The sequence below is a fragment of the Pseudomonas sp. RT4P38 genome, from assembly GCF_054897765.1.
The window spans coordinates 1,998,772-2,112,359 of the sequence record NZ_CM142703.1 but is presented as its reverse complement, the minus strand read 5'-3'; the positions used below and the strand labels follow the sequence as shown (position 1 = coordinate 2,112,359).

The following is a 113,588-nucleotide window of genomic DNA, read 5'->3' as shown; positions in this document are numbered from 1 at the left end:
GTGGCGCTCGCTCGGCGTTGAAGTTGCCAGGCCAGTACCAATAACGGCAGCGCAGCGCCCGCCAGACCGAGCAATGCGCTGGTCAAGTCCATAGCCATAGCCACTCCTGCCAATTGAATAAAGCTTGAAGGTTAACCAAGGCGTCAGGTCTTGGACAGCTCAGTCTTCGATCAGACCAAGCTCCTGCTGGGCGCGCCGATCCCCTGCCCGCGCGGCCGAACGCAAAAGGTCCTGGCCGATACGGCGATCCCGGGCATTCCCGCATTCACGGCACATCAACTGACCGAGACGGCTTTGCGCGGCCACGACCCCTTCACGGGCCGGCTGTTTGAGCAAACGTCCGGCGAAATGTTTGACGTTGGAGTTTTCGCCCAGACGCGGGCTGTCCAGCAACCACTCAGCCACACGCATCGAAAATCGTTTGGCCGGGGTAACGCTGGGAGGTGTCGAGGCTGCAGAAACTGATACTGAACGAAACTTCATAAAGCACTGTGGGGCAGATCGGAAGGCGCGCCACTCTACTCTTTTTTTCTTACAGGTAAAGCCTAAAAAAACCCTGCACGCCCGTCCTAGAGCAAGCGCTCGGGACAATCCACAGAAGCTGTGGATAACTCAGTGGACAACCGCCTTTGAACTCTCGCAAAGCCCTATGGAATGGGGCCCGCAGTCAAACTGACGATTTTTTCACCAGCAAAAAAAAGCGATGTTTTTCATTGACTTAAATTTAGGTTACAGGCACCCACTGCGCTTGAAGGGAAAATGACAGCGGCGTGACAACGTGCGCGACTTATGTGCACAAGTCCCTTCGAGGCAGTTATATCGATGCGCTTTTTCGGCGCATTTGAGCGTCAGCCTTGGGGATAAATCTCGGCAAACCCTCGATCCAGGCTGATCCTGGCCCATTGAACCTCGACTACCAACGGTCGGAATCTGTGCTATTACAGGGCGCTTCTGCGAGTAGTGACGTTTCCGAGCGCCAAGCTGGACGTTGAATGAGGGGGGTTAAAGAACTTTTTTCGCAAACACACTTCCCTTCGCCAATTCAATCCGTTAGTATCCGCGGCGTTAGTACCAAGCTGAAAGTCAATTCTGGTCGAACAAATCCCCCCGGTCAGCCTTCCCCAAAGAAGCCTCCACCGACAAAGCGGGATCGACCACCTCGATGGTTTCCAGGTAAACCTTGCGCCAACACAGCCTTTGAATCGAAAGCAAAGGGTGTTGCGAAGCTCACTTACTCTGACCGAACCAACCTGCAAATTGATCAGGATCTTCACCCCGGGCCCAGAACCTTCGCCCTTGATGTGTTGCCTGCCCTCCTAAGTACCTACCTGCCAGCCCAAGCGCGCCAATTTATCAGCGCTTCAAACTGGCTGCTTTGTTCCAGTCGGGTTCTTCGTTCGACCAATGGTGGTCGTCGTCACTGGAACGTTTTAACTTTGCACGGTTCTTATCCGTGTCGCTTGTAGGAACACCCAATGACTATGTCTACTCAAATCCACACCCAGGATGCCATCCGCACCCTGACCAACGCTTTTGCCCCAATGAACTGCCTGATCATGGCTGCTCGCAAAGGCTGCTTCAGCTTCACCCTGGTCAACGAACACGGCATCGCTCGTCACAGCGAACGCCTGTACCCCGATCAATACTCCAGCGCCGAGCCGCTGCAGGCCGTGATCGATCGTACCCGTCAGGCACTGGTTGCCTGATACGCCAGAAAGACTGAAAACCTCAAAAGCCCTGCTCAAAAAGCGGGGCTTTTTATTGCACGAAATTTCTCTTTTCGCTGTTACCGCTTAAGCACTAACCGATATAACGGTTATAACTCGGAGCCGGAAATATTTTAAAAACAGGCCTTTACGGCGCGAATATGACACTACACTTCAACTCAAGCGGCTTGAGCCGCTTCCGGCGAGCCTGAGTCGATTCACCCGCTGCCAAGGCCCCTTCAGGTATCGCCGACCCTTTCATGTTTCGAGGGCTTTATGGGTATCGCTGCCAGCGAACTGTGCCGTTATGTGATCCGCCCGACATTGATTTACCTCGGGTGCCATAGCGCAACTGCCGAATCCCTGCTGCTGGGCGTCGCCGCCAGCCAGTCAGCCCTGGGTACTGCCCTGCATGACCGCCGTGGACACGGCCTGTACCGAATCGCCGAACCCCGCCACCAGGCACTTTGGGACCACTACCTGGCACTGGACCCGGAACGCGCAAGCCTGGTTCGCGGTTTGGCCAGCCAACATGCTTTCCTGAGTGGTCCGCACCTCGAATTGACCGTCAACCTGCGTTACGCCACAGCCATCGCCTGGCTGCTGGTAGAAGAACAGAACACCCCGCTCCCCGAAGCAGACGACCTGCTGGGAATGGCCCGCATCTGGCGCCAGACCTTCCAGCCTCAAGGACGCCTGAGAGACTTCACCTGCGCCTGGCAAACCTGTGTTTCACCGATGAATCAGGTCGCCTGCTGATCCGCTATTCCACAAGATCGCGCAAATGCCGTGAACTTGGTCGGATTGTCCTACAAAACCGCTCTAAATCAAGCATTACAGCCTATGGCGCTGGGACGAAAATGTTGGTAATTTTCGCCCCGGTGATCACCAGGAGTTCTAATAATGAAAAAAGTAATGCTCAAAACCACCCTTAGCCTCGCCGTTACCTTGGCATCCACTCAGATCTTCGCAAGTGGCTTTGCCCTCAACGAACAAAGCATCAGCGGGATGGGGACAGGTTTTGCCGGGCGATCTTCAGCTGCCGACGACGCATCCACAGTTTTTGGCAACCCTGCCGGCATGTCTCGCCTCAAGCGCGAACAAGTGACCGGTGGTGTTGCATTTATCGACGCGCACGCTGATATCAGCGATGCGAGCTCCAGTCCGAATAGTGGTACCAACAAAGGTGACATGGTCCCGTTCATGGGCGTCCCCATGGGCTACTACGTAAAGCCAATCGATGACCAGTGGGCAGTTGGTTTCGGCGTGTACGCTCCATTCGGCCTGGTGACCGACTACGAGAACGGCTTCGCCGGCAAATACTTCGGCAGCAAGAGCGAAGTCAAAATCGTAACCCTGCAGCCAACCGTCAGCTACGCCTTCAACGACAAGGTGTCGATCGGTTTCGGTCCGACCATCAACCGCATCGACGGCACCCTGGAATCGAATCTGTCGCTGAACCCTCGCGCAGCGGACGGCACCGTCAAGATCAAGGGTGACGACACCGCGCTGGGTTACAACATCGGCATCATGGTTCAAGCCCTCGAAAGCACTCGCCTCGGCCTGACCTATCACTCGAAAGTGAAATACAAGCTCGAAGGTGACACCAAGGTCAACTACGCCGCGCTCGGCCCACTGGGGAACCAGAAGTTCGACGCTTCGCTGGACATCACCACGCCTGAGTCGGTGGACTTTTCGGTCACTCACCAGCTGAACGACCAGTGGACCCTCTACGCAGGCAGCACCTGGACTCGCTGGAGCCGCCTGAAGGAGATCTCCGTCGAGAACGAAGGCGTTCCTGCCGCCCTGGCCGCACGCGGCTTTGGCACCATCACTGAAGACCAGAACTGGCACGACACCTGGGCTCACGCCATCGGTGCGTCCTATCAGTTGAACAAGCAGTGGGTGTTGCGTACCGGCCTGTCGGTTGACCAGTCGCCGACCAACAACGAAAACCGCTCTCCACGCATCCCGACTGGCGATCGCAAGATTTTCAGCCTGGGCGCTGGCTGGAGCCCGACCGACGACTTGACCATCGACGTAGCGTATTCGTACCTGCGCGAAGAGTCGGTCAAGGTCAACAACAGCAACGGCCGCCAGAACTACAGCGCCGAGTATGAAAACTATGCGAACGGTTTCGGTGTTGGCGCGACCTACCGCTTCTGATGATTCACGGCGCGCCTGAATCCCTCGCCGCCTGAATTGAAAAAGCCCCGCTCTCTTGTACAGAGGCGGGGCTTTTTCACAGGTGTGGATCAGGGTTGCGAGGCCAGGGCTTTCTCCACCGCCTCGATGAACTCGGGATCGTCAGGCGTGGTCAGGCTGGAGAAATTGGCGATCACCTTACCCTTGCGATCGACCACATATTTGTAGAAGTTCCACTTCGGCGCAGTGCTCTGCTTGGCGATGATCTTGAACAAGTGAGTCGCGTCATCACCGCGGACTTTCTGCGGTTCAGTCATGGTGAACGTCACGCCGTAGTTCACGTAGCAGACCTTGGCAGTCTCTTCGCCATCCTTGGACTCTTGCTTGAAGTCGTTGGACGGAACGCCGATCACCTCCAGCCCCTGATCCTTGTAACGCTGATTCAGCGCCTCAAGGCTTTTGAACTGCGGGGCAAAACCACAGAAGCTTGCGGTATTGACCACCACCAGCGGTTTGCCGGAGAAGCGCTGGCACAGGTCGATGGATTCCTTGGCGCGCAGCTTCGGCAACGAGCCTTGCAAAAGGTCCGGGCATTCTGCCGCTTGAGCCAATCCACTAAACGCTACCAGTAACGCGGGAACTGCGAGCCAACGCATCAGCATGTCGGTGCATCCTTGAGAAGTCGTCAAAAACGAAGTTACTCGCCCTCACCTCCTGCTAGCAAGCACCCATGCCCAGTTGCATCAACGCCAGCCCGCCCTGATGCCAGCCCCACCACGACAGGGCCAGCAGCAAGGCGCTGGCAGCGACGACAGCGATCTGCGGCCAGAGGCTGTTCATAGCGCACTCATCTGTGTTTGCAGACGCGCCACCGGTCGCTCACGCACCGGCCAGTTCAGGGCTGCGGCCAACAGGCTCAAGAGAATCGCTACTTGCCAGATCAAGTCATAGCTCCCGGTTCGGTCGTACACCACCCCGCCCAACCAGCCGCCGAGGAACGATCCGAGCTGGTGAAACAGGAAAACAATCCCACCGAGCATGGACAGATTTCGCACGCCGAACAAGGTCGCGACGGTGCCGTTGGTCAAGGGCACGGTCGACAGCCACAGGAAACCCATCGCCATGCCGAACAGGTACGCGGTGATCGTCGTGACTGGCGCCCACAGGAACAACCCAATCACCACTGCCCGCAGCAGATACAGGCCGGTGAGCAAACGCGGCTTGGACATCCGCCCGCCGAGCCAGCCCGCCGTGTAGGTACCGAAAATATTAAACAGCCCGATCAACGCCAGCACCGTAGTGCCGACAGTCGCCGGCAGGTGCTGATCCACCAGATAGGCCGGCAAGTGCACGCCGATGAATACCACCTGGAAACCGCAGACAAAGAAGCCGAACGCCAGCAGCCAGAACCCTGAATGGGAACAGGCTTCGCGCAATGCTTCGGACAGCGTTTGTTCATGGCCGAACACCGGTAGAGGCTTGTCCTTGAGCATGCTCACCAACGGTACGATCAGCGCCACCAACAGGCCCAGCACCAGCAACGCAGCAGACCAGCCGAGCCAGCCGATCAACCCCAGCGTACCGGGCAGCATGGCAAATTGGCCGAAAGAACCGGCGGCACTGGCAATGCCCATGCCCATGCTGCGTTTCTCTGGCGGCACCGCGCGGCCGACCACGCCAAGGATCACTGAGAACGACGTGCCCGACAGGCCAATACCGATCAACAAGCCGGCACTCAGGGACAAGGTCACGGCCGAATCCGACAGGCCCATGAACACCAGACCCAACGCATACAGGACACCGCCGACCAGCACCACTTTCGCGGCGCCAAAGCGGTCGGCCAGTGCGCCAGTGAAGGGCTGCGCCAGGCCCCAGATCAGGTTTTGCAAGGCAATGGCGAACGCAAACGTCTCACGCCCCCAGCCGAACTCGGCACTCATCGGCGCCAGAAACAGCCCGAAGCCGTGCCGTACGCCCAAGGACAATGCGAGAATCAGCGCACTCCCCAACAGAACCCAACCGCACGTACGCCACATCGATGTCATTCTTATTCTCCGGTAGCGGGTATATACCCGCTTAAGATCGGAAAAACCGGCATCACGCCAGTTCGTCCAGCAGTCGCAGCAAGGTTTCACGTTTCTCGGCACCCAAGCGATCAATCAACCGCTGTTGCGCCGCTTCCCACGCCGGCAAGGCCGCTGCCAGCCGTTCAACACCGGCCTCGGTGAGCATGACGATGCGGTTACGCATGTCTTCGCCCTCGACCAGCATCAGCAGGCCTTCGCCTTCCAGCACCCGTAGATTGCGCCCCAAGGTGCTGCGATCCAGCCCCATGGCCTCGGCCAACGTGGAAATACTCGGTTTATCCAGACGCTGCAAATTACACAGCAGAGAATACTGGGCAACGTTGATCCCGAAGCCATCGAGAGCGCCGTCGTAGTGCCTGCTGACGCCACGGGCGGCACGACGCAGGTTGATGCATAAACATTGGGAGTCGAGCATGGTGCGTGTATATACCCGCGGTTAAATGAAAGCAAGGTTCAACATTAGTTTTGTAAGGTAGATCGCCATCGCGAGCAAGCTCGCTCCCACAGGGACCGCATTCCAATGTGGGAGCGAGCTCGCTCGCGATGAGGCCAAAACAGCCACCGCATCTCAATCAGGTCAACGCCAATCCCACCAGCACCGCGACCTCAAGGATTTCCAGCAACGCCCCCGCCGTATCGCCCGTCGTGCCGCCCAATCGGCGCAGCATCACCTGTCGCAACCAGACAAACACCAACGCCGCCAACGCCACTGCCAACACGCCGCTGAGCCCGGCGATCAAAACACACGCCAACGCACTGACCGCCAACACCTGCTTGCCCGCCAAACGTGGCAGATGATCGGCCAGCGCTTGCCCCAACCCGCCGGCACGCACATAAGGCGTGGTCAGGAACAACCCCAGCATCGCGCTGCGCCCGATCATCGGAACGATGATCAGGACAACGGCGTGTTGCTGCTCGATCAATGCCAGCAACGCGGCGAACTTGAGCAGCAACACCAGCACCAGCGTCACGACCGCAATCGGGCCGCTGCGCGGGTCCTTCATGATCGTCAACGTGCGTTCTCGATCGCCGAACCCACCGAGCCACGCATCGGCGCTATCGGCCAGGCCGTCGAGGTGCAAGGCACCACTGAGCAAGACCCAAACGCTCAGCAACAGCGCTGCATGAAGCAATAACGGAGTGCCGAGTAACAGCCAGTTGAACGCCCACAAAATCCCGCCAAACAGCAGGCCGACCAGCGGATAAAACAGCAGCGACCGCCCCAACTCCTGTGGCGTCGGCATGCCCGGCAGACGAACCGGCAAACTGCTCAAAAATTGCAGGGCGATCCAGAACGGCAACATGGTCAGGTCGCTTCCCTTAACAACACGCCGGATTCGACCGACAGCGAAAACAACGCGCCATGCCCGACTTCGACGTTGAGCAACTGCTCACGAGGCAAACCCCGCGCCTGAGCCAGCAGCAAACGCATGACCCCGCCGTGACTGATCAGCAACACCCGCTCGCCGGCGTAGGCGGCATGCAAGCGCTCAACGGCCGCCAACACCCGCGTCGAAAAATCCACGACCGGCTCACCCTGAGGCGGCGTAAACGAATAAGGGTCGGCCCAGAACAATCCCAACGCCTCGGCATCGGTTTCCATCAGCGTCGCGGCGCTCTGCCCTTCCCAGGTGCCGAAGTGCAGCTCCTGCAAGTCTTTATCCAACTGCACTGGCAAACCCAGTTGCGCGCCGAGTTCTTGTGCAAATCGCGCACAACGCTGCAAGGGCGAGCTGACCAAACGATCCCATGGCCCCTGCTCGACCACCGCCGCGCGCATCTGCGCCCAACCCTGTTCGGTCAGCGCATCGTCGAGGCTGCCGCGCAAGCCGCCGCCGAGTTCGGTTTCGCCGTGGCGCAACAGGTCCAGGCGCAAGGTCATGCCGGACGGTCCGCCACGGCGGCCTCGGCGAAAGTCGCCATCTGCCCGTGAAGGTCGCACGCCAGACGCAGCAACGGCACGGCCAACGCAGCGCCACTGCCCTCGCCCAGACGCAGGCCGAGGTCCAGCAGCGGTTCGGCATTCAGGGTTTCCAGGACATGACGATGACCCGGCTCGGCGCCGCGATGACCAAACAACAGCCACTGACGGCATTCAGGATTCAATCGCACCGCCACCAATGCCGCGACGCTGCAAATGAACCCGTCCACCAGCACCGCGACGCCTTCCTGGGCACACGCCAGATACGCGCCGACCAGCGCAGCGATTTCAAAACCGCCGAGGTTGTACAGGGTTTGCAGCGCATCGCCACGCTGAGCGCTGTGCAGTGCCAAAGCGCGCTCGATAACCAGAGCTTTATGGCTGACACCCGCAGCATTCAAACCCGTGCCCGGCCCGGCCAGATGCACCACTGGGCAATCGAGTAAGGCACAGGCCAACGCGCTGGCCGCGGTGGTATTGCCGATGCCCATCTCGCCACCAATAAACAACTGCGCACCCGCCGCGATGGCGCGCTGCACGCTGTCGCGACCGGCTTGCAAAGCGAGTTCGCCTTGAGCCGGCGTCATCGCCGACTCTTCGACGAAATTCGCTGTGCCCGGGCCGATGTTCAAGTGACGCACACCCGGCAAATTCAACGACGGCGTGACGGTCCCGAGGTCGACCACTTCCAGGGAGGCCCCGAGTTGCCGCGCCAACACGCTGATCGCCGCGCCACCGCTGACGAAGTTGTGCAGCATCTGCCCGGTAACTTCCTGAGGAAATGCCGACACCCCTTCAGCAACCACGCCATGATCACCGGCAAAAATCGCGATCCACAGCTGATCGAGTCTCGGCTTGACCTGCCCCTGTAACCCGGCCAATTGCACGGCCACCGACTCAAGCCGTCCGAGGGAGCCGGCAGGCTTGGTCAGCTGCTGTTGACGGGCCTGCGCCTGCTCGACCGCTTGAGCATCGATCGGCTTGCAGGGGTTCAGCCACCAGGAGTGAGTCATCACTTAGTTCCTTTCAAAGTCAGGGGCAGGCCGGCGACGGTCAGGACGACTCGCTCACAGCGCTCGGCCAACGCTTGATGCAGCCAACCGGCTTCATCGACATAGCGGCGGGTCAATTCGCCCAGCGGCACGACACCCATTCCGGTCTCGTTGCTGACAAAAATGATTTCACCCGGCAAGGACGCCAGGCAGTCCAGCAACGCCTCACGCTCGGCAGACAGACGTTCGGTGTCGTCGAGCATCAGCAGATTGGTCATCCACAACGTCAGGCAATCCACCAGCAGGCACCGATCGGCGCTGGCGGTTTCGCGCAGGACGCGGGCGAGTTCCACAGGCTCTTCGATCAACGCCCATTCGGCCGGACGACGGGCGCGGTGATGGGCGACCCGCTCGTTCATTTCACCGTCGAGCGGTTGACTGGTGGCGATGTAAGTCACTGCCAGAGCGCTGTCGGAGGCAAGTTTTTCGGCCAGGCGACTTTTGCCGGAACGGGCGCCGCCGAGGATTAGTTGCAGCATGTTCATAACCTTTTAATTAGCGGTGTAGCGACAGGCCTCATCGCGAGCAAGCTCGCTCCCACAAGGATCGAGGTTGTTTACAGATTTTTGGTCCGCACACGGAACCTGTGGGAGCGAGCTTGCTCGCGATGGGGCCGGTGCAGTCACCTCAAATCCCACAGAGCTCCCGCAGCAGCGAGATATCCAGATGCTTCTCCACCAGATCCGCCAGCCGCTCGATATCGCGCTCACGCAACGCGTGATAATCCACGTCCTGCACCGCCTGCAAACCTGCCCAGCGCAACAGCGCACTGCACGCCGCGGGCGATTCAAACAGCCCATGCAGATAGGTGCCGAAAATCTGCCCATCCACGCTTTGCGCACCGTCGCAGCGACCATCGTCCAGCTGCACCGCGGCGTTTTCCAATGCCGGCCCGGTGGTCACGCCGGCATGAATTTCATAGCCGCTGACCGGTGCGTCTTCCAGCGCCAGACGCCCGCGTACATTGCGCAATTGCTTCTCTTCTTCGAGCTGCGTTTCGAACGCCAGCAAGCCCAAACCGGCACTGGAACCCGGTGCGCCTTCGAGGCCCAGCGGATCGTGTACTTGTTCACCGAGCATTTGCAGGCCACCGCAGATGCCCAGCACTTTGCCGCCATAACGCAGATGACGACTGATCGCGGTGTCCCAGCCATTGGCCCGCAGATACGCGAGGTCGCTGCGAACGCTTTTAGAGCCAGGGAGAATCATCAGGTCGGCCGGGGGAATCGCCTGGCCGGGGCCGATGAATTGCAGATCCACCTGCGGATGCAAGCGCAGCGGATCGAAATCGGTATGGTTGCTGATGCGCGGCAGCACCGGCACCAGCACTTTCAGCACCTGGTCAGCCTTGTCGGTCTGACGCTGATCGATGCCGTCCTCGGCTTCCAGGTGCAGGTCCATCACGTAAGGCAGCACGCCAATCACCGGTTTGCCGGTGCGGGATTCCAGCCAGTCGAGGCCCGGTTGCAGCAAGGCGATGTCACCGCGAAAGCGGTTGATGATGAAGCCTTTGACTCGCGCCTGCTCGCTGGATGACAGCAGTTCCAGCGTGCCCACCAGATGCGCGAAAACCCCGCCTCGATTGATGTCGGCGATCAACACCACCGGACAATCCACCGCCTCGGCAAAGCCCATGTTGGCGATGTCACCGGCACGCAGATTGATCTCGGCCGGCGAACCCGCGCCTTCGACCATGACCACCGGATACGCCGCGCTCAGCCGTTCATGAGAGGCCAGCACCGCTTGCATGGCGATGGCTTTGTAGTCGTGATACGCGACCGCGTTCATCGTCGTGACCGCGCGACCATGGATGATCACTTGGGCGCCGGTATCGCTGTTGGGTTTGAGCAGCACCGGGTTCATGTCGGTGTGCGGCTCAAGGTTGGCGGCCTGAGCCTGTACCGCTTGCGCGCGACCGATCTCGCCACCGTCGGCGGTCACGGCACTGTTGAGCGCCATGTTCTGCGGCTTGAACGGCACGACGCTGACGCCCTGACGCGTGACCCAGCGGCATAATGCCGTCACCAGCGTGCTTTTACCGGCGTCGGACGTGGTGCCCTGCACCATCAACGTAGTCATTGGGTTTCCCTAGCGTAGGCTTCGAACGCTTGCGCGAGACGTGTCCAGTCGGCTTCATCGGCGGGCAGGCCGAAACGCAAGCTGCTGTTGTGCGTGAACAAGCGCAGCAGAATGCCGCGCCGGGCCATGAACTCATGCAGTGCTTCGGCGCGTTCGGTGATCAGCCATTGAAACAAGGCGCAGCCACCCTGGGGTGTGAAGCCGTGCTGTTCAAGCAGCAGCGCCAGACGCTCGCTGGCTTCTTCAGCGCGAACCCGTTGCCGGGCATGCCCTTCGGTATCCAGCAGACAAGCCTGACCCAGCACCCGCGTCGGCCCGCTGACCGCCCACGGTCCGACTTGCTCGGCCAGCAATTTGAGCAACTTGCGCTCGGCCAGCACGAAACCGAGGCGCACACCGGCCAGACCGAAAAACTTGCCGAAGGAACGCAGCACGATCAACCCGACCTGATGGGCAAAAGGTGCCAGGCTCAGCGGCGGTGTGTTGTCCATGAACGCCTCGTCCACCACCAGCCAGCCACCGCGCTGGGCCAGCCGCGAGTGCCAGTCGAGCAACCGACTCGGTGTCAGGCTCAGGCCGGTTGGGTTGTTCGGGTTGACCACCACCAGCACGTCGAGGCTGTCGAGATAGAAGTCGACTTCCTGCTCCAGCACTTCACGCACGATGTAGCCATTGCGTCGCCACGCTTCGGCGTGTTCGGCGTAACACGGCGAGAGCACGCCGACCTTGCCCGCCCGGCGCAAACGCGGCAGCAACTGGATCGCCATTTGCGAGCCGGCCACCGGCAGCACCTGAGCGGCGCCGTAATAATCACAGGCCGCCTGCTCCAGACCGTCATCGGTTTCCGGCAAACGCGCCCAGGCCCGCAACGGGATCTCCGGGACCGGAAACGGCCAGGGCGCGAGGCCGCTGGACAGGTCGAGCCAATCGGCTTCGGCGATGCCGTATTCGAGCGCCGCCTTGCGTAACCGACCACCGTGCTCAAGCATAAAATTCAGCCCCCACGCAGAGGATCAGCAACCATAACCATACCCCGCGCTGGACCAATTGCCAGCCGCGGTCGATGGAGTCGGCGTCCGCCGGCATGCCTTCGCCCAGTTGCGGACGCTGATGCAGTTCACCGTGATAAATCGCCGCCCCGCCCAACTCGACACCGAGCGCACCGGCACCGGCCGCCATCACAGGCCCGGCATTCGGGCTGTCCCAGGTCGGACCTTGGGTGCGCCAGCACTTCAGAGCGAGTCGGGTTTTGCCCAGCAGCGCGTAGGTCAGCGCCACCAGGCGTGCAGGGATGTAGTTGAGGACGTCGTCGATCTTTGCCGCCGCCCAGCCGAAACGTTCGAAGCGTTCGTTGCGGTAACCCCACATCGCATCAAGGGTGTTGCTCAAACGGTAGAGCACCACACCGGGCGCGCCGGCCACGGCAAACCAGAACAACGCGGCAAACACCGCGTCGCTGCCGTTCTCCAGCACCGATTCGGTGGCGGCGCGGGCGACTTCGGTTTTATCCAGTTCGCTGGTCTGGCGGCTGACCAGATAACCGACACGCTTGCGCGCCTCGTCCAGATCATCGCTGCGCAGCGCCTTTGCCACCGGTTCGACGTGTTCACCAAGGCTGCGCATGCCGAGGGCGCAATAGAGCACGAGAATCTCGACGATCCAGCCGACATAGGGCGCCCAGGAAAACGCCGTGGCCAGCAGGGTCAGCGGCAACACTGCAATCACCCAAGCGGTGACACCATGGCTGCGCCAGCCACGACCTTCACCATTGAAACGTTGCTCGATGCGATCGGCAAAACGGCCGAACGCCACCAGCGGATGCCAGCGTTTGGGTTCACCCAGCAGCGCATCCAGCGCAACCGCGGCGACACTCAACAACGCCACACTCATTGACTCACTCCCCAATAATTTTCATACAGCAGCTCACTGAGCGGACGCGCCTGCGCCCAGCCTTCGAGTACCAGCATCGGCGCCGGATAGAATGCCTTGACCGGCCCCAGGCAAAGCACGGCCAAGGGCTTGGCACCGGCCGGCAAACCCAGCAGGTCCGCCAGGGCTTGCGGCTCGAACAGCGACACCCAGCCCATGCCCAGTCCTTCGGCGCGGGAAGCCAGCCAGAGGTTCTGGATCGCGCAGGATAACGAGGCCATGTCCATTTCCGGCAAAGTGCGACGGCCGAAGATATGGCGCTCGCGATCGTCCATCAGCGCGGCGACCAGCACTTCGGCGCAGTCGTTGATGCCTTCGACTTTCAGCTTCATGAATTCGTCGGTGCGCTCGCCGAGGGCTTCGGCGGTGCGGATACGTTCTTCTTCCACCAGTAGCTGGATCTTGCCGCGCAGGGCTCGATCGCTGATGCGGATGAACCGCCAGGGCTGCATCAGGCCGACACTCGGTGCCTGATGCGCCGCTTCGAGCAGGCGCCGCAGTAATTGCGGCTCGACGGTGCCGCCGCTGAAATGGCGCATGTCGCGGCGTTCGCCGATGGCTCGGTAGACTGCCGCGCGTTCAGCTTCGGAGAAGGCGTTGTCAGTCATGGCCTCTTCGCGAGCAAGCTCGCTCCCACAGGGTTTTGGTCAGGCGCAAATAGCGCGGCAACCGCCGATGGATTGGACGGGAAATAGAAGTGCACATAAGAGGCGGTCATCCGCCCCTGACGATAAACCGCCTCCGCCCCGCGCCCGCCGTTAGGGCTCAGGCCCCGGGCAATCGGCTCCAATTCGGTGCTGGTCAACGAGTGGTGATAGGTGTGCCCGCGCAACGAACCTTCCGGCAATTCGACCGCCTGCAACGCCAACGCGGCCAGACGCTTTTGCATCACCGCGTCCCCCGCCAGCAAGCCGACCAATTCAGCGCGAGTGCCCTCGACATCCGTCAGAGAATCGAGCAGATACAGCATGCCGCCGCACTCGGCCAACAACGGTTTGCCCGCCGCATGGTGAGCACGGATTGCGGTCAGCATTGTGCTGTTCTGTGACAGTGCCACATGGTGCAGTTCGGGATAACCGCCCGGCAGATAGAGGCTGTCTGCCTCCGGCAATTGCGTGTCTCGGATCGGCGAGAAAAACGACAACTCAGCGCCCATGGCCCGCAGCAAATCCAGGCTGGCGCCGTAGGTGAAGGCAAACGCTTCATCTCGGGCCACGGCAATTCGCACACCGGCCAACAACGGCTCGGCAGCGATCACATCAGGCGCGGCGAATTCCACCGCCGGTGGCAGCGCGACCTCGCAACTGCTGGCCAGCGCATCGGCCGCCGCATCGAGGCGCAGATCGAGATCGTTCAACTCACTGGCCTGAACCAGACCCAAATGACGACTCGGCAATTCGATCCCGGTTTCCCGGGACAACGCGCCGTACCAGCGCAAACCTTCAGTAAGGCTGCCTTCCAGTAATTGCGCGTGACGCAGGGTGCCGACGCGGTTGGCCAACACACCGGCAAACGGCAAATCCGGCTGATAGCGCGCCAATCCCAACGCCAGTGCACCAAAGGTCTGGGCCATGGCGGTGCCGTCGATCACACCGAGCACCGGCACACCGAAATGCCGCGCCAAATCAGCGCTGGACGGCGTACCGTCAAACAGCCCCATGACGCCTTCGATGAGGATCAGGTCGGCTTCGCCGGCGGCTTCCCACAACAGACGACGACTTTCCTGTTCGCCGACCATCCACATGTCCAGTTGATACACCGGCGCACCGCTGGCGCGCTCGAGAATCATCGGGTCGAGAAAGTCCGGGCCGCACTTGAACACGCGAACCTTGCGCCCCTGATTGCGATGCAAACGGGCCAGCGCGGCGGTGACGGTGGTCTTGCCCTGACCGGAGGCCGGCGCGGCAATCAGTACCGCCGGGCATTGACGATGGCTATTCATAAAGTGCAGCTCACAACTCGACGCCTTTTTGCGCTTTGATCCCGGCCTGGAACGCATGTTTGATCACGCCCATTTCGGTGACCGTGTCGGCCAGTTCGATCATCTCCGGCTTGGCGCCGCGACCGGTGACCACCACGTGCTGCATCGGCGGACGGGTCTGCAAGTCGCTGAGCACTTGATCGAGATCCAGATAACCGTGCTTGAGCGCAATGTTCAACTCATCCAACACCACCAGGCCGATCGACGGATCACGCAGCAATTCGCGGGACACCGCCCAGGCGGCTTCAGCAGCGGCGATGTCACGCTGGCGATCCTGGGTTTCCCAGGTGAAGCCCTCGCCCATCACATGAAAACGCACCTGTTCCGGGAAGCGCCGGAAGAACAGTTCTTCGCCGGTGCTGTTGCGCCCCTTGATGAACTGCACCACGCCGCACTGCATGCCGTGGCCCATGGACCGGGCGAGCATGCCGAAGGCCGAACTGCTTTTGCCCTTGCCGTTGCCGGTCAGCACCAGCAGCAGGCCGCATTCATTCGGGGAATTGGCGATGCGTTCGTCGATCACGGCTTTTTTTCGCAGCATGCGCGCCAGATGACGTTCGTCACGATCGGGGGTATCAGTCATGGGGGAGCTCTCCGTTGAGGCTGGATAACGGCGGGCAGGCACAAGAATAGACGGCAAGAAGCCTGGCATCGCCCACCGTGATGCCGCTGGATGGATCAGGCCGGTCTCCGGGCTCATGAGCGGCGTGAAGCCTGACTGCGCGCCTTCCCATGTCGACACTCGACACAGTGGCTCAAGGCGCAGCCTTCACTCATTTACCGTTGCGGGGGCAGCGCCGGGATCATGGCTCTTCGTCGCTTGAAGAGAGTCACTCACCGGCTTCCCTGTTTCACTCAGTCGACCAAGGCCACAGAGCACCTGAAACAAGCCGCGAAGGTTAGAGGGTTGGGGATGGAGCGTCAATTGAAGACGGGCGGCCTGCGAGCGAATAACTGCCGTCGATCAATTATCTGACGCCAATCTTGTGCCACACTCTCAGCAGTGATATCAAAGAGCCACAATCTCACAACACAATAACAAGGGTGAGCCACATGCAAGGCATGATCATCAGCAATCCGAAGCTGGAATTCCTGCGCCCGGTGCTGGAACGCTGGTTTGACTGTATCGACCGCTACAACGCCGTGCGCGGCGATAACGACACGCCTTACTGGTTCGATGAAAAAGCCAACCTGAGCCTGCTGTCCGCCGCTGCGTGGATGGCGGAAATGGTGACGTTGCAACAAACGCCGACCCGTAAACAGACCGAAGAAGGCGAACGCAATGGCCGTGCCGATCTGTTTATCGCGACCCGCGAAGAACGCGCTTACCTTCAGGCGACCCAGCGCTGGCCACGCGTCAACAGCCTGAACCTGACTCAAGCATTGCAGGACATCACCAGCGATGCCAAACGCATCAGCTACGCCAGCGACCTGAAACTCGGCTGCCTGTTCGTCGCGCCACAAAAGGCTCAACAAAGCGCTACTCCGGAAGAACTCCAGGACATGGTCGACGACCTGCAAAAGGAACACACCTGCGCGGTGGCCTGGTATTTCCCCTACGCGTATCGCAAGTTGCGCAACGAAGCCGGCAACTATCACCCCGGCATTGCCGTGCTGTTCAAGGAAGCCCGCGGCTGACCGGTTGAACCATCGCGCACCTGTGCTTCTCTATTGATTAGGTCAATGCATTCATAGGGAAGATCAGCATGCGCAAGCCCCCGCTCGTTCTCGTCATCGTGCTCGCCGGAGGGCTTGCCGCCTGTGGTGAAACCGCCAGGCTGCAAGTCTCCGACGGCTTCGGCCCGTCACCCAAGCTGCCAGAACCGAACAAGACCCTGATTCCGACGGTAAACATCGCCCCGGCGATCGGCTGGCCGGACGGCACGAAACCCATCGCCGCGACAGGGACTCAGGTCGCGGCTTTTGCCGAAGGTCTCGATCACCCACGCTGGCTCTACGTGCTGCCCAACGGCGACGTGCTGGTGGCCGAAACCAACGCACCACCCAAACCCGATGACGGCAAAGGCGTTCGTGGCTGGGTCATGGGCAAAGTCATGGGCCGTGCCGGCGCCAAAGTACCGAGCCCGAATCGCATCACGCTGCTGCGGGACAAGGACCACGACGGCATCGCCGAAACCCGCACGGTGTTCCTGGAAAACCTCAACTCGCCCTTCGGCATGACCCTGGTCGGCAATGACCTGTACGTCGCCGACACGGACCGCTTGCTGCGCTTCCACTATGAAAACGGCGAGACGGCGATCAAGTCACAGCCGATGAAGGTGATCGACCTGCCAGGCGGTACGCTCAATCATCACTGGACCAAAAACGTCATCGCCAGCAAGGACGGCCGCAAGCTGTACGTCACGGTGGGCTCCAACAGCAACGTGGCCGAAAACGGCATGGACAAGGAAGAAGGTCGCGCGGCGATCTGGGAAGTGGATCGCGCCACCGGCAATCATCGAATCTTCGCCTCGGGGATTCGTAATCCAAACGGCCTGGCCTGGGAACCTCGGAGCGGCGCATTGTGGACAGCGGTCAACGAGCGCGACGAAATCGGCAGCGACCTGGTGCCGGACTACATCACGTCAGTGAAGGACGGCGGGTTCTACGGCTGGCCTTACAGTTATTACGGTCAGCACGTCGACATCCGCGTCGAGCCGCAAAACCCCGACCTCGTGGCCAAGGCCATTGCTCCGGACTACGCGGTCGGCCCGCATACCGCCTCGCTGGGCCTGACGTTCGCTGAAGGTAACACGCTGCCGGCGCAGTTCAAGGAAGGTGCATTCATCGGCCAGCATGGCTCGTGGAACCGTAAGCCGCACAGTGGCTACAAAGTGATTTTCGTACCGTTCAGCGCAGGGAAACCGATCGGGCAGCCGATTGATGTGCTCACCGGTTTCCTCAATGACGAGGAAAAAGCCATGGGCCGTCCGGTAGGCGTGGTGATTGATCAGCAGGGTGATTTGTTGGTGGCGGATGACGTGGGCAACAAGGTGTGGCGGGTTTCTGCCACTAAATAACTGCAACCCACATACCCTGTGGGAGCGAGCTTGCTCGCGATGAGGGCAATCCACTCAACATCGATGTCGCCTGACCCACCGCTATCGCGAGCAAGCTCGCTCCCACAGGGACCTAGGGTTTAGCGTTTGCGACAGAGCGTGAGCCCATCACCCAACGGCAACAACGACAGGTCGACACGCGAGTCATCCTTCAAGGCGCGATTGAGCGCCTGGATGGCTCGAGTGTCTTCGCTCTCGGGATTGTCCTCAAGTACCCGGCCGCTCCACAGCGTGTTATCGAACACCGCCAGACCGCCGACGCGCAGCAGACGTAATGCGTGCTCCAGATAGCGTGGGTAGTTGGCTTTATCGGCATCGATGAAGATCAGGTCGAATGGCACTTGCTGATCCAGCTGAGCCAGGGTTTCCAGCGCGGGCGCCAAGCGTAGGTCAATTCGTTCGGTTAACCCCGCCTCCTGCCAGTAACGGCGTGCGGTGGCATTGTAGTCGCCAGGAATGTCGCAGCAAATCAGCGAGCCGTCATCCGGCAATGCAGCCGCCATGCACAAGGCGCTGTAACCGGTGAAGGTGCCGACTTCCAGCAGACGCTTGGCGCCGGTGAGTTTCACCAGTAGCGCAAGAAACTGGCCCTGCTCCGGCGCCACTTGCCAGCGAGCCATGGGCAGCGCCTGGGTTTCGTCACGCAGACGCTTGAGCAGCGGCGTTTCGCGCAGAGAAACGTCGAGCAGGTATTGATACAGGGAATCGTCGAGATTGAGTGTGCGAGCGGTCATGACAACCTCTGCAATTTAGGGGTTGCGTGCCAAGTGCTCAGGTTGCAAGACGCGCTTGGCACTCAGATAGGCTTTCTGCCAGTAAGCTTTGGACAAGCTGTCGAGCTTCACCGTGCCGCCGGTGGCTGGCGCATGGACGAAGCGACCTTCACCGACGTAAATCCCGGCGTGGCTGACCTGAGAACCGCCATTGGTGGCGAAGAAGATCAGGTCACCAGTTTGCAGACCTTCCTTGCCCACACTGGCCGCCTGCATGCTGATCATCTCGCGCGTGGTACGCGGCAGAGAAATGCCGGCGACGTCACGGTAGACATAACCGATCAGTCCGCTGCAATCGAAACCCGAATCCGGCGTGTTGCCACCCCAACGATACGGCGTACCCACCAGGCCGAGCGCGCGGAACAATACGTCTTCTGCCTCAGGGGAGAATGCTTGGGAGGAACCGAAAACAATGGGCGCGCGAACCACTGGCGCAGGAGGCGGTGTACGGCTGGCGCAGGCGCTGAGCAGCGCTGCGAAGAACATGATTGCGAGGCGGGCCGACGTCGACATAGGCAGAACATCCTGATCTGGCTGCGGCTTTTTCTGCCGGGAGGACAGAAAAGAAAACCGCCTGCGCAGGACGCAGGCGGTTTGCCATCAATAATAGATCAGGATTCTAGCGGCTACGCGGCAAACTTCAAGTAAGACTTTAAGTTCACCTTACAAAATGTCCGCTTACTTGCGAGCCGTGACGATAGTCGGGGCTGCAGTTGGCGCCATTGCCAGTGCGCGCTTGGCTTCGATGAAGGTCTTGCTCCAGTAGCTGTCGCCCAGGCTATCGATCCGGACACCACCGCTGCGGCGGCTGCTGGAATGGATGAACTGGTTGTCACCCAGGTAGATCCCGGCGTGACTGACGCGGCCGCGACGGCCATTGGTGGCGAAAAACAGCAAGTCGCCAGGCTCCAGTTTGCTGCGCGAAACCAACGGAGCGTCCACGTTGATCATTTCGCGAGTGGAGCGTGGCAGGTTCAGGCCGGCTTCTTCACGAAACAGGTAACCGATGAAGCCACTGCAATCAAAGCCGGCTTCGGAGGTGCCGCCGAATCGGTAACGGGTACCGATCAGGGACATGCCGCGTTCGAGGATACTGTCGGCCAGAACCGGAAGCTGGTACGACTTGCCGCCGGCGAAGTCTGCCAATTCTTTTTCGGTGGCCGCCTCTTCCTGTTCAAGCGCTTGCTGATAAAGAACAGAAGATTGGGCGGTAACAGCATTTTTTGCCTGCTGTTGCTGCTCTTGCTGGGACACTGGAGAGTGAGCAGCGCAACCGAACAACAGGGTAACGAGTGCGAGGGGCACGAGGGGTGCAAAGCGATTTAGCATGGGCACGACCGTGGCTGATAGTTCTAAAGAAGGCGAGACTATGCCCACTATCAACCTCATTTGCAAATTCAATCGATCTTGATGTGACTTATCGGTTTCTCGTTTACATCTAAGCGCTTAAGCCCGTTTTAGACGTTCGCGCAGCCTGCAACCCTGTAGGGAAGCGCAATTGTTGACGCCTGAAATATGCCGTAACCCGCGACAGGCTTGGGTTTTACCAGCCTAACGTTTCTTTCAGAAAGGGGATCGTCAGCTTGCGCTGAGCTTGAAGGGAGGCCTGATCGAGGCGTTCAAGCAGCTCGAAAAGCGCGCTCATACTGCGCGTACCGCGGGTCAAAATGAAATGCCCGACTTCATCGGTCAAGTGCAGACCGCGACGAGATGCGCGCAATTGCAAGGCACGCAATTTGTCTTCGTCGGAGAGCGGACGCATCTGAAAGATCAACGCCAACGTCAGACGGGACTTGAGGTCCGCCAGCTTCACCGGCAGTTCGCGCGGGGACGTCGAAGCGGCGATCAGTAGGCGTCGACCGCTGTCACGCAGACGATTGAACAGATGGAACAGCGCCTCCTCCCAATCCGCCCGACCGGCTACCGCCTGCAAATCATCCAGGCAGACCAGTTCGTACTGTTCGAGGTTGTCGAGGATGGCGATGCCACGATCGAGCAGCTCGGCCAACGGCAAATACACCGCCGGCTCCCCCAGTTGTTCGAAGCGCAGGCAGGCCGCCTGCAACAGGTGCGTACGCCCTACCCCGTCCTTGCCCCAAAGATAAATCAGGCTTTCGGTCCAACCAGCGTCGGCTTCGCATAGCCGCTCGACATAGCCGAGTGCAGCGGCATTGGCGCCTGGGTAGTAATTGATAAAGGTAGCGTCATCACGCAGACGCACACCTAGGGGCAGCTGAATCGGTTTCATGCTGACTGAACAGTTCCAAAGGAACCGTTAGTGGCCTCTGTGTAAAGTTTGCGAAGTTTATACCCGTGAAGCTGGCCGCACAATGCGACAGACCACAAGCAAAATCAAAGGTTTGCGTTAACACACTGGTTTTATGACAGTTTCTTTGGCGGCGCATGTGACAGCCGCGCGAGGGATTCGGGTCAACCTGGCGATGAACCAGGCTGCCCGCGACGGGTGATCAGAGACCTTAGGTTGGGTACATATCCGTTTCTGCGGTCACGGCGGCTGGCGGTTTCGCTTTTACAGCGAGTCACTTTCGAAAAGCGCGAAAGTAACCAAAGCGCTTTTGCCCCTTTCGTTCGGTGCCTCGCCTAGGCTCGGCATGCCCTCACTCCGGCATTGCTCCGGGGGCCCGCCGCCATCGGCCATCCATGGCCGGGGGCGGCTACCGCGGCATCCTTGCCGCGGTGCCCCCTGCGCAACGCCTGCGTTCGGCCTCTGGGAAAGGGGCGGCAGATCTGAAGCCAAAGCAACAGCAACAGCAACAGCAACAGCAACAGCAACAGCAACAGCAAGATCAACAGCTTCGCGAGCAGGCTCGCTCCCACATAAAGCAGATCGACGTACACGTGCTTTTCACCACTCAACAGGCCGAGCGTTAGCTCGCCAGCAGCTTTTGATCTTGATGCACCGCCCCCTCGAGAGGCCGAGCGCAGGTTCTGCGCAGTGGGCAACCCGGCATGGATGCCGGGTTAGCCGCCCCCGGCCATGGATGGCCGATGGCGGCGGGCCCACGGAGCAGGACCGGAGCGAGGGCATGCCGAGCAATAGCGAGGCACCGAACGTCAGGGGCAAGAGCGCTTGGTTACTTGGCGCTCTTCCAAGTGACCCGCTGTAAAAGCCATCCCTTTCAAGGTCTTTTGACCTTGGCGGCCTTGAGCACCCTATCTGTCGACACGTGAGCATTCACTGCCTTGCCTTCCAGCCATTCCTTGGGTTTAGGCACCTTCGGACCTCGTTTGCTTTTGGCGACGGATTTGGGCGGGATGTTTTTAGCCAGCGCCAGCAAGTGCTGAGCCAGCCCTCCTGAGCGGATCGGGATGGCTAAGTGCTCTGGCGGCAAGGCGATCTGCAGGCCCTCGTAACCGCTGCGTACCTGTACCGTCAGGTGGAAGATCGATGCTTCCCAATCTTCAGGCTGGGTCTGGCGATGAGCCTGTTCGACGCTGCGCTTAAGCACGGACAAAACGTTATAAGCCAACACAGCGGACGCAAATCCAAGCAGGGCGGCCTTGGGGTTGCCCAGGCTTTCGATTTCACTGTCCAGCACCGATTCCAGGCGCTGGAACATCCCTTCGATACTCCAGCGACGACGATACAAATCGGCGATTTGCTCAGCGGTGATGGTGTCGGGCAAGTTGCTCCAGAACAACAGCATGGTGTCGCCTGATTCGGTAGCTTTTTGCAGGTTCAGTTCAACACGCCGCCACTGACGTCCGCCTTTCACTTCGATGGTTTGCTCGCGCACGCTTCCCGCCTCGACCGCGACAGGTTCTTGCCAGTCGCTTTCCTGAAGCAGGCGCGGATGCTTACTCGGCTCACGAATAATGAAAGAAGCGCCAGCGTCTTCGCAGGCCTCCATGACCGGGAGCGTGCAATAGAGCCGATCAGCCATCCACAACTGGCCCCTACTGGCGTTTTCCAGCAACGGCAGCACGCCGACGCGCTCACTGGCATAAGCATCTTCACAGGGCTGAAGATCGACGACCTGGTCCAGATCAGGGTCGTAAACCACGACCGAAAAACCAGGCCGGGCGGCGCCTCGTTCACGGCGCAACGCGCCCAGACGTTTTTCGCTGGAAGGCAGGTGGTTGCCGTCAACCACCCGCAGTTGCCAGCCAGGCAAAATGGCCGAGCAGCCCAATTCTTCAATCGTCGGAGCCAGGCGTTGCGCACTGCCGACTACCAACGCACGCAGCAGCGCGGGCTCCGTGCGGCTGACCTTGTCATAAAGCGCCGCCAAGCTGACGGGAAGATCTTCCATCTGCCGCGCCGCGGCATGTAGCGAGGGTCGCAAACCCAGTGAAACGAGGGACATCAGCTCAATAATGGTCGAAAACAAAAGCTCGCGCGGGTACTGGCGCTGACGATGTTCTTCGAACACCTGATCAACCCACTCTGCCGCAACGGCCTGCTCCAAAACCAATTTGGCCATGACACTGGCCGGCGCTTTTTTCTCGAACCGCGCTAAAACTTCTGCCCACATCGTCTCGCCGTCCTGACTGGAGTTTTGAGGATTTTATCAAAGACCTTGAAAGGGATGGCTGTAAAAGCGGAACCATAGGCGGCCGTGACCGCAGCAACGGATATGTACACGATCAACAAAAGCCAAGTCGGTCGGCCGCCTCGCTTTTGCGCTTGATCCACCGCCCCCTCGCTACGCAAGTGTGTGCCTGGAAACCCCGAGCTTAAGTGAACAGCATTACCCTTAAAGCTCGGGCTCATCAACACCGCTGTACATACCAGAATCTTTATACAAATCATGCACGTGGCGCACCAACACCATGATCACCGCCGCCACTGGCAGCGCCAGCAGCACACCGGTAAAACCGAACAGCTCACCCCCTGCCAGAATCGCGAAGATCACCGCCACCGGGTGCAGACCAATCCGGTCCCCCACCAGCAATGGCGTCAGCACCATGCCTTCCAGCGCCTGCCCGACCATGAACACCGCGACGATACCGATCATGGGATACAGATCGCCACCAAACTGGAACAACCCGGCTATCAAGGCCGCGCCAATTCCGATGACAAACCCCATGTACGGCACGATCGCCGCCAGGCCGGCAATCAAACCGATCAACAGCCCCAATTCCAGCCCCACCAGCATCAGGCCCGCCGCGTAGATGACGCCCAACGCCACCATCACCAGCAACTGTCCGCGCACGAACGCACCCAACACCTCATGGCATTCACCCGCCAGGATCACAACGCGCTCTTCGCGATCACGGGGTAGCAGGCTGCGGATCTTGGCCATCATCAGGTCCCAGTCCCGCAGCAGATAGAAGGCCACCACCGGGATCAGCACCAGATTCGCCAGCAAGCCAATCAATGCAAGACCGGAAGCCGTTGCCTGACTCAGCACCACACCGACAATGTCGGTGGTCTGGCCCATGTGCTCGCTGATCGCAGCCTTGAGTTTGTCGAATTTCCAGAAGCCATCCGATAACCCGAACTTCGATTGCGCCCACGGCAGCGCGGTGTTCTGTAACCAATCGAGCATCTGCGGCGCCAGTTCGTACAAGCGAAACAGCTGCTTGGCGAGCATCGGCACCAACACCAGCAGCAATGTCGTGAAGATCAAGGTAATCAGCGCAAACACCGCCACCACGCCCCAGGTGCGAGACAGCCCGGCCTTCTCCAGCCGATCCACCAATGGATCGAACAGATAAGCCAACAGCAGCGCCACCAGAAACGGCGTCAGGATCGGATGCAACAGCCAGACAAACGCGCAGAGCAGGATTATCCCGCCCAACCAGAACCAACGCCGCGTATCGGCCATGTACAACTCCCTATGCATCTATATAAAGAAAGAAAACCGTTACCAACGGAATCGCAACTGCGGCACAGGTGCCGGCGTGGGCGCTACTACTGGCGCCGAACCCTCGGCCGGCTGAACCGGTGCGGCTGGCGCCGGCGCTTCACCGGCCGGAACCTCCTGCAACTTCGCCAGTGACAATTGCGCCTTCAACTGTTCGGCGCTGCCATTGACCCGATAGAGAATCCGGTCGCCGTCGACACTTTGCAGACGCGCACCAAACGGCTCCAGCAAGCGCCCAAGCGCCGCGTAACGCTCCAGATTCATGCCCTGCACTTCGAGCAATTGTTCGCCCGAAGCACCTGGCTTGACCACAAACCGAGGCGCCAGCCGTTGACTGACCGCCAGCATCACCGCATCAGCCACAGCAGCCTGATCCGCGCCCTGAACACTGCCCGCCTCCTTCTTGTCGCCCAGCCACAACTGCCACTTGGCCTGCCACTGGCCGCCCTCTTCACGGGCATGCACCGCGAGCAAAGCGTCAGCGTTGTAACGCTCCGATGCCCCGCGCAGTGGCGTTGCGTCCGCACCTTCCAGATTCGGTGCAGTGGCGACAATCTGCTCATTCAGATCGGCCAGCGGCAGGCGTAGCGGCAAACCACGGTGTTGTGCTGCTCGACGCAGCGGTGCAGCACTGGCCTGGCCATCGCCCACCAGGCTCGAACCCTCGGTGGAATCGTTCAACCACCAGCCGAGGATCGAAGGCCGGTTCGCCCCCCACAGAGACAGCCCGGCACGGCGCAACGCTTGCTCGGTGGTGGCCGGGTCGAAATCGACCTTCAGCACTTCCGGTGGGCCGGCGTCAAAGCCGTACTGACTGATGATCTGCTGCGGGTCCTTGCGCAGTGCCGCCAACCCCGGGCTTTGCGCAGCCTTGGGATCACCGGTCAGACGCAACACCAACGTATCCAGCGCTTGCTGGGTCGCCTGATCGCGCACCTCAGGGGATTGACCACTGACAGGCTGACGCACCTGATACAGGTTTTTGACGGTCTCGGCATGACTCGCCAGGCTGACCAATGACAAACAGCCCGCAAACAAATATCTAGAAAAAAAACGCATGGAGGATTCCTGACGACAAGAGCGGCTGGAACAGGCCGCGTGAACCATATTGAGCAAGGCTGTGACCACGCCCCCCAGCAAAACATTCACCCGACCCCGGTAAGTTTTTGCACTGTCGTAACGATAGACGGTTAATAGGGATACCTTATACAGCCATGAAGGAGGCGACCAACACGGGCAATAAAGGTTTTTTTAAGCCGATATGCCCCTGCCGTCGGCCTGAGGATGGCCGCTGCCCCTCAAGCCTGATAAAATCGCGCGCCTTCGCAGACCGGCAACAGCCGGGCACCCTGAAATATGCGCCTGGCAATCGCCTTCGTCAGTTTCGGTGGTCCCACTGGACTCGGTCGTTACCCCTGAATCCCCCCTAAAGGCCTGGATCATGAGCAAGCAACCCTCCCTGAGCTACAAGGACGCCGGTGTAGACATCGACGCCGGTGAAGCATTGGTCGAACGCATCAAGAGCGTCGCCAAGCGCACTGCGCGCCCGGAAGTCATGGGCGGCCTGGGCGGTTTCGGCGCCCTCTGCGAAATCCCGGCCGGCTACAAGCAGCCCGTGCTGGTTTCCGGCACCGACGGCGTCGGCACCAAGCTGCGTCTGGCGCTGAACCTGAACAAACACGACAGCATCGGCATCGACCTGGTTGCCATGTGCGTGAACGACCTGGTGGTCTGCGGCGCCGAGCCGCTGTTCTTCCTCGACTACTACGCTACCGGCAAACTCAACGTCGAAACCGCGACCCAAGTCGTGACCGGCATTGGCGCTGGCTGCGAACTGTCCGGCTGCTCCCTGGTCGGCGGCGAAACCGCTGAAATGCCAGGCATGTACGAAGGCGAAGACTACGACCTGGCCGGCTTCTGCGTCGGCGTCGTGGAAAAATCCGAAATCATCGACGGTTCGAAAGTCGCTGCCGGCGATGCCCTGCTCGCCCTGCCGTCTTCCGGCCCGCACTCCAACGGCTACTCGCTGATCCGCAAGATCATCGAAGTGTCCGGTGCCGACATCGAAAACATCCAACTCGACGGCCAACCACTGACCGACCTGCTGATGGCCCCGACCCGTATCTACGTGAAGCCGCTGCTCAAGCTGATCAAGGAAACCGGCGCCGTCAAAGCCATGGCCCACATCACCGGTGGTGGCCTGCTGGACAACATCCCGCGCGTTCTGCCAAAAGGCGCACAAGCGGTGGTTGACGTCGCGAGCTGGACCCGTCCTGCCGTGTTCGACTGGCTGCAAGAGAAAGGCAACGTTGACGAAAACGAAATGCACCGCGTGCTGAACTGCGGCGTCGGCATGGTCATCTGCGTCGCTCAAGAGCACGTTGAAACCGCCCTGAACGTCCTGCGCGAAGCCGGCGAGCAGCCTTGGGTGATCGGTCAGATTTCCACCGCTGCCGAAGGCGCGGCTCAGGTTGAACTGAAGAACCTCAAGGCACACTGATGCAAGAGCGGATGTCCCAGACCTGTGATGTGGTGGTGCTGTTGTCCGGCACCGGCAGTAACTTGCAGGCCTTGATCGACAGCACGCGGACCGGCGACAGCCCGGCCCGCATCGCTGCGGTGATTTCCAACCGCGCTGACGCCTACGGCCTGCAACGCGCCACGGACGCGGGTATCGACACCCGCACCCTGGATCACAAGGCTTTCGACGGCCGCGAGGCCTTCGATGCCGCGCTGATCGATCTGATCGACGCGTTCAACCCCAAACTCGTGGTACTGGCCGGCTTCATGCGCATTCTCAGCGCTGACTTCGTGCGCCACTACCAAGGTCGCCTGCTCAACATCCATCCCTCGCTGCTACCCAAATACAAAGGGTTACACACTCATCAGCGCGCGCTGGAAGCCGGCGACACGGAACACGGCTGCTCCGTGCACTTCGTCACCGAGGAACTCGATGGCGGACCACTGGTCGTACAGGCAGTAATACCGGTAGAGTTGCACGATTCGCCGCAGAGTCTGGCGCAGCGGGTCCACGTTCAGGAACACCTGATCTATCCGCTGGCCGTACGCTGGTTTGCCGAGGGTCGTTTATCACTCGGCGAGCAAGGTGCTTTACTGGATGGAAAGTTACTCGCGGCCAGCGGCCACTTGATTCGAACCTAGGAGACTTTATGCGTCGCGCCCTGCTCTTCGCTTGCGCTCTGCTCGCACTGCCTTTTGCGCAGGCTGCAGAACTTCAACCTTTCTCCGCCAGCTACACCGCTGACTGGAAGCAGCTGCCCATGAGCGGCACCGCTGAACGCAGCCTGACCAAGCAAGCCAATGGCGCCTGGAAGCTCAGCTTCAAAGCCTCAATGATGATCGCCAGCCTGACCGAAGAAAGCACCCTGACTTTGGACAAGGACACCTTGCTGCCGCAGTCCTACCACTTCGAACGTGGCGGCCTGGGTAAAGCCAAGAAGGCTGACCTGGATTTCGACTGGACCAACAAAATGGTCACCGGCACCGATCGCGGTGACCCGGTCAAGATCCCGCTCAACCGCGGCATGGTCGACAAATCCACTTATCAGCTGGCCCTGCAGCACGACGTGGCCGCTGGCAAGAAAAGCATGAGCTATCAAGTCGTCGACGATGGTGAAGTCGATACCTATGATTTCCGCGTGCTGGGTTCGGAAAAGGTCGACACCAAAGCTGGCCAGATCGAAGCAATCAAGGTCGAGCGCGTGCGCGACCCGACGCAAAGCAAGCGCATTACCGTCCTGTGGTTCGCCAAGGACTGGGATTACCTGCTGGTTCGTCTGCAACAGGTTGAAACCGACGGCAAGGAGTACAACATCATGCTCCTCGACGGCACGGTCAACGGCAAGGCTGTCAAAGGCAGCTGATCCGCCCCGACACCAAAATCCGGAATCCGATAAGGGTTCCGGATTTTTTTTGCCTGCTGAAACTCAGATCCGCGCCAGCGCCTGTGCCAGGTCGGCGCGCAGGTCTTCGACATCCTCGACCCCCACGGACAACCGCACCAACGCATCGCCGATGCCGAGTTGCGCACGAGTATCCGCAGGGATGCTGGCGTGGGTCATGATCGCCGGGTGCTCGATCAGGCTTTCCACCCCGCCCAGGCTCTCGGCCAAGGCGAAGATCCGCACACTCTCGAGGAAGCGCGTGGTACCGGCCAGGTCGCTGTTCAGGTCGAGGGATATCATCCCGCCGAAACCGCGCATCTGCCGCTGCGCCAGGTCGTGCTGCGGATGCGACGGCAAGCCCGGATAATAGACGCGCGCCACCTGCGGCTGACGCTCCAGCCATTGCGCCAGGTCCAGCGCGTTGTTGCAGTGGCGTTCCATGCGCAGCGCCAGGGTCTTCACGCCGCGCAGAGTGAGGAACGCGTCGAACGGCCCGGCGATCGCGCCGACTGCGTTTTGCAGGAAGCCCAGACGCTCCGCCAGGTCTGCGTTTTGTCCGACCACCGCGATGCCGCCGATCACGTCGGAGTGGCCATTCAGGTACTTGGTCGTCGAGTGCAGCACGATGTCGAAGCCCAGCTCCAGCGGGCGCTGTATCCAGGGGCTGGCAAAGGTGTTGTCGGCCACACAAATGATGCCTCGCTGGCGGCAGATGCGCGCGATGGCAACAAGGTCGGTGAGGCGCAGCAAAGGATTGCTCGGTGTCTCGACCATGACCATCCGCGTGTCGTCCTGCAGCGCCGCTTCGAAGGCCGACAAATCAGTCAGGTCGACAAAGCTGAAGCGATGCCCGGCGCTGCGCCGGCGCACTTTGTCGAACAGGCGGAAAGTACCGCCGTACAGGTCATTGCCGGAGACGATGTGCGAATCGGCATCGAGCAATTCGAGCACGGTGGAAATCGTCGCCAGCCCGGAGGCGAAGGCGAAGGCCTGGGTGCCGCCTTCGAGGTCCGCAACGCAACGCTCCAGCGCAAAGCGCGTCGGGTTGTGCGAGCGCCCGTAATCGAAGCCCTTGTGCACGCCAGGGCTCTGCTGCAAATAGGTGGAGTTGGCGTAAATCGGCGGCATCAGCGCCCCGGTTGAAGGGTCGGGCGTCTGCCCGGCATGGATCACACGGGTGGCGAAGGCACGTGGCACAGCGGTTTCATCGTGTTGACTCATGCAAGGGATCTCCGTAAGTGAATGAGCATGTCGACTCGAGTAATCAAGCCGTGGAAGCCCGAAGCGTCGGCGATGATCGCCACCAGCCCACGGTCGAGCTCCGCGCGTAGCTCAGCCAGACTGGCGCTTGGAGGCAAGGTTTGCAGCTTATCGGTCATCGCGCTGGACACGCTCATGCGAAAGTGCGAAGCATCTTCTTGCATGCCAAGCAGAATGTCGGACTCGTCGATCACGCCGACCAGCCGCTGCCCGCCCTCCAGCACCGGCAGTTGCGACACATCAGCCAGGCGCATGCGCTGGAAAGCGGTGAGCAGCGTGTCGTCCGGGCCCACGCTGATCACCCGGCCATCCTCGAAGCGCCGTGAGATCAGGTCGCGCAGATCACCGTAATGTTTGTACTGCAGCAGGCCCTGATCGTTCATCCACTGGTCGTTGTAGACCTTTGACAGGTAGCGCGTGCCAGTGTCGCAGACGAAGCTGACGACCCGCTTCGGCTCGGTTTGCTCGCGGCAGTAACGCAGCGCCGCCGCCAGCAGTGTGCCGGTCGAGGAACCGCCAAGAATACCTTCCGCACGCAGCAGTTGGCGGGCATGATCGAAGCTTTCCTCGTCGCTGATCGAATACGCGTGGCGCACGCTGGACAGGTCGGCAATCGACGGAATGAAGTCCTCGCCGATGCCCTCAACCGCCCACGAACCGGGTGTGCCGAGGGTGCCGCTGCGGCTGTATTCGGCCATCACCGAGCCAACCGGATCGGCGAGCACCATGGCCAGGTTCGGTTGCACGCGGCGAAAGAAGCGGGTCAGCCCGGTCAGCGTGCCTGCCGAACCGACGCCGACGACGATGGCGTCCAGATCATGCTGAGTCTGCGCCCAGATCTCCGGCGCAGTGCTGCATTCGTGGGCGAGCGGGTTGGCCGGGTTGTTGAACTGATCGGCGAAGAAGGCGTCGGGAATGTCCTGCGCCAGCCGCGCAGCAACGTCCTGGTAATAATCGGGATGACCCTTGCCGACATCGGAGCGGGTGATGTGCACCTCGGCGCCCATCGCCTTGAGGTGCAGGACCTTCTCGGTGGACATCTTGTCCGGCACCACCAACACCACCCGGTAACCCTTGGCACGGCCGACCAGCGCCAGGCCGAGGCCGGTGTTGCCGGCGGTGGCCTCGACGATGGTGCCACCGGGTCGCAGGCGGCCATCGCGCTCGGCGGCGTCAATCATCGCCAGGCCGATGCGATCCTTGATCGAACCGCCGGGGTTCTGCGATTCGAGCTTGAGAAATAGCGTGCACGGGCCGGTATCGAAGCGGCTGACGCGCACCAGCGGCGTATTGCCAATCAGTTCGAGTACGGCGGGACGGGAGTCAGTGGGCATGTCGTCACCTCGCTACGCAAATTAGCACTGGATGGACAGTAACCGGCGGTGAATCATCGCGCGCCAGTCACAGGCAAAGTCTCGCTTGGACCATAGGCCGGGATGGCGCCACCCGCAACTTGCGCAGCCAGCCGGTCGTGCCGAAGGTTTTCGTCACAGCGTCCAGATCGATGACCACGAACTCTTTGCCGACGTACCGAGATCTGCCGGCGGCGAAGGCTCGGCGCCCGAGCCACACGATTACTTCGACGCGGCGCTGGGTGCCTGCAAGGCCCTGACCCTGACGATGTACGCGAAGAAGAAAGGCACCGAGGTGAGTGTCGAAACCCATCTGTCCGAAGGCGCTTTCAGCCAATAGGGCAAGGGCTGTGCAGGCGGGTTATGCTCCACGCGTCACCCGCTTAGCCTGGAATGCCCCATGAACACTCCGCTCGTGATCCGCGCCCGCGCCGAAGATGTCGAAGGCCAGCCGATTCTTCGCCCGCTGCCGTCAGCCAAATGCCGCAGCGTCGGGCCTTTCGTGTTTTTTGACCACATGTTGCAAACCCGTTATCCGGCGGGTAAAGGCATGAACATCCGACAGCATCCGCACATTGGTCTGTCCACCCTCACCTACTTGTTCGAAGGGCAAATCCAGCACAAGGACAGCCTCGGCTCCGATCAAGTGGTGGAAGCCGGTGATGTCAGCTGGATGACTGCAGGCAGCGCGATTGCCCATGTCGAGCGCACGCCTGAGGCGTTGAAGGACAAGGGCTTCACGATGCACGGTTTACAGATTTGGCTGGCCTCACCGAAAGATAAAGAGCACGGCCCCGGACACTACAGTCACCATCCGGCGGCCACGCTGCCGGTCAGCGATAACCTTGGGGTGAAGATCCGGATGATTGCCGGGTCAGGCTTTTGCCTGGAATCACCGGTCCCGGTGCTTTCTCCGACGCTGTATGCCGAATTGAACCTGCAAACGGCGACAACGCTGCTGATTCCTACCGAGCATGAAGAGCGGGCGTTGTACGTGCTGGATGGCGAGGTGCAACTGGAGGGCGAGCTGATAGAACCGCATTCGCTGGTGGTGTTGCCGGTCGGGGAAGAGATGACGCTGTTCGCTGAAAGCGACTGTCATGCCGTATTGTTCGGCGGTGCCCCGCTGGATGGGCCACGGCGGATCAACTGGAATTTTGTGGCGAGTGATCCGGCGTTGATCGATGAGGCTCGTCGGCGCTGGGCGGCCGGGGATTGGCCGACGGTGCCGGGGGAAGTTGAGCGGATCGAACTGCCGAAACACCGAAGCCCGCCGACTCCCCTGTAACTGATCGTTCCCACGCTCCGCGTGAGGAACGATCACAGCAATCAGCCCTTGAACACTTCATCCAGCAAATTATGCATCGACGTCAACGCACGCCCCGCCGTCTTCGCGTCATACATCATCATGCCCGGCACGTTGGCATGCGGATCGGTGAAGGAATGCAAAAGACACCAGAATGAAAAAACCCGCCGAAGCGGGTTTTTTTACAACGCAGTTAAACCGACAGTTCAACCAACAGTTTGTTGAGACGGCGCACGTACGCAGCCGGGTCTTTCAAGCTGTCACCGGCTGCCAGGGCCGCCTGATCGAAGAGAATGTGCGACAGATCGCCGAAGCGCTCGTCGCTCTGCTCGTTGTCGAGCTTCTCGATCAGCGGGTGAGCCGGGTTGAATTCGAAGATCGGCTTCGATTCCGGAACCTTCTGACCGCTGGCTTCCAGGATCTGACGCATCTGCATGCCCAGGTCCTGCTCACCGATGGCCAGAATCGCCGGGGAATCGGTCAGACGGTGCGAAACCCGCACTTCAGCAACGGAGTCGCCCAGTGCAGTTTTCAGACGCTCAACCAGACCTTCTTTGGACTTGGCAACTTCTTGCGCCGCTTTCTTGTCCTCTTCCGAGTCCAGGTTGCCAAGATCCAGGTCACCGCGAGCCACGTCGACAAAGCTCTTGCCGTCGAAGTCGCTGAGGTAGCTCATCAGCCACTCGTCGATGCGGTCGGTCAGCAGCAGCACTTCGATGCCTTTCTTGCGGAAGACTTCCAGGTGCGGGCTGTTTTTGACTTGCGCGTAGGTTTCGCCGGTCAGGTAGTAGATCTTGTCCTGACCTTCCTTGGCGCGAGCCAGGTATTCGGCCAGACCCACCACTTGCTCGCCTTCATCACCGTTGGTCGATGCGAAACGCAGCAGGCCAGCAATTTTCTCTTTGTTGGCGAAGTCTTCTGCCGGGCCTTCTTTCATGACCTGGCCAAAGTTTTTCCAGAAGCTTTTGTACTGCTCAGGCTCGTTCTTCGCCAGCTTTTCCAGCATGTCGAGAACGCGCTTGGTCAGCGCCGACTTCATGGAATCGATGATCGGGTCTTTCTGCAGGATTTCCCGCGAGACGTTCAGCGACAGGTCGTTGGAATCGACCACGCCTTTGATGAAGCGCAGGTACAGCGGCAGGAACGACTCGGCCTGATCCATCACGAACACGCGCTGCACATACAGCTTCAGGCCTTTCGGCGCCTCACGCTGGTACAGATCGAACGGAGCACGGGCCGGCACGTAGAGCAGCGAGCTGTATTCGAGCTTGCCTTCGACCTTGTTGTGGCTCCAGCTCAGCGGGTTCTCGAAGTCGTGAGCGACGTGTTTGTAGAACTCCTGGTATTCCTCGTCCTTGACCTCCGTACGCGGACGGGTCCACAGGGCGCTGGCGCGGTTGACGGTTTCCCATTCAACGGCCGGTTGCTCTTCGCCTTCGACGGCTGCCACTTCTTTTGGCAACTCGATTGGCAGAGCGATGTGGTCGGAGTACTTCTTGATGATGTTGCGCAGACGCCAGCCATCGGCAAACTCGTCTTCACCGGACTTCAGGTGCAGGACGATGCGGGTCCCGCGCTCGGCTTTCTCAACGGTGGCAACCTCAAAATCGCCTTCACCCTTGGACGACCAGTGCACGCCTTCGCTGGCAGCATCGCCGGCACGTCGGCTGAACACGTCAACTTTGTCGGCGACGATGAATGCAGAGTAGAAACCCACACCGAACTGACCGATCAGGTGCGAGTCTTTTTTCTGATCGCCGGAGAGATGTTTCATGAAATCGGCAGTGCCGGATTTGGCGATGGTCCCCAGGTGGGTGATCGCCTCTTCTCGGCTCATGCCGATGCCGTTGTCTTCGAGGGTGACGGTTTTAGCGTCCTTGTCGAAGCTCACACGGATTTTCAGCTCGGCGCCACCTTCCAGCAATTCAGGCTTGGACAAGGCTTCGAAACGTAATTTGTCGACAGCGTCAGAGGCGTTCGAGATCAATTCGCGAAGGAAAATTTCCTTGTTGGAATACAGCGAATGGATCATGAGGTGCAGCAGTTGCTTCACCTCGGTCTGGAAGCCCAGGGTTTCCTTTTGAGTTTCCACACTCATGGTTATCAAACTCCAATCAGATGGCAGTGGCCGCGACCTTGAGGGTCGGCGGCGGGTTGTCATCAAAGTTGGGGGCTGTGTTCAGGATTTCAAGGGCTCTTCGATTTTGAAATGAGCGCGGGCCGTGGCAATCGGTTCAGCTTCGGTACTTTGCCAGGCCGTAATCGCAACGTTGGCCACCCGGCGACCCTGACGACAAACCTGGCATCGGGCCCAGGTGTCGCGAAACTGCCCCGCACGCAGGTAGTCGAGGGAGAAGTCGATGATCTTCGGCACACCCGGCGAACCGGTGAAAATCAGCAGGTGCAACGCTGCAGACAGCTCCATGAACCCGGCGATCACACCGCCATGAATCGCTGGCAATAAAGGGTTACCAATGTTGTCCTTGTTGGCCGGCAAGCGAAACAGCAGATCATCCCCCACCCGCGAACATTCGACGCCGATCAGTTTGGCGTAAGGAATCAGGTGCAGCAGCGAGGCGTAGTCGCCTTGCTCATGTGCCTTCTGAAGTTGTTCCTTGAAGTCGTCGGTCATTTCTCACCTCTGGCGATGGCGCCGCCAAAACCTTTGGTGCCTTTGATGGCTTTGCCCATGCGCATGAAGGTACCCACCACATGGGCGATGGGTTGCTCGGGATCGTCCTGATAGGCGAAACCGCGAGCAAAGATCACATCCGTGGTCACCCGGTAGCACTGAGCAAAACCGTAGACATCTTTGTGTGGTTCAGCGGCGTGCATGTAGTCGATGCGCAGATCGAGGGTCGGGCAGACCTCAAATTCGGGTAGCACGCAGAGGGTCGACATGCCACAGGCAGTGTCCATCAGCGAGGTCAGCGCTCCGCCATGGATCACCCCGGTTTGCGGGTTGCCCACAATTTGAGGACTGTACGGCAGGATGACGGTTAGCCCTTCGCTGCTGGCGCTGTGAACCCGCAGCCCCAGTACCTGACAATGTCGCAGCGCCGATAGAAATCGCGTAGCGCGCTCAAAAACGGGGGTTTCGGCCATTTTTATCCAACTCTTCGTAATGTTCTGGCAACGCACTAGGCGCTTTAGTAAAAGTTCCCGTCAGAATAATCTTATATATCTGTATAAATTGAGGAACTTAACGCTGCGGGCTACGCTCGAAAGGCCAATAGATACATTTTTCATAAGGAGAAACACCCCATGCGTAAGACTTTAGCTATTGCCTTGATGTTGACCGCTTCCCTCGGTCTCGCTGCCTGCGATAAAAAATCCGAGGACAAAGCTCAAGATGCTAACCAACATGCTGAGCAAGCTCAGCAAGACATGAACAAAGCTCAGGATAAAGTGAACGACGCTGCGAAAGAAAACGCCGAAGCCGCCAAAGCTCAGGCTGAATCGGATGCAGCGGCAGCAAAAGAAGCACCTAAAAACTAAAACAGTTTTTAGCGTGATAAAGAAAACCCGCCAAGTGCGGGTTTTCTTTTGTCTGCTGTTTTTTTGCACTGCAGGCCTTACAGCAAAATAGTTCTAAAAGTCGGACTAATCATCAACAACAACGAACACACTAGTCCAACGAACCACACCAAGCTTCGTTGCCAGGCCAGATCAACCCAATAGCACAGCAAATAAATGATTCGCGTAATCACGAAGACGATTGCCAGCAAGTCGATCAGCCACCCCGCCGTCTGCGTGGTGTGAGCCATCAACACCCCCACCGCGAACAGAATGAACGCCTCAAAACAGTTTTGATGAGCCGCCAACGCACGGGCACCAAAGCCTGTCAGTTGCGCCTGTTGCTGACGCGGCAGATGGTTGTCGTAACCGCCCTGCTCGTTCATCGCTTTGGCCACGGGAATCTTTGCCACGAAAATCAGCAAGGCACTGATAAACACACACCAGAACGGAATACTCATCAAGCGGCCTCTTTGTTCGCCTCGGGCAATGGTGCCTCTGTAGGTGTATAGACCATCACGTCGAGAACGTCGGAATGAAACTCCCGGCGGTACAACACCAGCACGACGCCGGCGCTCATCAACATGAACAACCAGGGGCTGACGAACCAGGCCAGCATGGTCATGCCGAAGTAGTAAGCGCGCAAGCCGAAGTTGAACTGGTTGGCGGCCATGGAGATGACGCGCGCCGCACGGGCAGCAAAGGCTTTGCGCTCTTGTTCGGAAACGTGGCGCTCACCGACCATCGGCGCCGAACCAATCAGAATGGCCGCAAAGTTGTACTGGCGCATGCACCAGCTGAACGTGAAGAACGCATAGACAAACACCAGCGCCAGGCACAGCAACTTGATCTCCGACATCCCTTGAGAGGCCTGCTGCACCATCGGGATATCCGCCAGCAACGATACGGCTCTTTCCGAGGCGCCGAGCACCGTAAGAATGCCGGCCAGGATAATCAGTGTGCTGGAGGCGAAGAACGAGGCATTGCGCTCCAGGTTGCCAACCACGCTGGCGTCAGCGATACGGTTGTCGCGCAACAGCATGCGGCGCATCCAGTCTTCGCGATACAAGTGCAGCACGCTGGCCAGGCACGCGGTGTCACGGCCCTTCCACGACGCATAACGGGTGTAGCCGCCCCAGCAGATGACGAACCAGACCGCGGCGAGGATGTGGATCATATTGACGTGGATGAACGACATGCAGGTCCTTGTGATGTGTTTGGCAAAGCAAGTAGTGCTTCGACGTTAGCTCAAGGAAAAAGACACTGCACCGACTCCAAAAAAAATGCCCCGTATCGATTGATACGGGGCATTTCCATATGTGCTTGAGACCCGCTTGTGGCGGGCCATGAAGCGGCTTAAGCCAGGGCTTCTTCGCGCTTGCCCAGCAGACGATCGCAGACCACCGCGACCACCAGGGTCATGACCGACGGCACCAGCCAGGCCAGGCCTTGCTCGCTCAGCGGCAGGTGGGACATCTGAGTCGGCATCCAGTCCGCCAGGCCCGCGCCCTTGAGGGCGTCGATCAGGCCGAAGATGAACGACACCAGCATCACCGGACCGACGATGCGGCCCTGCTCATGCCAGAAGTCCTTGCAGAAGCTCAGGGCTACCAAGGCAATGCACGGCGGGTAGATCGCGGTCAGCACCGGGATCGAGAACGCAATCAGCTTGGTGAGGCCAAGGTTGGACACCAGCAGCGAGAACACGGCCAGGATGATGACCAATGTCTTGTAGGACAGCGGCAGCACACGGCTGAAGTATTCGGCGCAGGCGCAGGTCAGACCCACCGCTGTCACCAGACAGGCCAGGGAGATCAGCACCGCCAGAAAACCGCTGCCCAGAGAACCGAAGGTGTGTTGCACGTAAGCGTGCAACACCGCCGCGCCGTTGGTGGCACCTGCGGCCACTTCATGGCTGCCCGAACCGAGACGGAACAGGCTGACGTAAACCAGCGCCAGGCCCACGCCGGCAATCAGCCCGGCAATGATCGCGTAACGGGTAATCAACACCGGCGACTCGACGCCACGGGAACGGATCGCGTTGACGATGACAATGCCGAATACCAGCGCACCCAGGGTATCCATGGTCAGGTAACCATTGATGAAGCCTTGGGAGAACGGTGCCGCCACGTATTCCGGGGTGGCTACGCCGACATCACCGGCCGGCAATGCAAACGCTGCGATGCCGAGAGCGGCCAAGGCGATGATCTTCAGCGGCGCGAGGAAACGTCCTACGGTATCCAACAAACGGCCTGGATAAAGCGAGATGAAGAACACCAGCAGGAAGTACACCGAACTGTAGAGGAACAACGCCAGTGGGCTCTCGCCGGTCAGCGGCGCCAGGCCGACTTCGAATGACACGGTGGCAGTGCGCGGTGTCGCGAACAGCGGGCCGACAGCCAGGTAGCACGCGGCCGCCAGCAGGCCACCGGCGACTTTACCGATCGGGCTGCTCAAGGCATCCATGGCGCCACCGACCTTGGCCAGGGCGACCACGGTGATCACTGGCAGACCGACTGCGGTGATCAGAAAGCCCAGCGCCGCCATCCAGACATTTGGACCGGACTGCAGACCGACGATAGGCGGGAAGATGATGTTGCCAGCCCCGACAAACAAGGCAAAAGTCATAAAACCAAGTGCCAGGATGTCCTGGCCTTTCAACACTTTCATTAAGGAAATACCACACTACTGAATCGGAATTTAGAGAGGGATTTCCCTGAGGGGTGAGGGAAATGCTGTCGGTCCGTATAGGACTGACCCGTTTAGCGCGTAGCAACCTTGTGGGCCGCGGACGCAAAAATGGCTGCTAGCCTAACGAATTTGCCCGACAAACGCACTGTTAAGGGGCGATCTATCCGATACGCGACATTTCCGTGTCGCGTTTTTGCATGTAAATGGTTGGCGTCTGTAAGTCCGTCATCGCGAGCAAGCTCGCTCCCACAGGATTTATGAACGCTGGAGATCCAATGTGGGAGCGAGCTTGCTCGCGATGGGGCCTTCACTGACGACACATATCTTCAGAAACGACAAAGGCCACCCGAAGGTGGCCTTTGCTTGGTAAAGTGTCAGATAAGCGCGAGGCTTACTTGACTGCCCAACCGGTCAGCTCGGACAAAGCCTTGCCGATGTCTGCCAGCGAACGCACGGTTTTAACGCCTGCGTCTTCCAGGGCAGCAAACTTCTCGTCTGCAGTGCCTTTGCCGCCAGAGATGATTGCGCCAGCATGGCCCATGCGCTTGCCTGCAGGGGCAGTCACACCAGCGATGTAGGAAACAACCGGCTTGGTCACGTGCGCCTTGATGTAGGCAGCCGCTTCTTCTTCAGCCGAACCGCCGATCTCACCGATCATTACGATCGCTTCGGTCTTCGGGTCTTCCTGGAACAGCTTCAGGATGTCGATGAAGTTCGAACCCGGGATCGGGTCACCACCGATGCCGACGCAAGTCGACTGACCGAAACCGGCGTCAGTCGTCTGCTTAACAGCTTCGTAGGTCAGGGTGCCGGAACGGGAAACGATACCGACTTTACCTGGCAAGTGAATGTGACCTGGCATGATGCCGATCTTGCATTCGCCTGGAGTGATCACGCCTGGGCAGTTAGGACCGATCAGGACTACGCCCAGCTCGTCGCACTTGACCTTGGCATCCAGCATGTCCAGGGTAGGAATGCCTTCGGTGATGCAAACGATCAGCTTGATGCCGCCGAATGCTGCTTCCAGGATGGAGTCCTTGCAGAAAGGAGCTGGAACGTAGATCACGCTGGCGGTGGCGCCAGTGGCAGCTACAGCATCTTTCACGGTGTTGAACACTGGCAGACCCAGGTGCTCGGTGCCGCCTTTGCCCGGAGTTACGCCACCAACCATCTTGGTGCCGTATTCGATGGCTTGCTGGGTGTGGAAACTACCTTGCGAACCGGTAATACCCTGGCAGATAACTTTGGTGTCTTTATTGATCAGGACGCTCATTATTTGCCCTCCGCAGCTTTGACAACTTGTTGAGCAGCGTCGGTCAGGCTGGTAGCAGCGATGATGTTCAAACCGCTTTCTGCCAGTACTTTAGCGCCCAGCTCAGCGTTGTTGCCTTCAAGGCGAACAACAACCGGGATTTTCACGCCGACTTCTTTCACAGCGCCGATGATGCCTTCGGCAATCATGTCGCAACGAACGATGCCGCCGAAGATGTTGACCAATACTGCAGCGACGTTAGTGTCGGACAGGATGATCTTGAACGCTTCGGTCACGCGTTCTTTGGTAGCACCGCCGCCCACGTCGAGGAAGTTGGCTGGTTTGCCGCCATGCAGGTTGACGATGTCCATGGTACCCATGGCCAGGCCAGCACCGTTGACCATGCAACCGATGTTGCCTTCCAGCGCTACGTAGTTCAGTTCGAACTTGGCAGCGTGCGCTTCGCGCGGATCGTCTTGCGACGGATCGTGGAAAGTCTTCAGCTTAGGCTGACGGTACATGGCGTTGGCGTCGATGTTGATCTTGGCGTCGAGGCAATGCAGATCGCCGTCAGCCTTGATCACCAGCGGGTTCACTTCCAGCAGAGCCAGGTCGTGATCCTTGAACAGCTTGGCCAGACCTACGAAGATCTTGGCGAACTGAGCAACTTGCTTGCCTTCCAGACCCAGCTGGAATGCCAGCTCGCGACCCTGGAATGGCTGAGCGCCAACCAGTGGATCGATAGTGGCCTTGAGGATTTTCTCAGGGGTGTCGTGAGCGATTTTCTCGATGTCCACGCCACCTTCGGTGGAAGCCATGAACACGATGCGACGGCTCGAACGGTCAACGACAGCGCCCAGGTACAGCTCTTTAGCGATATCAGTGCACGATTCAACCAGGATCTTGGTGACTGGCTGACCATTGGCATCAGTCTGGTAAGTCACCAGACGCTTGCCCAACCACTGTTGAGCGAATGCTTTGGCGTCTTCTTTGCTGCGAACCAGCTTGACGCCGCCCGCTTTACCGCGACCACCTGCGTGAACCTGGGCTTTGACAACCCATTCGGTCCCGCCGATCTTGTCGCACGCTTCTGCTGCTGCTTCCGGGGTGTCTACGGCGAAACCCTGGGAAACTGGCAGGCCGTATTCGGCGAACAGCTGCTTACCCTGATACTCGTGAAGATTCATGCTTATTACCGTCTTCGTTAGGTACTGCGCATTCGGTGCTGCACTTGTTCAGTGCCGCACCACCTGTGACTGCTGCTCGCGTAGGTGTTCCGGATAACCGGTGAACTACGCAAGGCTGCGTCCGGCGGACATTCCGCGGTGAGTCTTGCACGCAAGGCTCACGACGGGCCTTCCGCCGTGGTTTCTTATTGTCTTGTCTTAACGCTTCTTGCGGTTGGCGATGTGAATGGCGCCGCCATTCACTGCCAGAGCAGCTTCGTGCAAGGCTTCGGACAGGGTCGGATGGGAGAAAACCATCATGCCCAGGTCTTCGGCACTGGTGCCGAATTCCATACCGATCGCGCCCTGCTGAACCAGTTCTGCAGCGCTCGGGCCAATCACGTGGACGCCCAATACGCGGTCAGTCTTGGCATCAGCAATGACTTTCACGAAACCACCGGTGTCGTTGGCTGCCATGGCACGGCCACTGGCTGCAAACGGGAAAGTGCCGACGTTAACTTCAACGCCTTCAGCTTTCAAGGTTTGCTCGGTTTTACCGACCCACGCGATTTCCGGGTGAGTATAAATAACAGACGGGATCAGGTCATAGTTGATCTGGGCTTTGTGGCCCTTGATGCGCTCTACAACCATGATGCCTTCTTCGGACGCCTTGTGCGCCAGCATCATGCCGCGAACCACGTCGCCGATCGCGAAAACGCCCGGAACGCTGGTCGCGCACTGGTCGTCAACGAAAACGAAACCACGTTCGTCGATCGTCACACCGCTGTCAGCTGCCAGCAGCTCGGTGGTCACCGGACGGCGACCAACGGCAACGATCAGCTTGTCAAAGGTGATGTTCTGTTCGCCATTGGCATCGGTGTAGTTCACAACGACTTCGTCGCCGTTCACTTTGGAACCGGTGACGCGAGCGCCCAGCTTGATGTTCAGACCTTGTTTGGTCAGGGTTTTGTAGGCTTCTTTGGAAACGGCGTCGTCAGCCGCTGGCAGGAACTTCTCCAGTGCTTCCAGAACAACCACTTCGGAACCCAGACGGGACCAGACCGAACCCAGTTCCAGACCGATGACGCCAGCGCCGATCACGCCCAGACGCTTAGGTACCGATTGGAATTCCAGCGCGCCCGTCGAATCGACGATCACGTTCTGGTCAACCGGAGCCGGTGGAATGTCGATCGGACGCGAGCCCGAAGCCAGGATCACGTTTTCGGCTTCAATGATTTCGACGGTGCCGTCTGGCTTCGTCAGTTCGACTTTCTTGCCGGCCAGCAGTTTGCCGTGGCCTTGCAGGGAAGTGACGCCGTTCGCCTTGAACAGGGTTGCAACGCCGGAGGTCAGGCCTTTGACGATGTTGGCTTTACGGCCAACCATTGCAGCCACGTCCATGGTCACGCCAGCGTGATTGATACCGTGGATCGCGAAGCCTTCTTTGGCTTCCTTGTATTTCCAGGAGCTGTCCAGCAGCGCCTTGGAGGGAATGCAGCCGACGTTCAGGCAAGTACCGCCGAGGGCCAGTTTGCCTTCCTTGTCGGTGTATTTCTCGATGCAGGCAGTGGTGAGGCCCAGTTGCGCTGCTTTAATGGCAGCCACGTAGCCGCCAGGGCCCGCACCAATCACTACCACGTCGAATTTCTGAGTCATGTGTCATTCCTTCTCGAATCAAACCGGACGGCCCCTTTTGAGGACCGTCGTGGGACGAAGCTGGTCATTACAGAAGGGCCGTCCATCACTGGACGGCCTGTGCAACGAAATCAGATATCCAGCAGCAAACGAGCCGGGTCTTCCAGCAGGTTCTTGATGGTAACCAGGAAGGTCACAGCTTCTTTGCCATCGATCAGACGGTGATCGTAGGACAGAGCCAGGTACATCATCGGACGGATAACGACTTGACCGTTGATCGCCATAGGACGCTGCAGAATGTTGTGCATGCCCAGGATAGCCGCTTGTGGCGGGTTGACGATCGGGGTCGACATCATCGAACCGAAGGTACCACCGTTAGTGATGGTGAACGTACCGCCGGTCATCTCGTCCATCGACAGTTTGCCGTCACGAGCCTTCTTGCCGAAGGTGGCGATGCCGCCTTCGATTTCAGCCAGGCTCATCAGTTCGGCGTTACGCAGAACCGGTACAACCAGACCGCGGTCGCTGGAAACAGCCACACCAACGTCGGCGTAGCCGTGGTAAACGATGTCAGCGCCGTCGATCGAAGCGTTAACAGCCGGGTAGCGTTTCAGCGCTTCGGTGGCCGCTTTCACGAAGAACGACATGAAGCCCAGACGCACGCCGTTGTGGGACTTCTCGAACAGGTCCTTGTACTTCGAACGCAGCGCCATGACTTCGGTCATGTCGACTTCGTTGAACGTGGTCAGCATCGCCATGTTCGACTGAGCTTCAACCAGACGCTCGGCAACCTTGGCGCGCAGACGGGTCATTGGAACGCGTTTTTCAACGCGGTCACCGGCGGCGAACACTGGAGCAGCAGCGGCAGGAGCAGCAGCCTTGGCAGGCGCGGCAGCCGGAGCGGCTTTCTTGGCAGCCACAGCTGCAACCACGTCTTCCTTGGTCACACGACCGCCTTTGCCAGTACCGGCAACGGAAGCGATATTGATGCCGTTTTCTTCAGCCAGCTTGCGAGCAGCCGGTGCAGCAACAGGATCGTCTTCGCCTTCAGCGGCTGGAGCAGCAGCCTGTGCAGCAGCCGGAGCAGCGGCAGCGGCTGGAGCGGCAGCAGCGCCGCCCGCTTCGATGGAGCCCAGGACTTCGTCGGACAGAACGGTGTCGCCTTCGTTCTTGACGATAGCGCCCAGCACGCCATCAGCGGTAGCCAACACTTCCAATACGACTTTGTCAGTTTCGATGTCGACGATCAGGTCATCGCGCTTGACGGCGTCGCCCGGCTTTTTGTGCCAGGTGGCAACGGTGCCATCGGCAACCGATTCCGGGAAAGTGGGGGCTTTGATTTCGATAGCCATTATCTGTGGGTCCTTAAATTCGGTTTCAGGTGCGCGAAGGCGTTAAACAGTAAAGGCGTCTTGCAGCAGTTTTTCTTGCTGCTCAGCGTGCATCGATGCGTAACCACAAGCAGGTGCAGCAGAAGCATCACGGCCGGCGTACTCGAGAAAGAGTGCCTTGTTGTGATTGCCAACGATGCGGCGCATGTGGTGCTGGCTGCAGTACCAGGCACCCTGGTTCATCGGCTCTTCCTGACACCAAACGATGTGTTTGAGGTTGGTGTACGGAGCCAGGACTTCGTTCAAGTCGTCCTCAGGGAATGGGTACAGCTGCTCGATACGCACGACGGCGATGTCATCACGACCTTCGGCACGGCGTTTTTCCAGCAGGTCGTAGTAGACCTTGCCGCTACACAAAACAATACGCTCGACCTTTTTCGGGTCTTGAACATCGATTTCCGGAATAACGGTCTGGAACGAACCTTCGGCCAGATCTTCCAGGGTCGACACGGCCAGTTTATGACGCAGCAACGACTTCGGCGTCAGGACTATCAATGGCTTGCGCAGCGGGCGAATCACCTGACGACGCAGCAAGTGGTAGATCTGGGCCGGCGTGGTCGGCACCGCTACCTGAATGTTGTGCTCGGCGCACAGTTGCAGGTAACGCTCCAGACGAGCCGAAGAGTGCTCCGGACCCTGACCTTCATAACCGTGCGGCAGCAACATGGTCAGACCGCAGAGACGGCCCCACTTGTGCTCGCCACTGGTGATGAACTGGTCGATAACCACCTGGGCACCGTTAGCGAAGTCGCCGAACTGGGCTTCCCAGATAACCAGCGCCTCAGGCGTGGTAGTCGAGTAACCGTACTCGAACGCCAGAACCGCTTCTTCAGACAGGAACGAATCGTACAGGTCGAAGCGTGGCTGACCTTTGTACAAGTTCTGCAGCGGAATGTAGCTGCCCGTGTCTTTCTGGTTGTGCAAGACGGCGTGACGGTGCGAGAACGTACCGCGACCGATGTCCTGACCCGTCATGCGAATCGGGTGACCTTCGAACGCCAGGGTCGCGTACGCCATGGTTTCGGCGTAACCCCAGTTGATCGGCAGGCCACCGGCTTGCATCTTCTGACGGTCTTCGTAGATTTTCGAGACCTGGCGCTGAACCACGAAGCCTTCCGGAATTTCCAGTAGCTTGGCGGACAGTTCCTGCAAGGTTTTCAGATCGAAGCGAGTGTCGTGACGTGCGGTCCAGGCGTGGCCCAGATACGGACGCCAGTCCACGAACAATTCCTTGTTCGGCTCTTTGACCAGGCTTTTTACAACATGCAGGCCGTTGTCCAGCGCGTTACGGTATTCATCGATTTTCGCTTGAACACGCTCAGCGTCGAGTACTCCGCCCTGAGTCAGACGATCGGCATACAGTTCACGCGTGGTGCGCTGCTTGGCGATTTGCTGATACATCAGAGGCTGGGTACCGCTTGGCTCGTCGGCCTCGTTGTGGCCGCGACGACGGTAGCAGACCAGGTCGATCACCACGTCGCGCTTGTACTGCATGCGGTAGTCGATGGCCAACTGGGTCACGAACAATACGGCTTCCGGATCATCACCATTCACATGGAGGATCGGCGCCTGGATCATTTTCGCAACGTCGGTCGCGTACTCGGTGGAACGCGAGTCCAGCGGGTTGCTGATGGTGAAACCGACCTGGTTGTTGATGACGATGTGCACGGTGCCGCCGGTTTTGAAACCGCGGGTCTGCGACATCTGGAAGGTTTCCATCACCACGCCTTGACCGGCGAATGCCGCGTCACCGTGGATGGAGATCGGCAGAACCTTCTCGCCGGTAGGGTCGTTACGACGGTCCTGACGGGCGCGAACCGAACCCTCGACCACTGGAGATACAATTTCCAGGTGGGACGGGTTGAAGGCCATGGCGAGGTGAACTTCACCGCCGGTGGTCATGACGTTGGACGAGAAGCCCTGGTGATATTTAACGTCACCGGAACCCAGTTCGACCTTCTTCTTGCCTTCGAACTCGTCGAACAGCTCGCGGGGGTTCTTGCCAAAGGTGTTGACCAGCACGTTCAGACGACCACGGTGGGCCATGCCGATAACGATTTCCTTGGTGCCGTAGGACCCGGAACGCTGGATCAGCTCATCGAGCATCGGAATCAGACTTTCGCCGCCTTCCAGACCGAAACGCTTGGTGCCCGGGTATTTGGTGCCCAGGTATTTTTCCAGGCCTTCGCCGGCCGTGACGCGCTCGAGCAGATGACTCTTGATGTCGGCGGAGTACGTCGGACGGCCACGCACGCTTTCCAGACGCTGCTGGAACCACTGGCGCTGCTCGGAATCGGTGATATGCGTGAACTCAGCGCCGATGGTGCGGCAATATGTCTGCTGCAACGCTTCGTGAATTTCGCGTAGGCTCGCTTCCTCTTTGCCGATGAACAGGTCGCCGGCACGGAAGGTCGTATCAAGATCGGCATTGGTCAAGCCGTAATGATTGATCGACAGGTCTGCAGGTGCAGGACGCTGCCACAGCCCCAGCGGGTCAAGCTGGGCTGCCTGGTGGCCACGCATACGGTAGGCCTGGATCAATCGCAGCACTTCAACTTGCTTCTTCTCGTGCTCACTGCTCACGCTGCCGGCGGAAACCGGTTGGGCGCGGCGCTGGTTCTTTGCCAGCAAGACGAAATGATCGCGAATTGTCGAGTGCGAAACATCGGTGGCAGTGTTGCCGTCAGCAGGCAACTTCTGAAAGTAGGTGCGCCACTCTTCTGGCACAGCGTTAGGGTCGTGCAGGTAGAGCTCATAGAGCTCTTCCACATAGGCAGCGTTACTACCGGATAGGTAGGCGCTGTTCCACATGCGCTGCATCACGCTTTCTTGCATGCTTGGTCACCCTCGGTTAGGGGAACACCACCGGCGTCGACACCGAGCACGCTTGCAGAAGTCCGAATGCAGCGACTAAAACAAGCCACTTAGGATCACGCTGATAGTCCGGGTACCAGCCCGGATGCCCCTGCTTGTCTCATTTCTTCAAAATAAGAGCCGCAGCCTTATAAGCTGCTGCTCAGGTTAAAACTACGGCGCCGGTTGAAGCCTGCGCCGTAGCATCTACGGGTACAGCGGTACTGCATTTACAACAGCCGGGTACAGCAGCTGAATCACACGCCGCTTTGCAGCAACATGTTACGTACGTGACCGATGGCCTTAGTCGGGTTCAGGCCTTTCGGGCAGACGTTGACGCAGTTCATGATCCCGCGGCAGCGGAATACGCTGAACGGGTCATCCAGCGAAGCCAGACGCTCGGCAGTCTTGGTATCGCGGCTGTCTGCCAGGAAGCGATACGCTTGCAGCAGAGCAGCTGGACCCAGGAACTTGTCCGGGTTCCACCAGAAGGACGGGCAAGAGGTCGAGCAGCAAGCGCACAGGATGCACTCGTACAGACCGTCGAGCTTTTCACGCTCTTCAGGGGACTGCAGACGTTCGATGGCCGGAGCCGGCGTGTCGTTCTGCAGGTATGGCTTAACCTTCTCGTATTGCTTGTAGAAGATGCTCATATCGACGACCAGGTCACGGATAACCGGCAAACCTGGCAGAGGACGAACGATCAGCTTGTTACCTTTTACGACAGCGGACAGCGGCGTGACGCACGCCAGAGCGTTTTTGCCGTTGATGTTCATGCCGTCGGAACCGCAAACACCTTCACGGCAAGAGCGACGATAGGAGAACCCTTCGTCCTGCTCTTTGATCAGGGCCAGCACGTCCAGCACCATCAGGTCTTTACCACCGGTATCGACCGAAAATTCCTGCATGAACGGCGCAGCGTCCTGATCAGGGTTGTAGCGATAAACACTGACTTGCAACATGGCGGCCACCCTTAATAAGTCCGAATCTTAGGTTCAAAAGTCGGAACAGTCTTCGGCGAGAAGTTCACAGCACGCTTGGTTACGCGCTTGTCACCCGGGAAGTACAGGGTGTGGCACAGCCAGTTTTCGTCGTCGCGATCTTCGTAGTCTTCACGGGCGTGAGCGCCGCGGGACTCTTTGCGGATCTCTGCAGCGATGGCGGTAGCTTCAGCCACTTCCAGCAGGTTCTGCAATTCCAGAGCTTCGATACGAGCGGTGTTGAACGCCTGGCTCTTGTCGTTGATCTTGACGTTGGCGATACGGCCACGCAGATCAGCCAGTTGGGCAATACCCTTCTGCATGTATTCGCCGGTACGGAATACACCGAAGTAGTTCTGCATGCAGCTTTGCAGCTCTTTACGCAGGGTGGCGACGTCTTCGCCCTCGGTACGCGAGTTCAGGCCATCGAGACGCGCCAGGGCAGCGTCGATGTCGGACTGGCGAGCGCGAGTGTAATCGACGCCTTCTTTCAGGGTCTGCTCCAGGAACAGGCCGGCAGCACGACCGAATACCACCAGGTCGAGCAACGAGTTACCGCCCAGACGGTTGGCACCGTGAACCGATACGCAGGCCACTTCGCCTACTGCGAACAGACCCGGGATGATCTGGTCAACGCCGTCGGCGTCCTGAGTGATCGCCTGGCCGTGAATGTTGGTCGGCACGCCGCCCATCATATAGTGGCAGGTTGGAACGACCGGAATCGGCGACACGGCTGGATCGACGTGGGCGAAGGTCTTGGACAGTTCCATGATGCCAGGCAGACGGCTGTGCAGAACTTCTTCACCGAGATGATCGAGTTTCAGCATTACGTGGTCGCCATCCGGACCGCAACCGTTGCCGGCGATGATTTCTTTAACCATCGAGCGAGCAACCACGTCACGACCAGCCAGGTCTTTGGCGTTCGGAGCATAACGCTCCATGAAACGCTCGCCGTGCTTGTTGATCAGGTAACCGCCTTCACCGCGGCAACCTTCAGTAACCAGTACACCCGCGCCGGCGATGCCGGTTGGGTGGAACTGCCACATTTCAATGTCTTGTACCGGCACGCCAGCACGCAGAGCCATGCCGACGCCGTCACCGGTGTTGATCAGGGCATTGGTGGTGGACGAGTAGATACGACCCGCACCGCCAGTCGCCAGTACGGTGGCGTTAGCGCGGACGTAGGAGGTTTCGCCGGTTTCGATGCAGATGACGATCATGCCGACAAAAGCACCGTCTTCGTTCTTCACCAGGTCGACACCGTAGTATTCGTTGAGGAATACGGTGCCGGCCTTGAGGTTGGCCTGGTACAGGGTGTGCAACAGCGCGTGACCGGTACGGTCGGCAGCGGCGCACGTACGGGCAGCCTGACCACCTTTACCGAAGTCTTTCGACTGGCCGCCGAACGGACGCTGATAGATGCGGCCTTGTTCGGTACGGGAGAACGGCAAGCCCATGTGCTCGAGTTCGAAGACCGCTTCCGGGCCTACGGAACACATGTATTCGATAGCGTCCTGGTCACCGATATAGTCGGAACCCTTGACGGTATCGTACATGTGCCAGCGCCAGTCATCGTTCGGATCTGCCGAGGCGATGGCGCAGGTGATGCCACCCTGGGCGGATACGGTGTGCGAGCGAGTCGGGAAAACCTTGGTAACCACGGCAGTCTTGTGACCACCTTGTGCCAGCTGCAGCGCAGCGCGCATGCCAGCACCGCCGCCGCCAATGATGATGGCGTCGAACGAAAGCGTGTTAACTGTATTAGACATGAATCAGATACCCCAAAGAATCTGCACACCCCAGACGAAGTAGGCGAACATCGCAACGCCGCATACTGCCTGGAAGAGGAAACGTATTGCAGTCGCGGACTTGCCGAACGCCATTGGCGTCAGGTAGTCGGTCGCGATGGTCCACATGCCGACCCAGGCGTGAGCGCCGAGGGCAACGAGAGCCAGGAGACTGAAAATACGCATCCAGTTGCTTGCGAACAGTTCATGCCATTGGGCGTAGCCGATGCCAGGGTTGGCGACGACGTATCCGATCAGGAAAATGAAGTAAGCCGCGAGAACGACCGCAGACACACGTTGTGCCATCCAGTCATAGAGGCCCGAACGCGACAGGTTCGTGACGTTAGTTACCATATCCAAACTCCTGCCAGAACGATTACCACCACGGAAATGGCGATAACGATTTTCGAGCCCAGTTTGCCGCCCTCAAGCGACTCGCCAATGCCCATGTCCATCATCAAGTGGCGCACACCGGCAACCAGGTGATACAGCAGAGCGGACAGGATGCCCCATGTCACTAGCTTGGCTAGCGGACTGGTCAGACACGCTTTCACCTGACCGAAGCCTTCTTCCGAGTCGAGCGACTTGTCCAGTGCATAAAGCATGATGGCCAGGCTGACAAAGAGGATGATTCCGGAGATTCGGTGAAGAATGGACGTGTAAGCAGTGACTGGGAGTTTGATGGTCCTTAGGTCTAGGTTTACAGGTCGTTGGCTATTCACGGCTTTTTTTCACACTGAAGAGCCCCTAACAATCAGGGCAAAGTTGTTGGGGAGTGCACTGGTCAGGTACCCACCACCCAGGGAGTGCGACCCCCAGTAAAGCAGGCCCAAAAGCCCCTGGCGGTCGGAGGCCGAGTATAGACAGTTAGGCTACTAATGACAACGCGTTCACCTTCCCCTAATAGCGCATTGCACAAGTTAGATAAAAGGCGTAAATGGCAGTCAATTTCGAGGAAAAAGTCCGGTTAAAGCCTTCTGGAGCAAGACTTTAGGCAAATTGACATTCGAATTTATCTCACTATAGTGGTGCGGGCCCTGCGTGGGGGGTCTGTCTGATGATTTCAAGCATAAATAGGAGGCCACATGGCTGACAAAAAAGCGCAGTTGATCATCGAGGGCGCAGCCCCCGTCGAGCTGCCCATTTTAAGCGGCACCGTTGGTCCCGATGTTATCGATGTCCGGAGCCTGACGGCCACGGGCCGTTTCACCTTTGACCCTGGTTTCATGTCGACCGCTGCCTGCGAGTCGAAGATCACCTATATCGACGGTGACAACGGGATCCTGCTGCACCGCGGCTACCCGATTGAACAGCTGGCTGAAAAATCGGACTACCTGGAAACCTGCTATCTGCTGCTCAACGGCGAACTGCCGACCGCAGAACAGAAAGCCCAGTTCGTCAGCACCGTCAAGAACCACACCATGGTTCATGAGCAGCTGAAGACCTTCTTCAACGGCTTCCGTCGCGACGCCCACCCGATGGCCGTCATGTGCGGTGTAGTCGGCGCCCTCTCGGCCTTCTACCACGACTCCCTGGACATCAATAACCCGCAGCATCGCGAAATCTCCGCGATCCGTCTGGTTGCCAAGATGCCGACGCTGGCAGCGATGGTTTACAAGTACTCCATGGGTCAGCCCATGATGTACCCGCGCAACGACCTGACGTACGCGGAAAACTTCCTGCACATGATGTTCAACACCCCGTGCGAGATCAAACCGATCAGCCCGGTACTCGCCAAGGCCATGGACAAGATCTTCATCCTCCATGCCGACCATGAGCAGAACGCATCGACCTCCACCGTACGCCTGGCCGGCTCTTCGGGTGCCAACCCGTTCGCTTGTATCGCCGCCGGCATCGCCGCACTGTGGGGCCCTGCCCACGGCGGCGCGAACGAAGCTGTTCTGACCATGCTCGATGAAATTGGCGATGTGTCGAACATCGACAAGTACATCGCCAAGGCCAAGGACAAGAACGATCCGTTCAAACTGATGGGCTTCGGTCACCGGGTTTACAAAAACCGCGACCCACGCGCCACAGTCATGAAGCAGACCTGCGACGAAGTACTGAAAGAACTGGGCATCACCAACGATCCGCAACTCGAACTGGCCATGCGCCTGGAAGAGATCGCCCTGACCGACCCGTACTTCATCGAACGCTCGCTGTACCCGAACGTCGACTTCTACTCGGGGATTATCCTCAAGGCGATCGGCATTCCAACCAGCATGTTCACCGTAATCTTCGCCCTGGCGCGGACTGTCGGCTGGATTTCCCACTGGAAAGAAATGCTCTCCAGCCCGTATAAGATTGGCCGTCCGCGCCAGCTGTACACCGGCTACGAGTCGCGTGACATCACCAAGCTGGAAGACCGCAAATAAGACCTGTCTTGCGATAACGTCTTGAATTGCACCGAGAACGGCCTCTATTTATATAGAGGCCGTTTTTGTTTGTGCGGTCTCAGCGGCCTGGGGGCCGACTGGGTCTTTGGTCGTGTACATATCCGTTGCTGCGGTAACGGCTGATTATGGTTTCGCTTTTACAGCCATCCCTTTCAAGGTCTTTGATAAAATCCTCAAAACTCCAGTCAGGACGGCGAGACGATGTGGGCAGAAGTTTTAGCGCGGTTCGAGAAAAAAGCGCCGGCCAGTGTCATGGCCAAATTGGTTTTGGAGCAGGCCGTTGCGGCAGAGTGGGTTGATCAGGTGTTCGAAGAACATCGTCAGCGCCAGTACCCGCGCGAGCTTTTGTTTTCGACCATTATTGAGCTGATGTCCCTCGTTTCACTGGGTTTGCGACCCTCGCTACATGCCGCGGCGCGGCAGATGGAAGATCTTCCCGTCAGCTTGGCGGCGCTTTATGACAAGGTCAGCCGCACGGAGCCCGCGCTGCTGCGTGCGTTGGTAGTCGGCAGTGCGCAACGCCTGGCTCCGACGATTGAAGAATTGGGCTGCTCGGCCATTTTGCCTGGCTGGCAACTGCGGGTGGTTGACGGCAACCACCTGCCTTCCAGCGAAAAACGTCTGGGCGCGTTGCGCCGTGAACGAGGCGCCGCCCGGCCTGGTTTTTCGGTCGTGGTTTACGACCCTGATCTGGACCAGGTCGTCGATCTTCAGCCCTGTGAAGATGCTTATGCCAGTGAGCGCGTCGGCGTGCTGCCGTTGCTGGAAAACGCCAGTAGGGGCCAGTTGTGGATGGCTGATCGGCTCTATTGCACGCTCCCGGTCATGGAGGCCTGCGAAGACGCTGGCGCTTCTTTCATTATTCGTGAGCCGAGTAAGCATCCGCGCCTGCTTCAGGAAAGCGACTGGCAAGAACCTGTCGCGGTCGAGGCGGGAAGCGTGCGCGAGCAAACCATCGAAGTGAAAGGCGGACGTCAGTGGCGGCGTGTTGAACTGAACCTGCAAAAAGCTACCGAATCAGGCGACACCATGCTGTTGTTCTGGAGCAACTTGCCCGACACCATCACCGCTGAGCAAATCGCCGATTTGTATCGTCGTCGCTGGAGTATCGAAGGGATGTTCCAGCGCCTGGAATCGGTGCTGGACAGTGAAATCGAAAGCCTGGGCAACCCCAAGGCCGCCCTGCTTGGATTTGCGTCCGCTGTGTTGGCTTATAACGTTTTGTCCGTGCTTAAGCGCAGCGTCGAACAGGCTCATCGCCAGACCCAGCCTGAAGATTGGGAAGCATCGATCTTCCACCTGACGGTACAGGTACGCAGCGGTTACGAGGGCCTGCAGATCGCCTTGCCGCCAGAGCACTTAGCCATCCCGATCCGCTCAGGAGGGCTGGCTCAGCACTTGCTGGCGCTGGCTAAAAACATCCCGCCCAAATCCGTCGCCAAAAGCAAACGAGGTCCGAAGGTGCCTAAACCCAAGGAATGGCTGGAAGGCAAGGCAGTGAATGCTCACGTGTCGACAGATAGGGTGCTCAAGGCCGCCAAGGTCAAAAGACCTTGAAAGGGATGGCTTTTACAGCGACTCACTTTTCCAAACGCCGAAAAGTAAGCAAAAGGCTTCGCCCCGGCGTACGGCACTTCGCTAAAGCTCAGTGTTCCCTCGCTTCGGTGTCCATCTGGGGGCATCGCCTACGGTCTGCTTCGCGACGACCTCCTCTCGATGTGTTCGACTTCGTCGAACGGCGCTGCGCGCCTGCCCCCCAGATGAACACCTCCACTCAGCCTCCCGAAGGGGCGGGCAAATCAAAAGCTCACGCGAGCTAACGCTCGGCCTGTTGAGTGGTTAGAAGCGTGCGTACCCCCCCTCACACCGCATCCCTTGTAGGAGCTGTCGAGTGAAACGAGGCTGCGATCTTTTGATCTTGCCGTGGCCGTGGCCGTGGCCGTGGCTTCAGATCTTGATCCTGCTTTTGATCTCTCGCCCCTTCGGCAGGCCGAGTGGAGGTGTTCATCAGGGGGTTAGGCGCGTAGCGCCGTGCGGCGAAGCCGCACACATCGAGAGGAGGTCGTCGCGAAGCAGACCGGAGGCGATGCCCCCTGATGGACGCCGTAGCGAGGGAACGCGGAGCTTTAGCGAGGCGCCGTACGCCGGGGCGAAGCCTTTTGGTTCCTTTTTGGCGTTTGAAAAAGGGACTCGCTGTAAAAGCGAAACCATAATCAACCGTTACCGCAGCAACGGATATGTACACAATCAAACCGCCCAACAAAAAATGCCCCGATCTCTCGACCGGGGCATTTCTGTTTAACGCAGCTTACATATATAAGCCTGAAGCCTTAGTGAGAAACCGCCCCACTCGCCCCCAACCCCGTCTGCGAACGAACAAACTGAGGGAAAAACAGCGCCCGCTCATTGTCAGCCGCGGTCGACTTGTCAGTAATCGAGAAGAACCAGATCCCGATAAACGCAATGGCCATGGAGAACAACGCCGGGTACTCATACGGGAAGATAGCCTTCTCGTGATGCAGAATCTGCACCCAGATGGTTGGCCCAAGGACCATCAAACCAACAGCACTCACCAGACCCAACCAGCCACCGATCATCGCTCCGCGGGTGGTCAGATTCTTCCAGTACATGGAAAGCAACAGCACCGGGAAGTTACAGCTCGCCGCGATGGAGAACGCCAGGCCTACCATGAACGCGATGTTCTGGCTTTCGAACAGAATGCCCAGACCGATCGCCAGCACGCCCAGAAAGATGGTGGTGATTTTCGAGACGCGGATCTCGTCCTTGTCGTTGGCCTTGCCCTTCTTGATCACACTGGCGTAAAGGTCATGAGACACCGCCGTAGCACCGGCCAGCGTCAAACCAGCCACCACAGCCAGAATGGTTGCGAACGCGACTGCAGAGATGAAGCCCAGGAAGATACTGCCACCGACCGCATTAGCCAGGTGCACCGCCGCCATGTTGTTGCCGCCCAACAACGCGCCAGCAGCATCTTTAAAGGCAGGGTTGGTGCTGACCAGCAGGATCGCGCCGAAGCCGATGATGAACGTCAGGATGTAGAAATAGCCAATGAAGCCGGTTGCATACAGCACGCTTTTACGAGCTTCTTTTGCGTCACTCACGGTGAAGAAGCGCATCAGAATGTGCGGCAGGCCAGCGGTACCGAACATCAGTGCCAGGCCAAGGGAGAACGCGGAGATCGGGTCTTTCACCAGACCGCCGGGGCTCATGATCGCCTCACCTTTAGGGTGAACCTTGATCGCCTCGGAAAACAGCGCATTGAAGTCGAAGTTGACGTGCTTCATCACCATCAGCGCCATGAACGAGGCACCAGACAGCAGCAACACTGCCTTGATGATCTGCACCCAAGTGGTCGCCAGCATGCCGCCGAACAGCACGTACAAGCACATCAGGACACCGACCAGGATGACTGCAATGTGATAGTCGAGACCGAACAGCAGCTGAATCAGCTTGCCGGCACCGACCATTTGCGCGATCAGGTAGAACGCCACCACCACCAGCGAACCGCAAGCGGACAGGGTGCGGATCTGGGTTTGCCCGAGACGATAGGACGCCACGTCGGCAAAGGTGTATTTACCCAGGTTACGCAGGCGCTCGGCGATCAGGAACAGAATGATCGGCCAGCCCACCAGGAAGCCGATCGAGTAGATCAGGCCGTCGTAGCCGGAGGTGAACACCAGGGCGGAAATACCCAGGAAGGACGCCGCGGACATATAGTCGCCGGCAATTGCCAAACCGTTCTGGAAGCCGGTGATCTTGCCACCCGCCGCATAGTAGTCAGCCGCCGAATTGTTGCGCTTGGAGGCCCAGTAGGTGATGCACAGGGTCAAACCGACGAACGCCACGAACATCAGAATCGCGGAGACGTTAAGCGGTTGTTTGTTGACTTCGCCAGTCAGAGCTTCAGCGGCCCAGGCACCCGGCGCGAAAGCTGCGATGCTCAATAGAGCCATTAGACGCCGGATCATTGCTGAGCCTCCTTGAGAATCGCATTGTTCAGGTCGTCGAATTCGCCATTGGCGCGTCGTACGTAGATTGCAGTCAGGATAAAGGCCGAGAGAATCAGCCCGACACCAATGGGTATCCCCCAGGTAATCGAAGACTCAGGGCTGATTTTCGCGCCCAGAATATGCGGCCCATAAGCAATCAACAGGATGAATCCGGAGTAAAGCCCAAGCATGATCGCCGAAAGAATCCAGGCGAACCTTTCTCGCTTACTAACCAGCTCCTTGAAGCGCGGGCTGTTTTGAATCGAGAGGTAAATGCTGTCGTTCATTGTTTTTATCCTCGCAGCACAGATGAAGTTGTAACGTCATCCACTCTATGCGGCTACAGAACTGGTTCCAGACGACCTTAGTATTAGAACGACATGACGGTTTTGCCATTTTTCAGCAATTAACAATTAGCCTGCTTTGCACCCGTCTTCTCTCTACAAGAATGCGGGAATGCAAAAAGGCCGCTTGGCAGTGATACCAAGCGGCCCTGGAAGGTGCTGACTAGACACGTCAGCTCAAATCATTTGATCCAGTCTGCAACGCGTTCCGGGTGTTTGGCCACCCAATCCTTCGCTGCGGCTTCAGGTTTGGCACCATCCTGAATTGCCAACATGACTTCGCCGATTTCGTCTTTCGACGCCCACTGGAAGTTCTTCAGGAACTTGGCAACTTCCGGAGCCTTGGTGGCCAGTTCTTTGCTGCCGATGTTGTTCACGGTTTCAGCCGCGCCAAAAACGCCTTTCGGATCATCCAGGAAGCGCAGTTTCCACTTGGCGAACATCCAGTGCGGCACCCAACCGGTGACGGCGATGGATTCGTTTTTCTTCTCGGCACGGGTCAGCTCGGCAATCATGCCGGCGCCGGAACTGGCCTTGAGTTGATACCCGGTCAGATCGTAGTCCTTGATTGCCTGTTCGGACTTGAGCATCACGCCTGAACCGGCGTCGATGCCGACGATGCGTTTTTTGAAGCTGTCGTCGGTTTTAAGATCATCAATGGATTTGGCTTTGACGTACTCCGGCACGATCAAGCCGATTTTCGCGTCTTTGAAGTTCGGACCGTAATCGACGACCTGATCCTTGTTCTTGGTCCAGTAATCACCGTGAGTCACAGGCAGCCACGCAGACATCATGGCGTCGAGTTTCCCGGTGGCCACACCCTGCCACATGATCCCGGTTGCGACGGCTTGCAGCTTCACGTCATAACCCAGCTTCTGCTTGATCACTTCGGCCGCCACATGAGTGGTGGCAACGCTGTCGGACCAACCGTCAACGTAGCCGATGCTCAGGGTTTTGCTCTCGGCATTGGCGAATGTGGAGCCAATCGCAAGCACCAGAGCGGCACTCGCGCCTAAAAGTCGTCGCATCTTCATCGTTACTTCCCCGAAAGTGCTGCGCTCGACGGATGCCGAGTCGCGTCAACGTATTGTTATGGTGCACAGCGCCCCCATCACGCCCACCGCAAACTTGTTCGAACATCAGCGCGATTTATCGATGAGAGCACTGATGCGTCGATCATCAACCTCACGCCAATGGCGACCTTCTCTGCCAGCGACCTCAAGGCATCGAGAAACGACATCAGAACGCCATTAATCTAGACCACCGGAAGTCCGCCGGCCAATCCGCCCGAACTTTGCATGTCAAAATTATGCAGGCCACCAAGCACGCGGCAAATGAAGGTAACATGCGCGGCTTTGCTCCCAGACGGCCTGACCATGCCCGCGACATCACGCTTTCCTTTTTTTGCTTATCTATTCGCCTGCCTGTTGGGGCTTTTTGCCCTCGGTGGCTTCTGGTACGGCCTCGGTAAACCGGTGATGCTGCCGGATGTGGCCAGCGCGACGCACAAACTGCAATGCGCCTCCTACACCCCTTTCGACAAGGATCAATCGCCGTTCGATCAGCCGTTCAAGCTGCGCCCCGAGCGCATGGACGCCGACCTCGCGCTGCTGGCGACTCGCTTCGAATGCATTCGCACCTACTCGATGACGGGCCTTGAGGCCCTGCCCGACCTGGCGCGCAAGCACGGGCTGAAGTTGATGATTGGCGCCTGGGTCAACAGCAATCCGGTAGACACCGCCAAGGAAGTCGACCTGCTGATCGCCTCAGCCAACGCGAACGCGGACGTGGTGACGTCAGTGATCGTCGGCAACGAAACCCTGTTGCGCAAGGAAGTCACTGGTACGCAGTTGGCCACGCTTATTCATAAAGTCAAAAGTCAGGTCAAACAGCCTGTCACTTACGCCGACGTCTGGGAGTTCTGGCTCAAGCACCCGGAAGTCGCCCCGGCAGTGGACTTCCTGACCATCCATTTGCTGCCGTACTGGGAAGACGATCCCTCGAATATCGACGCTGCGCTGCAACATGTAGCCGAGGTGCGTCAGGTGTTCGGTAACAAATTCGCGCCCAAGGACGTGATGATTGGCGAAACCGGTTGGCCTAGCGAAGGCCGTCAGCGTGAAACCGCTCTGCCGAGCCGGGTCAATGAAGCCAAGTTCATTCGCTCTTTTGTCATCATGGCCGAGCAGCAAGGCTGGCATTACAACCTGATCGAAGCTTTTGACCAGCCGTGGAAACGCGCCAGCGAAGGTGCGGTCGGTGGTTACTGGGGGCTGTTCGACGCCGATCGTCAGGATAAGGGTGTGCTGGCAGGTCCGGTGTCGAACGTGCCGTACTGGTCGCAGTGGCTGGTGGTGGGCGGCTTGATCTTCCTCGGCACACTGATCCTCGGCGGGCGTGTTCGCAGCACTCGCGCAGCGCTGGTCCTGCCGCTGCTGGGTGCGCTGGCGGCTTGCTCGATTGGCGCCTGGGGCGATCTGGCGCGTGTCACCACTCGTTTTGCCAGTGAATGGTTGTGGGTGGCGCTGCTGACGGGTTTGAATCTGTTGGTGTTGGCCCATGCCGCGCTGACCCTGAGCGCTCGCACCGGTTGGCGTGAACGTGCATTCAATGCACTGGAACGTCGGGCTGGCTGGTGGGTGGCAGCAGCGGGGTTTGCCGCTGCGGTAATGATGCTGGAGCTGGTGTTCGATCCGCGTTATCGCAGTTTTCCGAGTGTCGCTTTCCTGTTGCCGGCCCTGGTTTATCTGTGCCGCCCGGTAAGCGTGCCGCGTCGTGAGATAGCCCTGCTGACCTTCATCATTGGCGCCGGCATTGCGCCGCAGCTGTATCAAGAAGGGTTGCAGAACCAGCAGGCCTGGGGTTGGGCGCTGGTGAGTGTGTTGATGGTTGCAGCGTTGTGGCGCAGTTTGCGGGTTCGCAAGGGGTAATTTTTCAGCGCCCCTACCGGCCTCATCGCGAGCAAGCTCGCTCCCACAGGGATCTTTGTCGTACAAAAATTCTGTATTCGCTGAAGAGCCCTGTGGGAGCGAGCTTGCTCGCGATGACGATCTATCAGGCGCTGCAGGAAGCCCTGACCAAACGCAAAGCAGCAATCACCACCGCAAAAACAGCCAATGTCGTGTTGTACAACGCCAATGCCGGAAACCCGAACACCAGCGCCAGCACCGCCAGCCACCACCCTGCCCGACCCGATAGCACAAAACCGATCACGGCTGCCGCCAACGCCGCCCAACCCAACACCTTGAAGTGAATCATCAACCCCAGGCTCGAACGAATCTGGCATTCCCAGCGACTCGCTTCGTCCACACAGATGCCGACCCATTGAGCATCCTCCATAAAGCCATAACGCGCGCCATAACTGGCGGCCAGCCATAACGGCAGGAGAACGAGCAGCAGAATCACAGGCAGACGGCGGGACATGAAGCACTCCAATAAACGAAAACGGCGGCCAGCTTAATCTCCCGCCAGCGGTAAGCAAACGCGCGCAACAGATAATTGGTCACGAAATAGCTGCAAAGTGTATCGTCCAGCTACCATTACTCCGAAATTAGGCCTGATTGGTGCCGATCCATGGCACTTTGGCGCAAACCCCGTGGTCATAGCCTGCGAACTTCATTCGGCACCTTTCTCTAAGGGATCTAGTCATGCTCCGTTCCTTGCGCTTCGCCGCCCTGTTTGGCGGCCTTATTTTGAGTGCGTCCGTACTGGCGGTCGACATCGACGCCGCCAGTTATGGCTACCCCTTGACCAATCCGTTCGAGGCGACAATCGCGACGACGCCGCCGGACCTGCGTCCGGAGTTACCGCTGGACGATGACATCGATCAGGCAACTCGCAGCGTCACGTTGCGCCCGGAGCGTGCATTCGACCTGCCGGACAACTTCTGGCCGGTGAAGAAACTCACCTATCGCATCGCCACCCAGAACAAAGCCGCACCGCTGATCTTCCTGATCGCCGGCACCGGCGCGCGCTATGACAGCAGCCACAACGAGTACCTGAAAAAACTCTACTACAAGGCCGGCTACCATGTGGTGCAACTGTCGTCGCCCACCAGCTTCGACTTCATGAGCGCCGCCTCACGTTTCGCTACACCCGGCATTACCAAGGAAGACGCCGAAGACTTGTACCGGGTGATGCAGGCCGTGCGAGCACAAAACCCGAATGTGAACGTTACCGATTACTACCTGACCGGTTACAGCCTGGGTGCACTGGACGCGGCATTCGTCGCACACCTGGACGAAACCCGCCGCAGCTTCAACTTCAAGAAAGTCTTGCTGCTCAACCCGCCGGTCAACCTTTACACCTCGATCACCAACCTGGACAAGTTGGTCCAGACCGAGGTCAAGGGCATCAACAACAGCACCACTTTCTATGAACTGGTGCTCAACAAACTGACCCGCTACTTCCAGCAAAAAGGCTACATCGACCTCAACGATGCTCTGCTCTACGACTTCCAGCAGTCCAAGCAGCACCTGAGCAACGAACAGATGGCCATGCTGATCGGCACCTCGTTCCGCTTCTCGGCAGCCGACATTGCCTTCACCTCGGACCTGATCAACCGTCGTGGTCTGATCACGCCGCCGAAAACCCCGATCACCGAAGGCACCAGCCTCACGCCGTACCTCAAGCGTGCGCTGCAGTGCGACTTCGACTGCTACATCACCGAACAAGTGATTCCGATGTGGCGTGCGCGAACCGATGGCGGGAGCCTGCTGCAACTTATCGATCAGGCCAGCCTGTATGCCTTGAAGGACTACCTGCATGACAGCCCGAAAATCGCGGTCATGCACAACGCCGACGACGTGATCCTCGGCCCTGGCGACCTCGGTTTCCTGCGCAAGACCTTCGGCGACCGCTTGACTGTTTATCCACTGGGCGGCCATTGCGGCAATCTTAATTACCGCGTCAACAGCGACGCCATGCTGGAGTTCTTCCGTGGCTAAATACCTCCTGCTTATCGCAGCGTTACTCTGTGCAGGCATCGCCAATGCCGACAACAGCAAAGCCAACGCACCGGTTGTCATCGACAGTGACGGCTTCAAGGAGCCGCTGAGCAAACTCAAATTCAACCCGGGGCTGGATCAGCGCGAATTTGAACGCTCGACGCTTAACGCGCTGAACGTCTACGACCCGCTGGAAGAGTGGAACCGCCGCGTCTACCACTTCAACTACCGCTTCGACCAATGGGTGTTCCTGCCCGTGGTTGACGGCTATCGCTACATCACTCCGAGCTTCCTGCGTACTGGCGTCAGCAACTTCTTCAACAACATCGGTGACGTACCGAACCTGTTGAACAGCCTGCTGCAGTTCAAGGGGCAGCGCTCGATGGAAACCACCGCACGGTTGCTGCTCAACACAACCGTCGGCATCGCCGGCCTGTGGGACCCGGCCACCGCCATGGGCCTGCCACGCCAGAGCGAAGACTTCGGGCAGACACTGGGTTTCTACGGCGTACCGGGCGGCGCCTACTTCGTGCTGCCGATCCTTGGCCCTTCGAACATCCGCGACACCGGTGGCCTGGCAGTGGACTTCACGGCCGAGTCGGCGATCAACTTCCTGAACGTCTCCGAAGTCAGCTCCAACCACCCTGAGGTCTGGGTCCTGCGCAGCGTCGACAAGCGCTACCAGACCGGCTTCCGCTACGGCCAACTGAACTCGCCGTTCGAGTACGAGAAAGTGCGTTACGTCTACACCGAGTCGCGCAAGTTGCAGATCGCCGAGTAAGTCCGACGGCAACAAAATCTCAAATCACCTGTGGGAGCGAGCTTGCTCGCGATGAGGCCATAACATTCAACATCAATGTTGACTGACAGACCGCTATCGTCGGATCGCCGCCCGGAGCAAGCTCGCTCCCACAGGTTCAGCCTCTGAGGGTTTTCCAGATTTTGCTGGCAACCATCACACCCGCCAACACCACCGCACCCGCCACAATCCCCGCCACCGCATTCAGCAACGTCGGCATAATAAACCCGGCACCGCCCGCCCCCGCGCTGACGCTTTCAATCCAGTGATGAACCACCGGCACGCCGTGAGTCAGAATCCCGCCACCCACCAGGAACATCGCTGCCGTGCCGATCACCGACAGGCTTTTCATCATGTACGGTGCCGCACGCAGGATCCCGCCGCCGATGCTTTTGGCCATCTGGCCTGGTTTCTGGGTTAGCCACAGACCGAGGTCGTCGAGTTTGACGATGCCAGCTACCAAGCCATAGACGCCGATAGTCATGACGATGGCGATGCCCGAGAGCACGATGACTTGTTGGGTCAGCGAAGCATCAGCCACGGTACCCAGAGTGATGGCGATGATTTCCGCCGAAAGAATGAAGTCGGTGCGGATGGCACCCTTGATCTTGTCCTTTTCGAACGCCACCAGATCGACCGCTGGATTGGCCACGGCCTCGACCAGCTCGGCATGTTCGGCTTGATCTTCAGCTTTGCTGTGCAGGAATTTGTGGGCCAGCTTCTCGAAACCTTCGAAACACAGATAGGCGCCACCGACCATCAACAACGGCGTGACCAGCCAGGGAATGAATGCGCTGATGGCCAGGGCCGACGGCACCAGGATCAGCTTGTTAAGAAAAGAGCCCTTGGCCACCGCCCAGACAACCGGAATTTCTCGCTCGGCACGCACGCCGGAAACCTGCTGAGCGTTGAGCGCCAGATCGTCCCCGAGCACGCCGGCAGTCTTCTTGGCAGCCATTTTGGTCATCAATGCCACGTCGTCGAGTACCGCGGCAATGTCGTCGATCAGCAACAGCAAACTGCTTCCTGCCATGAATCAGGCTCCCTCGAATAATGAATGCTGCGCAGCATAGCGCGGCCTAACACGCTGCGGGGCATTCTTGAGCGCCGCGCGAGGCCGGTGCTACCATGCGCAACCGCCAGAACAGGCAAGGAACCCCCTGGTTTATGAGCACTATCCGCGAGCGCAACAAACAACTGATCCTGCGTGCCGCCAGTGAAGAATTTGCCGACAAGGGCTTCGCTGCGACCAAAACCAGTGACATCGCAGCCAAGGCGGGTTTGCCCAAGCCCAACGTCTATTACTACTTCAAATCCAAGGAAAACCTCTACCGCGAGGTCCTGGAAAGCATCATCGAGCCGATCCTGCAGGCCTCGACACCATTCAATGCCGACGGCGTGCCCAGTGAAGTGCTGAGCGGCTACATCCGCTCGAAGATCCGCATCTCCCGCGACCTGCCCTTCGCCTCCAAGGTGTTCGCCAGCGAAATCATGCACGGCGCCCCGCACCTGAGCGCCGATCTGGTGGAACGGCTGAACGGCCAGGCCAAGCACAACATCGACTGCATCCAGACCTGGATCGACCGCGGTCAGATCGCCCCCCTCGACCCCAACCACCTGATGTTCAGCATCTGGGCCGCGACCCAGACCTATGCCGACTTTGATTGGCAGATTTCTGCGGTTACCGGCAAGGCCAAACTGGATGAGGCAGATTATGAAGCGGCGGCGCAGACGATTATCCGGTTGGTACTGAAGGGGTGTGAGCCGGACTGATAGACCGAGTCGACCCCATCGCGAGCAAGCTCGCTCCCACAGTGGATTTGGGGTGAACACAAAATATGTGAGCATCAACAATTCCTGTGGGAGCGAGCTTGCTCGCGATGGCGGCAACTCGGTACCTGATCAAACCCAGATAGCATCCCACAGCGGATAGTCGCCAAGCTGCTCTACCAAGCCTGCCCGCAATGGGTTGGCCACGACATACCGAGCAAGTTTCACCAAGTCCTCATCTCGCCGCAGCGCCCGATCATGATAGCCCTGCTGCCAAAGACTGCCTTTGCGCCCAGTGGATAGGTTCACCGCTCTCGTACTCAAAGATTTGGTTTTTTGCATCAGCTCACTCAGCGAGCTCTGCTGCAACTCGATCAACCAGTGGAAGTGATCGGGCATCACGACCCAAGCCAGTGAATTTGCCCAGCCCAGATTTTGAGCATGACGAAAATGACCCACGATCAACCGACCCAAAGAAAAATCCTTGAAAACAGGCTCTCGACCAAGTGTATTGGTGGTCAATAGATAGATGCGGTTGGGTTCGGCATAGCGGCCGAGGCGTAAGCGATGTGAAGCTGGAAGATCAGGCATTCCTTTGCCTCTTTCATGATTAAGTCATGTAGAAGGCTAGACCTGTGAATGCTTGATGGCGGGACAGATTTTTAGCTGGATGTGTCCTGTAGATAGCCATCGCGAGCAAGCTCGCTCCCACACTCGATCTCTTTAACACCGAAGATTCAATGTGGGAGCGGGCTTGCTCGCGAAAGCGGTAGATCAGTCACTACAAAATCAAGCAGTCACCCCCGCATCCGCCCGCAACCCCATCGCCTCGATCGCACTGATCGCACACTGCTCGTCAACATCGGACAGATCCCCGCTGATACCCACCGCCCCCAGCACGTTCCCGTCCTGATCCCGAATCAGCACGCCGCCCGGTGCCGGCACCACACTGCCCTGACCCAGACTATTCAAAGCTGCAATGAACGCCGGGCGTTGTTGGGCGTCCAGCGCGAGCAGGCGCGAGCCTTTGCCCAGGGCGATGGCGCCCCAGGCTTTGCCGATGGCGATCTGCGGGCGCAGCAGACTGGCGCCGTCTTCGCGTTGCAGGGCGACCAAATGCCCACCGGCATCCAGCACCGCGATGGTCAATGGAGCCGCCGATATTGCACGCCCCGTGGAGATGGCCTGACTGATCAAGTTGACTGCGACTTTCAAGGTTAAAGCGCTCATGGTGCCGTCCTCATTTTGTTATAGGGAAAGCTGCTGGACTGTTTTCGTTCAGAGTCCGATGCAACAAATAGAACACAATGAGTTATTTTTTTGTATACAATAATTCTCGAAAAGCGCCACATGCGACGAAAAGCCACAGTAGATCGGGCTTCCGACGAATGAAACAGTCGCTTGAGAAAATGGATTGACCTGCGCCGTCCGCCGTGAATACACTCTGCGCAAAGCCACTTGTATACAATTACAAAACGTAAGAGGCACCAAAACCATGAGCAAAATGAGAGCAATCGAAGCCGCCGTTCTGGTGATGCGCCGTGAAGGGGTTGATACCGCTTTTGGCATTCCGGGCGCCGCGATCAACCCGCTGTACTCCGCCTTGCAGAAGGTCGGTGGCATCGATCACGTCCTCGCTCGCCACGTTGAAGGCGCCTCGCACATGGCCGAGGGCTACACCCGCACCAAGGCCGGTAACATTGGCGTGTGCATCGGCACTTCCGGCCCTGCCGGTACCGACATGGTCACCGGGCTCTATAGCGCCTCGGCCGACTCGATCCCGATCCTTTGCATCACAGGGCAAGCACCCCGCGCCCGTATGCACAAGGAAGACTTCCAGGCTGTCGACATCACCGCGATCGTCAAGCCAGTGACCAAGTGGGCAACCACCGTCATGGAACCGGGCCAGGTGCCTTATGCGTTCCAGAAAGCCTTCTACGAAATGCGCTCCGGCCGTCCAGGCCCGGTGCTGATCGACCTGCCGTTCGACGTGCAGATGGCTGAAATCGAATTCGACATCGACGCCTACGAACCACTGCCGCTGGCCAAGCCAACCGCTAACCGCGTGCAAATCGAGAAGGCGCTGGCCATGCTCGACCAGGCTGAGCGTCCATTGCTGGTTGCCGGTGGTGGCATCATCAATGCCGATGCTAGTGAGTTGCTGGTGGAATTCGCCGAGCTGACTGGCATTCCAGTGATTCCGACCCTGATGGGCTGGGGCACCATCCCGGACGATCACCCGTTGATGGTCGGCATGGTCGGTCTGCAAACCTCGCACCGCTACGGCAACGCGACGATGCTCAAGTCCGACCTGGTACTGGGTGTCGGTAACCGTTGGGCCAACCGTCACACCGGTTCGATCGACGTTTACACCGAAGGCCGCAAATTCATTCACGTTGACATCGAACCGACCCAGATCGGCCGCGTGTTCACCCCGGACCTGGGCATCGTTTCCGACGCCGCTGCCGCGCTGACCGTGTTCATCGAAGTCGCTCGCGAATGGCAAGCCGCCGGCAAGCTGAAAAACCGCAGTGCCTGGTTGCAAGACTGCCAGCAGCGCAAATCCAGCCTGCAGCGCAAGACTCACTTCGACAACGTGCCGGTCAAGCCGCAACGCGTTTACGAAGAGATGAACCAGGTGTTCGGCAAGGACACTTGCTACATCAGCACCATCGGTCTGTCGCAGATTGCCGGCGCGCAGTTCCTGCACGTCTACAAACCGCGTCACTGGATCAACTGCGGTCAGGCAGGCCCTCTGGGCTGGACCATTCCGGCAGCGCTGGGCGTGGTCAAGGCTGATCCGACCCGCAAGGTCGTGGCGCTGTCGGGCGACTATGATTTCCAGTTCATGATCGAAGAGTTGGCGGTGGGTGCGCAGTTCAAGCTGCCGTACATCCACGTTGTGGTCAACAACTCGTACCTGGGGCTGATCCGTCAGTCTCAGCGCGGTTTCGACATGGACTACTGCGTGCAGCTGGCCTTCGATAACCTGAACGCTCCGGAACTCAACGGTTACGGTGTCGACCACGTCGCGGTCGCTGAAGGCCTCGGCTGCAAGGCGCTGCGTGTGTTCGAACCGGGTCAGATCCAGCCTGCCCTGCGCAAGGCTCAGGAAATGATCGAAGAGTTCAAGGTGCCGGTCATCGTCGAGATTATTCTGGAGCGCGTGACCAACATTTCCATGGGCACCGAGATCAACGCCGTCAACGAATTCGAAGACCTGGCGCTGGTCGGCAACGATGCGCCAACGGCGATTTCGTTGCTGGATTGACCCGGTCTGGCCCCCTCTCCCCCAGGAGAGGGGACTGATCGCGTTTAGCCGGGCCATTTGTACTTTTATCCGGAAGGAGACCACCATGCCGCGTTTCGCAGCCAACCTGTCCATGCTGTTCACCGAGCAGGATTTTCTTGCCCGTTTTGAAGCCGCCGCCAAGGCCGGCTTCAGTGGTGTCGAATACCTGTTCCCTTACGACTTCAGCTCCGCCGAGATCAAAGCCACGCTCGACGCGAACGGCCTGACCCAGGTGTTGTTCAACTTGCCGGCCGGTGACTGGGCCAAGGGCGAACGCGGTATCGCGTGCCTGCCGGATCGGGTTGAAGAGTTCCGCGCCGGTGTCGACCTGGCGATTGCTTACGCAAAAGTGTTGGGCAACACCCAGGTCAACTGCCTAGCCGGTATTCGTCCACAAGGTGTCGACGATGCCACCGTGGAAAAAACCTTCGTCGCCAACCTCAAGTACGCGGCCGACAAGCTGCAAGCGGCGGGCATCAAACTGGTGATGGAAGCGATCAACACCCGCGACATCCCGGGTTTCTACCTGAACAACACAGCGCAAGCCCTGTCGATTCGCGAACAAGTCGGCAGCGCCAACCTGTTCCTGCAATACGACATCTACCACATGCAAATCATGGAGGGCGACCTGGCCCGCACCATGGCCGCGCACCTGGGCGAGATCAACCACATCCAGTTGGCCGACAACCCAGGGCGCAACGAACCGGGCACCGGTGAAATCAACTACCGCTTCCTGTTCGAACACCTGGACCGCATCGGTTATCAGGGTTGGGTCGGCTGTGAATACAAGCCGCTGACCACTACTGAAGCGGGTCTGGGTTGGTTGAAGACTCATAACGCTATCTGAAGCGCTCCCCATGTATGAGGGGGCAGCTATAAAAACAAGAGGAATTTCTCATGGCTAAAATCGGATTTATCGGCACCGGCATCATGGGCCACCCAATGGCGTTGAACCTGCAAAAAGCCGGTCACAGCCTGTTCCTGTCGGCGCACCACGACCCTGCCCCAGCCGACCTGGTCGCCGCTGGCGCCGTCGCTCTGGCGAACCCGAAAGAAGTGGCGCAAGAAGCCGAATTCATCATCGTCATGGTGCCGGATACCCCGCAGGTCGAAGACGTGCTGTTCCGCGCCGACGGTGTTGCGGCTGGTGTTGGCAAAGGCAAAGTCGTGATCGACATGAGCTCGATCTCGCCGACCGCCACCAAAGCCTTCGCCGCCAAGATCAACGAAAAAGGCGCTCAGTACCTTGACGCGCCAGTGTCCGGCGGTGAAGTCGGTGCCAAGGCTGCGACCTTGAGCATCATGGTCGGCGGCGATGCCGATGCCTTCGAACGCGCTCTGCCGCTGTTCCAGGCGATGGGCAAGAACATCACCCTGGTGGGCGGCAACGGCGACGGTCAAACCGCGAAAGTGGCGAACCAGATCATCGTTGCACTGAACATCCAGGCCGTGGCCGAAGCCCTGCTGTTTGCGTCGAAAAACGGTGCCGATCCAGCCAAGGTCCGTGAAGCACTGATGGGCGGTTTCGCGTCCTCGAAGATCCTCGAAGTTCACGGCGAGCGCATGATCAAAGGCACCTTCGACCCAGGCTTCCGCATCAGCCTGCACCAGAAGGACCTGAACCTGGCCCTGGCCGGCGCACGCGAGCTGGGCATCAACCTGCCGAACACCGCCAACACCCAACAAGTGTTCAGCACCTGCGCGGCCATCGGCGGCAGCAACTGGGACCACTCGGCGCTGATCAAGGGCCTGGAACACATGGCGAATTTCTCGATTCGCGATAAGTAAGCAAGCCCTGCACAAAACCGCATCAAACCTGTGGGAGCGAGCTTGCTCGCGATGAGGCCCTGACATTCAACATCAATGTTGACTGATCCACCGCTATCGCGAGCAAGCTCGCTCCCACAGGGTTCGAGTCGTTCTCCAATAACAAGAAATTCCCGGGAGCCCGCCATGTCGGTCGATCCGCAACAATTCCTGCGCGAGCTGTTTGCCACAGCCATCGACGCAGCCCATCCGCAGCAAGTCCTTGAAGCCCATTTGCCTGCCGATCGCAGCGGTCGGGTGATCGTCATCGGCGCCGGCAAAGCCGCCGCGGCCATGGCCCAAGTGGTCGAGCGCTGCTGGCAGGGTGAAGTGACAGGTCTGGTGGTGACGCGTTACGGTCACGGTGCCCCGTGTGAAAAAATCGAAGTGGTCGAAGCCGCTCACCCGGTGCCCGATGCTGCCGGTCTGGCGGTCGCCAAACGCGTGTTGGAACTGGTCAGCAACCTGAGCGAAGACGACCGCGTGATCTTCCTGCTCTCGGGCGGTGGCTCTGCCCTGCTGGCTTTGCCGGCGGCCGGCATCACCCTGGCCGACAAGCAGTCGATCAACAAAGCCCTGCTCAAATCCGGCGCCACCATCGGCGAGATGAACTGCGTACGCAAACACCTCTCGGCGATCAAGGGCGGCCGTCTCGGCAAAGCCTGCTGGCCTGCCACTGTTTATACCTACGCGATTTCCGATGTACCGGGCGACCTCGCCACGGTCATCGCCTCCGGCCCTACCGTGGCCGATCCGAGCACCTCTGCCGAAGCGTTGGCAATCCTCAAACGCTACGGCATTGAAGTCCCGGCCTCGGTACGCAACTGGCTGCAGAGCCCGGAATCGGAGACGGTCAAACCCGGCGATCCGAGCTTGGCGCGCAGTCATTTCCAGTTGATCGCCCGTCCGCAGCAATCGCTTGAAGCCGCTGCGGTGAAAGCACGTCAGGCCGGCTTCAGCCCGCTGATCCTCGGCGACCTGGAAGGCGAGTCCCGCGAAGTGGCCAAGGTTCACGCCGGTATCGCTCGTCAGGTCGTGCTGCACGGTCAGCCATTGGCGGCGCCTTGCGTGATCCTCTCGGGCGGTGAAACCACGGTCACCGTACGCGGCAATGGTCGTGGCGGACGCAATGCCGAATTCCTGCTGAGCCTGACCGACAGCCTCAAAGGCCTGCCCGGCGTCTACGCGCTGGCCGGCGACACCGATGGCATCGACGGCTCCGAAGACAACGCCGGCGCGATCATGACCCCGGACAGCTACGCCCGCGCCGCCGCCCTCGGCTTGAGCGCCAGCGACGAGTTGGACAACAACAATGGCTACGGCTATTTCGAGGCGCTGGACGCGCTGATCGTCACTGAACCGACCCGCACCAACGTCAACGACTTCCGTGCCATCCTGATTCTCGAGAGCCCTAAAAATGACGCCTGACAAGAAGGTTAAAATCCTCGCCACCCTCGGTCCTGCCACTAACGGGATCGACGACATCCGTGAGCTGGTGCAAGCCGGGGTCAACATCTTTCGCCTGAACTTCAGCCATGGCGATCACGCCGACCACGCTCAGCGCTATCAGTGGATTCGTGAAGTCGAGCGCCAGTTGAATTATCCGCTGGGCATTCTGATGGACCTGCAAGGCCCGAAACTGCGGGTCGGCAAGTTCGCCGAGGGCAAGGTGCAACTGCATCGCGGTCAGGCTCTGCGTCTGGACCTGGACCCGACGCCGGGTGATGAGCGCCGGGTCAACCTGCCCCACCCGGAAATCATCGCAGCGCAGGAACCGGGCATGGACCTGCTGCTGGACGACGGCAAGCTGCGTCTTCGTGTGGTCACCAAGTACTCCGACGCGATCGACACCACCGTGCTCAATGGCGGTGAGCTGTCGGATCGCAAAGGTGTGAACGTGCCACAAGCGGTGCTGGAACTGAGCCCACTGACGGCCAAGGATCGTCGTGATTTGAGCTTTGGTCTGGAGCTGGGCGTGGACTGGGTCGCGCTGTCGTTTGTGCAGCGTCCGGAAGACATTCGTGAGGCACGCGAACTGATCGGCGACAAAGCGTTTTTGATGGCCAAGATCGAGAAGCCATCGGCGGTGACTCAACTGCGCGAGATCGCTGAGTTGAGCGACGCGATCATGGTTGCTCGCGGTGACCTCGGCGTGGAAGTGCCGGCTGAAAGCGTGCCGCAGATTCAGAAAAACATCATCAGCATCTGCCGCGAACTCGGCAAACCGGTGGTGGTAGCGACGCAGATGCTGGAGTCGATGCGCTTCTCCCCTGCCCCGACCCGTGCGGAGGTGACCGACGTTGCCAACGCCGTGGCCGAAGGTGCGGATGCGGTGATGTTGTCGGCGGAAACCGCGTCCGGCGAGTACCCGCTGGAAGCCGTGCAGATGATGAGCAAAATCATCCGCCAAGTGGAAAACGGTCCGGATTATCAGGCGCAGCTGGACGTGAGCCGGCCGAAGGCTGAAGCGACGGTGTCCGACGCGATCAGCTGCGCGATCCGCCGCATCAGCAATGTGCTGCCGGTGGCGGTGCTGGTGAATTACAGCGAGTCCGGCACCTCGAGTTTGCGTGCGGCGCGGGAACGGCCGACGGTGCCGATCCTCAACCTGACGCCGAACCTGCAAACCGCTCGCCGGTTGACGGTGGCGTGGGGCGTGCACTCGGTGGTCAATGACCGACTGCGGCAGGTGGATGAGGTGTGCTCAACGGCGCTGGAGATTGCGCAGGCGCAGGGCATGGCCAAGCGTGGCGACACGTTATTGATCACGGCGGGTGTGCCGTTTGGGCAGCCGGGGTCGACTAACTCACTGCGTATCGAAACGCTGATTTAACCCCGACACGATGTTCGTTCCCACGCAGACGGTTCGACGCCTCGACGTGGGAACGATCAGTACTGAATGATCCCATCATGCCTGCCAACCACTTCAACACCCACTGCCCCGACTGGGCGACGGCCCTGCTCAACGGTTTCAGTCAGGTCTTCCTCCAGTGCCATCCGCTATGCGGTCTGCTGTGCCTGCTGGCCATTCTTTTCACCGCACCGGCCCTGCTCGGCGGTGCACTGCTGGGCGGTGTCGCCGGGTTGCTCACCGCGCAACGTCGCGGTTATGCCAAGGCCGATCGTCAGGCCGGGCTGTTCAGTTACAACGGTGTCTTGCTTGGCTTACTGCTGAGCCTCTATTTCCCATGGTCAGCGATGTTGCCGCCGCTGATCATCGCCGCTGGCGGCCTGAGCGCGATGCTGACTCAGCAATGGCTAAAGCGTGCCCGCGACCACCAATGCCTGCCCGCCTACACCGCGCCCTTTGTCGGGTTGAGCTGGATCCTGCTTTCGTTTGCTGCACCTCAATTACCCGCGCCTGTGATCGAGATGAACACACTCAACCTGCTCGCCGCTTCATTGAGAGGGCTCGGTCAGGTTATGTTTCTGGATCATCCGCTGGCCGGTGCTCTGATTGCTGCGGGTTTGCTGATCGCCGATCGCCGCGCTTTCCTTTGGGCACTGCTGGGCTCCACTGCCGGCCTAGGCTTCGCTTTACTGCATCACGAAACTTCACACGCGCTGCTGGGTTTGAGCGGTTACAACGCCGTGCTCGCCGCCCTCGCCTTCAGGCAGCAACGTCGCCAACCCTGGCTACCGCTGCTGGGCATTGTATTGGCCGGGTTGCTCACACCGGGCTTCGCCACCCTCGGTCTGGCGACGCTCACCGCGCCCTTCATCCTCGCCTGCTGGCTGATCCGTGCCGGCATTCGGGTGCTGCGCCAGGCCGCCGTGGACAGCGCGCCTTGCGCAACCAGTGAGAATCACCCTAGGCTTCGCTGATTCTCGGTTCAGGCGTTTTCCATGGACAGCAGCAAAAACTGGCGTGAAGAACTTTACGTCATGGTTTTCCAGAGCGACACCAAGGCCGGTCGGCGCTTCGACGGCATTTTGCTGTTGATCATCCTCGCCAGCATTGTGATCGTGATGCTCGACAGCATCGACTCCATTCACCAGAACTACGCCAATGTGCTGGCGTACATCGAGTGGGGCTTCACCGTCATCTTTGCCATCGAATATGGCCTGCGCCTGTACTGCTCACCCAAGCCGTTGCGCTATGCGTTCAGCTTCTATGGGTTGGTGGATTTACTGGCGATCGTGCCCGGTATCCTTGCGCTGTATTACGCCGATGCGCAGTACCTGCTGATCATCCGGATCATCCGGATGCTGCGGATTTTCCGCGTGCTCAAGCTCAGCCCGTACCTCAAACAAGCCAACTATCTGATGTCCGCATTACGCGGCAGCAAGCAGAAGATCGTGGTGTTTCTGGTCAGCGTCTGCACCTTGGTGACGGTGTTCGGTACGCTGATGTACGTGATCGAAGGCCCGGAGCACGGCTTCACCAGCATTCCCAAAGGCATCTATTGGGCTATCGTCACGCTGACCACCGTGGGCTTCGGCGACATCGTGCCCAAGACGCCGTTGGGCCAGGTGGTCTCGTCGCTGGTGATGATCACCGGTTACTCGATTATCGCCGTGCCCACGGGAATTTTTACCGCCGAACTGGCCAACGTCATGCGTGGCGAGCAACTGCAACACGACTGCCCGGTGTGCAAGAAAACCAGCCACGAACACGGCGCGGCGTTCTGCTCGCAGTGCGGTAATCAACTCTTCAAGAAACGGGAATAAGCAAAGTGTTTTTTAATCTTTAAAGGACTATGCGAGCCCGGCTATAGTCGCTGGCAAATTGCCCCACTTTCTAAATAAAAACTTCTAGAACAAGGACTGCGCAGTGAAAAAAATCTTTGGCGCCTCACTTCTGGCCGCTGGTCTGGCTCTGTCCAGCATGGCTCAGGCCGCACCGACTCTGCTTAACGTTTCCTACGACGTGATGCGAGATTTCTACAAGGACTACAACACTGCCTTCCAGAAACACTGGCAAGCCGAGCACAACGAAAACATCACCCTGCAAATGTCCTTCGGCGGCTCGAGCAAACAGGCGCGCTCGGTGATCGATGGCCTGCCGGCTGACGTCATCACTATGAACATGGCTACCGACATCAACGCCCTGGCGGACAACGGCAAACTGGTCCCGGATAACTGGGTCACACGCCTGCCGAACAACAGCGCGCCGTTTACCTCGGCCACCGTGTTCATCGTCCGCAAAGGCAACCCGAAAGCCCTGAAAGACTGGCCCGACTTGCTCAAGGACGGCGTGCAGGTGATCGTGCCAAACCCGAAAACGTCGGGTAACGGCCGCTACACCTACCTCTCGGCCTGGGGTTATGTGCTGAAAAACGGTGGAGACGAAAGCAAAGCCAAAGACTTCGTCGGCAAGCTGTTCAAACAAGCGCCGGTCCTCGACACCGGTGGCCGTGCAGCCACCACCACGTTCATGACCAACCAGATTGGCGACGTGCTGGTGACCTTCGAAAACGAAGCGGAAATGATTGCGCGTGAGTTTGGTCGTGACCAGTTTGAAGTGATCTACCCGAGTGTTTCTGCCGAGGCCGAGCCGCCGGTATCGGTGGTCGACAAAACAGTCGACAAGAAAGGCACCCGCGCGGCAGCTGAGGAATATTTGAAGTACCTGTGGTCGCCGGAAGGCCAGGAAATCGCGGCGGCGAACTACCTGCGTCCGCGTGATCCGGCGGTGTTGGCCAAGTACACCGATCGTTTCCCGAAAGTAGATTTCCTGTCGGTAGAGAAGACCTTTGGTGACTGGCGGACTGTGCAGAAGACTCACTTCAATGATGGTGGGATCTTTGATCAGATTTACAGCGGCCAGTAATTCCTGAACCCAACGAAAAAGGCGACCTGAGAAGGTCGCCTTTTTTGTGGCCGCTGACTGATCGTTCCCACGCTCCGCGTGGGAATGCAGCCCGGGACGCTCCGCGTCCCATCCAGAGCCGAACGCAGAGCGTCCGCTGAGGCATTCCCACGTAGAGCGTGGGAACGAATGATTGCTATCACTCCAACCCCTCTTCCGCCATTCCGGTCAGCCCATTAGCCTGCGCGCATTCCCTTTTGTTCAGCGAGACCCGATATGAACCCAGCAACCCAGGTGCCTCACAACGCCGCGACAATGACCAAAGGCATGGTGCTGCTGTTTGCCTTCTGCTGCGGCGCCATCGTTGCCAACATTTACTACGCCCAACCGATCATCGGTCTGATCGCACCCGACATCGGCCTGACCAGCACCATGGCCAGCCTGATCGTTTCGCTGACCCAGATTGGTTACGCGTTAGGTTTGTTTTTCCTGGTGCCGCTGGGTGACCTGCTGGAAAACCGCCGCTTGATGATCATCACCACCGTGGTGGCGATTGCCAGTCTGCTGGGCGCAGCGTTCACCGATCAGCCAAACGTATTTTTGCTGATTTCGTTGCTGGTGGGTTTCAGTTCGGTGTCGGTGCAGATCCTGATACCGCTGGCTGCACACCTGGCGCCGGAAGAGTCACGAGGCCGCGTGGTCGGCGGGATCATGGGCGGTTTGCTGCTGGGGATTCTGTTGGCGCGACCGGTGTCCAGTGTGGTGGCGGACCATTTCGGCTGGCGTGCGATGTTTGTGATTGCAGCGGTGTTGATGGCGGCGATCAGTATCGTGCTGGCGCTGACGATTCCCAAGCGTCAGCCTGATCACAGCGCTTCTTATGGTCAGTTGTTGGGTTCGCTCTGGACCCTGTTGCGTCACCAACCGGTATTACGCCAGCGCGCGTTCTACCAGGGTTGCATGTTCGCCACGTTCAGCCTGTTCTGGACAGCCGTGCCGCTGGAACTGGCGCGCAATCATGGCTTGTCGCAAACCCAAATCGCGATCTTCGCCCTGGTCGGAGCCATCGGTGCCATCGCTGCCCCCATTGCCGGTCGACTGGCCGATGCCGGCCACACCCGCATCGCTTCACTGCTGGCCCTGCTGTTCGCCAGCCTGAGTTTCCTGCCCGCCTTCGTCCATCCGGTCTACAGCGTCATCGGCCTCGCCGTCACCGGCGTGGTGCTCGACTTCTGCGTGCAGATGAACATGGTGCTCGGCCAACGCGCGGTCTACGCCCTCGACGCCAAAAGCCGCAGCCGCCTGAATGCGCTGTACATGACCAGCATTTTCATCGGCGGCGCATTTGGTTCCTCGGTGGCCAGTGCGGTGTATGAACACGGCGGCTGGTTGTGGATCGTGATTGTGGGGAGCGCGTTTCCGCTGTTGGCGTTGTGGCGGTTTTTGAGTGTTTCGCAAAAGAGTTCGCTGGCCACGGCTTAAGGCGCCAAAAGCTTAATCGGATCGCCGTCCGTGCCAAGCCCGCTCCTACCAAGGGGTGAGGCTTGCCCGGTTTGATGTGTAGTAGATATTCCGCGCCTCAAATCTTCAACATCCCCCAACCTCTGCCTGCGAATTCCGGATTGTTCCGATGCGTGTCTACTGACGTCGGCAATGGGATCTGCAAACCTTCCGTACGGATCTTTTGTAGCAAGATCTGCGCGATTTCGATGGCTGCGTCATACGCCTCCTCAAACGTATCCCCAGCGGTCAACGCACCCGGGATGTCAGGTATTTCAATACCGGTTGCAGTTCTCTCATCTCCCCACTCAATAATAATTGGATAGTGCACAGCAGTTCCTCCAGCGAAGCATCACCTTAATGAAGCCCCACTGGACCATAGATACCGGACAGGGTCAGTTCACGTTGTTTTTCAGGATGTGAAAGCCACCATTCCCCCGAATAATGAATCCTATGCCCCCGCTTAAGTTCCGCCCTCAAGCGTTAAGGACAGGATACGAGTGAGGCAATCTTCTTTTACCGCTGTATATGACGCCTGTGTGCTGTACCCCGCCCCTTTGCACTACACAATCAAGATCAAAAGATCGCAGGCTTCGCCAGTTCCTACCTTTACCGCATACACCCGCCGGTCATTGTCGTACGCGATCCTGTAGGAACTGGCGAAGCCTGCGATCTTTTCAGATTCCAAAAAACAAAACGGCGATCCTAAGATCGCCGTTTCTGTTTACTGCCCGAACTGCCTGCCCAACCCACCCGGCACGCCCTGGATATCGGTGTCTTCCCATGGCCCGTTCGGGCTGATCGACCGGCTCCAGCCGTTATTCCAGCGATAGTACGTGCGCTGACGGTAGAAGGTGTTGGTCTGATCATCGAGAACGTAGACGCCGAGCTTGGCATCCCAATGGCTGTTGCCACCCGGTGGCGGCGCGAAGCTGGCGGAGGTACGTGGCAGCGGTTTGGCGGGCTTGGCCGGAATGCTCGGCTTGCCCGGTGTCGGTGTCGGGGACGGCGTCGGACGCGGCTGCGACGGCGGGATCGGTGGCAGCCGTTCAGGCTGCTGCGGTTGGACCACACAAGCGCTTAACCCCAAAACCATACTGAGCAGGGTGATACGAGCGATGGCGGTCATAGTGGCGTTTCCTGTCATTTGTCCGGGCTGTCGATGGTCAGTGTTTGCTGCGCGGTGGTGCTGCTGGCCAGAGGCTGGCTGCGACCGATCCATTCGCCGGCTGTCGGTTGACCGGCGCGGGAGATGCGTGCAACCAGTTGGACTTCAGGGAAGTTCGACAGTTTCAACTGCGGCATCATTGCATCGGCATCGCCCAGCTCGACGGTCGCCGGCAAGTCGGCCACGGTCAGGCGCTTGGCGGCCAATGGTGCCGGTGGGCCTGAGGTGGCGCGGGCGAAGATGAATACGCTGTCGCCCGGCTGGACTTTGGCTTTCAAGTCTGGCGCCAGATCCACACGCACCTTCAGCAGCGCCGCGACCTTGGCCGACGGCGCCTGAGCCACCTTGCCGCCGCTGGCGACAAGTTTCTCGGTGGCCCGGGTGATCCCGCCTTGCAGCGCGGCACGGGAACTGTCTTCCGGCGGCAGTTGCGCCAGTAAGCGATTCCAGTAATCGATGGCGTCCTGATAGCGCTCGCTTTCGAAGGCGGCGATGCCGAGCAGACCAAGGCTGGTGACTTCTTTCGGATCGGCTTTCAGCGCTTCGTCAGTCAAGGCCTGGACCTTGTCCGACCACTTCTTGCCGTCGGCAAAGTACTGGGCCTGAGCCCATTGGCCCAACAGTTCGGGCTGACGACCGGCCAGGTTCACCGTGCGTTCGAAGATCTTCGCCGCGTCGCCAGGACGGTCCTGGGCCATGTAAGTACGACCCAGGAAGTACAAGCCCTCGGCCGAATCCGGTTGAGCGGCGACCGCGCGTTCCAGGCGACGGGTCATCTCTTCCATCGACTGTGGCGCCTGGGCGAACTCGCGGGTCAGTTCGACCTTGTCGCTGGCACCAAAATGCAGGTACAGGCCAAGACCCAGCACCGGCACCAGAATTGCCGCCAGCAAGGGCCACGGTTTGCCCAGGCGGGACACGCGCGGCGCCTCGACGCCTTCGGTGTCGGCGAGCAATTCACGGGCAGCTTCGGCGCGGCCGGTGTCCATTTGCGCGGCATCGAGAACGCCCTCCTCCTGCTGAGTCTGCAACTCAGCCACGCGCTCCTGATACAGCGCGACGTTCAGGGCAGTACGATCCTCTTCAAGCTGAGCGCGACGGCCACGCAGAACGGGGATCAGCAGAAAACTCAGGGCAACCAGAAGTAGCAGACCTGCAGCGAGCCAGAAATCAATCATTCTTGGTTTTATCCAACAGGTGGTCGAGGCGCTCGCGCTCCTCGGCAGAAAGCTCGTCCTTGGTGTCAGTGCGTTGCACGCGACGACGGCGGACGATCACGGCGATGATCACAAAACCGCCCAGCAGCAGGCCGGCAGGGCCGAACCAGAGCACAGCAGTCTTGGCGTTCAGAGCAGGTTTGTAGCGGACGAAATCACCGTAGCGGTCGACCATGAAGTCGATGATCTGTTGATTGTCCTTGCCCTCGCCGAGCATGCGAAAAATCTCTTTGCGCAGGTCGGCGGCGATCGGCGCGTTGGAATCGGCGATGTCCTGATTCTGACACTTTGGGCAACGCAGCTCTTTGGTCAGCTCGCGAAAACGCTCACGGTCACTTTCTTTGGCGAACTCGTAAGTGTCGATGGCCGCGTGCGCCATGCCGGCCAGGCTCAAACCCAATACCGCGGCGGCTATCCAGCGCTTCATGGCTTGGCCTCATCGACCAGCGCCTGATACTTGGCCGCCAGTTTTTCGCGCCAGACCTGTTCGTCGATCACGCCAACGAACTTGTCGCGGATGATGCCCTTGGCATCAATGAAGAAGGTTTCCGGCGCACCGTAAACACCGAGATTCAGACCCAATGTGCCTGCATCGTCACGGATATCCAGCTGGTACGGATTGTGGAATTCGTCCAGCCATTTCAACGCATCCGCGTTGACGTCCTTGTAGTTGATGCCGTAGATCACCACACCCTGCTTGGCCAGTTTGTTCAACACCGGGTGTTCGACCCGGCAAGAAATGCACCAGGTGCCCCAGACATTGACCAGCGCTGGCTTACCCAGAATGTCGGCCTTGGTCAGGGTCTTGTCACCCTGCACGGCCGGCAGGGAAAACTCCGGAAACGGCTTGTTGATCATCGCCGAGGGCAACTCGGCCGGGTCCAGGAACAGACCGCGATAAAGGAAAACAGCCACCACCAGAAAAATCACCAGGGGCAACAGCATCAACCAACGTCTCATGCCGTGGCTCCCGTCATGCCCAGTGCTTCACGCACACGGCTTTTTACCTTGACCCGATAACGCCGATCCATAGCCGCCAGCAGCCCGCCGAGACCGGTGAGCAGACCACCGAACCAGATCCAGCGCACGAACGGTTTGACGTGGACGCGAACGGCCCAGGCGCCGTCGCCCAACGGCTCGCCGAGTGCGACGTAGAGGTCACGGGTGAAACCGGCGTCGATCCCGGCTTCGGTCATCACCGAGTTCTGCACGGTGTAGAGGCGTTTTTCCGGGTGCAGCACGCTGACTTCCTTGCCGTTGCGGATCACCCGAACGGTGCCCTTGTCGGAAGTGAAGTTCGGGCCTTCGAAATGCTTGGCGCCCTCGAACACGAACTGGTAACCGCCCAGGTCCATGGACTCGCCCGGCGCCAGGCGCAGGTCGCGCTCGGCACTGTTCTGGCTCGACAGCACGACGCCGAGGGCACACACGGCGATGCCGAGGTGAGCGACTTGCATGCCCCAATAACTGCGGGTCAGGGTCGGCAGGCCTTTGATCAGGCCTTTGTGGCGAGTCTTGTCGAAGATGTCACGCACGCCGGCCAGCAATACCCAGGCCGCGAGCATGAACGTCGCAATCACCGCCCAGTTGAAATCGCCATAAGCGACGCCAGCCACCACCGCCAGCGTGGCGCTGCCGAGCAACACCGGGGTCAGCATGTTGAACAGCCATTTGACCGGGGTGTCTTTCCAGCGCACCAACATGCCGACCGCCATCACTACCATCAGCAATGCCATCAACGGAATGAACAGCGCGTTGAAGTACGGCGGGCCGACCGACAGCTTGGCGCCGGTCATCGCATCGAGAATCAGCGGATACAAGGTGCCCAGCAGGATCATCGACGCCGCCACCACCAGCACCAGGTTGTTGCCCAGCAGCAAGGTTTCCCGGGACCAGAGGTTGAAGCCGACGTGGCTCTTCACCACTGGAGCGCGCAGGGCAAACAGTGTCAGCGAGCCACCGACCACAAACAGCAGGAAGATCAGGATGAACACGCCGCGCTCAGGGTCGGACGCAAACGCGTGAACCGAGGTCAGCACGCCGGAACGCACGAGGAAGGTCCCCAGCAAGCTCAACGAGAACGCGGCGATGGCCAGCAACACGGTCCAACTCTTGAACACGCCACGTTTTTCCGTGACCGCCAACGAGTGAATCAGCGCCGTGCCCACCAGCCATGGCATGAAGGAGGCGTTTTCCACCGGGTCCCAGAACCACCAGCCACCCCAGCCGAGTTCGTAGTACGCCCACCACGAACCGAGGGTGATGCCGATACCGAGGAAGGCCCAGGCGACAATGGTCCACGGACGGGACCAGCGAGCCCACGCCGCATCAAGACGACCGCCCAGCAGTGCAGCGATAGCGAAAGCGAAGGCCACGGAGAAACCGACATAGCCCATGTACAGCATCGGCGGATGAACGATCAGGCCGATGTCTTGCAGCAAGGGATTGAGGTCACGACCGTCCGCAGGAATTTGCGGCAGGATCCGTGCAAACGGGTTGGACGTGAGGATCAGGAACAGCAGGAAACCGATGCTGATCATGCCCATCACCGACAGTACGCGAGCCAGCATCACTTGCGGCAATTGCCGGGAGAACACCGACACCGCGAAGGTCCAGCCGCCGAGAATCAACGCCCAGAGCAGCAACGAACCTTCGTGAGCGCCCCAAACCGCGCTGAACTTGTAGTACCACGGCAACGCGCTGTTGGAGTTGCTGGCAACGTAGGCGACGGAGAAATCGTCGGCCATGAAGGCGTAAGTCAGGCAACCGAAGGAGAACAGCAGAAACGCGAATTGCCCCCAGGCGGCCGGCTGAGCGAGGCTCATCCACAAGCGGTCACCGCGCCAGGCACCGAACAACGGCACCACGGCCTGAACCAGCGCGAAACACAGCGCCAGAATCATGGCCAGATGGCCGAGTTCAGGAACAAAGAGTCCGGACGTCATCGATCAACCCTCCTTCGCGGGCGTTGGAGCAGATTGACCACTGTCTTTCAAAGCCTTGGTCACTTCTGGCGGCATGTACTTCTCGTCGTGCTTGGCCAGCACTTCGTCGGCCACCACCACGCCGTCGGCGTTGAGCTTGCCGAGGGCAACGATGCCCTGCCCTTCGCGGAACAGGTCCGGAAGGATGCCGCGGTAGCTGATGGTCACGGATTTGCTGAAGTCGGTGACAATGAATTTCACGTCCAGCGAATCGCCGGAACGTTGCAGCGAACCTTTCTCGACCATGCCGCCAGCGCGGATGCGCGTGTCTTGCGGGGCTTCGCCGTTGGCGATCTGGGTCGGGGTGTAAAACAGATTGATGTTCTGCTGCAGGGCGCTCAGGGCCAGGCCGACAGCAGCGCCGACACCGACCAGGATCGCGAGAATGATGATAAGACGCTTTTTGCGCAGCGGATTCACTTGCCGTTCTCCCGGCGCAGACGACGCGCCTCTTGTTGCAGATACCGCTTGCGGGCCAGGATCGGCGCCGCCACGTTGAGGGCCAGCACCGCCAGGCAGATGCCATAGGCTGACCAGACATACAGGGCATGATGGCCCATGGCGAGGAAGTCGCCGAATGAAGCAAAACTCATCGCGCGGCCTCCAGACTGTTTTGCACTTCGGCCTTGACCCAACTGGCGCGGGCTTCGCGCTTGAGCACTTCAAGGCGCATGCGCAGCAGCAGCACCGCGCCAAAGAAACAGTAGAAACCCAGCACCATCAGCAGCAGTGGCAGCCACATCTCGACCGGCATTGCCGGTTTTTCGGTGAGGGTGAAGGTCGCACCCTGGTGCAGGGTGTTCCACCACTCCACCGAGTATTTGATGATCGGGATATTGATCACACCGACAATCGCCAAGACCGCGCAGGCCTTGGCGGCACTGTCACGATTGCTGATCGCATTGCCCAGCGCAATAAGACCGAAGTACAGAAACAGCAGAATAAGCATGGACGTAAGTCGTGCATCCCAGACCCACCACGAGCCCCAGGTCGGTTTGCCCCAGATCGCGCCGGTGACCAGCGCCACGGCGGTCATCCAGGCGCCGATGGGCGCCGCGCATTGCAGGGCGACGTCGGCCAGCTTCATCTTCCACACCAGCCCGACGATGCCACAGATCGCCAGCATCACGTAGATGGACTGGGCCAGCATGGCGGCCGGAACGTGGATATAAATGATGCGAAAGCTGTTGCCTTGCTGGTAGTCCGGCGGCGCGAAGGCCAGGCCCCACACTACACCAACGCTGATCAGCAGCAACGCCGCGACGCTCAGCCACGGCAGCAGTTTGCCACTGATGCCGTAAAACCATTTGGGCGAGCCGAGCTTATGAAACCAAGTCCAGTTCATTACTGTTTCCATCACGGTTGCTGCTCGATATCACGAAGCAGCCACAAAGGGTCTTTACTGGTTAAAATTTAACCAGACCTCATTATTCGCCGACGCTGATCTTCAGGCCAGCAGCTATTGCAAAAGGTGTCAGGGTTATCGCCAGGGCGGTCAGGCTACCAAGCCACAGGAGATAACCGGTCGCCGGCATGCCTTGCAATGCCGCCTGCAAGGCGCCACTGCCAAGAATCAACACCGGGATGTACAGCGGCAGAATCAGCAGCGCCAGCAACAGGCCACCGCGTTTCAATCCCACCGTCAGGGCTGCGCCCACCGCACCGAGCAGGCTCAGCACTGGTGTACCCAGCAACAAAGAAAGCAGCAACACCGGCAGACAGGCGGTTGGCAAACCGAGCATCAATGCCAGCAGTGGAGCGAGCAAAACCAGTGCCAGACCAGAGAAGGCCCAGTGTGCCAGTACCTTGGCCAATACCAGAAGAGGCAGGGGGTGCGACGAAAGGACCCACTGTTCAAGCGATCCATCTTCGAAATCACTGCGGAAAAGCCCGTCCAGCGAGAGCAAAACCGATAAAAGGGCCGCTACCCAGACCAGTCCCGGAGACAAGGTTTGCAACAATTGAGACTCGGGTCCGACCGCCAACGGGAACAGGGAAACGACGATCGCGAAGAATACGAGCGGATTGGCCAGTTCCGCAGGACGGCGGAACAGCAAACGGGCCTCACGGGCGACCAACAGGCCGAAAACACTCATACGGCCCAGTTCCCCAGATCAATGTCGCGATAGCCGGCCGGCATCCGGGTCAGCGTGTGGTGAGTGGTCAAGACCACCATGCCACCGCGCTCGCAGTGGGCGGCCAGGTGTTCTTCGAGTTGCGCCACGCCTTGTTTGTCGAGTGCGGTGAACGGCTCATCGAGGATCCATAGCGGCGGGCTTTCCAGGTACAACCGCGCCAACGCTACCCGGCGTTGCTGCCCGGCAGACAGCGTGTGGCAGGGAACATCCTCGAAACCGCGCAATCCGACAGCCGTCAGCGCTTGCCAGATCGCCTCATGGGAGGCCGGTTGATGCAGGGCGCAAAGCCAGCTCAGATTCTCTTCCGGCGTCAGCAGGTCTTTGATCCCGGCGGCATGGCCGATCCACAGCAGGTTGCGCGCCAGCTCAAAGCGTTGCTCGTTCAGTGGCTGGCCGTTGAGCAGCACGAGACCGGCGGTCGGCTGCATCAGGCCGCAAAGCAGACGTAAAAGGCTGGTCTTGCCGCTGCCGTTGGGGCCGCTGATTTGCAACATTTCGCCACTGGCCAGTCTCAATTCGAGATTTTCGAAGAGCAGCCGAAGGTCTCGCTCACAAGCAAGGGCAACGGTTTGCAGGACTGGACTGGTCAAGAGATCACGGGCCTTTACGGTTCAAGTCGGCAGCGGTGCGGCCGCTAAAGAGATGCAGGATAAATGCATTGGCGGCCCGGTCTAAGGAGCCAGATCAAGTTTTTGCAACTGTTTTCAGCGCTCCGGTTGCAACGGGGCCGCATTATACATGCCATGCCCTACTCTAAAGAGGGCAATTTCCTCAGGTTGTGACCGCGTATGACAGGCGAAATGAACATCCTCCCGCTACCGCAGACCACGCCTGCGACTTCGCGGCCGCAGGTGGTGAGTGGCGATTTGCTCAAGCTGCTGACGCCCATGGAGGGCCTGATCACTGCCGGTCAGACCGCCAAGGCCGAAGTGCTGTCGCTCAAGCAGGCGGATCAGACCTTTCAACTGTTGCTCAAGGTCACCCTCGACAGCGGCCGTCAGACCACGGTCCAGGCCACCAGCACCCAACCGCTGCCTCAGGGCACCAGCCTGGCGATCACCCAGCCGTCGGCGGGTAATCTGGCCGTCACCGTGCAACAGGCCATCGCCTCCAGCGTCGCCACCCTCACCCGTATCGACACGGCGCAACTGCCCGTTGGCACGCTGCTGCAAGGCAAAGTGCTGACCTCCCAGGTGATGCCGCAGGTGCCGGGCCAGCCGACCGTGTTTCGCTCGATGGTGAGCTTGCTCAACACCGCGTTGAGCGGCAGCACCCTGAGCATCGACAGCCCGACGCCGCTGCGCATCGGCACCTTGCTGAGCGCGCTGGTGCAGGACACTCAGACGCTGAAGTTCGTGCCGTTGAGCAGCCGTCAGGAACAATTGGCCGTCACGCAGCAACTGGTCAGCCAACAAAGCCGCCAAGGTTCGCTGGATGGCTTGATCAAGCTTCTGCAAAACCTGCCAGCATCGGACCAGACCTCAAGCGACCTGCGTGCCGCCGTCGACAAGCTGCTGGCCGGCCTGCCCGATGTTCGGCAACTCAGCACGCCCAAAGGCCTGGCCTTGGCGTTGGCCAATAGCGGAATGTTCCTGGAAAGCAAACTGCTCGCAGGACAGAACCCCACGCTCGCCCCGGACATGAAAGGCGATCTGCTCAAGCTGATCGCACAATTGACGCCAGGCCTGCCGGCCAACACCAATCTGAACGCGATCATTGCCGCCAACACACTGGCCCAGGCCATGCCGAGTTTCGTGCGCAGCGCCCTCGGCATGCTCGGGCAAGTCAGCGCCAAACCGCTACCGACTAGTTTCCCGCTCCCCGAACGCCTGTTGCAGAGCCAGGACGGTGAAAACGATCTGGAGCACCTGCTGCGTTTGGCGGCAGCGGCAGTTTCGCGCCTGCAAAGCCATCAGTTGTCGAGCCTGGAACAGACCGGCGTCACTGACGACGGTCGGCTGATGAGCACCTGGCAGCTGGAAATCCCGATGCGCAATCTGCAGGACATCGTGCCGTTGCAGGTCAAGTTCCAGCGTGAAGAAGCCCCCGAGAAAGAACAGCCAAAAGAACGCAATGAAGAACGTCCCCCGAAGCAACAGCTCTGGCGGGTCGATCTGGCATTCGACATGGAGCCTTTAGGCCCGCTGCAGATTCAGGCGCAACTGATCAAAGGCAGCTTGTCCAGCCAGCTATGGGCCGAAAGACCGTACACCGCCAACCTGATCGAACGTCATCTGGCCGAACTGCGCCAGCGCCTGCTGGCGTCCGGCCTGAATGTCGGCGATCTCGATTGCCACCTCGGGACACCACCACAAGGCCCTCAAACCCGTCTCGAACAACGCTGGGTCGACGAAACCGCATGAGAAACCCCAACGCCCCGCGCCAAGCCATCGCCCTCAAATACGACGGCAGCCACGCCCCTACCCTCACGGCCAAAGGTGACGAAGCACTGGCCGAAGCCATTCTGAAGATTGCCCGCGATTATGAAGTGCCCATCTACGAAAACGCCGAGCTGGTGAAACTGCTGGCGCGGATGGAATTGGGGGAGAGTATTCCGGAAGAGTTGTATCGCACGATTGCCGAGATTATTGCGTTTGCGTGGAATTTGAAGGGTAAGTTTCCGCAGGGGGAGGATCCAAATGCGCCGATGGTCGAGAAAGACATCACCGAGCGTGGGGATGATTACTGAGGCTTCAAGGACGCCATCGCGAGCAAGCTCGCTCCCACAAGGGGTCGGGGTGGGCACAAAATTTGTGAACACCGCTAATTCCCTGTGGGAGCGAGCTTGCTCGCGATAGCGATCTCAGTTGAATCGTCGATATCAGTTCTTGTGCAGCTTACTCATCAACTCCGCCTCAGCCTGGGTCAACCCGCAAGACTGAGTCAGTTCATCAACACTCGCGCCCATCCCGACCAATCGCGCCGCTTGGGCAAACGACAGGCTCGACGGATCGCGCTGTTCCAGCTGAGCCAGTTTGTCCGGCAACGGGCCCACCACCGCGCGCAGTTCGTGCAAGTCTTCACCCATGCGCACGTTGCCGCTCTGGTAGTCCTCGACACGCTTGGCCAGGTCCTTGATGCGCTGATCGCGTAGCGCATCGCCCTGGGCCTGTTGCGCAGCGATCAGTCGTTGGCCTCGTATGTACGCCAGAAACATCGCCAGCGTGCCCGCCCAAAAGAGGAACAGGACAATGACCGCCACCTCAAGAATCAATCAGATGTTCTCCAGGTCCGACCATTCTTCTTCGCTCATCATCTTGTCCAGCTCGACCAGGATCAGCAGTTCGTTGTTCTTGTTGCACACGCCTTGAATGAACTTGGCGGATTCTTCGTTACCGACGTTCGGCGCGGTCTCGATTTCCGACTGACGCAGGTAAACCACTTCGGCCACGCTGTCGACCATGATCCCGACCACTTGCTTATCGGCTTCGATGATGACGATACGGGTGTTATCGCTGATCTCGGCGTTCATCAGGCCGAAGCGCTGACGGGTGTCGATCACGGTGACCACGTTACCGCGCAGGTTGATGATGCCCAGCACGTAGCTCGGGGCACCCGGGACCGGGGCGATTTCGGTGTAACGCAGGACTTCCTGAACGCGCATCACGTTGATGCCGTAGGTTTCATTGTCCAGTTTGAACGTTACCCATTGCAGGATCGGATCTTCAGAACCCTTTGCATTCGTCGCTTGATTACTCATACCCTGACCCCTCGAAAAACCGCTTCTGGCGGTGTGTGTTCTGTTGGCGGCATTCAACAATGCCGTCGCATACTTGTTATGTCGGCAGCTATGTCGGTTTGTGTAGCGGCTTGATGCCGCCCATGTGCTTTGCCCCGCCGCTGGCGATCAACTCGGCCAGAGCGGAAACGTCCAGCAGCGCACACATGTGCTCAATCACCGTGCCGGCGAGCCATGGCCGCTGACCTCGATGACTTCTCCATTTGATTTCGTTCGGGTCCAGACGCAACGAGCGGCTGACCTGATGCACCGCCAGCCCCCACTCGTAGCCCTGAACCGAAATAACGTATTGCAGGCCCTGACGGAAATCGTCGCGGTAACGGTCGGGCATGACCCAACGCGCGGTGTCCAATACTTTCAGGTTGCCGGCTTGGCTTGGCAGAATCCCGAGGAACCATTCCGGCTGACCGAACAGCGGTGTCAGCTCGTGACCGGCCAAAGAATAAATCGACCCCAGACACACCAGCGGCACCGCCAGGGTCAATCCGGCGACATCGAACAACAGGCATTCAAAGGGTTCGGCGGCCCAGGACGGACGACCGTCGGTTTCCACCGGTGGCGGCGTGTTGCTCGGCGGCAAATGGACTTCGACCACCGGTGGCACCAGGGCTTGCAGCAGCGGTGCGATAGTCGATACAGGCGCCAGAACCGGTGCCGGTGCTTCTTCGATCACAACAGGTGCTTTCACCACAGGTGCTACCACTGGCGCTACTTTCAGCGAGGCGACCACGGCGGGTTTCTGCGCATCACGAGCCTGCTCTTCAAGCACCGCCGCCTGGAATTCGTCCAGAGCTGCTTCAATCTCCACAACCTCGGGCAGCGCCTCGATTTGCGGCGGCAACTCTTCGGTCGCATCCATCAGCAAGTTGTCCAGATAAGACTGGAGTGCGAGTTGGGGGCGCGAGCTGATTTTTACCGGGCGGTTCATGTCACGCCACCTGCGGGACAAGTTGTGCTGCCAGCAAATGCTTGAGCAGTGCGCGGTAGGCGAGAACACCACGGCTCTTGCCGTCAAATTGCGAAGGCGTTACGCCGGCACGGCTGGCGTCACGCAAGCGGGTGTCGACTGGAATGTAGCCCTGCCAGATTTCTTCCGGGTACTTGTCGCGCAACACCCGTAGAGTGCCGAGGGAAGCCTGCGTGCGGCGGTCGAACAGGGTCGGCACGATGCTGAAGGGCAGCGCCTGTTTGCGTGAACGGTTGATCATCGCCAGGGTGTTGACCATGCGCTCCAGGCCTTTGACCGCCAAGTGCTCGGTCTGCACCGGAATCACCAATTGCTGGCTCGCCGCCAAGGCATTGACCATCAGCAAACCGAGCAACGGCGGGCTGTCGATCACCGCGTAATCGAAGTCTTGCCACAGTTGCGCCAGACTCTTGGCAATCACCAGGCCCAAGCCACTCTGACCCGGCGACTGGCGCTCGAGGGTCGCGAGTGCGGTGCTCGATGGCAACAGAGAAATACTTTCGTGGCTGGTGGGCAACAACAACTGTCCGGGCAAGCCTTGCGGTACGCTGCCCTTATTCAGGAACAGGTCGTAGCTGCTGTGTTCCAGGCTGTCGGGGTCATAACCGAAATAGCTGGTCATGGAGCCGTGGGGGTCGAGATCGACCACGACCACGCGCTTGCCCGCCTCGGCCAGTAAACCGGCTAAAGCGATAGAGGAAGTGGTTTTACCAACACCACCCTTTTGATTGGCGACTGCCCAGACTCTCATTCGGATTGTTCCTCCCGGTCGAAATGGTCGACCGAGAAATAGCTCAACGTATTAATGCGGGTGACGGAGAATTGACGGCGCTCTCTCGTCCCGGCGACTTGACCGGGGTCGGTGCAGTTTGTGTGCCAGCACGCTTCAACGCGGCATCCGGTTTCGCATTGGCGGTTCCGGTACCCGTGAGGCTGCGGCGTACATCGAGATTTCGTGACACCACCAGGACGACGCGACGGTTACGCGCCCGGCCCTCGGCAGTGGCGTTGTTGGCCACCGGCTGGAACTCGCCGTAACCCACCGACGCCAGACGACCGGGGTTCACACCCTGCATTGCCAGCATGCGCACGATGCTCGCCGAACGGGCCGAGGACAGCTCCCAGTTGGTCGGGTATTGCGCAGTGCGGATCGGTTGATCGTCAGTGAAGCCTTCGACGTGAATCGGGTTGTCGAACGGCTTCAGAATCGCTGCGACCTTGTCGATGATGTTGAACGCTATGTCACTGGGCATGGCGTCGCCACTGCCGAACAACAGGCTGGAATTGAGTTCGATCTCGACCCACAGCTCATTGCCGCGAATGGTCATCTGATTGGAGCTGATCAAGTCGCCGAACGCGGCGCTGATGTCGTCGGCGATACTTTTGAGCGGATCGCTGGCACCCGCGATACCGGCGTCGACCTGCTCGGCGTCTTTAACCAGCGGCTTGGCCGGAGTCACGGTCTTCGGTCGCTCGTCGCCAATCGGGATCGGCTTGAGCGCACGATCCGAATCGGTGAACACGCCGATCAATGCTTCCGAAATGACTTTGTACTTGCCTTCGTTGATCGAAGAGATCGAATACATCACGACGAAGAAAGCGAACAGCAACGTTATGAAGTCGGCGTAGGAAACCAGCCAGCGTTCATGGTTTACATGTTCTTCAGGTTGTCGGCGACGAGCCATAGTCCATTACTCCCATCAATCCATGAAGCCCTGAAGCTTCAACTCGATAGAGCGAGGGTTTTCACCTTCGGCGATCGACAGAATGCCTTCCAACAACATTTCGCGATAACGCGACTGCCGCAACGCGACGGACTTGAGTTTGGCGGCAATCGGCAGCAGCACCAGGTTGGCACTGGCCACGCCGTAGATGGTCGCGACGAAGGCCACTGCAATGCCGCTACCCAGTTGCGATGGATCGGCCAGGTTACCCATCACATGGATCAGGCCCATCACCGCACCAATGATGCCGATGGTCGGCGCGTAGCCGCCCATGCTTTCGAAGACTTTGGCGGCTTCGATGTCGCGGCTTTCCTGGGTGTAGAAATCCACTTCCAGGATGCTGCGAATCGCTTCCGGCTCCGCACCGTCCACTAGTAGTTGCAGGCCTTTGCGCGAGTAGTTGTCGGGTTCGGCGTCGGCCACCCCTTCCAGACCGAGCAGGCCTTCCTTGCGTGCGATCAGGCTCCAGTTCACAACGCGGTCGACGCCACCGGCCAGGTCCACGCGAGGTGGAAACAGGATCCAGGCCAGAATCTGCATGGCGCGCTTGAAGGCGCTCATCGGCGCCTGCAGCAGCGCCGCACCGATGGTCCCACCGAGTACGATCAACGCTGCCGGGCCATTGGCCAACGCGCCGAGGTGACCGCCTTCAAGGTAGTTGCCGCCAATGATGGCAACAAACGCCAGGATGATCCCGATAAGACTTAAAACATCCATCAGATACAAGCCTCGACCAGATGCTTGCCAATATCGTCCAGCCCGTACACCGCGTCGGCGAGTTCGGCTTTGACGATGGCCATCGGCATGCCGTAGATCACGCAGCTGGCTTCATCCTGGGCCCAGATCGAGCTGCCGCCCTGCTTGAGCAGACGCGCGCCTTCGCGACCATCGGCGCCCATGCCGGTCAACACGACCGCCAGAACTTTGTCACCGTAGGTCTTTGCCGCGGAACCGAAGGTGATGTCCACGCACGGTTTGTAGTTCAAGCGCTCGTCACCCGGGAGGATCTTCACCGCGCCACGGCCGTCGATCATCATTTGCTTGCCACCCGGCGCCAGCAGCGCCAGGCCCGGACGCAGGATGTCGCCATCCTCGGCTTCCTTGACGCTGATGCGGCAGAGCTTGTCCAGGCGTTCGGCGAAGGCCTTGGTGAAGGCGGCCGGCATGTGCTGGATCAATACGATGGGGGCGGGGAAGTTGGCCGGCAATTGGGTCAGAACCCGCTGCAGGGCAACCGGACCGCCGGTGGACGTGCCGATGGCGACCAATTTGTAGGCTTTGCGTTTTGGCGCTGGCGAGGCGGGTGAGTGCGTACGCGCCGGAATCGGAGCCGTTACCGGACGCGCAGGCGCGCTGCTGCCGTAGCTACTGACGCTCGAAGGCGCAGGCGTCGGAGCTGGCGCGGCGACGGGCGCCGGAGCGCTGTAGGTGCTGGCACGACGGTTACTGCGCGAGATGCTGAGAATCTTCTCGCACAGCAGTTGCTTGACCTTCTCCGGGTTACGGGAGATGTCTTCGAAATTCTTCGGCAGGAAATCCACCGCGCCGGCGTCCAGCGCATCGAGAGTGACCCGAGCGCCTTCGTGGGTCAGCGAGGAAAACATCAACACCGGGGTCGGGCAGCGCTGCATGATGTGCCGCACCGCCGTGATGCCATCCATCATCGGCATCTCGTAGTCCATGGTGATCACGTCTGGCTTGAGGGCCAGCGCCTGATCAATCGCCTCTTTTCCGTTGGTCGCCGTACCGACAACCTGGATGTTCGGATCCGCTGAAAGAATTTCCGAGACGCGGCGGCGGAAAAACCCCGAATCGTCCACCACCAGGACTTTGACTGCCATAAACACTCCGTTAGACGGAGCGAGGCTCAGTCGCCCCGCTCCACCAGAATCAAATACGCCGTGCGGCGTAACGCTTGAGCATGCTCGGTACATCGAGAATCAGCGCAATGCGGCCGTCACCGGTGATGGTGGCGCCGGACATGCCCGGGGTTCCCTGGAGCATCTTGCCCAATGGCTTGATGACCACTTCTTCCTGGCCCACCAGTTGATCGACGACGAAGCCGATCCGCTGAGTGCCCACCGAAAGGATCACCACGTGGCCTTCGCGCTGCTCTTCATGTGCGGCAGAGCTGACCAGCCAGCGTTTGAGGTAGAACAATGGCAGCGCCTTGTCCCGCACGATCACCACTTCCTGGCCGTCCACCACGTTGGTGCGCGACAAGTCGAGGTGGAAGATCTCGTTGACGTTCACCAGCGGGAACGCAAACGCCTGGTTGCCGAGCATGACCATCAGAGTCGGCATGATCGCCAGGGTCAACGGGACCTTGATGACGATCTTCGAGCCCTTGCCCTTGGTCGAATAGATATTGATGGTGCCATTGAGTTGGGCGATTTTGGTTTTCACCACGTCCATGCCCACGCCGCGTCCGGAGACATCGGAAATTTCGGTCTTGGTCGAGAAACCCGGCGCGAAGATCAGGTTGAAGCAATCGGATTCGCTGAGGCGATCCGCTGCATCCTTGTCCATCAAGCCTTTCTTCACGGCAATGCCGCGCAGAACATCGGCGTCCATGCCCTTGCCGTCATCGGAGATGGACAGCAGGATGTGGTCGCCTTCCTGTTCTGCGGACAGGATCACCTTGCCGCTGCGAGGCTTGCCCATCGCTTCGCGCTCGGCCGGCTCTTCGATACCGTGGTCAACCGAGTTGCGCACCAAGTGGACCAGCGGGTCGGCCAGGGCCTCGACGAGGTTCTTGTCGAGGTCGGTTTCTTCGCCGACCAGTTCCAGGTTGATCTCTTTCTTGAGCTGGCGAGCCAGGTCGCGAACCAGGCGCGGGAAGCGCCCGAAGACCTTCTTGATCGGTTGCATCCGGGTCTTCATGACCGCGGTTTGCAGGTCGGCAGTGACCACGTCGAGGTTCGACACCGCCTTGGACATGGCTTCGTCGCCGCTGTTGAGGCCCAGACGGACCAAGCGGTTACGCACCAGTACCAACTCGCCAACCATGTTCATGATTTCGTCGAGACGCGCGGTATCGACCCGCACGGTGGTCTCGGCTTCGCTGGCCGGTTTTTCCGCCGGTGGCGCGGCCGGGGCACGAGCCGGAGCCGGTGCAGCAGCAACAGGCTTCGGCGCTTCGGCTTTAGGCTCGGGCGCTTTGGCGACGGGTTTCGGCGCAACAGCCTTGGCAACCGGGGCCGCAACCGAAGCGCTGGCGCCCGACGCAGTGCCGACTTCAGTGAACTTGCCTTTGCCGTGCAATTCGTCGAGCAGCGATTCGAACTCGTGATCGGAGATCAGGTCGCCGCCAGCCGCTTTAGCGGTGGGCGCAGCCGGGGCCGGGACCGCAGCAATGGCCGATTCCAGCGCATCAACGGCAAAGTTACCCTTGCCGTGCAGCTGATCGAGCAGCGCTTCGAACTCGTCGTCGGTGATATCGGAGCTGTCGCCTGCCGCTTTCGGGGCAGCCGGTGCGGCTGGCGCCGGGGCTACCGCATCGACGGCGAACTGGCCTTTACCGTGCAGTTGATCGAGCAACGACTCGAACTCGGCATCGGTGATTTCGTCGCTGGCTGCCGCATTGCTGCTCGGCGCCGGCACAGCTGCCGGGGCTTCTGCCTGAGCCTTGACGGCGTTCAGCGAGTCCAGCAGTTGTTCGAATTCGTTATCGGTGATGTCACCCGATTCGCTGTCGGCAGCCGGTGTTTCGACCACTTCGACAACTGGTGCGGATTCTTCAGTTTTCGGCTCGGCCAGACGGGCCAGTGCCGCAAGCAATTCTGGCGTGGCAGCCGTGATCGGGCTGCGCTCGCGGACTTCGGTAAACATGCCGTTCACCGCATCCAGCGCTTCGAGAACCACGTCCATCAGTTCCGAGTCGACGCGACGTTCACCCTTGCGCAGGATGTCGAACACGTTCTCGGCGATGTGACAGCACTCCACCAGCTCGTTGAGCTGGAGGAAGCCGGCGCCTCCTTTTACAGTGTGAAAACCGCGAAAAATTGCATTGAGCAAGTCCGCATCATCAGGTCGGCTTTCAAGCTCGACCAGCTGTTCGGACAGTTGCTCTAGAATCTCGCCGGCCTCAACCAGGAAATCCTGAAGGATCTCTTCATCGGCGCCGAAGCTCATGTGTAGGGGTGCTCCTAGAATCCAAGGCTGGAAAGCAAATCGTCTACATCGTCCTGACCGGACACAACGTCTTCTCTTTTATCGGCATGAATCTGCGGACCTTCACCCTGAGAGAGATGTTTTTGCGGATCTTTTTCAGCCAGCATCGCTTCACGGTCATGTTCGATGCCCGCAAAGCGGTCCACCTGACTGGCCATGAGCACGAGCTTGAGCAGGTTGCTTTCAACTTCGGTGACCAATTGGGTCACACGCTTGATCACCTGACCGGTGAGGTCCTGGTAATCCTGAGCGAGCAGAATGTCGTTGAGGTTGCTCGACACAACGCGATTATCTTCGCTGCTGCGTGTCAGGAAACCGTCGACTCGCCGGGCCAGCTCGCGGAACTCTTCAGCCCCGACCTCGCGCCGCATGAACCGTCCCCAGTCGGTGCTCAAGGCCTGCGCTTCATTGCTCAGGCCGTTGACCAGCGGCGTGGCGTTTTCCACCAGGTCCATGGTGCGGTTGGCCGCGGCCTCGGTCAGCTTGACCACATAGCCCAGACGCTCGGTGGCGTCCGTGATCTGTGACACTTCCTCGGCTTGCGGCATGTTCGGGTCAATCTGAAAATTGACGATCGCACTATGCAGCTCGCGAGTGAGCTTGCCCACTTCCTGATACAGGCCTCGGTCACGGGTCTGGTTGAGCTCATGGATCAGTTGCACGGCGTCGCCGAACCTGCCTTTTTCAAGACTTTCGACCAGTTCGACAGCGTGTTTTTTCAGGGTCGACTCGAAATCGCCCTGTGAAGATTCGTTATGCTCCATAGCTCCCCCGTGGCGCAGTGGCTTCGCACATCAACCGATGCGTTCGAAAATCTTCTCGATTTTTTCTTTTAACGCCTGGGCCGTGAAGGGTTTGACCACATAGCCGTTAACACCGGCCTGGGCTGCCTCGATGATCTGCTCGCGCTTGGCTTCAGCGGTCACCATCAGCACCGGCAGGTGCTTGAGCTTTTCATCGGCACGCACGTGGCGCAGCAGGTCGATACCGGTCATGCCGGGCATGTTCCAGTCTGTTACCAGAAAGTCGATGCTGCCGCTGTTGAGAACCGGAATGGCAGTAGTGCCATCGTCGGCCTCGACCGTGTTGGTGAACCCAAGGTCACGCAACAGGTTTTTTATGATCCGCCGCATCGTTGAGAAGTCATCAACGATGAGGATTTTCATGTTCTTGTTCAATTCGACCTCCAAGCAGTCTTAAACGCGCCCAGCACCTGGACGCGCCATTTCAATCAATCCGGCAAAGCACTCAATGACTGTCTGGAGCACAACAGATCGGGACCCGTGCGGTTCAACACCCCACCAGCCGCGTTCGCAGTGTCCCCACACTGCCTTCAGCGCGCTCGCCACTCCCCCAAACGCCCCCGCAAACGGGCCGCGCACTGGCTGTGTAACTGGCTGACCCGAGATTCGCTAACCCCCAGGACTTCACCGATTTCCTTGAGATTCAACTCTTCGTCGTAATACAGCGCCAACACCAGTCGCTCACGCTCCGGCAAATTGGCAATCGCATCCGCCAGTGCCCTCTGGAAGCGTTCATCTTCCAGATCGCGCGACGGCTCCAGATGAGCACTGGCGCCATCCTCGTGCAGCCCTTCGTGTTCGCCGTCCTGCAACAGATCGTCGAAACTGAATAACCGGCTGCCCAGGGTGTCGTTCAAAATCCCGTAATAATCGTCGAGACTCAATTGGAGTTCGGCCGCAACCTCGTGATCTTTAGCGTCACGACCGGTTTTAGCTTCAATCGAGCGAATGGCGTCGCTGACCATCCGGGTATTGCGGTGGACCGAACGTGGCGCCCAGTCCCCTTTGCGTACTTCATCGAGCATCGCGCCGCGGATTCGAATGCCCGCGTACGTCTCGAAACTCGCGCCTTTGCTGGCGTCGTATTTGGTCGACACTTCAAGCAGGCCGATCATGCCGGCCTGAATCAGGTCTTCGACCTGGACACTGGCCGGCAGACGCGCCAGCAAGTGGTAGGCAATGCGTTTAACCAGTGGCGCGTAACGCTCGATCAGCTCGTACTGCGCGTCACGTGCCGAATTCTTGTAGAGGTTGTAGCCGCTGGCTGTCATAACACCGGTCCTGCCGTTTGTTGCACGAGGCGCTCGACAAAAAACTCCAGGTGCCCACGCGGGTTGGCAGGCAGCGGCCAGGTATCGACCTTTTGTGCAATGGCCTTGAACGCCAGGGAGCACTTGGACCGCGGGAAGGCTTCATAGACGGCGCGCTGCTTCTGCACAGCCTTACGCACGCTTTCGTCGTAAGGCACCGCGCCGACGTATTGTAAGGCGACGTCGAGGAAGCGATCTGTGACCTTGGTCAACTTGGCGAACAGGTTGCGACCTTCCTGCGGGCTCTGGGCCATGTTGGCAAGGACACGGAAGCGGTTCATGCCGTAATCGCGGTTAAGCAATTTGATCAGTGCGTAGGCGTCAGTGATCGAGGTCGGTTCGTCGCAGACCACCAGCAAGACTTCTTGCGCTGCGCGAACGAAACTGACTACCGACTCACCAATGCCCGCAGCGGTGTCGATCACCAATACGTCGAGGTTATCGCCGATGTCGCTGAACGCCTGGATCAGGCCGGCGTGTTGGGCCGGGCTCAGGTGAACCATGCTTTGAGTGCCGGACGCGGCCGGGACGATGCGGATGCCGCCAGGGCCCTGCAACAGAACGTCGCGCAGCTCGCAGCGGCCTTCGATCACGTCGGCCAACGTACGTTTGGGTGTCAGTCCCAGCAGGACGTCGACGTTCGCCAGCCCCAGATCGGCGTCCAGCAGCATGACGCGCCGGCCGAGCTCAGCTAGAGCCAGGGACAAGTTCACTGACACGTTAGTTTTCCCGACGCCACCTTTGCCGCCGGTCACCGCGATCACCTGTACGGGATGCATGCTGCCCATGAATTTTCTTTACCTTGTCTTACTTAGACGGAGGCCACATTACTGGCTGCGCGTTCACAAAATGAACAATGCATGGCAGACCATCGATGTAGGTACAAAAACTGTTCATTAATACCTCAGCCGACCTGCTTGGTCGGGCTGTGGTAAATATCAGCGAACATGTCAGCCATGGCTTCTTCGCTGGGTTCTTCTTGCATTTGCACGCTTACCGCGCGACTGACCAACTGATGACGACGCGGCAGATGCAAATCATCCGGAATCCGCGGGCCATCGGTCAGGTAGGCCACCGGCAATTCATGACTGATGGCCAGGCTCAACACCTCGCCCAGACTTGCCGTTTCATCCAGTTTAGTCAGGATGCAGCCAGCGAGCCCACAACGCTTGTAACTGTGATAAGCGGCCGTTAGAACCTGTTTCTGGCTGGTGGTTGCCAACACCAGATAGTTTTTCGATTTGATCCCACGACCGGCCAGGCTTTCGAGCTGCATGCGCAGTGCCGGATCGCTGGCCTGGAGGCCCGCGGTATCGATCAGCACCACGCGTTTGCGCAGCAAGGGCTCCAGTGCCTGCACCAGCGACTGACCCGGGTCGACGTGAGTCACCGACACATTGAGGATCCGGCCAAGGGTCTTGAGCTGCTCCTGAGCACCAATACGGTAGCTGTCCATGCTCACCAACGCGATATTTTGCGCGCCGTACTTGAGCACGTAGCGGGCGGCGAGCTTGGCCAGCGTGGTGGTTTTGCCCATGCCGGCAGGGCCGACCATGGCAATCACACCGCCCTCTTCCAGCGGCTCGATTTCCGGTGTGGCGATCATCCGCGCCAGGTGCGCCAGCAACATGCGCCAGGCCTGACGAGGTTCTTCAATATCGGTAATCAGCGCCAGCAAATCCCGCGACAACGGACCGGACAGACCGATGCGTTGCAGGCGACGCCAAAGATTGGCCTGGGCCGGACGGCTGCCTTGCAGCTGATTCCAGGCCAGGGAGCCGAGTTGCACTTCCATCAGTTCGCGCAAACTGTTGAGTTCGAAACGCATCGAGTCGAACGCCCGCGGGTCCACACCACCGGAGGCTGGCGCAGCGGCCGGTGCAGGCCGACGGGGTTCAGCGTATGTCGGTTCTATCAGCGGTTCGGCGGCGGTCAGTGGCAGGCCGGCGAACAACTGGCGATTGGTACTCTTGTCGCTCTCGCCTTCGCCTCGCAGGCTCAGTTCGGCCTGGGCGGTAACGATCCGCGACTGAGTCTTGCGCAGCTCGTCTTCGAGTTCCATGTTCGGAACGCGCGGAGCCAGCGCCGACAACTTGTAATCCAGGGCAGCCGTCAACTCGACACCACCGGCGATCCGGCGGTTGCCAATGATGGCGGCTTCAGCGCCCAGCTCATCACGAACCAGTTTCATGGCCTGACGCATATCGGCGGCGAAAAAACGCTTAACTTGCATAAACCACTACCTCAGCCGTTGGGCCCTACTGTCGCAACGATGGTCACTTGCTTGTTGTCAGGAATTTCCTGATACGCCAACACGTGCAAACCCGGGACTGCCAATCGGCCGAATCGCGACAGCATCGCGCGAACCGGACCGGCTACCAGCAGAATCACCGGCTGACCTTGCATTTCCTGACGCTGCGCCGCGTCGATCAACGAGCGTTGCAGTTTTTCAGCCATGCTTGGCTCCAACAGAACGCCCTCTTCCGAGCCTTGTCCTGCCTTCTGAAGACTATTGAGCAATATTTGTTCCAACCTTGGCTCCAGGGTGATCACTGGTAGCTCGGAGTCAGTGCCTACAATGCTTTGGACGATTGCGCGGGATACGCCGACGCGCACGGCGGCCACCAGCGCGGCAGTATCTTGACTCTTGGCGGCATTGTTGGCGATGGCCTCGGCAATGCTGCGAATGTCCCGTACTGGCACCTGTTCGGCCAGCAAAGCCTGCAAAACTTTGAGCAGCTGCGACAGAGACACCACACCAGGCACCAGCTCTTCAGCCAGTTTTGGTGAGCTTTTGGCCAGCAATTGCATGAGTTGCTGCACTTCTTCGTGACCGATCAACTCGCTCGAGTGCTTGTACAAAATCTGGTTCAAGTGGGTTGCCACTACGGTACTGGCATCGACCACGGTGTAACCGAGGGATTGCGCCTGGGCACGCTGGCTGATTTCGATCCAGACCGCCTCCAGACCGAAAGCCGGATCTTTGGCGGTAATGCCGTTGAGCGTCCCGTAGACCTGCCCCGGGTTGATCGCCAGTTCGCGGTCCGGGTAAATCTCCGCTTCGGCCAGGATCACCCCCATCAGGGTCAGGCGATAGGCACTCGGCGCCAGGTCGAGGTTGTCACGGATATGCACGGTCGGCATCAGGAAGCCCAGATCCTGCGACAGCTTCTTGCGCACACCTTTGATCCGCGCCAGCAACTGTCCACCCTGGTTGCGGTCCACCAGCGGAATCAGCCGGTACCCGACTTCCAGGCCGATCATGTCGATCGGGGTCACGTCGTCCCAGCCAAGCTCCTTGGTTTCCTGGGCGCGAGCGGGCGATGGCAACAGTTCCTGCTGACGCTTGACCTCTTGCAAGGCCTGAACCTTGACCACGTTCTGCTTCTTCCAGAACAGGTACGCACCGCCGGCCGCCACGGCCGCCATGCTGAGAAAGGAGAAGTGCGGCATGCCGGGCACCAGGCCCATGACTGCCATCATCCCCGCCGCCACTGCCAACGCTTTCGGCGAGGCGAACATCTGGCGATTGATCTGTTTGCCCATGTCTTCCGAACCGGAAGCACGGGTCACCATGATCGCTGCAGCTGTAGATAAAAGCAGTGATGGCAATTGCGCCACCAAACCGTCACCGATGGTTAACAGCGCATAAACCTTGCCGGCGTCGCCGAAGCTCATGCCGTGCTGGAAGATGCCGACGGCCATGCCGCCGATCAGGTTAATGAACAGAATCAGCAGGCCGGCAATGGCGTCACCGCGAACGAACTTGCTGGCACCGTCCATCGAACCGTAGAACTCGGCTTCCTGGGCCACTTCCATCCGGCGCAATTTGGCTTGGTTCTGATCGATCAAGCCGGCGTTCAAGTCGGCGTCGATGGCCATTTGTTTACCAGGCATCGCATCGAGGGTGAAACGCGCACTCACCTCGGAAATCCGCCCGGCACCCTTGGTCACTACGACGAAGTTGATGATCATCAAAATCGCGAAGACCACGATACCGACCACGTAGTTACCGCCGATCACCACCTCACCGAAGGCCTGGATCACCTTACCGGCGGAGGCGTGACCGTCCTGACCGTGGAGCATCACCACCCGCGTGGAGGCCACGTTCAACGCCAGCCGCAGTAGCGTCGCCACCAGCAGAATGGTCGGAAACACCGCGAAATCCAGCGGTCGCAAGGCATAAACGCAGACCAGCAACACCACGATCGACAAGGCAATGTTGAATGTGAAGAACACGTCCAGCAGGAACGGAGGGATCGGCAACATCATCATCGCCAGCATGACCAGCAGCAACAACGGCACACCCAGATTGCCCCGACTTAAGTCGGCAACGTTTGTGCGAGCACTGTTGAGTAACTGAGAGCGATCCACCGGTTTTCCCCGTTCCTTTAAAGCAAACTTTTGACGCCTGAAGCAGGCGCAAAGCGGCTATTGCAAGAAGCCTTCCAACTTTTGCGGGGGGGGTTCGAATCGGAGAGAATCAGCAAGGAATTGGCGACCCGGACGGCCGGTGCAGCCTCCGCGCGGGATATCAGAGCAACAGGCCAAACTGCCCGTGATTACTCCGGGTTTCAATCCAAAGCCACGGGCACTCGAAAGGCTAAGGTTTACGCGCCGTCAGGATCATCTCTTTCTGGATATCGCCGAATTTCAAGTCTTTGCCGACCATATACCGCGTATCGAGGCGCATCTCCTCGCCTTCGATTGTCATAAGCTCTTCTTGGGTACATCCAAAAATCACAATCGAGACAGGTGATCTCGGCGCTTCAAAGATATTCGATCCCCATAACCAGTGGTCCATCATTAGATTAAGCGCCCAATCAAATTGAATGATCGGCAAATCACTGATCTGGATTTCATCATTTTCCAACCTGAAGTCCTGCATGGCAGTCACCTGCAGTTGTCCATCGACGATTTCGAAATTCGGCTTGCCGTAACGCCTGAGCAGGTTTCCGTCCATCCAGTCGTCATAATAGAAACTCTGATGGGTGAACCGACCGAACAAATCTTCATTTTTAAGAATCTTGCCCGCGGAATCTCCAAAAAAACTCTGGGAGTAGTGATAAGCCAATCCCCTCAACTCAGGCCGGATGGCATTAAAATACCGGTTGAAGTAACCCGGAATGTGAATATTTGCAGCTTCTTCAAATAGATCAAAATCCAACGAAAGCTTAAAGGTGACTGTATAGCCGATCTCTTTTTTTTCGGGACGCTCTTCCAGCACACCTGAAACAAACTCTAACTTCATGCCTTGCAGATTTTTGTACGGACCTTGCAGAATTTCGTTCGGAACTCGATCCATGATTCTAATCCTCGAAACTTTATGAGACACCTATTGCCGACACCTTCATCACACTCGGAAACGGGCGCATTTATCGGGGAAATCCCCAAGGCATGACAACGCTTCAGAGGACTTGCGTCTACTGTCAGAACTAACAGGTAAGAGGTGTTTTAGACAGACGGAAAAATCTGTAGGAGAAATCAGGAATCGCGCCGCAGATCCGGCGGAATCGGCAGATCGCCCTTGAGCGGATCCGGGCGCTTGCCCTTGCCGGCGCGGTGCTGGCGGATCTGGTAGACGTAAGCGAGCACCTGGGCGACGGCAAGGTACAGACCACCAGGGATTTCCTGATCAAGTTCGGTTGAGTAGTAGATCGAACGCGCCAGCGCCGGCGACTCAAGCAGCAGCACTTCGTTGGCCACAGCGATTTCACGGATCTTCAAGGCCAGGAAGTCGCTGCCCTTGGCGATCAGCATCGGCGCCCCGCCCTTGTCCGGATCGTACTTGAGCGCTACGGCGTAGTGGGTCGGGTTGGTGATGACCACATCGGCGTCGGGGATCGCCGCCATCATCCGGCGCTGGGACATTTCGCGCTGCAGCTGGCGAATCCGTTGTTTAACCTCTGGCTTCCCTTCCTGATCTTTATGCTCGTCACGCACTTCCTGCTTGGTCATCAGCAGTTTCTTGTGGCTCTCCCAGAGCTGCACCGGCACATCCACCGCAGCGATAACGATCAGCCCGCAAGACATCCACAAAGTGCTCCAGCCGACCACTTGCAGGCTGTGAATGATCGCCTGGTCCAGCGGCTCGTGCGCAATGCGCAACAGGTCGTCGATGTCGGCGGACAACACCGCCCCGGCATGAGACCTGAACTGCGGGAAACAAAAGCGCCAGTATTAGCGTGCTGTAAGGATCTTATCTCTCGTGATTTCGCCGAAGCTCAATTTATTGCCGAACATATACAGCGTGTCACGGCGCATCCGCCCGTATTCGCCTTGCACAAACTCTTCCTGGGCATACCCCAGAGTCACAAGAGACGATTGTCCGTCATCGGCGGTAATGACGACGCCTGACTCTTGCGATATACCCCCCCCCAATTTAAGTGCCCACTCAAACCAAATGATCGGCAAATCGTCTATCTTGAGCTCACCTGTAGTCACACTGAAAGACTGCGACGCCTTCACCAACAGCTGCTCACCGATGAACGAAAATTCCGGCTTACTGTATTGCCTGTTCAAAGGTATACCCGGAAGTTTGACGTCCGAGAAATTTACACCGTTGCTAAACAAGTTGAACAACTTTTTGTTTGTATCGATCCAGCGCGCCGATTCTCCCACAATGTTGTGACCATTGTGATAACCCAACCCCACCAACTCTGGCCTGATAGTATTGAAATAGTTATCGAAATAGCCCGGAAGCAGAGAACCCACAGCATCTTTAAATTTATCAAACTCTAACCACAACGCACACCAGACCGTGTATCTAATCTCCTTTTCAGAAACCCTCTCCAGATTACCAGTGATGAAATACAACTTCATACCCTGCAGATTCTTGTACAAAACACTATCCATGATTCCATCCTCCAGACACTTTAATTAAGCACCCATTACTGATAAATCATCAGACTTCGCAGTAAGGCGCACTAGCGGGAAATCCCCAAGGCATGACAGCGCTTTAGAGGACTGGCGTCTACTGTCAGAGCTACCAGGTAAGAGGTGTTTTCAGACAGACGGAAAAATCTGTTGGAGAAATCAGGAATCGCGCCGCAGATCCGGCGGAATCGGCAGATCGCCCTTGAGCGGATCCGGACGTTTGCCCTTGCCAGCACGGTGCTGGCGGATCTGGTAGACGTAAGCGAGCACCTGGGCGACGGCAAGATAGAGCCCGCCAGGGATTTCCTGATCAAGTTCTGTGGAGTAGTAGATCGAACGCGCCAGCGCCGGCGACTCAAGCAGCAGCACGTCGTTGGCCACAGCGATTTCACGGATCTTCAAGGCCAGGAAGTCGCTGCCCTTGGCGATCAGCATCGGCGCCCCGCCCTTGTCCGGATCGTACTTGAGCGCTACGGCGTAGTGGGTCGGGTTGGTGATGACCACATCGGCGTCGGGGATCGCCGCCATCATCCGGCGCTGGGACATTTCGCGCTGCAGCTGGCGAATCCGTTGTTTAACCTCTGGCTTCCCTTCCTGATCTTTATGCTCGTCACGCACTTCCTGCTTGGTCATCAGCAGTTTCTTGTGGCTCTCCCAGAGCTGCACCGGCACATCCACCGCAGCGATAACGATCAGCCCGCAAGACATCCACAACGTACTCCAGCCCACCACCTGCAAGCAGTGGATGATGGCCAGTTCCAATGGTTCGTGTGCGATGCGTATCAGGTCATCAATGTCCGATGACAACACTAAAAGCGCCACGGTAAGGGTGATGAAAAATTTCGCCAGCGCCTTGAGCAGCTCCGCCACAGCCTTGAACGAAAACATGCGCTTGAGGCCGGCAGCGGGGTTCATCCGACTGAACTTCGGTGCCAGGGAACTGGCCGCGAACAGCCAGCCGCCCAGGGAAATCGGCCCGATCAATGCTACCAGGACCAGGGTGATCATGATGGGTTGAATCGCCAGCAACGCCATCAGCCCCGAGCTCATCAGATAAGTGCCCATCGAGCGCTGATCGAGGATGACTTCTCGCGGCAGGGAAAAATTCTGTCGCATCAGCTCCATCAAATCCTGCGCCAGGGCTCCGCCGAAAATCAGCAGCGCAGCGGAACCAGCCAGCATGATCGCCAGCGTGTTGAGCTCCTTGGAGCGCGCAATCTCGCCTTTCTCGCGAGAGTCCTTTTTACGTTTTTCCGTGGGGTCTTCTGTTTTGTCCTGACCGCTTTCGCTCTCAGCCATGACTCAGCGCGCCTGTGCCAGTTCGCGTAAAAACTGCAAGGCCTCGGAGGCCAGCGGTTGATACTGATTGAGGATGTCCGCAAGCCCCACCCAGAGGATGTACATCCCGAGCACCAGGGTCAGCGGGAAGCCGATGGAGAAGATGTTCAGCTGCGGCGCCGCCCGGGTCATGATGCCAAACGCAATGTTCACTACCAGCAGCGCGGTGATCGCGGGCAGCACCAGCATAAGAGCAGCCCCAAGGACCCAACCAAGCTTGCCGGCCAGCTCCCAGAAATGATTGACCATAAACCCGCTACCGACGGGCAGCGTGGTGAAGCTTTCGGTGAGGACTTCGAACACCACCAGATGGCCATTCATCGACAGGAACAGCAGCGTCACCAGCATCGTGAAGAACTGCCCGATAACTGCCACCGACACACCGTTGGTAGGGTCGACCATGGAAGCGAAGCCCATGCCCATCTGAATGGAGACGATCTGCCCGGCAACCACGAAGGCCTGGAAGAACAGCTGCAAGGAGAACCCCAGTACCGCGCCGATGATGATCTGCTCGGCGATCAGCAGCAGCCCGCTCAGATCCAGCGCATTCACCGGCGGCATGGGTGGCAGGCCGGGGGCGATGACCACGGTAATGGCCACAGCGAAATAGAGGCGGATCCGCGTGGGCACCAGGCTCGTACCGAATATCGGCATGACCATCAGCAACGAACCGACGCGAAACAGCGGCAACATGAACGTCGCCACCCAGGTACTGATCTGGGTGTCAGTCAGCTGGAGCAGCGACATGGCTTAGCCGATAACCTGAGGAATATTGCCGTACAACTGCAGGATGTATTCCATGAAGGTCTGCACCAGCCACGGGCCGGCGACGATCAGCGTCACCAGCATCACCAGCAAGCGCGGCAGAAAGCTCAGCGTCTGTTCGTTGATCTGCGTAGCGGCCTGAAACATTGCCACCAACAGGCCCACGAGCAAACTCGGAATCACCAGCACGGCAACCATCATGGTGGTCAGCCACAGCGCCTCCCGGAAGATGTCTACCGCAACTTCTGGCGTCATGGCGATACACCGCCGAAGCTGCTCGCCAGCGTACCGATGATCAACGCCCAGCCATCCACCAGCACGAACAGCATGATCTTGAACGGCAGCGAAATGATCAGCGGCGAGAGCATCATCATGCCCATGGCCATCAGCACACTGGCCACGACCAGGTCGATGATCAGGAACGGAATGAAGATCATGAAGCCAATCTGGAAGGCGGTTTTCAGCTCGGACGTGACGAACGCCGGGACCAAAATGGTCAGCGGCGCCTGATCCGGCGACGCGATATCAGTGCGTTTGGACAAGCGCATGAACAACTCCAGATCGCTGCTGCGAGTCTGGGCGAGCATGAAGTCCTTGATCGGCACCTGGGCCTTGGCCACGGCGTCTTGAGCGGTGAGTTTCTCCGCCAGATACGGTTGCAAGGCATCTTGATTAACACGGTCGAACACCGGCGCCATGATGAACAGCGTCAGGAACAGCGCCATCCCCGTGAGGATTTGGTTTGACGGTGTCTGCTGCAGACCCAGGGCCTGACGCAGGATCGAGAAGACGATGATGATTCGGGTGAAACTGGTCATCAGCATGACGAACGCCGGGATAAAACTCAGCGCGGTCATGATCAGCAGGATTTGCAGGCTGACCGAGTATTCCTGAGCGCCTTCGGCATTGGTACCCAGGGTGATCGCCGGGATCGACAACGGATCGGCGGCGAACGCCAGCGGCGCGGCCAGCATCAGGACTAGCGTCAAGACGATGCGTAACGCACCCATTACTTCTTATCCTTCTGATCCTTGCCCATCAGCTCCATCAGGCGCTGGGCAAACTCGGGGGTCGCTTTTTCAGTACCGCTGGGCACTTGCACCGGTTCCTTGAGCACGTGCAACGCAGTGATGGTGCCGGGGCTCAAGCCAAGCAGAATCTGCTCGTTGCCGACCTGCACCAGCATCAACCGGTCGCGAGGGCCCAGCGCGCGGGAACCGATCAGCTCGATCACCTGTCCCTTGCCGGCCGGCCCGGCCTGCTGGACCCGGCGCAATAGCCAGGCGAGGAAGAAGATCAACCCCAGCACCAGCAGCAAACCGAACACCAACTGTGTCAATTGCCCGCCCACACCACTGCTGACCGCGGGCGCGGCGGCGGTGGCAGCGGTGGCAGCCGTCGCCACCGGCTCAGCAGCCAGAACGCTGAACGGCAAGGCAAGCAGAGCGCCCAGAACCTTTTTCACTTAGCGCAGCTTCTTGATGCGTTCGCTTGGGCTGATCACGTCGGTCAGGCGGATGCCGAACTTCTCGTTGACCACCACCACTTCGCCGTGAGCGATGAGCGTGCCGTTGACCAGCACGTCCAGCGGTTCACCGGCCAGACGATCGAGCTCGATCACCGAACCCTGGTTGAGTTGCAACAGGTTGCGAATGTTGATGTCGGTGCTGCCGACTTCCATGGAAATCGACACCGGAATATCGAGGATCACGTCCAGGTTCGGACCGTCCAGGGTGACTGGATTATTGTTTTTCGGCACGCTGCCGAACTCTTCCATCGGCAGACGGTTGGACGGCGAACTGGCGGCGTCGGCGGCCAGCAAGGCGTCGATGTCGTCCTGCCCGGCGTCGCCGGTTTCTTCCAGGGCCGCAGCCCATTCATCGGCCAGCGCCTGGTCGTCCTGGGTGTTCATATCGTTAGCCATCAATTTGTCCTCGGCGGGCATCCATTCAATCAGGAGCCGTCAGTTAAAAGCACAGGGGGGGTTGGAGCGCCGGTCAGCGGCGCTCGATCGGCTCGATCACTTGCAACGCGAGGTTGCCTTTGTGCGACCCCATCTTGACCTTGAACGCAGGCACGCCGTTGGCGCGCATGATCATCTCTTCCGGCATCTCGACCGGGATAATGTCCCCCGGTTGCATGTGCAGAATGTCCCGCAGGCGCAACTGGCGACGGGCAACCGTGGCACCGATCGGTACGTCAACGTCCAGCACATCCTGGCGCAAGGCATTGATCCAGCGTTCGTCCTGATCGTCGAGGTCCGACTGGAAGCCGGCGTCGAGCATTTCGCGCACCGGTTCGATCATCGAGTACGGCATGGTCACGTGCAGGTCGCCGCCACCGCCATCAAGTTCGATGTGGAAGGTCGACACCACAATGGCTTCGCTCGGTCCGACGATGTTGGCCATGGCCGGGTTCACTTCCGAGTTGATGTACTCGAAGTTCACTTCCATGATCGCCTGCCAGGCTTCCTTCAAATCGACGAAGGCCTGCTCCAGCACCATGCGCACCACACGCAGTTCGGTCGGGGTGAATTCACGCCCTTCGATCTTCGCGTGACGGCCGTCGCCGCCGAAGAAGTTGTCCACCAGTTTGAACACCAGTTTGGCGTCGAGGATGAACAACGCGGTGCCGCGCAACGGTTTGATCTTGACCAGGTTGAGGCTGGTCGGCACGTACAGCGAGTGCACGTATTCGCCGAACTTCATCACCTGCACGCCACCGACGGCAACGTCCGCCGAGCGGCGCAGCATGTTGAACATGCTGATGCGGGTGTAACGGGCGAAACGCTCGTTGATCATCTCCAGGGTCGGCATGCGTCCGCGGACGATGCGATCCTGGCTGGTCAGGTCGTAGCTTTTGACACTGCCGGGTTCAGCAGCGGTATCGGTCTGTACCAGACCATCGTCGACGCCATGCAACAGCGCATCGATCTCATCCTGGGACAGCAGGTCCTGCACGGCCATGTCGTGTTCCTACTGCAGTACGAAATTAGTGAAAAGCAACTGTTCGATGACCACTTTGCCGAGTTCTTTCTGCGCTACTTCCTGAACGCTGGCCGTGGCTTTCTGACGCAACATTTCCTGGCCGACTGGCGACGCCAGGGTGGCGAAGTCCTGGCCGGAGAACAGCATGACCAGGTTATTGCGGATGACCGGCATGTGGACTTTGAGCGCTTCCAGCTCAGCCTGATTGCGACCCTGCATGGTGATGCTCACCTGCATGTAGCGCTGACGACCGTTCTGGTTGTAGTTGGCCACGAAGGCCGGAGCCATGGGCTCGAAAATCGCTGGCTGCTTGCCGACCGGGTCGGTCTCAGCCGCGGCGGCAGGCTTGCTCTGAGCGCTGTGCATGAAGAACCAGGTCGCTCCCACGGACAAACCGATCGCCAGCAGCAGGGCCACCACGATCACAATGATCAGCTTGAGTTTGCCTTTGGTTGCGGGGTCTTTTACTGCTGCTTCGCTCTTCGCCATGCCAATAATCCGTCACTATTCGGGTTTTCACAGTCGCACGGCAAGGCAAGAGCAAGTGTTATGCCAGAAGTGTCGGGGAGACAGGGGGACGGTGGATGACGAGCCACCACAAAACAAATAATGTGGGAGCGAGCTTGCTCGCGATTGCGGCGTAACAGGCAATAAAGATATCGACTGTTAAGGCCTCATCGCGAGCAAGCTCGCTCCCACAGGGTTTTGCGTTTGATCAGGCGTAATAATCGACTGCGCTGGAGCCAATCACGCTGGTGGTGCTGGTCGCAGCTTCGGTAACACTAACCGGAAGCTCTTCATCCATGGAATCGAGGCGACCACCGCTGGCGTTGGTGCGCCCGCCCTGGCCTTGGCCCTGTTGAGCCTGATCCTGCCCCTGACCCTGCCAACCACGGGACTGGTCGGACACGTTGACGTCGACCTGGCCCATGCCCTGCTGCGCAAACATGTCACGCAAGCGATGCATTTGCCCCTCCAGCGCTTCGCGAACGCCTGGATGGGCGCTCATGAAAGTCACCTGAGTCTGCTGATCCGGAACCATGTTCACCCGAATGTCCAGGCGCCCCAGTTCGGCCGGTTGCAACTGGATGTCGGCCGCCTTGAGATTGGCACTGGACAGGTACATGACCCGGTTCACCACTTCTTCGGTCCAGCCGCTCTGGTGCATGGCGATCGGCTGGTTCACCGGCAAGGCATTGGCGGTTTTCGGCGTGGCCGCCTGGGTCAGCGCCGCCAGACGGTTGGCAAAATCATCGACCCGGGTATCGCTGCTCGCGGACTTCGGGTCCTTGAGACCGTCATCGATAAGACCGCTGAAGGCCTTGTCGCCGCCCTGGCCAGTGCTGTCCTTGTCGGCTTGCACGTCGAGCATGCTCGCCATGCCCGCGGCAAAGTTCTGCGCCGAGGTCGATTCGCCGTCGGCCTGAGCCTGCGCCGAGGTCGGTGCCGCTTTGGGCTGAGCCTGACTGGAAGCGGAAACGTGACCGCTCTGCTCCATGGCCATGCGCACGGCTGGCAGCGCGTCGAGGGGATCGGCTTCGGGGTCGAAATCGGTGTCAGTGGTTGCGGCGGGAAAGATTGCCGCGGTAACGGCCGCAGCAATCGGCGCTTCGACCTGCGCGGCGGCTACCACTGGCAGAGTCGTCGGCACTGGCGCTGCCGGCTGGACTGCCTGCATCAATGCAGGATCGAGAGTCGGGTCAACAGGCGCGGCATCGGCGACCGACGTTCCAGCCGGATCCGAGGCTTCATCGCTGGCAGCCTTGTCGTCAGCCAGCGCCGGTTTATCGGCGGGCAAGGATTTGCCGCTATCGGCAACCGCGGGTTCCGGGGCGGCAGACTTGTCGTTGTCGATATCCTTTTTGCCGGGGCTGTCCGGCGTTTTATCGCGTATTGGCTTGGCCGATCCATCACCCTCCGCCGAGGGTTTGTTCCGGGCTTGATTGGCGTAGACCTGAGCGAAGCTTGACGCCTTGTCCCCAGGCTCAGCGGCCAGCGCCGGTGTATTGGCGGAGGCAGCTTGAGTCTTGGCCTGCGCGGCGGCCTGAAGCAGCATATTGGGGGTAACGGGCATGGAACGGTCTCCGCGGCACTGGGATCGTAGGTACAGTTGACGGAGATTATTGCAAAGGTCGCGCCAGGTTTGAGTGCCAGGCGCTAAAAGCGCCGGACGGTCGTCTCAGTCAGCAAGAGAACGCTGGCGCTCGGCTTCATAGAGCGGTCGAACAATGGCGAACTCTCCGTCAATTTCGCCCACCAGTTTTTCAATGCCGGCGAGGCTTTTTTGCTTGGCGCGTTGTTCCAGCTCATGACACAACTCAGCCAGGCGAATGGCGCCCATGTTGCTGCTACTGCCTTTGAAACTATGGGCAGCATTTATGAGTTGCGCGGCATCTTCGGCGTTTCGCAAGTCGCGCAAACGCTCTTCGGAATCAGCGAGAAAGGTATCCAGCAACGTCGGATACTCATCCTCCATGACCTCTTGCAACGCGTTCAGCACGTCGCGGTCCAGGTGTGTGTCAGCCACTTGCTCACTCCTTGATCAAGAATGCGTGGATTATGCCAGAGCCTCCCAGAAAAATTCCACGCGGGCACTTCGACCATCATCGGACCAACTTGCATTGTGGCCCAATTGACGGATCAGACTGACGCCACGTCCCGACAGACGGACGCCATCGACGGGCCGCTCCATCACCCGCGCGACATCGAAACCCTTGCCACTGTCTTCGACCCGAACTGTCAGGCGGCCGCCCTCGCCCCTCGGGACAACCTGCAAATGCACCCGCACAAAGCCGTCCTGCAAATCGTCCAGGCGCGTTTTGCGCTGTTGATAATAGCGAGTAAAACCCGAGGCATCGCGTTTGAGCGCCGAATCCAGCCCTAACACGCCATGCTCCAGGGCATTGGAATACAGTTCGGCCAAAACACTGTAGAGCGCCCCGCTCTGAGCCCGCAGACCGTGGACCTCAAGCAGCAATTGCAGAAGATACGGCAGTGGATTGAAACGTCTGAGCGTGGCGGCGCGAAACTCGAAACTCACTGACCAGTCCAGCGGGCAGGACTGGCCGCTGTCGGAATACACCAGCGCCGGCGGGCTCAGTTGCGCGGCGTCCAGCAGACTGACCTCGACCATGCTCACGTCATCGCGGGCCTCGCCGCGAAAGTCCCGCAACGCCTGCTCGATCTCTTCGAACAACTCATCAGGCTGACGATTGGCCGCAAACACCTGCTGCAATCGTTCCATACCAAACAACTGTTCGTTGGCATCGCACGTATCGATCACCCCGTCGGACAACAGGAAGACCCGATCCCCGACCGCCATGGGAAACACCTCGGTGCGGTCATTAAACGATTGCGGGCTCAGCACGCCGAGCGGCAAATGCCGAGCCTTCAGCGCCGTGCGCTCACCACTGGCGATGCTGTGCAGGTAACCGTCCGGCATCCCGCCATTCCAGACCTCCACCGAACGTCGCTGAAAACTCAGGCACAGCAGCGTTGCACAACAGAACATGTCCACCGGCAGGATGCGCTTGAGCTTGGCATTCATCTCGCGCAGGGTTTCGGACAGGCCGTAACCCTTGGCGGTCATGCCATAGAAAACTTCGGCCAGGGGCATGGCACCGACCGCGGCCGGCAAACCGTGACCGGTAAAATCGCCGAGCAGCACGTGCATGTCGCCAGCCGGGGTGAACGCGGCCAGCAGCAGATCGCCGTTGAACAACGCATAGGGCGATTGCAGGTAACGAATATTCGGTGCACTCAGGCAGCCGGAGTGGGCCACCTTGTCGAACACGGCTTTGGCCACCCGCTGCTCGTTGAGCAGGTAATCGTGATGCCTGGCGATCTGGTCACGCTGCTGCAACACCGTGGCCTGCAACCGCCGCAAGCGGTCCATCGCCTTGATCTTGGCGGCGAGGATCACCTGGTTGTAGGGCTTTGCCAGAAAGTCGTCGCCTCCGGCCTCCAGACAGCGGGCCAGCGCTTCGCTTTCGGTCAGCGAGGTGAGGAAGATGATCGGCACCAGGGTTTCCCCGGCCAATACCTTGATCTGCCGCGCCGCCTCGAAACCGTCCATCACCGGCATCATGGCGTCCATGAGCACCAGTTGCGGTCGTTGCTGCCGAAACGCTTCAACGGCTTCGGCACCATTGGCGGCCGTCAGCACCTCATGGCCCTGGCGACGGACGATGGTCGACAGCAGCATGCGATCGGCCGCGCTGTCTTCAGCGATCAGGATCGTCAGCGGTTCGAACAAAGACTGCATGGCGGTCACGCCACGTCGAAGATTTGTTCGAAGTTGGAGATGGCGAGGATCTTGCGCACATCTGCGTTAGCGTTGGTCAACGTGATCTCGGCATTCTCGCCGCCAGCGTGATCACGCAATAGCAACAGCATGCCGAGCGCTGAGCTGTCGAGGTAGGTAGCGTCTTTCAGATCCACCTCGAAGGACTCGGGTTTTGGCTGAAGATTTTCGTAGGACTCGCGAAATTCCTGATGCTTGGCGAAATCGAATCGTCCCTTGACCGATATCGTCAGCTTTTGCCCATCTTGGGAGACTTCTGTAACAACTGGCATTTAACGGCTTCCTTGTCATTGGTGAATGTACGTGTACAAGGTTTAGCACTTGGCGAGGGCAGGAGCAAGGCGGGAAAACGGTTGAACCCTGCCTGATCAATAGGGATCCTGACGCGGCAACCGCTGGGACAACTCATCCAGCAGCTTTTGCTCACGCCGGTCTTCCAGCCGCCGCGCCTCATCCCTGTAGCGCAACACCAGTTTGCGCAAGCCTTCGACCCGGGCAAACGCCTGCTGCCAGGATTCCCGCGCCTTGTTCAGGTTGTTTTGATGCCATACCAGGCTTTGTCGCTGCTGGTCGATGGCGGTACCCAGTTGCGCAAGGAAGCCTTGATAACCCAGCAGCCATTGGCCAGAAACGCCACTGCTGCCGCGCACGATCCACTGCTCTTGATAGTCGAGACGAAAAGCTTCGAGGTCGGCGAGTTTGCTTTCGGCCAGACGGACTTGCCCCTGGAAGTGCCCCAGACGCAGGACCGCGGTTTTCTCAGCCTTTTCGGCCATTTCGACCACGGGGGCCAGGCGCGAGGCTCGGCTCTGGGCCATGGCCGG

The 113,588-nt window shown here is 59.2% G+C and carries 113 protein-coding genes, 3 pseudogenes and 1 riboswitch; of the genes and pseudogenes, 28 read left to right on the top strand and 88 right to left on the bottom strand.

Annotation, left to right across the window (positions count from 1 at the left end):
* Positions 1-159: 159 nt before the first annotated feature.
* Entirely contained in the window at positions 160-483 is a 324-nt protein-coding gene (locus ACYZT7_RS09810; RefSeq protein ID WP_449645687.1) for an SEL1-like repeat protein, read from the bottom strand.
* Between the two features lie 998 nt (positions 484-1,481).
* On the opposite strand from ACYZT7_RS09810, the gene ACYZT7_RS09805 reads away from it, so the two are divergent.
* The 3 genes from ACYZT7_RS09805 (at position 1,482) to ACYZT7_RS09795 (ending at position 3,872) form a co-directional block, all read left to right on the top strand.
* Positions 1,482-1,706 (top strand): hypothetical protein, encoded by a 225-nt coding sequence (locus ACYZT7_RS09805; RefSeq protein WP_003214941.1) that lies wholly within the window; start codon positions 1,482-1,484, stop codon positions 1,704-1,706.
* 276 nt (positions 1,707-1,982) lie between these two features.
* Positions 1,983-2,465: a hypothetical protein gene (locus ACYZT7_RS09800; protein WP_462040852.1), complete on the top strand. Its 483-nt coding sequence runs from the start codon at positions 1,983-1,985 to the stop codon at positions 2,463-2,465.
* Between the two features lie 144 nt (positions 2,466-2,609).
* On the top strand, positions 2,610-3,872 hold the full coding sequence (locus ACYZT7_RS09795; RefSeq protein ID WP_462040851.1) for an OmpP1/FadL family transporter: 1,263 nt from the start codon (positions 2,610-2,612) through the stop codon (positions 3,870-3,872).
* Positions 3,873-3,961: 89 nt separating this feature from the next.
* Here ACYZT7_RS09795 and ACYZT7_RS09790 read toward each other — a convergent pair whose 3' ends face one another.
* From ACYZT7_RS09790 to cobO, 14 genes are all read right to left on the bottom strand, one after another.
* Positions 3,962-4,513: a glutathione peroxidase gene (locus tag ACYZT7_RS09790; protein ID WP_462040850.1), complete on the bottom strand. Its 552-nt coding sequence runs from the start codon at positions 4,511-4,513 to the stop codon at positions 3,962-3,964.
* Between the two features lie 55 nt (positions 4,514-4,568).
* Positions 4,569-4,691 carry a hypothetical protein gene (locus ACYZT7_RS09785; RefSeq protein ID WP_462040849.1) on the bottom strand — a complete coding sequence of 41 codons (123 nt, stop codon included), beginning with the start codon at positions 4,689-4,691 and terminating at the stop codon, positions 4,569-4,571.
* The gene (locus tag ACYZT7_RS09780; RefSeq protein ID WP_462040848.1) at positions 4,688-5,896 is read right to left on the bottom strand and encodes an MFS transporter; all 1,209 of its coding nucleotides are present in this window, start codon (positions 5,894-5,896) and stop codon (positions 4,688-4,690) included. Before ACYZT7_RS09780 ends, ACYZT7_RS09785 begins: the two co-directional genes overlap by 4 nt.
* A 52-nt stretch (positions 5,897-5,948) precedes the next feature.
* A complete protein-coding gene (locus tag ACYZT7_RS09775; protein WP_282377585.1) occupies positions 5,949-6,353 on the bottom strand; it encodes a MarR family winged helix-turn-helix transcriptional regulator in 405 nt (134 codons plus the stop codon).
* Positions 6,354-6,510: 157 nt separating this feature from the next.
* On the bottom strand, positions 6,511-7,242 hold the full coding sequence (locus ACYZT7_RS09770) for an adenosylcobinamide-GDP ribazoletransferase (RefSeq protein WP_462040847.1): 732 nt from the start codon (positions 7,240-7,242) through the stop codon (positions 6,511-6,513).
* A 2-nt stretch (positions 7,243-7,244) separates the two neighbouring features.
* Entirely contained in the window at positions 7,245-7,820 is a 576-nt protein-coding gene (cobC, locus tag ACYZT7_RS09765; protein WP_462040846.1) for an alpha-ribazole phosphatase family protein, read from the bottom strand.
* Positions 7,817-8,872, bottom strand: coding sequence for a nicotinate-nucleotide--dimethylbenzimidazole phosphoribosyltransferase (gene cobT / locus ACYZT7_RS09760; protein WP_462040845.1), 1,056 nt, complete (start codon positions 8,870-8,872; stop codon positions 7,817-7,819). Before cobT ends, cobC begins: the two co-directional genes overlap by 4 nt.
* Entirely contained in the window at positions 8,872-9,390 is a 519-nt protein-coding gene (gene cobU / locus ACYZT7_RS09755; protein WP_449645678.1) for a bifunctional adenosylcobinamide kinase/adenosylcobinamide-phosphate guanylyltransferase, read from the bottom strand. The genes cobT and cobU overlap by 1 nt, the downstream gene beginning before the upstream one ends.
* A gap of 148 nt (positions 9,391-9,538) precedes the next feature.
* A complete protein-coding gene (locus ACYZT7_RS09750) occupies positions 9,539-10,990 on the bottom strand; it encodes a cobyric acid synthase (protein WP_462040844.1) in 1,452 nt (483 codons plus the stop codon).
* Positions 10,987-11,979 carry a threonine-phosphate decarboxylase CobD gene (gene cobD / locus ACYZT7_RS09745; RefSeq protein ID WP_449645676.1) on the bottom strand — a complete coding sequence of 331 codons (993 nt, stop codon included), beginning with the start codon at positions 11,977-11,979 and terminating at the stop codon, positions 10,987-10,989. Before cobD ends, ACYZT7_RS09750 begins: the two co-directional genes overlap by 4 nt.
* Positions 11,972-12,880 carry an adenosylcobinamide-phosphate synthase CbiB gene (cbiB, locus tag ACYZT7_RS09740; RefSeq protein WP_462040843.1) on the bottom strand — a complete coding sequence of 303 codons (909 nt, stop codon included), beginning with the start codon at positions 12,878-12,880 and terminating at the stop codon, positions 11,972-11,974. The genes cobD and cbiB overlap by 8 nt, the downstream gene beginning before the upstream one ends.
* A complete protein-coding gene (gene bluB / locus ACYZT7_RS09735; RefSeq protein WP_462040842.1) occupies positions 12,877-13,527 on the bottom strand; it encodes a 5,6-dimethylbenzimidazole synthase in 651 nt (216 codons plus the stop codon). Before bluB ends, cbiB begins: the two co-directional genes overlap by 4 nt.
* Entirely contained in the window at positions 13,524-14,861 is a 1,338-nt protein-coding gene (locus tag ACYZT7_RS09730) for a cobyrinate a,c-diamide synthase (protein WP_462040841.1), read from the bottom strand. Before ACYZT7_RS09730 ends, bluB begins: the two co-directional genes overlap by 4 nt.
* A 10-nt stretch (positions 14,862-14,871) precedes the next feature.
* The gene (cobO, locus tag ACYZT7_RS09725; protein ID WP_462040840.1) at positions 14,872-15,483 is read right to left on the bottom strand and encodes a cob(I)yrinic acid a,c-diamide adenosyltransferase; all 612 of its coding nucleotides are present in this window, start codon (positions 15,481-15,483) and stop codon (positions 14,872-14,874) included.
* Positions 15,484-15,564: 81 nt separating this feature from the next.
* Positions 15,565-15,799: riboswitch (cobalamin riboswitch) on the bottom strand.
* A gap of 154 nt (positions 15,800-15,953) precedes the next feature.
* On the opposite strand from cobO, the gene ACYZT7_RS09720 reads away from it, so the two are divergent.
* Positions 15,954-16,538, top strand: coding sequence for a hypothetical protein (locus ACYZT7_RS09720; RefSeq protein WP_449645672.1), 585 nt, complete (start codon positions 15,954-15,956; stop codon positions 16,536-16,538).
* A gap of 68 nt (positions 16,539-16,606) precedes the next feature.
* On the top strand, positions 16,607-17,920 hold the full coding sequence (locus ACYZT7_RS09715; protein ID WP_462040839.1) for a PQQ-dependent sugar dehydrogenase: 1,314 nt from the start codon (positions 16,607-16,609) through the stop codon (positions 17,918-17,920).
* A gap of 119 nt (positions 17,921-18,039) precedes the next feature.
* On the opposite strand, the gene ACYZT7_RS09710 is transcribed toward ACYZT7_RS09715, so the two are convergent.
* From ACYZT7_RS09710 to ACYZT7_RS09680, 7 genes are all read right to left on the bottom strand, one after another.
* Positions 18,040-18,693: an O-methyltransferase gene (locus ACYZT7_RS09710; RefSeq protein WP_449645670.1), complete on the bottom strand. Its 654-nt coding sequence runs from the start codon at positions 18,691-18,693 to the stop codon at positions 18,040-18,042.
* Positions 18,694-18,708: 15 nt separating this feature from the next.
* Positions 18,709-19,245 (bottom strand): C40 family peptidase, encoded by a 537-nt coding sequence (locus ACYZT7_RS09705; protein ID WP_123364619.1) that lies wholly within the window; start codon positions 19,243-19,245, stop codon positions 18,709-18,711.
* 165 nt (positions 19,246-19,410) lie between these two features.
* Positions 19,411-20,061 carry a C40 family peptidase gene (locus ACYZT7_RS09700; protein ID WP_449645669.1) on the bottom strand — a complete coding sequence of 217 codons (651 nt, stop codon included), beginning with the start codon at positions 20,059-20,061 and terminating at the stop codon, positions 19,411-19,413.
* A 214-nt stretch (positions 20,062-20,275) separates the two neighbouring features.
* On the bottom strand, positions 20,276-20,980 hold the full coding sequence (gene hda / locus ACYZT7_RS09695) for a DnaA regulatory inactivator Hda (RefSeq protein WP_008148645.1): 705 nt from the start codon (positions 20,978-20,980) through the stop codon (positions 20,276-20,278).
* Between the two features lie 892 nt (positions 20,981-21,872).
* Positions 21,873-23,177 carry an IS4 family transposase gene (locus ACYZT7_RS09690; RefSeq protein WP_462040829.1) on the bottom strand — a complete coding sequence of 435 codons (1,305 nt, stop codon included), beginning with the start codon at positions 23,175-23,177 and terminating at the stop codon, positions 21,873-21,875.
* A gap of 273 nt (positions 23,178-23,450) precedes the next feature.
* The gene (locus ACYZT7_RS09685) at positions 23,451-24,524 is read right to left on the bottom strand and encodes an AI-2E family transporter (protein ID WP_461965060.1); all 1,074 of its coding nucleotides are present in this window, start codon (positions 24,522-24,524) and stop codon (positions 23,451-23,453) included.
* Positions 24,525-24,563: 39 nt separating this feature from the next.
* Positions 24,564-25,622: a DUF2066 domain-containing protein gene (locus tag ACYZT7_RS09680; RefSeq protein WP_449645666.1), complete on the bottom strand. Its 1,059-nt coding sequence runs from the start codon at positions 25,620-25,622 to the stop codon at positions 24,564-24,566.
* A 382-nt stretch (positions 25,623-26,004) separates the two neighbouring features.
* Here ACYZT7_RS09680 and purM point away from each other — a divergent pair, with 382 nt between their 5' ends.
* Genes purM through ACYZT7_RS09665 form a run of 3 tightly spaced genes read left to right on the top strand, consistent with a single transcriptional unit; the run spans position 26,005 to position 28,447 of the window.
* Positions 26,005-27,063 carry a phosphoribosylformylglycinamidine cyclo-ligase gene (gene purM / locus ACYZT7_RS09675; RefSeq protein WP_461973425.1) on the top strand — a complete coding sequence of 353 codons (1,059 nt, stop codon included), beginning with the start codon at positions 26,005-26,007 and terminating at the stop codon, positions 27,061-27,063.
* Positions 27,064-27,074: 11 nt separating this feature from the next.
* Complete coding sequence (gene purN / locus ACYZT7_RS09670; RefSeq protein WP_462040838.1) at positions 27,075-27,725, top strand: phosphoribosylglycinamide formyltransferase; 651 nt, start codon at positions 27,075-27,077, stop codon at positions 27,723-27,725.
* A gap of 8 nt (positions 27,726-27,733) precedes the next feature.
* Positions 27,734-28,447: a DUF3108 domain-containing protein gene (locus ACYZT7_RS09665; RefSeq protein ID WP_102614662.1), complete on the top strand. Its 714-nt coding sequence runs from the start codon at positions 27,734-27,736 to the stop codon at positions 28,445-28,447.
* A gap of 63 nt (positions 28,448-28,510) precedes the next feature.
* Here the strand turns inward: ACYZT7_RS09665 and ACYZT7_RS09660 are convergent, their stop codons facing one another.
* Positions 28,511-29,689 carry a trans-sulfuration enzyme family protein gene (locus tag ACYZT7_RS09660; protein WP_462040837.1) on the bottom strand — a complete coding sequence of 393 codons (1,179 nt, stop codon included), beginning with the start codon at positions 29,687-29,689 and terminating at the stop codon, positions 28,511-28,513.
* Positions 29,686-31,062 (bottom strand): pyridoxal-phosphate dependent enzyme, encoded by a 1,377-nt coding sequence (locus ACYZT7_RS09655; RefSeq protein ID WP_462040836.1) that lies wholly within the window; start codon positions 31,060-31,062, stop codon positions 29,686-29,688. Before ACYZT7_RS09655 ends, ACYZT7_RS09660 begins: the two co-directional genes overlap by 4 nt.
* Before the next feature lie 85 nt (positions 31,063-31,147).
* Here ACYZT7_RS09655 and ACYZT7_RS09650 point away from each other — a divergent pair, with 85 nt between their 5' ends.
* Both ACYZT7_RS09650 and ACYZT7_RS09645 read left to right on the top strand, forming a co-directional pair.
* Positions 31,148-31,420, top strand: coding sequence for an OsmC family protein (locus ACYZT7_RS09650; RefSeq protein WP_462040835.1), 273 nt, complete (start codon positions 31,148-31,150; stop codon positions 31,418-31,420).
* A 60-nt stretch (positions 31,421-31,480) separates the two neighbouring features.
* A complete protein-coding gene (locus ACYZT7_RS09645) occupies positions 31,481-32,368 on the top strand; it encodes a pirin family protein (RefSeq protein WP_462040834.1) in 888 nt (295 codons plus the stop codon).
* 41 nt (positions 32,369-32,409) lie between these two features.
* Here the strand turns inward: ACYZT7_RS09645 and ACYZT7_RS09640 are convergent.
* The 4 genes and pseudogenes from ACYZT7_RS09640 to ACYZT7_RS09625 all read right to left on the bottom strand — a co-directional run.
* Positions 32,410-32,529, bottom strand: a pseudogene (locus tag ACYZT7_RS09640) (dienelactone hydrolase family protein); the annotation flags it as partial.
* A 50-nt stretch (positions 32,530-32,579) separates the two neighbouring features.
* Positions 32,580-34,484 carry a molecular chaperone HtpG gene (gene htpG / locus ACYZT7_RS09635; RefSeq protein WP_282377560.1) on the bottom strand — a complete coding sequence of 635 codons (1,905 nt, stop codon included), beginning with the start codon at positions 34,482-34,484 and terminating at the stop codon, positions 32,580-32,582.
* 81 nt (positions 34,485-34,565) lie between these two features.
* Entirely contained in the window at positions 34,566-35,018 is a 453-nt protein-coding gene (locus ACYZT7_RS09630) for a PaaI family thioesterase (RefSeq protein ID WP_449645659.1), read from the bottom strand.
* Entirely contained in the window at positions 35,015-35,491 is a 477-nt protein-coding gene (locus tag ACYZT7_RS09625; RefSeq protein WP_462040833.1) for a PaaI family thioesterase, read from the bottom strand. The genes ACYZT7_RS09630 and ACYZT7_RS09625 overlap by 4 nt, the downstream gene beginning before the upstream one ends.
* A 159-nt stretch (positions 35,492-35,650) precedes the next feature.
* Here ACYZT7_RS09625 and ACYZT7_RS09620 point away from each other — a divergent pair, with 159 nt between their 5' ends.
* A complete protein-coding gene (locus ACYZT7_RS09620; protein ID WP_109635983.1) occupies positions 35,651-35,884 on the top strand; it encodes a hypothetical protein in 234 nt (77 codons plus the stop codon).
* A gap of 77 nt (positions 35,885-35,961) precedes the next feature.
* On the opposite strand, the gene ACYZT7_RS09615 is transcribed toward ACYZT7_RS09620, so the two are convergent.
* The 12 genes from ACYZT7_RS09615 to sdhC form a co-directional block, all read right to left on the bottom strand.
* Entirely contained in the window at positions 35,962-36,363 is a 402-nt protein-coding gene (locus tag ACYZT7_RS09615; RefSeq protein ID WP_282377557.1) for an MAPEG family protein, read from the bottom strand.
* Entirely contained in the window at positions 36,363-37,100 is a 738-nt protein-coding gene (locus ACYZT7_RS09610) for a DUF599 domain-containing protein (protein WP_449645658.1), read from the bottom strand. Before ACYZT7_RS09610 ends, ACYZT7_RS09615 begins: the two co-directional genes overlap by 1 nt.
* Positions 37,101-37,258: 158 nt before the next feature.
* A complete protein-coding gene (brnQ, locus tag ACYZT7_RS09605; protein ID WP_462040832.1) occupies positions 37,259-38,572 on the bottom strand; it encodes a branched-chain amino acid transport system II carrier protein in 1,314 nt (437 codons plus the stop codon).
* Between the two features lie 412 nt (positions 38,573-38,984).
* Positions 38,985-39,866: a succinate--CoA ligase subunit alpha gene (gene sucD, locus ACYZT7_RS09600; RefSeq protein ID WP_003210566.1), complete on the bottom strand. Its 882-nt coding sequence runs from the start codon at positions 39,864-39,866 to the stop codon at positions 38,985-38,987.
* Positions 39,866-41,032 carry an ADP-forming succinate--CoA ligase subunit beta gene (gene sucC, locus ACYZT7_RS09595; RefSeq protein ID WP_008148602.1) on the bottom strand — a complete coding sequence of 389 codons (1,167 nt, stop codon included), beginning with the start codon at positions 41,030-41,032 and terminating at the stop codon, positions 39,866-39,868. The genes sucD and sucC overlap by 1 nt, the downstream gene beginning before the upstream one ends.
* A 198-nt stretch (positions 41,033-41,230) precedes the next feature.
* Positions 41,231-42,667: a dihydrolipoyl dehydrogenase gene (gene lpdA, locus ACYZT7_RS09590; protein WP_449645656.1), complete on the bottom strand. Its 1,437-nt coding sequence runs from the start codon at positions 42,665-42,667 to the stop codon at positions 41,231-41,233.
* A 110-nt stretch (positions 42,668-42,777) separates the two neighbouring features.
* Positions 42,778-43,998: a 2-oxoglutarate dehydrogenase complex dihydrolipoyllysine-residue succinyltransferase gene (gene odhB, locus ACYZT7_RS09585; RefSeq protein WP_449645655.1), complete on the bottom strand. Its 1,221-nt coding sequence runs from the start codon at positions 43,996-43,998 to the stop codon at positions 42,778-42,780.
* A gap of 42 nt (positions 43,999-44,040) precedes the next feature.
* Positions 44,041-46,872, bottom strand: coding sequence for a 2-oxoglutarate dehydrogenase E1 component (locus ACYZT7_RS09580; RefSeq protein WP_462040831.1), 2,832 nt, complete (start codon positions 46,870-46,872; stop codon positions 44,041-44,043).
* A gap of 275 nt (positions 46,873-47,147) precedes the next feature.
* Positions 47,148-47,852: a succinate dehydrogenase iron-sulfur subunit gene (locus ACYZT7_RS09575; protein WP_462040830.1), complete on the bottom strand. Its 705-nt coding sequence runs from the start codon at positions 47,850-47,852 to the stop codon at positions 47,148-47,150.
* Positions 47,853-47,863: 11 nt separating this feature from the next.
* Entirely contained in the window at positions 47,864-49,639 is a 1,776-nt protein-coding gene (sdhA, locus tag ACYZT7_RS09570; RefSeq protein ID WP_282377551.1) for a succinate dehydrogenase flavoprotein subunit, read from the bottom strand.
* Between the two features lie 3 nt (positions 49,640-49,642).
* Entirely contained in the window at positions 49,643-50,011 is a 369-nt protein-coding gene (gene sdhD / locus ACYZT7_RS09565) for a succinate dehydrogenase, hydrophobic membrane anchor protein (protein ID WP_007945134.1), read from the bottom strand.
* Positions 50,005-50,379, bottom strand: coding sequence for a succinate dehydrogenase, cytochrome b556 subunit (gene sdhC, locus ACYZT7_RS09560; RefSeq protein WP_282377550.1), 375 nt, complete (start codon positions 50,377-50,379; stop codon positions 50,005-50,007). The genes sdhD and sdhC overlap by 7 nt, the downstream gene beginning before the upstream one ends.
* 363 nt (positions 50,380-50,742) lie before the next feature.
* Between sdhC and gltA the strand changes: the two genes are divergently transcribed.
* On the top strand, positions 50,743-52,032 hold the full coding sequence (gene gltA / locus ACYZT7_RS09555; RefSeq protein WP_461973441.1) for a citrate synthase: 1,290 nt from the start codon (positions 50,743-50,745) through the stop codon (positions 52,030-52,032).
* Positions 52,033-52,305: 273 nt separating this feature from the next.
* Complete coding sequence (locus ACYZT7_RS09550; RefSeq protein ID WP_462040829.1) at positions 52,306-53,610, top strand: IS4 family transposase; 1,305 nt, start codon at positions 52,306-52,308, stop codon at positions 53,608-53,610.
* A 773-nt stretch (positions 53,611-54,383) separates the two neighbouring features.
* Here the strand turns inward: ACYZT7_RS09550 and ACYZT7_RS09545 are convergent.
* The 3 genes from ACYZT7_RS09545 to ACYZT7_RS09535 all read right to left on the bottom strand — a co-directional run bounded on the left by ACYZT7_RS09545 (position 54,384) and on the right by ACYZT7_RS09535 (position 57,441).
* The gene (locus tag ACYZT7_RS09545) at positions 54,384-56,042 is read right to left on the bottom strand and encodes a cation acetate symporter (protein ID WP_462040828.1); all 1,659 of its coding nucleotides are present in this window, start codon (positions 56,040-56,042) and stop codon (positions 54,384-54,386) included.
* Complete coding sequence (locus ACYZT7_RS09540; protein WP_017337238.1) at positions 56,039-56,350, bottom strand: DUF485 domain-containing protein; 312 nt, start codon at positions 56,348-56,350, stop codon at positions 56,039-56,041. The genes ACYZT7_RS09545 and ACYZT7_RS09540 overlap by 4 nt, the downstream gene beginning before the upstream one ends.
* A gap of 239 nt (positions 56,351-56,589) precedes the next feature.
* Positions 56,590-57,441 (bottom strand): glycine betaine ABC transporter substrate-binding protein, encoded by an 852-nt coding sequence (locus tag ACYZT7_RS09535; RefSeq protein WP_403140384.1) that lies wholly within the window; start codon positions 57,439-57,441, stop codon positions 56,590-56,592.
* A gap of 300 nt (positions 57,442-57,741) precedes the next feature.
* On the opposite strand from ACYZT7_RS09535, the gene ACYZT7_RS09530 reads away from it, so the two are divergent.
* Positions 57,742-59,337, top strand: coding sequence for a glycoside hydrolase family 17 protein (locus ACYZT7_RS09530; RefSeq protein ID WP_462040827.1), 1,596 nt, complete (start codon positions 57,742-57,744; stop codon positions 59,335-59,337).
* A 124-nt stretch (positions 59,338-59,461) separates the two neighbouring features.
* On the opposite strand, the gene ACYZT7_RS09525 is transcribed toward ACYZT7_RS09530, so the two are convergent.
* On the bottom strand, positions 59,462-59,830 hold the full coding sequence (locus ACYZT7_RS09525) for a hypothetical protein (RefSeq protein WP_462040826.1): 369 nt from the start codon (positions 59,828-59,830) through the stop codon (positions 59,462-59,464).
* 224 nt (positions 59,831-60,054) lie between these two features.
* Here ACYZT7_RS09525 and ACYZT7_RS09520 point away from each other — a divergent pair, with 224 nt between their 5' ends.
* On the top strand, positions 60,055-61,353 hold the full coding sequence (locus tag ACYZT7_RS09520) for a serine/threonine protein kinase (RefSeq protein WP_462040825.1): 1,299 nt from the start codon (positions 60,055-60,057) through the stop codon (positions 61,351-61,353).
* Positions 61,346-62,134, top strand: coding sequence for an MlaA family lipoprotein (locus ACYZT7_RS09515; protein ID WP_462040824.1), 789 nt, complete (start codon positions 61,346-61,348; stop codon positions 62,132-62,134). Before ACYZT7_RS09520 ends, ACYZT7_RS09515 begins: the two co-directional genes overlap by 8 nt.
* A gap of 136 nt (positions 62,135-62,270) precedes the next feature.
* Here the strand turns inward: ACYZT7_RS09515 and ACYZT7_RS09510 are convergent, their stop codons facing one another.
* A complete protein-coding gene (locus ACYZT7_RS09510) occupies positions 62,271-63,185 on the bottom strand; it encodes a DUF808 domain-containing protein (RefSeq protein WP_462040823.1) in 915 nt (304 codons plus the stop codon).
* Between the two features lie 134 nt (positions 63,186-63,319).
* Between ACYZT7_RS09510 and ACYZT7_RS09505 the strand changes: the two genes are divergently transcribed.
* A complete protein-coding gene (locus tag ACYZT7_RS09505) occupies positions 63,320-63,925 on the top strand; it encodes a TetR/AcrR family transcriptional regulator (protein ID WP_462040822.1) in 606 nt (201 codons plus the stop codon).
* A 129-nt stretch (positions 63,926-64,054) separates the two neighbouring features.
* Here the strand turns inward: ACYZT7_RS09505 and ACYZT7_RS09500 are convergent, their stop codons facing one another.
* Positions 64,055-64,513, bottom strand: coding sequence for an REP-associated tyrosine transposase (locus ACYZT7_RS09500; RefSeq protein ID WP_462040821.1), 459 nt, complete (start codon positions 64,511-64,513; stop codon positions 64,055-64,057).
* A 198-nt stretch (positions 64,514-64,711) separates the two neighbouring features.
* A complete protein-coding gene (locus ACYZT7_RS09495) occupies positions 64,712-65,152 on the bottom strand; it encodes a GlcG/HbpS family heme-binding protein (RefSeq protein WP_462040820.1) in 441 nt (146 codons plus the stop codon).
* 265 nt (positions 65,153-65,417) lie between these two features.
* Here ACYZT7_RS09495 and gcl point away from each other — a divergent pair, with 265 nt between their 5' ends.
* The 9 genes from gcl to ACYZT7_RS09450 all read left to right on the top strand — a co-directional run bounded on the left by gcl (position 65,418) and on the right by ACYZT7_RS09450 (position 76,254).
* On the top strand, positions 65,418-67,193 hold the full coding sequence (gene gcl, locus ACYZT7_RS09490; protein WP_462040819.1) for a glyoxylate carboligase: 1,776 nt from the start codon (positions 65,418-65,420) through the stop codon (positions 67,191-67,193).
* An 85-nt stretch (positions 67,194-67,278) separates the two neighbouring features.
* Positions 67,279-68,061 carry a hydroxypyruvate isomerase gene (hyi, locus tag ACYZT7_RS09485; protein ID WP_462040818.1) on the top strand — a complete coding sequence of 261 codons (783 nt, stop codon included), beginning with the start codon at positions 67,279-67,281 and terminating at the stop codon, positions 68,059-68,061.
* Positions 68,062-68,111: 50 nt separating this feature from the next.
* A complete protein-coding gene (locus ACYZT7_RS09480) occupies positions 68,112-69,002 on the top strand; it encodes a 2-hydroxy-3-oxopropionate reductase (RefSeq protein WP_462040817.1) in 891 nt (296 codons plus the stop codon).
* A gap of 165 nt (positions 69,003-69,167) precedes the next feature.
* The gene (locus ACYZT7_RS09475) at positions 69,168-70,448 is read left to right on the top strand and encodes a glycerate kinase type-2 family protein (RefSeq protein WP_462040816.1); all 1,281 of its coding nucleotides are present in this window, start codon (positions 69,168-69,170) and stop codon (positions 70,446-70,448) included.
* Entirely contained in the window at positions 70,438-71,853 is a 1,416-nt protein-coding gene (pyk, locus tag ACYZT7_RS09470) for a pyruvate kinase (protein ID WP_462040815.1), read from the top strand. The genes ACYZT7_RS09475 and pyk overlap by 11 nt, the downstream gene beginning before the upstream one ends.
* Positions 71,854-71,930: 77 nt before the next feature.
* A complete protein-coding gene (locus tag ACYZT7_RS09465; protein WP_462040814.1) occupies positions 71,931-72,845 on the top strand; it encodes an urea transporter in 915 nt (304 codons plus the stop codon).
* A 21-nt stretch (positions 72,846-72,866) separates the two neighbouring features.
* On the top strand, positions 72,867-73,691 hold the full coding sequence (locus ACYZT7_RS09460; protein ID WP_462040813.1) for an ion transporter: 825 nt from the start codon (positions 72,867-72,869) through the stop codon (positions 73,689-73,691).
* 103 nt (positions 73,692-73,794) lie between these two features.
* The gene (locus ACYZT7_RS09455) at positions 73,795-74,793 is read left to right on the top strand and encodes a sulfate ABC transporter substrate-binding protein (RefSeq protein ID WP_462040812.1); all 999 of its coding nucleotides are present in this window, start codon (positions 73,795-73,797) and stop codon (positions 74,791-74,793) included.
* A gap of 255 nt (positions 74,794-75,048) precedes the next feature.
* Positions 75,049-76,254 (top strand): MFS transporter, encoded by a 1,206-nt coding sequence (locus ACYZT7_RS09450; protein WP_462040811.1) that lies wholly within the window; start codon positions 75,049-75,051, stop codon positions 76,252-76,254.
* Between the two features lie 100 nt (positions 76,255-76,354).
* On the opposite strand, the pseudogene ACYZT7_RS09445 reads toward ACYZT7_RS09450, so the two are convergent.
* The 11 genes and pseudogenes from ACYZT7_RS09445 to ccmA form a co-directional block, all read right to left on the bottom strand.
* Positions 76,355-76,603 (bottom strand): annotated as a pseudogene (locus ACYZT7_RS09445) (type II toxin-antitoxin system HicB family antitoxin); the annotation flags it as partial.
* Positions 76,604-76,996: 393 nt separating this feature from the next.
* Positions 76,997-77,401 (bottom strand): hypothetical protein, encoded by a 405-nt coding sequence (locus ACYZT7_RS09440; RefSeq protein ID WP_449642369.1) that lies wholly within the window; start codon positions 77,399-77,401, stop codon positions 76,997-76,999.
* A 14-nt stretch (positions 77,402-77,415) separates the two neighbouring features.
* Positions 77,416-78,618 carry a c-type cytochrome biogenesis protein CcmI gene (gene ccmI, locus ACYZT7_RS09435; RefSeq protein WP_462040810.1) on the bottom strand — a complete coding sequence of 401 codons (1,203 nt, stop codon included), beginning with the start codon at positions 78,616-78,618 and terminating at the stop codon, positions 77,416-77,418.
* The gene (locus tag ACYZT7_RS09430) at positions 78,611-79,084 is read right to left on the bottom strand and encodes a cytochrome c-type biogenesis protein (RefSeq protein WP_462040809.1); all 474 of its coding nucleotides are present in this window, start codon (positions 79,082-79,084) and stop codon (positions 78,611-78,613) included. The genes ccmI and ACYZT7_RS09430 overlap by 8 nt, the downstream gene beginning before the upstream one ends.
* Complete coding sequence (locus ACYZT7_RS09425; RefSeq protein WP_462040808.1) at positions 79,081-79,617, bottom strand: DsbE family thiol:disulfide interchange protein; 537 nt, start codon at positions 79,615-79,617, stop codon at positions 79,081-79,083. Before ACYZT7_RS09425 ends, ACYZT7_RS09430 begins: the two co-directional genes overlap by 4 nt.
* A complete protein-coding gene (locus ACYZT7_RS09420) occupies positions 79,614-81,602 on the bottom strand; it encodes a heme lyase CcmF/NrfE family subunit (RefSeq protein ID WP_462040807.1) in 1,989 nt (662 codons plus the stop codon). Before ACYZT7_RS09420 ends, ACYZT7_RS09425 begins: the two co-directional genes overlap by 4 nt.
* A 3-nt stretch (positions 81,603-81,605) precedes the next feature.
* Entirely contained in the window at positions 81,606-82,061 is a 456-nt protein-coding gene (ccmE, locus tag ACYZT7_RS09415; protein WP_283183583.1) for a cytochrome c maturation protein CcmE, read from the bottom strand.
* A complete protein-coding gene (gene ccmD, locus ACYZT7_RS09410) occupies positions 82,058-82,234 on the bottom strand; it encodes a heme exporter protein CcmD (RefSeq protein WP_008145547.1) in 177 nt (58 codons plus the stop codon). The genes ccmE and ccmD overlap by 4 nt, the downstream gene beginning before the upstream one ends.
* Positions 82,231-82,986, bottom strand: a complete 756-nt coding sequence (locus ACYZT7_RS09405) for a heme ABC transporter permease (protein ID WP_462040806.1) — start codon at positions 82,984-82,986, stop codon at positions 82,231-82,233. The genes ccmD and ACYZT7_RS09405 overlap by 4 nt, the downstream gene beginning before the upstream one ends.
* Positions 82,987-83,068: 82 nt before the next feature.
* Positions 83,069-83,737 (bottom strand): heme exporter protein CcmB, encoded by a 669-nt coding sequence (gene ccmB, locus ACYZT7_RS09400; protein WP_090188533.1) that lies wholly within the window; start codon positions 83,735-83,737, stop codon positions 83,069-83,071.
* On the bottom strand, positions 83,734-84,369 hold the full coding sequence (gene ccmA, locus ACYZT7_RS09395) for a cytochrome c biogenesis heme-transporting ATPase CcmA (RefSeq protein ID WP_282377518.1): 636 nt from the start codon (positions 84,367-84,369) through the stop codon (positions 83,734-83,736). Before ccmA ends, ccmB begins: the two co-directional genes overlap by 4 nt.
* Before the next feature lie 198 nt (positions 84,370-84,567).
* On the opposite strand from ccmA, the gene fliK reads away from it, so the two are divergent.
* Positions 84,568-86,142 carry a flagellar hook-length control protein FliK gene (gene fliK / locus ACYZT7_RS09390; protein WP_462040805.1) on the top strand — a complete coding sequence of 525 codons (1,575 nt, stop codon included), beginning with the start codon at positions 84,568-84,570 and terminating at the stop codon, positions 86,140-86,142.
* Positions 86,139-86,468: an EscU/YscU/HrcU family type III secretion system export apparatus switch protein gene (locus tag ACYZT7_RS09385; RefSeq protein ID WP_462040804.1), complete on the top strand. Its 330-nt coding sequence runs from the start codon at positions 86,139-86,141 to the stop codon at positions 86,466-86,468. The genes fliK and ACYZT7_RS09385 overlap by 4 nt, the downstream gene beginning before the upstream one ends.
* A gap of 132 nt (positions 86,469-86,600) precedes the next feature.
* Here ACYZT7_RS09385 and ACYZT7_RS09380 read toward each other — a convergent pair whose 3' ends face one another.
* The 30 genes and pseudogenes from ACYZT7_RS09380 to fliJ all read right to left on the bottom strand — a co-directional run bounded on the left by ACYZT7_RS09380 (position 86,601) and on the right by fliJ (position 113,582).
* The gene (locus ACYZT7_RS09380; protein WP_462002210.1) at positions 86,601-86,993 is read right to left on the bottom strand and encodes a DUF2802 domain-containing protein; all 393 of its coding nucleotides are present in this window, start codon (positions 86,991-86,993) and stop codon (positions 86,601-86,603) included.
* Entirely contained in the window at positions 86,994-87,479 is a 486-nt protein-coding gene (locus tag ACYZT7_RS09375; protein ID WP_008155806.1) for a chemotaxis protein CheW, read from the bottom strand.
* A gap of 88 nt (positions 87,480-87,567) precedes the next feature.
* A complete protein-coding gene (locus ACYZT7_RS09370; RefSeq protein WP_462040803.1) occupies positions 87,568-88,446 on the bottom strand; it encodes a CheW domain-containing protein in 879 nt (292 codons plus the stop codon).
* Between the two features lies 1 nt (position 88,447).
* Positions 88,448-89,236 (bottom strand): ParA family protein, encoded by a 789-nt coding sequence (locus ACYZT7_RS09365; protein ID WP_033056007.1) that lies wholly within the window; start codon positions 89,234-89,236, stop codon positions 88,448-88,450.
* Positions 89,237-89,279: 43 nt separating this feature from the next.
* Positions 89,280-90,170, bottom strand: a complete 891-nt coding sequence (gene motD, locus ACYZT7_RS09360) for a flagellar motor protein MotD (RefSeq protein WP_008155811.1) — start codon at positions 90,168-90,170, stop codon at positions 89,280-89,282.
* A gap of 15 nt (positions 90,171-90,185) precedes the next feature.
* The gene (locus ACYZT7_RS09355) at positions 90,186-90,926 is read right to left on the bottom strand and encodes a flagellar motor protein (protein ID WP_449642384.1); all 741 of its coding nucleotides are present in this window, start codon (positions 90,924-90,926) and stop codon (positions 90,186-90,188) included.
* The gene (locus ACYZT7_RS09350) at positions 90,926-92,050 is read right to left on the bottom strand and encodes a protein-glutamate methylesterase/protein-glutamine glutaminase (protein ID WP_462040802.1); all 1,125 of its coding nucleotides are present in this window, start codon (positions 92,048-92,050) and stop codon (positions 90,926-90,928) included. Before ACYZT7_RS09350 ends, ACYZT7_RS09355 begins: the two co-directional genes overlap by 1 nt.
* 49 nt (positions 92,051-92,099) lie before the next feature.
* Positions 92,100-94,343, bottom strand: coding sequence for a chemotaxis protein CheA (locus ACYZT7_RS09345; protein WP_462040801.1), 2,244 nt, complete (start codon positions 94,341-94,343; stop codon positions 92,100-92,102).
* Positions 94,344-94,357: 14 nt separating this feature from the next.
* A complete protein-coding gene (locus ACYZT7_RS09340) occupies positions 94,358-95,146 on the bottom strand; it encodes a protein phosphatase CheZ (RefSeq protein ID WP_074874578.1) in 789 nt (262 codons plus the stop codon).
* 30 nt (positions 95,147-95,176) lie between these two features.
* A complete protein-coding gene (locus tag ACYZT7_RS09335; protein ID WP_003183998.1) occupies positions 95,177-95,548 on the bottom strand; it encodes a chemotaxis response regulator CheY in 372 nt (123 codons plus the stop codon).
* 167 nt (positions 95,549-95,715) lie between these two features.
* Entirely contained in the window at positions 95,716-96,456 is a 741-nt protein-coding gene (fliA, locus tag ACYZT7_RS09330; RefSeq protein ID WP_462040800.1) for an RNA polymerase sigma factor FliA, read from the bottom strand.
* The gene (gene fleN, locus ACYZT7_RS09325; RefSeq protein WP_007975361.1) at positions 96,453-97,283 is read right to left on the bottom strand and encodes a flagellar synthesis regulator FleN; all 831 of its coding nucleotides are present in this window, start codon (positions 97,281-97,283) and stop codon (positions 96,453-96,455) included. Before fleN ends, fliA begins: the two co-directional genes overlap by 4 nt.
* 116 nt (positions 97,284-97,399) lie before the next feature.
* Positions 97,400-98,728 (bottom strand): flagellar biosynthesis protein FlhF, encoded by a 1,329-nt coding sequence (gene flhF / locus ACYZT7_RS09320; protein ID WP_462040799.1) that lies wholly within the window; start codon positions 98,726-98,728, stop codon positions 97,400-97,402.
* Positions 98,729-98,739: 11 nt separating this feature from the next.
* A complete protein-coding gene (flhA, locus tag ACYZT7_RS09315; RefSeq protein ID WP_462040798.1) occupies positions 98,740-100,869 on the bottom strand; it encodes a flagellar biosynthesis protein FlhA in 2,130 nt (709 codons plus the stop codon).
* Between the two features lie 229 nt (positions 100,870-101,098).
* Positions 101,099-101,800, bottom strand: coding sequence for a hypothetical protein (locus tag ACYZT7_RS09310; protein WP_462040797.1), 702 nt, complete (start codon positions 101,798-101,800; stop codon positions 101,099-101,101).
* Between the two features lie 179 nt (positions 101,801-101,979).
* Positions 101,980-102,630: pseudogene (gene flhB / locus ACYZT7_RS09305) on the bottom strand (flagellar type III secretion system protein FlhB); the annotation flags it as partial.
* Positions 102,631-102,675: 45 nt separating this feature from the next.
* Positions 102,676-103,350, bottom strand: a complete 675-nt coding sequence (locus ACYZT7_RS09300; RefSeq protein ID WP_462040796.1) for a hypothetical protein — start codon at positions 103,348-103,350, stop codon at positions 102,676-102,678.
* A gap of 180 nt (positions 103,351-103,530) precedes the next feature.
* Positions 103,531-104,670 (bottom strand): flagellar biosynthesis protein FlhB, encoded by a 1,140-nt coding sequence (gene flhB, locus ACYZT7_RS09295; RefSeq protein ID WP_462040795.1) that lies wholly within the window; start codon positions 104,668-104,670, stop codon positions 103,531-103,533.
* 3 nt (positions 104,671-104,673) lie between these two features.
* Positions 104,674-105,456 carry a flagellar biosynthetic protein FliR gene (fliR, locus tag ACYZT7_RS09290; protein ID WP_282377498.1) on the bottom strand — a complete coding sequence of 261 codons (783 nt, stop codon included), beginning with the start codon at positions 105,454-105,456 and terminating at the stop codon, positions 104,674-104,676.
* Positions 105,457-105,459: 3 nt separating this feature from the next.
* Complete coding sequence (gene fliQ, locus ACYZT7_RS09285; protein ID WP_010456946.1) at positions 105,460-105,729, bottom strand: flagellar biosynthesis protein FliQ; 270 nt, start codon at positions 105,727-105,729, stop codon at positions 105,460-105,462.
* Positions 105,726-106,484: a flagellar type III secretion system pore protein FliP gene (gene fliP, locus ACYZT7_RS09280; RefSeq protein ID WP_462040794.1), complete on the bottom strand. Its 759-nt coding sequence runs from the start codon at positions 106,482-106,484 to the stop codon at positions 105,726-105,728. Before fliP ends, fliQ begins: the two co-directional genes overlap by 4 nt.
* Positions 106,484-106,939: a flagellar biosynthetic protein FliO gene (fliO, locus tag ACYZT7_RS09275; protein WP_462040793.1), complete on the bottom strand. Its 456-nt coding sequence runs from the start codon at positions 106,937-106,939 to the stop codon at positions 106,484-106,486. Before fliO ends, fliP begins: the two co-directional genes overlap by 1 nt.
* Positions 106,940-107,398, bottom strand: coding sequence for a flagellar motor switch protein FliN (fliN, locus tag ACYZT7_RS09270; protein WP_415770617.1), 459 nt, complete (start codon positions 107,396-107,398; stop codon positions 106,940-106,942).
* Positions 107,399-107,471: 73 nt separating this feature from the next.
* Positions 107,472-108,440, bottom strand: a complete 969-nt coding sequence (gene fliM / locus ACYZT7_RS09265) for a flagellar motor switch protein FliM (RefSeq protein WP_149629158.1) — start codon at positions 108,438-108,440, stop codon at positions 107,472-107,474.
* A 9-nt stretch (positions 108,441-108,449) separates the two neighbouring features.
* Complete coding sequence (gene fliL, locus ACYZT7_RS09260; protein ID WP_462040792.1) at positions 108,450-108,950, bottom strand: flagellar basal body-associated protein FliL; 501 nt, start codon at positions 108,948-108,950, stop codon at positions 108,450-108,452.
* Between the two features lie 226 nt (positions 108,951-109,176).
* The gene (locus tag ACYZT7_RS09255) at positions 109,177-110,535 is read right to left on the bottom strand and encodes a flagellar hook-length control protein FliK (protein WP_462040791.1); all 1,359 of its coding nucleotides are present in this window, start codon (positions 110,533-110,535) and stop codon (positions 109,177-109,179) included.
* A 105-nt stretch (positions 110,536-110,640) separates the two neighbouring features.
* The gene (locus tag ACYZT7_RS09250) at positions 110,641-110,988 is read right to left on the bottom strand and encodes an Hpt domain-containing protein (protein ID WP_462040790.1); all 348 of its coding nucleotides are present in this window, start codon (positions 110,986-110,988) and stop codon (positions 110,641-110,643) included.
* A gap of 30 nt (positions 110,989-111,018) precedes the next feature.
* On the bottom strand, positions 111,019-112,725 hold the full coding sequence (locus tag ACYZT7_RS09245) for an ATP-binding SpoIIE family protein phosphatase (protein WP_462040789.1): 1,707 nt from the start codon (positions 112,723-112,725) through the stop codon (positions 111,019-111,021).
* 5 nt (positions 112,726-112,730) lie between these two features.
* Positions 112,731-113,036 (bottom strand): STAS domain-containing protein, encoded by a 306-nt coding sequence (locus tag ACYZT7_RS09240; protein WP_008151067.1) that lies wholly within the window; start codon positions 113,034-113,036, stop codon positions 112,731-112,733.
* A gap of 96 nt (positions 113,037-113,132) precedes the next feature.
* The gene (fliJ, locus tag ACYZT7_RS09235; protein WP_056742083.1) at positions 113,133-113,582 is read right to left on the bottom strand and encodes a flagellar export protein FliJ; all 450 of its coding nucleotides are present in this window, start codon (positions 113,580-113,582) and stop codon (positions 113,133-113,135) included.
* Positions 113,583-113,588 lie beyond the last annotated feature (6 nt).

Coding starts and splice junctions, on each gene's coding strand:
- ACYZT7_RS09790 (WP_462040850.1), bottom strand. CDS start 4,513: ATGCTGATGCGTTGGCTCGCAGTTCCCGCGTTACTGGTAGCGTTTAGT.
- ACYZT7_RS09805 (WP_003214941.1), top strand. CDS start 1,482: ATGTCTACTCAAATCCACACCCAGGATGCCATCCGCACCCTGACCAAC.
- ACYZT7_RS09780 (WP_462040848.1), bottom strand. CDS start 5,896: ATGACATCGATGTGGCGTACGTGCGGTTGGGTTCTGTTGGGGAGTGCG.
- sucC (WP_008148602.1), bottom strand. CDS start 41,032: ATGAATCTTCACGAGTATCAGGGTAAGCAGCTGTTCGCCGAATACGGC.
- motD (WP_008155811.1), bottom strand. CDS start 90,170: ATGGCTCGTCGCCGACAACCTGAAGAACATGTAAACCATGAACGCTGG.
- ACYZT7_RS09645 (WP_462040834.1), top strand. CDS start 31,481: ATGAACACTCCGCTCGTGATCCGCGCCCGCGCCGAAGATGTCGAAGGC.
- ACYZT7_RS09795 (WP_462040851.1), top strand. CDS start 2,610: ATGAAAAAAGTAATGCTCAAAACCACCCTTAGCCTCGCCGTTACCTTG.
- flhB (WP_462040795.1), bottom strand. CDS start 104,670: ATGGCTGAGAGCGAAAGCGGTCAGGACAAAACAGAAGACCCCACGGAA.
- brnQ (WP_462040832.1), bottom strand. CDS start 38,572: ATGAAAGTGTTGAAAGGCCAGGACATCCTGGCACTTGGTTTTATGACT.
- ACYZT7_RS09375 (WP_008155806.1), bottom strand. CDS start 87,479: ATGAGTAATCAAGCGACGAATGCAAAGGGTTCTGAAGATCCGATCCTG.
- ACYZT7_RS09465 (WP_462040814.1), top strand. CDS start 71,931: ATGCCTGCCAACCACTTCAACACCCACTGCCCCGACTGGGCGACGGCC.
- fliK (WP_462040805.1), top strand. CDS start 84,568: ATGACAGGCGAAATGAACATCCTCCCGCTACCGCAGACCACGCCTGCG.
- ccmI (WP_462040810.1), bottom strand. CDS start 78,618: ATGATTGATTTCTGGCTCGCTGCAGGTCTGCTACTTCTGGTTGCCCTG.
- purN (WP_462040838.1), top strand. CDS start 27,075: ATGTCCCAGACCTGTGATGTGGTGGTGCTGTTGTCCGGCACCGGCAGT.
- ACYZT7_RS09245 (WP_462040789.1), bottom strand. CDS start 112,725: ATGCAGTCTTTGTTCGAACCGCTGACGATCCTGATCGCTGAAGACAGC.
- ACYZT7_RS09705 (WP_123364619.1), bottom strand. CDS start 19,245: ATGTCGACGTCGGCCCGCCTCGCAATCATGTTCTTCGCAGCGCTGCTC.
- gltA (WP_461973441.1), top strand. CDS start 50,743: ATGGCTGACAAAAAAGCGCAGTTGATCATCGAGGGCGCAGCCCCCGTC.
- ACYZT7_RS09800 (WP_462040852.1), top strand. CDS start 1,983: ATGGGTATCGCTGCCAGCGAACTGTGCCGTTATGTGATCCGCCCGACA.
- purM (WP_461973425.1), top strand. CDS start 26,005: ATGAGCAAGCAACCCTCCCTGAGCTACAAGGACGCCGGTGTAGACATC.
- ACYZT7_RS09365 (WP_033056007.1), bottom strand. CDS start 89,236: ATGAGAGTCTGGGCAGTCGCCAATCAAAAGGGTGGTGTTGGTAAAACC.
- fliJ (WP_056742083.1), bottom strand. CDS start 113,582: ATGGCCCAGAGCCGAGCCTCGCGCCTGGCCCCCGTGGTCGAAATGGCC.
- cbiB (WP_462040843.1), bottom strand. CDS start 12,880: ATGAGTGTGGCGTTGTTGAGTGTCGCCGCGGTTGCGCTGGATGCGCTG.
- cobU (WP_449645678.1), bottom strand. CDS start 9,390: ATGCTGCAACTAATCCTCGGCGGCGCCCGTTCCGGCAAAAGTCGCCTG.
- ACYZT7_RS09535 (WP_403140384.1), bottom strand. CDS start 57,441: ATGAAGATGCGACGACTTTTAGGCGCGAGTGCCGCTCTGGTGCTTGCG.
- ACYZT7_RS09475 (WP_462040816.1), top strand. CDS start 69,168: ATGTCGGTCGATCCGCAACAATTCCTGCGCGAGCTGTTTGCCACAGCC.
- fliA (WP_462040800.1), bottom strand. CDS start 96,456: ATGACAGCCAGCGGCTACAACCTCTACAAGAATTCGGCACGTGACGCG.
- fliQ (WP_010456946.1), bottom strand. CDS start 105,729: ATGACGCCAGAAGTTGCGGTAGACATCTTCCGGGAGGCGCTGTGGCTG.
- hyi (WP_462040818.1), top strand. CDS start 67,279: ATGCCGCGTTTCGCAGCCAACCTGTCCATGCTGTTCACCGAGCAGGAT.
- bluB (WP_462040842.1), bottom strand. CDS start 13,527: ATGACTGACAACGCCTTCTCCGAAGCTGAACGCGCGGCAGTCTACCGA.
- ACYZT7_RS09655 (WP_462040836.1), bottom strand. CDS start 31,062: ATGCCCACTGACTCCCGTCCCGCCGTACTCGAACTGATTGGCAATACG.
- hda (WP_008148645.1), bottom strand. CDS start 20,980: ATGAAACCGATTCAGCTGCCCCTAGGTGTGCGTCTGCGTGATGACGCT.
- ACYZT7_RS09730 (WP_462040841.1), bottom strand. CDS start 14,861: ATGAATAGCCATCGTCAATGCCCGGCGGTACTGATTGCCGCGCCGGCC.
- cobO (WP_462040840.1), bottom strand. CDS start 15,483: ATGACTGATACCCCCGATCGTGACGAACGTCATCTGGCGCGCATGCTG.
- ACYZT7_RS09770 (WP_462040847.1), bottom strand. CDS start 7,242: ATGTTGCCGTTCTGGATCGCCCTGCAATTTTTGAGCAGTTTGCCGGTT.
- ACYZT7_RS09630 (WP_449645659.1), bottom strand. CDS start 35,018: ATGACCGACGACTTCAAGGAACAACTTCAGAAGGCACATGAGCAAGGC.
- ACYZT7_RS09750 (WP_462040844.1), bottom strand. CDS start 10,990: ATGACTACGTTGATGGTGCAGGGCACCACGTCCGACGCCGGTAAAAGC.
- ACYZT7_RS09350 (WP_462040802.1), bottom strand. CDS start 92,050: ATGGCAGTCAAAGTCCTGGTGGTGGACGATTCGGGGTTTTTCCGCCGC.
- lpdA (WP_449645656.1), bottom strand. CDS start 42,667: ATGACTCAGAAATTCGACGTGGTAGTGATTGGTGCGGGCCCTGGCGGC.
- ACYZT7_RS09335 (WP_003183998.1), bottom strand. CDS start 95,548: ATGAAAATCCTCATCGTTGATGACTTCTCAACGATGCGGCGGATCATA.
- ACYZT7_RS09440 (WP_449642369.1), bottom strand. CDS start 77,401: ATGACCGCCATCGCTCGTATCACCCTGCTCAGTATGGTTTTGGGGTTA.
- ACYZT7_RS09300 (WP_462040796.1), bottom strand. CDS start 103,350: ATGGATAGTGTTTTGTACAAGAATCTGCAGGGTATGAAGTTGTATTTC.
- ACYZT7_RS09500 (WP_462040821.1), bottom strand. CDS start 64,513: ATGCCTGATCTTCCAGCTTCACATCGCTTACGCCTCGGCCGCTATGCC.
- flhF (WP_462040799.1), bottom strand. CDS start 98,728: ATGCAAGTTAAGCGTTTTTTCGCCGCCGATATGCGTCAGGCCATGAAA.
- ACYZT7_RS09550 (WP_462040829.1), top strand. CDS start 52,306: ATGGCCAAATTGGTTTTGGAGCAGGCCGTTGCGGCAGAGTGGGTTGAT.
- ACYZT7_RS09810 (WP_449645687.1), bottom strand. CDS start 483: ATGAAGTTTCGTTCAGTATCAGTTTCTGCAGCCTCGACACCTCCCAGC.
- ACYZT7_RS09420 (WP_462040807.1), bottom strand. CDS start 81,602: ATGACGTCCGGACTCTTTGTTCCTGAACTCGGCCATCTGGCCATGATT.
- ACYZT7_RS09775 (WP_282377585.1), bottom strand. CDS start 6,353: ATGCTCGACTCCCAATGTTTATGCATCAACCTGCGTCGTGCCGCCCGT.
- ACYZT7_RS09385 (WP_462040804.1), top strand. CDS start 86,139: ATGAGAAACCCCAACGCCCCGCGCCAAGCCATCGCCCTCAAATACGAC.
- ACYZT7_RS09610 (WP_449645658.1), bottom strand. CDS start 37,100: ATGTCGTTCATCCACGTCAATATGATCCACATCCTCGCCGCGGTCTGG.
- ACYZT7_RS09700 (WP_449645669.1), bottom strand. CDS start 20,061: ATGCTAAATCGCTTTGCACCCCTCGTGCCCCTCGCACTCGTTACCCTG.
- cobD (WP_449645676.1), bottom strand. CDS start 11,979: ATGCTTGAGCACGGTGGTCGGTTACGCAAGGCGGCGCTCGAATACGGC.
- ACYZT7_RS09520 (WP_462040825.1), top strand. CDS start 60,055: ATGCTCCGTTCCTTGCGCTTCGCCGCCCTGTTTGGCGGCCTTATTTTG.
- ACYZT7_RS09620 (WP_109635983.1), top strand. CDS start 35,651: ATGCGTAAGACTTTAGCTATTGCCTTGATGTTGACCGCTTCCCTCGGT.
- ACYZT7_RS09710 (WP_449645670.1), bottom strand. CDS start 18,693: ATGACCGCTCGCACACTCAATCTCGACGATTCCCTGTATCAATACCTG.
- cobT (WP_462040845.1), bottom strand. CDS start 8,872: ATGACTCACTCCTGGTGGCTGAACCCCTGCAAGCCGATCGATGCTCAA.
- ACYZT7_RS09430 (WP_462040809.1), bottom strand. CDS start 79,084: ATGAAGCGCTGGATAGCCGCCGCGGTATTGGGTTTGAGCCTGGCCGGC.
- ACYZT7_RS09525 (WP_462040826.1), bottom strand. CDS start 59,830: ATGTCCCGCCGTCTGCCTGTGATTCTGCTGCTCGTTCTCCTGCCGTTA.
- fliM (WP_149629158.1), bottom strand. CDS start 108,440: ATGGCCGTGCAGGACCTGCTGTCCCAGGATGAGATCGATGCGCTGTTG.
- ACYZT7_RS09720 (WP_449645672.1), top strand. CDS start 15,954: ATGCAAGGCATGATCATCAGCAATCCGAAGCTGGAATTCCTGCGCCCG.
- ACYZT7_RS09545 (WP_462040828.1), bottom strand. CDS start 56,042: ATGATCCGGCGTCTAATGGCTCTATTGAGCATCGCAGCTTTCGCGCCG.
- ACYZT7_RS09345 (WP_462040801.1), bottom strand. CDS start 94,343: ATGAGCTTCGGCGCCGATGAAGAGATCCTTCAGGATTTCCTGGTTGAG.
- sucD (WP_003210566.1), bottom strand. CDS start 39,866: ATGAGCGTCCTGATCAATAAAGACACCAAAGTTATCTGCCAGGGTATT.
- ACYZT7_RS09480 (WP_462040817.1), top strand. CDS start 68,112: ATGGCTAAAATCGGATTTATCGGCACCGGCATCATGGGCCACCCAATG.
- ACYZT7_RS09495 (WP_462040820.1), bottom strand. CDS start 65,152: ATGAGCGCTTTAACCTTGAAAGTCGCAGTCAACTTGATCAGTCAGGCC.
- cobC (WP_462040846.1), bottom strand. CDS start 7,820: ATGACCTTGCGCCTGGACCTGTTGCGCCACGGCGAAACCGAACTCGGC.
- ACYZT7_RS09530 (WP_462040827.1), top strand. CDS start 57,742: ATGAAGGTAACATGCGCGGCTTTGCTCCCAGACGGCCTGACCATGCCC.
- pyk (WP_462040815.1), top strand. CDS start 70,438: ATGACGCCTGACAAGAAGGTTAAAATCCTCGCCACCCTCGGTCCTGCC.
- sdhD (WP_007945134.1), bottom strand. CDS start 50,011: ATGGTAACTAACGTCACGAACCTGTCGCGTTCGGGCCTCTATGACTGG.
- ACYZT7_RS09310 (WP_462040797.1), bottom strand. CDS start 101,800: ATGGATCGAGTTCCGAACGAAATTCTGCAAGGTCCGTACAAAAATCTG.
- fliP (WP_462040794.1), bottom strand. CDS start 106,484: ATGGGTGCGTTACGCATCGTCTTGACGCTAGTCCTGATGCTGGCCGCG.
- fleN (WP_007975361.1), bottom strand. CDS start 97,283: ATGGGCAGCATGCATCCCGTACAGGTGATCGCGGTGACCGGCGGCAAA.
- ACYZT7_RS09460 (WP_462040813.1), top strand. CDS start 72,867: ATGGACAGCAGCAAAAACTGGCGTGAAGAACTTTACGTCATGGTTTTC.
- odhB (WP_449645655.1), bottom strand. CDS start 43,998: ATGGCTATCGAAATCAAAGCCCCCACTTTCCCGGAATCGGTTGCCGAT.
- ACYZT7_RS09575 (WP_462040830.1), bottom strand. CDS start 47,852: ATGTTGCAAGTCAGTGTTTATCGCTACAACCCTGATCAGGACGCTGCG.
- ACYZT7_RS09785 (WP_462040849.1), bottom strand. CDS start 4,691: ATGAACAGCCTCTGGCCGCAGATCGCTGTCGTCGCTGCCAGCGCCTTG.
- ACYZT7_RS09685 (WP_461965060.1), bottom strand. CDS start 24,524: ATGGCCGATACGCGGCGTTGGTTCTGGTTGGGCGGGATAATCCTGCTC.
- ACYZT7_RS09450 (WP_462040811.1), top strand. CDS start 75,049: ATGAACCCAGCAACCCAGGTGCCTCACAACGCCGCGACAATGACCAAA.
- ACYZT7_RS09680 (WP_449645666.1), bottom strand. CDS start 25,622: ATGCGTTTTTTTTCTAGATATTTGTTTGCGGGCTGTTTGTCATTGGTC.
- ACYZT7_RS09715 (WP_462040839.1), top strand. CDS start 16,607: ATGCGCAAGCCCCCGCTCGTTCTCGTCATCGTGCTCGCCGGAGGGCTT.
- ccmB (WP_090188533.1), bottom strand. CDS start 83,737: ATGAGTGTTTTCGGCCTGTTGGTCGCCCGTGAGGCCCGTTTGCTGTTC.
- fliR (WP_282377498.1), bottom strand. CDS start 105,456: ATGTCGCTGCTCCAGCTGACTGACACCCAGATCAGTACCTGGGTGGCG.
- ACYZT7_RS09540 (WP_017337238.1), bottom strand. CDS start 56,350: ATGAACGACAGCATTTACCTCTCGATTCAAAACAGCCCGCGCTTCAAG.
- gcl (WP_462040819.1), top strand. CDS start 65,418: ATGAGCAAAATGAGAGCAATCGAAGCCGCCGTTCTGGTGATGCGCCGT.
- ACYZT7_RS09340 (WP_074874578.1), bottom strand. CDS start 95,146: ATGGAGCATAACGAATCTTCACAGGGCGATTTCGAGTCGACCCTGAAA.
- ACYZT7_RS09370 (WP_462040803.1), bottom strand. CDS start 88,446: ATGAACCGCCCGGTAAAAATCAGCTCGCGCCCCCAACTCGCACTCCAG.
- ACYZT7_RS09405 (WP_462040806.1), bottom strand. CDS start 82,986: ATGAACTGGACTTGGTTTCATAAGCTCGGCTCGCCCAAATGGTTTTAC.
- ACYZT7_RS09255 (WP_462040791.1), bottom strand. CDS start 110,535: ATGCCCGTTACCCCCAATATGCTGCTTCAGGCCGCCGCGCAGGCCAAG.
- ACYZT7_RS09665 (WP_102614662.1), top strand. CDS start 27,734: ATGCGTCGCGCCCTGCTCTTCGCTTGCGCTCTGCTCGCACTGCCTTTT.
- ACYZT7_RS09660 (WP_462040837.1), bottom strand. CDS start 29,689: ATGAGTCAACACGATGAAACCGCTGTGCCACGTGCCTTCGCCACCCGT.
- ACYZT7_RS09690 (WP_462040829.1), bottom strand. CDS start 23,177: ATGGCCAAATTGGTTTTGGAGCAGGCCGTTGCGGCAGAGTGGGTTGAT.
- ACYZT7_RS09580 (WP_462040831.1), bottom strand. CDS start 46,872: ATGCAAGAAAGCGTGATGCAGCGCATGTGGAACAGCGCCTACCTATCC.
- ccmD (WP_008145547.1), bottom strand. CDS start 82,234: ATGAGTTTTGCTTCATTCGGCGACTTCCTCGCCATGGGCCATCATGCC.
- ACYZT7_RS09505 (WP_462040822.1), top strand. CDS start 63,320: ATGAGCACTATCCGCGAGCGCAACAAACAACTGATCCTGCGTGCCGCC.
- ACYZT7_RS09425 (WP_462040808.1), bottom strand. CDS start 79,617: ATGAGACGTTGGTTGATGCTGTTGCCCCTGGTGATTTTTCTGGTGGTG.
- ACYZT7_RS09510 (WP_462040823.1), bottom strand. CDS start 63,185: ATGGCAGGAAGCAGTTTGCTGTTGCTGATCGACGACATTGCCGCGGTA.
- ACYZT7_RS09615 (WP_282377557.1), bottom strand. CDS start 36,363: ATGAGTATTCCGTTCTGGTGTGTGTTTATCAGTGCCTTGCTGATTTTC.
- fliN (WP_415770617.1), bottom strand. CDS start 107,398: ATGGCTAACGATATGAACACCCAGGACGACCAGGCGCTGGCCGATGAA.
- fliL (WP_462040792.1), bottom strand. CDS start 108,950: ATGGCGAAGAGCGAAGCAGCAGTAAAAGACCCCGCAACCAAAGGCAAA.
- ACYZT7_RS09355 (WP_449642384.1), bottom strand. CDS start 90,926: ATGGATGTTTTAAGTCTTATCGGGATCATCCTGGCGTTTGTTGCCATC.
- sdhA (WP_282377551.1), bottom strand. CDS start 49,639: ATGTCTAATACAGTTAACACGCTTTCGTTCGACGCCATCATCATTGGC.
- htpG (WP_282377560.1), bottom strand. CDS start 34,484: ATGAGTGTGGAAACTCAAAAGGAAACCCTGGGCTTCCAGACCGAGGTG.
- ACYZT7_RS09625 (WP_462040833.1), bottom strand. CDS start 35,491: ATGGCCGAAACCCCCGTTTTTGAGCGCGCTACGCGATTTCTATCGGCG.
- ACYZT7_RS09240 (WP_008151067.1), bottom strand. CDS start 113,036: ATGCCAGTTGTTACAGAAGTCTCCCAAGATGGGCAAAAGCTGACGATA.